The sequence below is a fragment of the Brevundimonas sp. SL130 genome (genome assembly GCF_026625805.1).
Lineage (GTDB): Bacteria > Pseudomonadota > Alphaproteobacteria > Caulobacterales > Caulobacteraceae > Brevundimonas.
Genome location: NZ_CP113064.1, coordinates 1,794,326 through 1,902,743 on the forward strand (window position 1 = coordinate 1,794,326; position 108,418 = coordinate 1,902,743).

The window sequence follows — 108,418 nt, forward strand, 5'->3', positions numbered from 1 at the left end:
AGCTGGCCGGATGTCTCGGACGCCGCCCTGCTGGTGGCGAGGACGGACTGGCTGTGGCCTATTCTGGAGGGCGCGAAGTCGCTGGAGGCGGTCAGCGACGGTCGGTTGGCCGAAGCCTTGCGCGGGCTGATCCCGTGGGATCTGCAGCGCAGGCTGGACGAACTGGCGCCGCCTCGGCTGACGACGCCGCTCGGTTCGGCGGGGATCGACTATGGCGCCGAAGGTGGGCCGCGGGTCGAGATCCGGGTGCAGGAGCTGTTCGGCGTCGTCACCCATCCAACGGTCGGGGGCGGACGCGTTCCGCTGACCCTGTCGCTGTTGTCGCCGGCGCGGCGGCCGGTTCAGGTGACGAAGGACCTGCCGGGTTTCTGGGCCGGGTCCTGGGCGGCGGTGCGGTCGGACATGCGGGGCCGTTATCCGCGCCACCCCTGGCCCGAGAACCCAGCCGAGGCCCAGCCCACCAACCGGGTCAAGCCGCGCGGGACCTGAGCGCCGGACTTGACCGCGCGGGACGAGCAAAGCATTGGCTTTGCTTCCAAACAGGATTTTACCGTGTCTGACGCAAAGATTGTTTCGCCGACCGCCGGGAAAGGGCGGGTTCTTTTCGCCAGCCTGATCGGCACGACGATCGAGTTCTACGACTTCTACATCTATGCCACGGCGGCGGTGCTGGTGTTTCCGCGCCTGTTCTTCCCAGGCGCGGATCCGACGACCGCCATGCTGTCGTCCTTCGCAACCTTTTCCATCGCCTTCTTTGCGCGGCCGGTCGGGGCCCTGGCCTTTGGGCATTTCGGGGATCGGGTGGGGCGCAAGGCGACGCTGGTGGCGGCCCTGATGACCATGGGCGTATCCACCGTGGCCATCGGTCTGTTGCCGACCCATGCCTCGGTCGGGGTCATCGCGCCGCTGTTGCTGGCCCTGTGCCGGTTCGGACAGGGCCTGGGCCTGGGCGGCGAATGGGGCGGGGCGGTGCTGTTGGCGACCGAGAACGCCCCGCCGGGTAAGAAAGCCTGGTTCGGCATGTTCCCGCAGTTGGGGGCGCCGATCGGATTCATCCTATCGACGGGCGCCTTCATAGTGCTGACCTCGACCATGAGCGAGGCGCAATTCGAGGCCTGGGGGTGGCGTCTTCCCTTCCTGGCCAGCGCCCTGCTGGTGTTCGTCGGCCTGTGGGTGCGGCTGAAGATCACCGAGACCCCTGAGTTCCAGACGGCGATAGATCGCAAGGAGAGGGTCAAGGCGCCGGCCGTGACCCTGTTCGCCCATCACAAGATGGCGCTGTTCCTGGGGACGTTCAGCGGGGTGACGACCTTTACCCTCTTCTATCTGATGACCGTCTTCGCCCTGGGTTGGGCGACCACGGGGATGGGGCTGGCGCGCGGCGACGTCCTGCCGGTCCAGCTGATCGGGGTATTGTTCTTCGCCGCCTTCATTCCGGTGACGGCCCTGCTGGCGGACAAATACGGGCAGGTGAAGGTGCTGATCGCCTCGTCCGTCGGGATCGGTCTGTTCGGCGCTCTGTTCGCGCCCCTGTTCGACGCCGGCCTGACGGGCCTGTTGATCTTCTTCGCCCTGGGGTTCGGGCTGATGGGCTGCACCTATGGGCCCATAGGCGCGGCGATGGCGCGACCTTTCCCGACGACGGTCCGCTATACCGGGGCGTCGATGGCCTTCAATCTGGCCGGGATCGTCGGGGCGTCGCTGGCGCCCTATCTGGCGACATGGCTGGCGCGGAACTATGGGCTGGCGGCGGTCGGCGGCTATCTGGCCGTGTCGGCGGTCATCACCATCCTGGCCCTGTGGGGCATGGGACGGGTTAGTCCGGAAACCGAGCTTTAAGCCTCGTCCGTGGCGGCATAGACCATGATGCCGGTCGCGATGGCCAGGTTCAGGCTGTCGGCCCGGCCGCGCATCGGGATCTTGACGTTGACGTCGCAGGCGGCGGCCAGATCGTCGGTCAGGCCGGCCTGTTCATTGCCCATCAGGATCAGTGACGGCTTGCGCATCACGGCTGAGCGGTGGCTGACCGTCGCATCCAGGCGGGTGCCGACGACGCTACCGGGCCAGGTCTTGCGCCAGGCCAGGAAGGCGTCGGGGTCTGTCTTGGTGATCGAGACAGCGAAGACCGAGCCCATGGTCGCGCGCACGGCCTCGACTGAATAGGGATCGACGCAGTCGCCGATCAGGATGACGCCGCCGCAACCGGCCGCGTCGGCCGTGCGGATGATGGTGCCCAGATTGCCGGGATCGCGCACCTGCTCCAGAGCGACCCAGCAGGGCGCGGAGGTCGGGTCCAGGCTGTTGAGAGGCGCATAGGCCTGATCGAACACGCCCAGCACGGTCTGGGGATTGTCGCGACGACTGATCTTTTCGAGGATGGCGTGGGTGACGATGATGATGTCGCCGCCGGCCTTGCGCGTTTCGGCCTTGGCGCGGTCCAGCAGGGGGTGGGGGCGGGCCTCCTCGCCGACCAGCAGCATGCGCGGCGCGCGGCCCAGGTCCAGGGCCTCGCCGATGAACTTCAGACCTTCGGCCAGGAAGGCGCCGGTCAGGTCGCGCTCCTTGCGCATATGAAGCGCGCGAACGCTTTTGATCGTATCGTTCGTCAGGGAGGTGATGACGCGGTATTCGTCTCGGGCGCTCATCGGCTCCACCGCGCGAAGAAGGACAGGCCGATGGCGCGGGCGTCCGGGCCGTCTTCGGACAGGGCCAGTTCGCCCCAGTCGATGCGGCCGCCGCGATCATGGGTCGCCTCGGCCATCAGATGGGCCAGGGACAGGCCCGAGACCCGCGCGGCATAGGCGTTCAGCAAGAGGAAGTCGGCGTCGTCGGCCAGGAGGGCGGCGCAGTCCTTCAGCAGGGCCGGCATGTCCTCGAACAGGCGCCAGACCTCGCCGGTGGGGCCACGGCCGTATTTGGGCGGGTCGAGAATTATCCCGTCGTATTTGACGCCGCGACGGACCTCGCGGGCGACATATTTGCGGGCGTCCTCGACGATCCAGCGGATCGGGTGCTGGCTCAAGCCGGACTGTTCTGCGTTTTCGCGGGCGTAGGCGACCGACTTCTTCGAGGCGTCGACGTGGGTGACCTCAGCCCCGGCGGCGGCGGCGGCAAGGCTGGCCACGCCGGTGTAGCCGAAGAGATTGAGGAGTTTAGGGGCCCTGCCGGCGTCGCGCGAGAAGCTGCGGACCCGGGCGTCCAGCCATTCCCAGTTGGCGGCCTGCTCAGGGAAGAAGGCCAGGTGGCGGAAGGGGGTGAAACGGCCGGTGAATTTCACGTCGCGCCATTTTAGGGGGAAGGCGTCGATAGGGCCGTGCTGGTCGAACCGCCAGCGGCCGGAGTCTTCTTCCTCCTGCTGGGGATCGAAGGTGGCTGTGGCCTTGTCGAAAGCGGTCGGGTCACGGGGAGACCAGAAACACTGGGGCTCGGGTCGGACAACAGTGTAGCGGCCGTAGCGTTCCAGTTTCTTGCCGTCGCCGGAGTCCAGCAGAGCGTAGTCGGACCAGCCGCGGGTCACGAGCGTTTCGGGAGTGGGGGAGAGCAGGGGCGCCATTGTGCCGCTGATAGGCGGTCAGGCGGCCTCGCGTCCAGCGTCCACCGTAATGTCGGGTGCGCATTTGACATCCTCCTCGGCGTCGTGCGCCGTCTTGTCCCAGGCATAGGGCGCGACGATCAGGCGCCAAAACGCATGGACGAAGGCCAGGCTGAGCAGGGACCAGTAGGCTGGAGCGGCGAGCATGTCGGTCAGCCGATAGTCCAGGCCCGCGCGTCGTGCGCCGACCGCACAGCCCATCCAGGCGGCGATGACCCCCACGGCGAGCACCGCGAACGAGGCCAGCGGGGTATCCGGGGCCATGCCGGCGTGTAGTCCCACCATCAGGGCCGAAATGATCCAGGCCAGGGTCGGCGCGTGACAGGCGGCGGAGACGATGGCGGCGCCTAGGGTCATGACCATGGCCAGCATTCCCCGGCGACCCAGGGCCAGAGGCGTCCGGGTATGGACGCCCCAGGTCTGCATATAGCCCTTGAGCCAGCGGGTGCGCTGCGGCAACCACCGCTCCAGCCCGCCGGGCGGGGTCTCCCAAGTCGGACTGTTCAGCACGCCCAGTCGCCAACCGGCCGACCACAGCTTGAAGCCCAGATCGGCGTCCTCGGTCACATTATGGGCGTCCCAGCCGTCCGTCGCTCGGAGGGCGGCGGTGCGAAGGTGATTGCTGGTGCCGCCCAGGGGAAAGGGCAGGTTCAGACGGGCCATCCCAGGCAGGTTCACCTCGAACAAGGCGGCGTATTCGAAAGCGAACTGCCGGTCGAGAAAGCGGGTCAGGCCGGCCCCGCCTCGACGAATGCGAAGGGGCGCCTGAAGGCAGCCGAGTTTGGAATTTTCGGCGAAGCGTGCTGCGGCCTCGCGCAGTTGGCCCGGGTCGGGCGAGTCCTCGGCGTCGTAGATGGTGACGAACTCGCCCGTCGCGGACGACAGGGCGTGGTTCAGCGCGCGGGGCTTGGTCTGGGGCGATCCCGCTGGGACGACGATGATGCGCAGCCAGTTCGGACGGGGCGTGGCCTGGGCGGCGTCGAGGGTTGCGCGATCACCGGCCTCTAGCACCAGAAAGCCTTCCAGTTGACGCCGAGGATAATCGATCTGCGACAGATTCCGGATCAACTGTGGAACCATGGCCGCTTCGTCGTGAAGGGCCGCCAAAATCGTATAGCGCGGCCAGCGTGAGGGCCGCGGCGGCGAAGGCAGGGGACGAAGACTGGCGATCGCCAGCGCCGTGCGCCACAGGGCCGCGATGACGAAGCCGATCTGAAGCGCCACGACCAGCGCCATCAGCGTGGGGCGCGGCCAGTGTAAAAGCGCCGCCGCAAGGCCGATCACGAGGCTGCACGCGATGACCGTCTGGCCTGGGGTGGGCGTTCGCCGCGCGGCCCCGGACCGTCTTTGCCTGTGTCCGATCATGCCCGTTCGCCCCCGCGTCTTGGCGACATACAACTCAGAATACGTCATTGACGCAACCATGTTATGCAAGGCCTGTTGGCTTCGATGATAGATTGTCGCTATTCAACGGTGGCCTGATCCGGAGTCGCCGTTGTCCGTCGTTTCGCCATCCTCGCGTTCCAATCGCAAACCCAAGGGCGAAGGTCATTCGCGGCGCGGAGAAATTCTGGCCGCAGCTGAGCGCATATTCGTCGAGCACGGCTACGAAGGCGCGACTATCCGCAAGATCGCGGACGAGGTTGGCCTGTCCTCGACGGCGCTCTATATGCATTTCCCTGACAAGGGGGCGATCCTTCAGGAGATCTGCCGCGAGGCGTTCGGCCGATTGATCGCGACCGGGGCGGCCCTGTCGGCGCTGGATGCGCCGCCCGAGGTGCGTTTGCGACGGATGATCGAAGCCTATGCCCAGTTCGGATTCGACCACCCGAACGCCTACCGGCTGATCTATCTGACGCGTCCGGTTGAGGCGCGCGAGGGCGCCCAGACTCTGTCGCAGGAACTTGGCGCGGGCGTGTTTTCCGCGTTCGAGCAACTGGTGGCCGAGGCCGTGGCCGCGGGGCGTATGACGGGCGATCCTCAGACGATCGCTCAAGCGATCTGGGCTGCGACCCACGGCGTGGTCTCTTTGATGATCACCAAGCCCTATTTCCCCTGGGCCGATCGCGACGTCCTGGTCAAGACCACCCTGGACGCCGTCTTCGCCGGCTTGCTGAAATCGTGAGGCCTGTCTGGGGGCTGGCGGCTGGGGCTTTGGCTCTGGTCGCCGCAGGGGGCGTCGAGGCGCGGCCGCTGCGGGTCATGGCGCTGGATCAGTGCGCCGACCAATATGTTCTGGCCCTGGCGCCCGAAGCAGAACTGGCCCTGTCGCCGCGCGCCGACGACCCCGACGCCTGGATGCGGCGCGAGGCGGCTGGGCGCAGGCGGCTGCGTCCGACATTGGAGGCGGCGGTCGGGTTCAAACCCGATGTGGTCGTGCGCTACTGGGGCGGCGAGCCCCGGTTGCTGGCGGCCCTGGAGCAGCGCGGCGCTAAGGTCGTCACGATCGCGGATGCGACCGATCTGGACGGGGTGCGCGCCAATATTCGCGCAGCGGCGCAAGGCTTGGGGCAGGTCGAGCGCGGCGCCCAGCTGGAGCGGACGATGCAGGCCAAGCTGGATCGCGCGGCGCCGCCAGCGGGAAGCCCGAGACCGGGGGCGGTCTATCTGACCTCGGGGGGCTATACGTCCGGGCCCGGCACGCTGCTGGATGCGATGATGCGGGCTGCGGGCTTTCGCAATCTGACCAAGGCGCCGGGTTTCGGGGCGATCAGCGTCGAGCGGATCGCGTTGCAGCCGCCGATCCGCTTCGTGCTGGGATTTTTCGATCAGTTGCGGGCCGACTGGCGCGGGCCTGGGCGTCATCCGGTGGTGAAGCGGGCCGCCAAAGGCCGGACGGCGGCGAGTCTGCCGGCGGCGGTGCTGACTTGTCCCGCCTGGTTCGCGGCCGACGGGGTTGAGATGATGGCGAAGGGACGGCCATGAGCCGGACGGTTAGATTGTGCCTGGCGCTGGGGCTGCTCAGCACAGCGGCTGTGGCGGCGGCAATTGTGTTCGGCGAGACGGGATTTGACGGCGCCCAGTACGCCCAGGCTTTCAGCGATCCCGCGTCGGGGCCGTGGGAAGTGGTTTGGCATGTGCGAGCGCCGCGTGCGGTCTGCGCCCTGATCGTCGGGGCCTGCCTGGGGCTGGCGGGGGCGGTGATGCAAGGCCTGCTCCGCAATCCGCTGGCCGATCCCGGGGTGCTGGGGGTTTCGGCGACGGCGGCGCTCGGGGCGGCCCTGGCTATCGTGCTGGGCGGCGCGGGCGTGGCGGGGCTGGTCGAGATGTCGGCTCTGGCGGGCGCCGCCGTTGCGGGCGGCGCGTTGATCGCCGCTGCGGGCCTGATGCGGGCGCCGGAAGCGCTGATCCTGTTCGGGGTCGCCTTGTCGAGCTTTGCGGGCGCCGCGACGGCCCTGATCTTCAATCTGTCGCCGTCGCCCATCGCCCAGGCCGAGGTGATGTCCTGGCTGCTGGGGTCGGTGCAGAACCGGAGTTGGGTCGATGTGGCCTGGGTGGCGCCGGCGCTGGCGGTCGCGGCGCTCTTCGCCGGCCTGTCGGCGGGGGGCTTGCGGATGTTGACCCTTGGGGACGAGACGGCGGCGGTCTCGGGTCTGTCCATGGGGCGGTTGAAGATCTTCGCCCTGGTCGCGGCGGCCGTGGCGACGGGAGCGGCCGTGGCTGTGGCGGGGGTGATTGGTTTCGTGGGTCTGGCGGCGCCCCATCTGGTGCGGGCTGCGGTGCGGGGGGACGCGGGGCGTATTCTGGCGCCGTCCGCCCTGGCCGGCGGGCTGATTCTGGTCGTCGCCGATCTATTGGCCCGACTGACGCCGACGGATCAGGAGCTGAAGCTGGGGGTGTTCACCGCCCTGATCGGCGCGCCTCTGTTCGCCTTGATCGCCTGGCGAGCGGCGCGGGAGTGGCGGCTGTGATCGCGCCTCTGACGATGTGGGACGCCGATGCGAGCCTCGGCGGCCGCAAGGTGCTGGACGGTGCGGACGTGCAGGTCGAGTATGGCCAACTGGTCGCCTTGGTCGGTCCCAATGGCGCGGGGAAATCCTGCCTCATCAAGGCGTTCGCGGGTCTGCTTGAGCTGAATGGTGGTGTGGCTCGCCTGAATGGAGACGATGTCAGGACGCTCTCGCCGCGAGAGCGCGCCAGACGCATCGCCTATCTGCCGCAGGAACGCCGCATCGCCTGGAATCTTCCGGCCGTCGAAGTCGCCGCCCTGGGCGCGCCCTTCTTGTCCGGCGCCGACGCCCTGGTCCTGGCCCATGCCGCCCTCGCCGAGGTCGGCATCGCCCACCTGGCGGATCGTGGCGTGGCCGAGATGTCGGGCGGCGAGCGCGCCCGGGTGCTACTGGCCCGCGCCCTGACGACCGATGCGCCCCTGCTGCTGGCGGACGAGCCCATCGCGGGCCTCGATCCGGATGCGCAACGCCTGGTGCTGGAGCGGCTGCGCGCGCGCGCCGACAGTGGGGCCGGGGTGCTGGTCAGTCTGCACGACCTAACCTTGGCGGCCGCCGTCGCCGACCGGGTCGTGGTCCTGGACAAGGGACAGGTCGTGGCTGCCGCCCCGCCCATGGAAGCGCTGGAGCCGGACGTGCTCCGACGCGTGTTCGGCCTGGACGGGCAATGGATCCAGGGGCCGGACGGGCCGCTGCTGGCGGCCCGCCGGGCTTAATAGGCGACGTAGGGGCGCGGACCCGCCGCCGCGCCGCGCGCGATGTCGGTCGAGGTCGTCAGCGGGGCCGATCCGCCGTTCAGCCGCGCCTTGTAGACCGCCATATTCTCCATCACCCGCATCATATAGTTGCGCGTCTCGGTGAAGGGGGCGCATTCGATGAAGTCGATGGCGGCGTTGGCGTCGCCGCGCGGGTCGCCGCAGCGGGCGATCCACTGGTTCGGCCGGGCCGGACCGGCGTTGTAGCCGACCGTCGCCAGCAGCATGGAGCCGTTGTTGGCCGCCATCAGCTCGCCCAGGTGATAGCTGCCCAGGGTCATGTTGTAGTCCGGGTCCCACAGCTGTTCGGCTGAGAAGCCCATGCCCAGGCGACGGGCGACGCCCGACCCGGTGGCGGGCAGGAACTGCATCATGCCGCGCGCATCGGCGCCGGATCGGGCGCGGGGGTCAAAGCTGGATTCCTGGCGGGTGATGGCCTGGGTGAACTCCAGCGGCGCGGCGCCGGCGACCTGGGGCGGGATCCGGACCGGATACATGCGCTCGGGCAGGACGAAGCCGCGCTGGCTGGCTGCGCGGCCGACCATCATGGCGGTGAAGCCTTCGCCGTAACCGCGCGACAGGTCCATCAGCAGGGCCAGGTCCTCGATGTTCGGCAGGTCGTTGTCGAGTTGATAGGCGAAGACCCGCAGCAGGCTGGTCTCGCCGGTCTCGCCCAGGATTCGCGCGGCGCGGACCAGCTCGTTGGACTCGAACCGGGCGATGTCCGTCGGGGTCGGATGCGGTTCGCCCGGCAGGGTCAGGGTGGTGATCCCGGCCTTCTCCGCCGCCAACTGGCCATAGAAGGTCTGCCAGTGCTGGGCGCCGTTGCGGTAATAGGTCTGGGCGGCGTCGCGCTCGCCCCGCGCCTCGGCAGCCCGGCCCAGCCAGTAATAGGCCCGGCCCTGGGTGATCGGGGTGGAGGAGGCGGTGCGCAGGGCGTCAAAATGGCGGGCGGCGACCTCGGGCTGGTTCAGCTTGGTCAGGGCGACCCAGCCGGCGAAGAACTCCGCGTCCACCATCCGGTCGCCGGAGGTGAAGCCGTGGCCGTTCATGGCGTCATAGGCGGCGCGCCAGTTTCCCTGCTGCAGGGCGTCCAGGTAATAGTTGCGACGCTCGGTCCACAGGGTGTTGTCGCCGGCCGAATGGGCGGGCGCGGGCGGCAGGTTGGCCAGAAGCGGGAAGGCTTCCGACTGGCGGTTCTGCGAACGCAAAATGCGCACCCGTTCCAAGGTCACCGCCGGATCGGCGGCCTGGGCCGGGGTCAGGCCGGCGACGATGGCGTCGGGGCTAGACGCGGTTCGCAGGGTCATGACCGCATTGGCCACGGCCGCCCGTTCAGGCGAGACGAGGCTGAGCATCGCCCGCGTCGCCGGGCCATGCGGACCTGACAGCAGCATGTTCAGCCGCGCCTCATGATCCGCCGGCGTCAGTTCACCGCCCCAGCGGGCGAGGATGCGCGATTGCGGCTCGGCGTCGAAGGACCGGGTCCGCCACCAGTCGCGAATCAGGGCGCGGGCCTCGCGCTGACGGCCTCGTTGTTCCATAGCCGCCGCATTGGCGATGGCGCCTTGTACGGTTTCGGGCGGATGGTCGGAGAAGAGGGCCATGACGGCGTCCGGCGTGGCGCCGACGCGGTCCAGAACCGCTTCCGCGGCGGCGCGACGTGATTCGGCGCGCGGCCAACCCTTCAAAGCCGTCTGGGCCTGGGCGAGCTCGGCGTATGAGAGTTGTTCGCCCGAGGTGTCGATCAGGGCCCACTCGATCAGTTTGCGGGCCGCCGGGTCGCGCAACTGCGACATCGCCGACTGGGCGCCGGCGATGTCGCGGGCGCGCGCGGCCGCCAGACCCTGACGGAACAGCGCCGTATCCTGATCATTGAGGATTCGTCCCTGATAGGTGGGCGTATAGCCGGGGACAGTTTGTGAGACGGCGGAATAGGGAACAGGTTGACCAGGCAGGGCGTTCTGCGGGGTCGGAGCGAGGACGGCGAGGGCCGCCGCCAGGCTGGTCGCGATCATGATCTTTCCTGTTCTCATTCATCTCGGTTGCGGCGAAGCCGCTGGCGACCTAACGTCCCGCGCTCTTAAAGACAGAGGTTCTGGACATCCGTCCATCGCCCCTCCCCACGTAGGCTAGCTAGTCCCATGACCGCCCCCTTGTTCAAGGGCGTGATCACCGCTCTGATCACACCACTTCATGACGGAAACGTGGACGAAGCCGCATTCGCCACCCTTGTCGAGCGTCAGATCGCCGCAGGCGTTGACGGGCTCGTGCCCGTCGGCACGACCGGCGAAGGCGCCAGCATGGATCTGGACGAGCACAAGCATGTGATCGACCTGTGCGTGCGGCTGGTGGCGGGGCGCATCAAGGTCATCGCGGGGACCGGATCGCCCTATACCAAGGAAGCCATCGAACTGACCCGCCACGCCAAGGTGGTGGGCGCGGACGGGGCGCTGATCGTCACCCCCTATTATATCCGTCCTTCACAGGCTGGGATGGCGTCGCATTTCGAGGCCGTGGCCGACGCCGTCGAACTGCCGATCCTGCTATACAATGTGCCAGGGCGAACCGGGGCCGATCTGGCCAACGAGACCGTGGCGCGTCTGGCCGCGCATCCGAACATCGTCGGCATCAAGGACGCCACTGGCGACATGAGCCGGGCGAGCTGGATGCGCGCCAATATCGACGGCCAGTTCGACCTAATCTCGGGCGATGATTCGAGCTATCTGGGTTATCACGCCCATGGCGGGGTCGGACTGATCTCGGTCGCGTCGAACGTCGCGCCCGAGGCCATGGTGGCCCTTCACACCGCGCTGGCGGCCGGGGATTACGCCGCCGCCCGCGACTGGCAGGATCGGTTGATCGGCCTGTGCAAGGCCCTGTTCCTCGACAATTCGCCTGCGCCGACCAAATACGCGTTGGCCCGCCTGGGTCTGTGCCGCGAGGAGGCGCGCCTGCCGCTTTCGCCGACGTCGGACGAGGTCAAGCCGTTGATCGACCGCGCCATGGCGGATGCGGGCGTCGTCTGATGGCGCCGCAGCCGCAGTCGAAGTCCAAGATCATCGCTGAAAACCGCCGCGCGCGGTTCGACTATTTCCTCGAGGACAATATCGAGGCCGGGATCCAGCTGCTGGGCACAGAGATCAAGGCCTTGAGGGACGGCAGGGCCAATATCGCCGAAAGCTATGCGGCGGTGGAGGGGCGCGAGATCGTTCTGATCAACGCCGACATCCCGCCGTACAAACAGGCCAACCGCTTCAATCACGAGCCGCGCCGGCCGCGCAAACTGCTGTTGCACAGAAAGCAGATCGACCGGTTGATCGGGGCGGTGCAGCGGGACGGTCAGACGATCATTCCACTGAAGCTCTATCTGAACGACGCAGGCAAGGCGAAGCTGGAGATCGCCTTGGCCAAGGGCAAGAAGCTGCACGACAAGCGAGAAGCCTCGGCCGAACGCGACTGGCAACGCGACAAGGCCCGGCTGATGCGAGACAAGGGCTGAGCCTGCTCGCTCGGGATTAGGCGAGGGGCCGTGCGTCCATGACGCCTGGCAGATCGGCGAATCCGTAACCCGCTCGACCGGCCGTTCCAGCCGGTGGTGTGACGAGGCCGCCCGTGATCAAGGTCAGCGCGGTGACCGCGACAACTATGACCGCCGCCAAGATCGCGAGTCTGCGCTCGCTGCGTGAAAATACCCCGTTCGTGCGTCGCATAGTCCAGCCTCCCGCTGGGAGACGAACGCCGAACGCCCGCCTCTGTTCCGCCTTATTTGGAGATTGGCGGATTCGTGCGACAGGGAAATAACAGTTGATGGTTAGCGGGCGATCAGGTCTCGCGCCCGCTCGAAGACGGCCTCGAACATGGCGGGGGTCAGGCGGCCTGTGTTCGTGTTCAGCCGTGAGCAGTGATAGGAATTCAGGATCACATAGCCGCCTGCCTCGCCTTCAGCGCCGTGGCCGGCCGGCATGGCCGAGGCCGGGCGGCCGAAAGCCTTCAGGATGTTGCGGCGGGAGACGTCGCCCAGGGTGACGATCACCTTCAGATTGGGCAGCAGGGCCAGGCGGTCGATCAGGAAGGGGCGGCAGGTCGTTTCTTCGATCGGCAGGGGCTTGTTGCCCGGTGGGGCGCAGCGGACGGCGTTGGTGATCATACAGTCGACCAGTTTCAGATCGTCGTCGCCGTCCGGATCATAAGACCCCTGAGCGAAGCCGGTCTTCTTCAGGGTGTCGTACAAGAGCCAGCCGGCGTGGTCGCCGGTGAAGGGGCGGCCCGTGCGGTTGGCGCCGGTGCGGCCCGGAGCCAGGCCGGCGACCAGCAGGCGCGCGTTCGGATCGCCGAAGGAGGGGGCGGGGCCGTTCCACCAGTCGGGGTTCTGGCGCGCATTGTCGTAGCGGTACTCCACCAGGCGCGGGCACAAAGGGCAGTCGCGCGGCGGCTCGGGCGTCAGACTCATTGGGCGCCGCTGGTCTTGGGGCGGCCGAAATCGTCCATCAGGTCGTTCAGATCCAGGAAGACGTCCGCCTGGCGGCGCAGTTCGTCGGCGATGTGGGGCGGCTGGGTCTTCTGGGTCGAGATGACGGTGACGCGCACGCCCTTGGCCTGAACCGCCTGGACCACCCGGCGGAAGTCGCCATCGCCCGAGAACAGCACGACGTGATCGAGGTGCGGGGCCAACTCCAGCATATCGACCGCAATCTCGATATCCATATTCCCCTTGATGCGGCTGTGCCCCGAGCCGTCGGTGAACCGCTTCACCGGCTTGGTCACGACCGAAAAGCCGTTGTAGTCGAGCCAGTCCACCAGGGGCTTGATCGGCGAGAACTCTTCGCCCTCGACCACGGCCGTGTAATAATAGGCGCGTGTCAGGATGGATTTCTCGCGAAACCAGTCCAGCATCCGCTTGAAGTCCAGGTCGTGTTGCAGCGCGCGGGCGGCGGAATAGAGGTTTGACCCGTCGATGAAGATCGCCAGGCGGTCGGTGGAATGAAACATGGTCGAAGCCGTCGAAAGGGATGAAAAATATGGCGTCCCGGCGGGGGCTCCGGTCGATGTGGGAATCGACGGGGCGCTCGATCTGGACGCCGCAGTCATCGTGGGGCTGGGCTGTAATGACAAGGGGGTCTGGTCCTCTTGCCGCGAGGCGTTGGAGGCGGCTTTGGCGCGCTTCCGCAGCGAGGGAATTGATGTCGTGGCCCGGTCGTCCTGGTGGTCGTCGATGGCCTGGCCCGATCCACAGGACCCGCCCTTCATGAACGGGGTGGTGATCGTCGAGACCCGCCATGATCCGCACGCCCTGATGGCGGCGCTGGGCCGGATCGAGGACGTCTTTGGTCGGCGGCGGTCCGTCCGCAACGCGCCGCGCACCCTGGATCTGGACTTGATCGCCTATGGGCGGTTGAGCGGGGACCTGGAAGGACTGATTCTGCCGCATCCGCGCTCGGCCGAGCGGCGGTTCGTCATGGGGCCTGTGGCCGAGATCGCGGCAGGCTGGGTGCATCCCCACGGCGGCCTGGCGCGGGATCTGGCCGCTGCGGCGACCGTCGCGCGGGACGCCCATCCGATCTGACGCCGCACTTTCGCCCCGCTGGCGTTGCAAAACGCAGCCCCTATCTGTATTTGACGCGGTTCTCCCCCGCGTTCGAGGAATTGTCATGGCCCGCGTCACTGTCGAAGACTGCATCGAGAAGGTCCCGAACCGCTTCGGCCTGGTTCTGCTGGCCGGCCACCGCGCCCGCAGCATCGCCAACGGCGCCGCTCTGACCATCGACCGCGACAACGACAAGAACCCCGTCGTGGCCCTGCGCGAAATCGCCGACGACACGGTCGTTCCCGATGAGCTGCTCGAGACCATCATCACCACGCTGCAACGCGTCGATGAGCGCACCGAAGCCGAGGACGAAGCGGAAACGGTCGCCCTGCTGGCTGAACCGCAACACATGAACATGGCCGAGGCCGAGTTGATCCGCGCCCTGCAAAGCGACCGTGACGGCGGCCAGGAGGAGCGGTACTGACGCTCGAGGGAGCCCCTGGCGTCACTATCCTGCCGGCGCGGACCGAGACGGTTCCGCCGGCGCCCCAAGCTGCGAACAAAAACGATCCCACGCCGACTGTGGGCGAGGCTCCTCAGGCGCCTAAACGTGCGCCCATTCTGCGCCAGTTCGAGCTGATCGAGGCCGTCAAGGCCTATGACCCCACCGCCGACGAAGCGCTGCTGAACCGCGCCTATGTCTATGCGATGAAGATGCACGGCTCGCAGATGCGGGCCTCGGGCGATCCCTATTTCGCCCACCCGATTCAGGTCGCGGGCATACTGACCGACTACAAGCTCGATACTGCGACCATTGTTACGGCCCTGCTGCACGACGTGGTCGAGGATACTTCGGCGACGCGCGACGACATCGCTCAGATGTTCGGCGAGGAGGTGGCTGTCCTGGTCGAGGGCGTCACCAAGCTGAGTCGGCTGGAGCTTCAGGCCGAGCATACGCGCCAGGCCGAGAACCTGCGGAAATTCATTCTTGCCATCAGCCGGGACGTACGGGTGCTGTTGGTCAAGCTGGCCGACCGTCTGCACAATATGCGGACCCTCCAGTACGTGAAGCCGGAGAAGCGCGAGCGGATCAGCCGCGAGACGCTGGAAGTCTATGCACCGCTGGGGCGGTCGATCGGCATCCATTCGATCGCATCCGAGCTGGAAGAACTGGCCTTCACTCACCTGAACCCCACGGCCAAGACCGCCATCGAGCGGCGGCTGGAGGCGCTGAAACTGGAGCACGGCCGCGCCATCGAAGGCGTGGCGGGCGAGGTCGAGCGCGTGCTGTCGGAGGCTGGGGTCGGCGCCCACGTCTTCGGCCGCCAGAAGACGCCCTATTCGATCTGGCGCAAGTTGCAGCGCAAGTCGGTCGGGTTTTCGTCCCTGTCGGACATCTACGGTTTCCGCGTGATCGTGGAGGCGGAAGACGACTGCTACCGCGCCCTGGGCGTGATCCATCGCGAATGGCCGATGGTGCCGGAACGGTTCAAGGATTTCATCTCGACGCCCAAGTCGAACAACTATCGCTCGCTGCACACGACGGTCGTCGGGCCGCGCGGGCTGCGCATCGAGATGCAGATCCGCACCGAGGCGATGGATCGGGTCGCCGAGGACGGGGTTGCGGCCCACTGGCGCTACAAGAACAAGTCCTATGGTTTCGACCGCGAGGCGATGGAGCAGGGGGGCGGGCGCGACCCGCTTCAGAACCTGCGCCACCTGGTTCAGGTGATCGAGCACGGCGAGGGCGGCGAGGACTGGGTCGAGCACGCCAAGCTCGAGATGTATCTGGACCAAGTCTTCGTGTTCACGCCCAAGGGGCGGCTGGTGACCCTGCCGCGCGGCGGCATGCCGCTGGACTTCGCCTATGCCGTCCACACCGAGGTCGGGGACACGGCTGTAGGCGTCAAGGTCAACGGCGAGCTGAAGCCGATGCGGACGCCGTTGCAGAACGGGGACGTGGTCGAGATCATTCGCGGGGCCAAGCGCGAGGTTCCGGCCGACTGGCGCAGCCTGACCGTCACCGGGCGCGCGCGGTCCGCCATCCGGCGCCACATCCGCACCTCCGAACGCGAAGAGTTTGTCAAATTGGGCCGCGTCGCCCTCCAACAGACCCTTGCGCGGATCGACAAGACCTTGGCGGAAGTCTCGCTGAAGCCGATCCTGGAGACCCTGGCCGTCCCCAGCGATGAGGATGTCTTCGAAAGCCTGGGCCGTGGACGGCTGTCGCCGACCTCGGTGGCCGAGACCTTGTTCCCGGCCTTGAAGGGGCGGCTGAAGGCGGGGCCGGAGAAGCAGAGGATTGAAGGCGATACTGCGCGGTTGTTCGTCCGGGGCGGGGGGCTGACGCCGGGCGTCAGCGTTCACTTCGGGCCGTGCTGCACGCCCGTTCCGGGGGACCGGATCGTCGGTATTCTGGAGCCGGAGATCGGACTGACGGTGCACACCATCGACTGCCAGTCGCTGGCGGCTTTCGCCGACGACGATTCGGTCTGGCACGACCTGCAATGGACGCCACAGGCCGAAACCGACGCCGTGGCCGCGGTCCGCCTTAACGCGACGATCCGCAATGCGCCGGGCGTGCTGGGGCAGGTGACCACCCTGATCGGGGAGGCGGGCGGCAATATCATCAACCTGTCGATGGCCTATCGGCAGCAGGACTTCTTCGACGTGACGCTGGATGTCGAGGTTGAGGATGCGAAACACGCGACGATGATCATGGCGGCGCTGCGGGCCAATCCGTCGGTCGACAACGTCGATCGCGGTCGAGGCTGAGCCTTTCGCTCGACGGGGCGAGGCGCTAAGACCGCCGCCATGAACACCCAAGACGTCCTCAACGAGTTCCGCGACGCCGGCGCCCTGCGCGAAGGCCATTTCGTCCTGTCTTCCGGCCTGCACAGCCCGGTCTTTTTGCAGAAGAACCTGGTCTTCATGCAGACGGACCGCTGTGAGCGGCTGTGCAAGGCGCTGGCCGACAAGATCGTCGCGACCGTGGGGCCCGTGGATGTCGCCATTTCGCCGGCCGTGGGGGGCATCATTCCCGGGTATGAGACCGCGCGTCATCTGGGCGTGCCGTCGATGTATGTCGAACGCGAGGGCGGTCAGTTCAAGCTGCGGCGCGGTTTCACGGTCGAGCCGGGGCAGAAGGTGGTGATGGTCGAGGATATCGTCACCACGGGCCTGTCGTCGCGCGAATGTATCGCCGCCATCCAGGCCGCCGGGGGCGAGGTTGTCGCCGCCGCCTGTATCGTTGATCGCTCGGGCGGCAAGGCGGATGTCGGCGTGCCGCTGATCGCCCTGGCCTCGCTCGAGGTGCCGGCCTATCCAGCCGACGCCCTGCCGCCGGAACTGGCGGCTCTGCCGGTCGAAGATCCGGGCAGCCGCAGAATTTCGAAGTGATGTTCGGTTTGGCGAGGAGCTGAGATGCGCGAACGGGTCAGGCTGGGCGTCAATATCGATCACGTCGCCACAGTGCGGAACGCCCGCGGCGGCGCCCATCCGGATCCTGTCCGGGCCGCCGAGGCCGCGCTGGCCGCCGGCGCGGACGGGATTACCGCCCACCTGCGTGAGGATCGCCGTCATATCACCGATCCCGACATCGACGTGCTCAGCGCCCTGTGCGCGCGGGCGGGCAAGCCGCTGAACTTCGAGATGGCGGTGACGGAGGAGATGCTGGCCATCGCCCTGCGCCATCGTCCCCACGCCGCCTGCCTGGTGCCCGAACGGCGCGAGGAAGTGACGACCGAGGGCGGGTTGGCCGTCGCCGGGCATGAGGCGCGGATCGGGCCGGTGGCCCTGGCGCTGGCTGAGGCCGGGATCCGGGTGTCGCTGTTCATTGAGCCGTCCGAGGCGCAGGTCGAGGCCGCTGCGGCTGTCGGCGCCCAGGTGGTGGAGTTCCACACCGGCCGCTATTGCCATTTGACCGATCCGGGTGAGCGGGAGGTCGAGTTCGAACGGATCGCAGCCGCTGCGGCCCAGGCCGATATTCTGGGGCTGGAGGTCCATGCGGGCCATGGTCTGGATTACGATACGGCCCCGCGTATGCTGGCCATTCCGGAAATCCGCGAGTTGAACATCGGTCATTTCCTGATCGGCGAATCCATCTTCGTCGGCCTGGATGCGGCGATCCGGCGGATGCGGGCGGTGATGGACGCGGCCAAGTGATCATCGGCGTCGGCGCCGACCTGTCGGACATCCGGCGTATCCAGGCCTCGCTGGATCGGTTCGGCGAACGGTTCAAGCAACGCTGTTTCACGGACATCGAGCGGACCCGGTCGGATCGGAAACCGGACCCGGCCTGGAGCTACGCCAAGCGGTTCGCGGCCAAGGAGGCCTGCGCCAAGGCGTTGGGCACCGGGATGCGCGCGGACGTCTATTGGCGCGACATGGGGGTGGTGAACCTGCGCTCCGGACAGCCGACCCTGGCCCTGACCGGTCATGCCGCCGAGCATCTGGCGAGCCTGACGCCGGCGGGTCATGAGGCCAAGATTCACCTGACTCTGAGCGACGAGCATCCGTATGCACTCGCCTTCGTGGTGATCGAAGCCTTGCCGCTGTCGTAATCGCGATATACCCCTCAGGGGACGACCGCGCAGACGCGGCAAGGGGATTCCTGATCGCATGAGCGAAGACCAGAAGCCGCAAGACGCCGATGCGGCCAAGACCGATGCGACCGACCCCACGCCGGAGGAGGTCTTCGCCGCGTCTGAGGCCGATACGCCGGTCGAAGCCGTAAAGAGCGGAACGGCTGAGAAGCGCCCGGTCTGGAGCGACGAGGGGGATGCGCCCTTCGAAGAGGCGCCCAAGACACCCGTCTATGCGCGCAAGGCCGCCAAGAGCGCCAAGGCCGAACCGACCGCCGGCGACGAGACGATGGAGATCGTCAAAACCATCTTCTTCGCCCTGCTGATCGCCATGGTGCTGCGGATCTTCCTGTTCCAGCCCTTCACCATTCCGTCGGCCTCGATGGAGCCCAACCTGTACGAAGGCGACTATATCGTCGTGTCGAAATGGTCCTACGGCTATTCGAAACACTCGATCCCGTTCAGCCCGCCGCTGTTTGACGGCCGGGTGATGGGTTCGGCGCCCAAGCGCGGCGATATCGTCGTGTTCAAGCTGCCGCGTGACGACAAGACGGACTTCATCAAGCGTGTCATCGGCCTGCCGGGCGACCGTATCCAGATGATCTCGAACAAGCTGTATATCAACGACAAGCCGGTTGACGACGTCGTGGTCAGCGAGCGCGAGATCAACGACATCTTCGGCATGCATCCGGTCGCCGAGGTCCGCGAGACCACGCCGGAAGGCAAGAGCTTCATGACCCAGGACTTTGGTCCGGGGAATGACCTGGACGATACGCCGGTCTATGAGGTGCCGGTCGGTCATTACTTCATGATGGGCGATAATCGCGACAACTCCATCGACAGCCGCGTCGAACAGTCCAGCGGCGTGGGCATGGTCCCGGCCGAGAACCTGGTCGGCAAGGCGCAGATCATCCTGTTCTCGTGGGAGCCCGGCGCGTCGCTGTTCAAACCTTGGACCTGGGCCAATGTGCGGCTCGGACGGTTCTTCAACGTTCTGCATTGATGGCCAATCTGAGAGCTGAGGCGGTCGCGGCGTTGCAGGCGCGGATCGACCATTCCTTCAAGGATTCGCACCTGTTGGAGCGCGCCCTGACCCACGCCAGCGTCGGCGAAGGCGCGCCGGTCGGTGTCCATGGGCCGCGCGACAATGAGCGGCTGGAGTTCCTGGGCGACCGGGTGCTGGGCCTGCTGGTGGCCGAGAAGCTGTCGCGGGACTATCCCACGGCCCACGAAGGCGAGCTGTCGTCCAGCCTGCACGCCCTGGTGGACAAGACCGCCTGCGCGCGGGTGGGCGAGGCCCTGGGCGTCGGTCCGGCCCTGCGTCTGTCGCCGGGCGAGACCAAGACGGGCGGGCGTCGCAAGGCCGGGGTCATCGCCGATGCGGTCGAGGCCATCCTGGCGGCCGTCTATCTGGACGGCGGGCTGGAGGCGGCGCGGGCCTTCTTCGACAAGGCCTGGGCGGCCGAGTTCGCGGCCCCGCCCTCGCGGTCCGTGACCAACCCCAAGTCGGCCCTGCAAGAGTGGGCCCAGGGACTGGGTCGGCCGCTGCCGACCTATCGGGTTGCGGATCGGACGGGTTCGGATCATGCGCCGACATTCACCGTCGAGGTGTCCGTCGAAGGCGTGGAGCCCTTGACCGCACTGGGGCGTTCGCGTCAGGAGGCGGAGAAGGCGGCCGCAACGGCTCTCCTCAAACGTGAAGGCGTCATTTGACCGATATTGAAAACCAGCGCGCGGGCTTCGCCGCCATCATCGGCGCGCCGAACGCCGGCAAGTCCACGCTGGTCAACCGGCTGACCGGGTCCAAGGTCTCCATCGTCACCCAGAAGGTGCAGACGACGCGCTTCCCCGTGCGCGGCATCGCCATGGAAGGCGACGCCCAGATCGTGCTGGTGGACACCCCCGGCATCTTCACCCCGCGCCGTCGCCTGGACCGGGCCATGGTCGCCTCGGCCTGGGGCGGAGCGCAGGACGCGGACGTGGTGGTCCATCTGATCGACGCCCAGTCGCACATCAACTCGGAAGGCCGCGAAGGCACGGCGGCGGATCGCCGCTCGGCCGAGGACACCGAGACCATCATCGCCAATCTTCAGTCCACGGGGACGAAGGTCATTCTGGCGTTGAACAAGATCGACGGCATGCGCCGCGACACCCTGCTGGCCCTGTCGCAGAAACTGTTCGAGAGCGGCGTCTATGAGGAGGTCTATATGATCTCCGCGGCCAACGGCGACGGGGTCGAGGACCTGAAGCAGCGGCTCGCGCGCTCCATGCCCAAGGGGCCGTGGCTCTATCCCGAGGATCAGGCGGCCGATGTGCCGGTGCGCGTGCTGGCGGCCGAGATCACGCGCGAGAAGGTCTATCTGCGCGTCCACGAGGAACTGCCCTATTCGGCGGCCGTCGAGACCACCAGTTTCGAGGAGCGCGGCGACGGCTCGGCCCGGATCGAACAGACCATCTATGTCGAGCGCGAGAGCCAGCGGCCCATCGTGTTGGGCAAGGGCGGCCAGACCCTGAAATGGATCGGCCAGAAGTCGCGCGAGGAGCTGAACGAGATCCTCGGTCGCCAGGTCCACCTGTTCCTGACCGTCAAGGTCGATCCCAAATGGCAGGATTCGCGGGCGCTTTACGCCCAGTTCGGTCTCGATTTCGACGTCTGAGTTCCCGTGTTTGAAGTGCCGCGTACCCCTGGGGCTCATCCCCGGCTTGTTCTGGGCGTCCTGGGGGCGCTGATCCTCGGCGGCGTAGTCTGGGCCGGGTTTTCGACGTCGGTCAAACCGGTCAGCGATGCGATGCGGGCGGCGATCAGCCCCGACACGCCGCCGCGTCCGCCGCTGGTCGTGGTTGAGGATCTGCCGCAACTGGCGGCGCGGCTGGAGCGCGAGGGCGCGGCCGGGCGGTTCATGGGCGGGGTTCTGGTGGCCAAGGGCGACCGGGTCCTGTTCCGCCAGGTCTATGGCAAGGCGAACTATGAGCAGGATCGGCCGTTGAAGCTGGACTCGCGGTTCAGGCTGGCCTCGATCTCGAAACAGTTCACGGCGACCGCCATTCTGCGTCTTCAGGATGAGGGGAGGCTGAGCGTCTCCGACCCGGTCTGCAAATGGATCCAGCCCTGTCCCAAGGCGTGGGAGCCGGTGCGGATCAGCCACCTGTTGTCGCACACCTCGGGCATCCCGGACCTGATGGCGCGGCCGGGCTGGGGCATGCGGCGCACGACGCCGGCGACCCTGGACGAACTGACCGAGGATTCGAAGCGGTTCGGCCTGCAATTCCCGCCGGGGACCAAGGTCCGTTACGACAATGCGGGCTTCAACCTGGCTGCGGCCATCGTCGAGAAGGCCAGCGGCCGGCCGTTCGAAACCTATATGCGGGAGACCTTCTTCGGTCCCCTGGGCATGAAGGACAGCGGGCTGGATCTGGACGGCGGCGACCATCGGGCGATCATGGGCTACGCCAACTTCCCTGCTGGCCTGGCGGCCCAGCCGAACGCCAACACCTCGATCGTCGCGGGGGCCGGGGCGGTCTATTCGACGCTGGACGATCTGCTGGTGTGGCAGAGAGCGCTGCACCGGGGGGAACTGCTGAAGCCGTTCAGCTATCAGCAGATGCTGGCCGACCATGCGCCGGCGGACGCGCCCAAGGAGCGGGGCAGACCGCGCCGCGACTGGGGCTATGGCATATTCTCGAACCGGCTGGGCGATCAGGTCCGACCCAGTTTCCAGGATCGCCAAGTCTATCACACCGGCAGCTGGGGCGGGTTCCGCAATCTGATGCTGTATCAGCCGGAGGCCGATGTGACGGTGATCGTCCTGTCCAACAACTATCATCTGCGCGACCAGGTCTTCCTGATCAGCCAACAGGCGATGGCCGAGGCCCTGGGCCGCGAGTTCCCGACCACCCTGGACCGATAGTCTTCTCGCGGCTGTCGTAAAAACACACCGCCAAACCGCCAAACCGCCACGTCCGCCTCCGTTCAGCGACCGGCGGTCAGTTTAGGGCCGTTTGGAGCCTTGATGGATTGGAGGACGAAAGCGGGGCGCAAAGCCTTGCGCCGCCGTGTTCGGGACGGATGGGAAATAAATTCAGACCCTCTCCGTCAGGCCTGGAGCATGGATCCCGTGTCGATGTAGCGCTGGTGCCAGGACAGGGCTTCGTTCAGCAGGTGGGGCGACTGGAGGCCGTAGGAGCCCTTCAGCGCGCGCTCGTAATAGTCGATCAGGCCGTCGCGGTATTTGGGATGGGCGCAGCGGGCGATGATCAGCTTGGCCCGCTGTTTCGGCGACAGGCCGCGCAGATCCGCCAGCCCCTGTTCAGTGACGATGACCTGGACATCCTGGGTGATGTGGTCGACGTGGCTGGCCATGGGGACGATGGCCGAGATGGCGCCGCCCTTGGCCGTTGAAGGCGTCACGAAACACGAGATGAAGGCGTTGCGCGAGAAGTCGCCCGAGCCGCCGATGCCGTTCTGGATGCGCGACCCCATGACCTGGGTCGAGTTGACGTTGCCGTAGATGTCGGCCTCGATCAGGCCGTTCATGGCGATACAGCCCAGACGGCGGATCAGCTCGGGGTGGTTCGAGATTTCCTGAGGCCGCAGGATGATCTTGCCGCGGAACTGCTCCATCCGGCTGTTCATGTCCGCCGCCGCCTCGGGACTGAGGGAGAAGGCCGTGGCGGAGGCGACGGTCAGCTTGCCGGCGTCCAGCAGGTCCAGCATCCCGTCCTGGATCACTTCGGTATAGGCCGCCATTCGCTCGAACGGACTGTCCATCAGGCCCGCCAGCACGGCGTTGGCGACATTGCCGACGCCAGACTGAAGCGGCAGCAGGGCGGCGGGCAGGCGGCCGACGCGGACCTCGTGCTTGAGGAATTCGATCAGGTGGCCGGCGATGGCGCGGGCGTTGGCGTCCGGCGCGGCGAAGGGCAGGTTGCGGTCCGGGGCCTCGGTCTCGACGATGGCGACGATCTTGTCCGGATCGCAGCGGAAGGTCGGCTGGCCGATCAACTGGTCGGGCCGGGTCAGGGGGATGGGCACCCGGTCGGGCGGCAGGGCCGTGCCGTAGTAGATGTCGTGCATCCCCTCCAGCGCCGGATTCTGCCAGGCGTTGACCTCGAGGATCACCCGCTCGGCCCGGTCCAGCCAGGTCTTGTTGTTGCCGATGGAGGAGGAGGGCACCAGGCTGCCGTCGACGTTGATGGCCGAGACCTCGACCACGGCGGTGTCCAGCGGGCCCAGCACGCCCTGCCACACCATGGGGGCCAGCTGGCTGAGGTGCATGTCCAGATAGTCCATCTGGCCGGAGTTGATCTTCTCACGCGCGATGGGGTCGGAGTTGTAGGGCAGGCGGCGTTCGATCCCGTCGGCCTTCGCCAGGGCCCCGTCCAGCTCCGGGCCGGTGGAGGCGCCGGTCCAGAGGTTGAGGCGGAAGGCGTCGCCGGCGGCGTGGGCGGCCTCTATTCGCGTGGCCAGGGCGGCGGGGACGGCCTTGGGATAGCCCGAGCCGGTGAAGCCGCTCATGCCCACGGTCGAGCCGGCGGGGATCAGGGCGGCGGCGTCATGGGCGGACATCAGCCGGGAGCGGAGGGATTGGCTGCGGATACGCGACATGGAACTCTTCAAGGTTACGGCCGGGGGAGGGCCTTGGGCGTCTCGGTTAGGCGGCGCCGCTAAGGCGATCCATTCGACCTTGGTCGAGGAGGGGCGGTGCGTCCATGATCTCCATCAAATGAGCGGCTCGATCCGTCCGAAGGCGACGCCGGTCGGACGGGGGGGCGATCACCCCGGTTTCCCAAACGGGAGAACAGGACTAGAACAGGCGACATGATCGTCACCCTGCTCACCGCCCTGGTCCTTCAATCCGCGCCGCCGCCGGCGGCCATGGTTCCCCCTTGGGACGACAGGATCGGCATCGCCGCCCAGCAGGGGGCGGACGAGGCCGCGGCGACCTTGGACCGGATGCACCAGGCGGCGGCGGACGCGGACGGCGAAACCTATTTCGCCCAGTTCAGCGACGGGGCGCGGTTCGTCGGAACCGACGCGTCAGAGCATTGGGATATTTCCGCGTTCAAGGCCTATGCGGAGCCGATATTCACGCGGGGACAGGGCTGGACCTATCGGCCCTATGACCGGACCCTGATCATCTCGGGCGACGTGGCCTGGTTCGATGAGAAGCTGGACAACGACAGTTACGGCGCGCTGCGGGGATCCGGCCTGCTGAGGCGGACCGGGCCGGGCGAGGTCTGGAAGATCGAGCAGTATGTGCTCAGTTTCACGGTGCCGAACGACAAGGCCAAGGCGGTCGTGGACGTGATCAAGTCCGCCGCTGCCGACTGATGGATTTCCATGAAGAGGCATTTGTTTTGTCGGCGCGCAGCCATGGCGACACCGGCGCCGTGGTGGACCTGCTGACCGAGAACCACGGGCGGCGCGCGGCCTATGTGGCGGGCGGGGCGTCGCGGAAGATGAAACCCTTCCTGCAAGCCGGGGCGCGGGTGGTGGCGGACTATCGGGCGCGGACCTCGGATCATCTGGGCGGGGCGCGGCTGGAGCCGGTGGGCGAGGGGCCCAGCGCCCTGTTCGACGACGCCCTGGCCCTGACCGGGTTGGCGGCGGCGGCGGGGGTGGCCCAGGGCGCCTTGCCGGAGCGCGAACCGCATCCGGGGGTGTTTCTGGCCTTTGAGGCCTTGATGGGGGCCTTCGCCTTGCCGGACGTCTGGCCGGCCATCTTCGTGCGGTTCGAGGCGGGGCTGCTGGAGGATCTGGGGTTCGGGCTCGATCTGTCGAAATGCGCGGCGACGGGGACGGCCGATGATCTGATCTACGTCAGTCCCCGCACCGGGCGGGCGGTCAGCCGTGCGGCCGGCGCCCCCTATGCCGACAAGATGCTGACCCTGCCGCCGTTTATGCTGGGGGCGCAGGCCGGGCTGGTCGAGGGGGACGTCCGGGCGGGGTTCGACCTGACCGGGCATTTCCTGGAGCAGTTCGTCTTCCACCCGCAGAACAAGCCCTTGCCGCCCGCGCGGGTGTGGATGCTGGACAAGCTGGCCGAGACGGGACGGCTGTAGAGCGCCGCCCCGTCTTATCGGCGCGTCAGTCTTGCCAGACCATGCTGGCGATCCCGACCTCTTGGTTCGGCGTATAGGTGATGGTGAAGCCTTGCAGTCGCGCCAGTTCGGCCTGTGACTCCGGCGAGAAGAAAATGCCCAAGACCATCTTGTGGGCCGGCCCCAGTCCCATTCCCATGGCGCCGTTCAGCTTCCAGACATCATAGCGCAGGCCATCGACGAAGGCCCCCCAGTTGCCCAGGGATTCGCACTTCATCTCGACGACGATCTCGTCTGTCGCCGGATTCTGGAACGGGTCGTTGACCAGGAAGTCAGCGCGGGAATTGTCCGGGTAGACGCGCGGCTCGCGCTGGATCCAGGTGTCCTCGGCCGCCGCGTTGATGCAGGCGGCGATCTCGGCCTGGGCCCAGGCCTCCCAACCGCCCGCCAGAGGCCAGACGGCGCGGATTCGGTCGACGTTGGCGTTCGCCCAGCCCTGGACCAGGGTGAGGAAATCGCGGGGTGAAAGCGGCATTGGACCAGGTCTCCGATGAGGGGCCGGCGTCGCCGCCGGCGGTTGAGTGGGCGCGCCGGCGGCGCCAGGCGCGGAGGGCTCTCGCCGCGTCGCCTGAGCGGCGAGGCTGAGGAGCAGCAGGTCGAAAGCGGTCCCCATGGATGACACCTCCCCGGTCTGTTCGGCAGGGCGGGAAGCCATGACCCTGCGCCTGGATCGCCCGAGGGAATGACGGCGGGCGGCCCGCTCCGTGAACGAGTATGGAAAAAGAAAATCAACCAAGAGTAGTTCACATCCGTCGGCGTCGGACGTCTTACCTGTGGAGGTCGTCCTCAGCGGGGCCGGGCGATCTTCTTCCAGCGGGCCTCGATCCAACGGGTAAGGAGACAACTCATGGCTATTCCGACACCGGTGAACGGGCAGATCACCGACGCCGTCACCCAGGCGAATGTGAAGGTTCTCGGCGACGCCCCGGCTATGGCCATGGGCGCCATCTATCAGTCGCTCGCCCATTCCACGGGCATCCTCTACGAGAACGCCACCTCGTCGCAGCAGCAGCTGGCGATCGCGGCCCAGGCCGCCACCAACCAGGGCGTCATCCAGATCTACAGCGTGGACACCATGGCTGGGGCCGTGGCGACCTCGAAGATCGCCCAGTCCGATACGCCCGACAACATGCTGTCGCTGCTGACCGCGCTGCGCGCCGTCGGGCCGCACGCCGCCGTTTCCTGATTTTCGCTGCAACCCTCATTCAAAGGATTTGAGACATGGCGCTTCCGACACCCGTCAACGGCATGATCACCGACGCCGTCACCCAGGCCAACGTCAAGGTGCTGGGCGACGCCCCGGCCATGGCCATGGGCGCGATCTATCAGTCGCTCGCCCACTCGACCGGCATTCTCTACGAAAACGCCACCTCGTCGCAGCAACAGCTGGCCATCGCCGGCCAGGCCGCGACCAACCAGGGCGTGATCCAGATCTACAGCGTGGACACCATGGCCGGCGCCGTCGCGACCTCCAAGATCGCCCAGTCCGATACGCCCGACAACATGCTGGCCCTGCTGACCGCTCTGAGGGCGACCGCAGCCTGACGCCGACGACGGATATCCCTGACAGTCGCGGCGGGAGACTTGCGCCCGCCGCGCCCACCCCTGGAGGACGGCCATGGCCGAGGCGAAGACGACGGACAAGGCGGCGGACAAGGCCACGGAAGGCTCAACGGCGCGCCTGGGCGACTTCGAGGACGTCATGAAGCTGATGCTTGAGCTCAGCAAGAATCCGGCGACCGCCCCGACGGCGGATGCGGTGGCCAACACCCTGCTGACCGTCATCGGGTCGGGACCGAGCTTCGCCGCGATGCAGAGCCTGGTGGCCGCCAACCAGGCCAGCGGCATGATGTACCACAACGCCGTCGCCAACCAGCAGACCACCAATATCCTGGGTATGGTCGCCACCATGAACTGCGTCCAGGCCCTGATGGACAAGCCGTCGGTCATCCCGTGGCCGGATCTGACGCCGCGTCGTGAGGAGGCGTTCGAATGAGCCCGCAGACCAGACGCGAGAAGCGCGAAGACCGGCGGGAGGACGACTTCTGCCGCGAGGAGCCTCTGCTGCTGTGCGCCGGGGCGGGCATCTGCCAGGCCAGCCTGATCACCATCATGGCGTCGGCGGACGCCTTCGCCGCCCGGTTGGCGGCGTCCACGCTCCAAGCGGCGGAGTTGGCGACGCTACAGACGCGGTATCTCGCCGCCAGTCTGGCGGAGATGCAGACGCTGCGCGCGGCGGCGCCTGTGGGCGTCGGTCTGGCCGCACCGGCGACGATGGCGGCGCACGCCGTGTCCCAGGTCCGCCAGGACCCGCCGTCGGCCTTTTACGGCGCGCCGGTCGTCACCTGAGGAAAGAAGAAGGGGGGCTTCGTCATGACAGACACCGTCAATTCGCAGATCACCGACGCTGTCACCCAGACCAACGTCAAGGTGCTGGGCGAGGGACCGGCCGAGGCCGTGGCCATTTCGGTCCAGGCCGTGGCCCACGCCACCAGCCTGTCGGTCGAAAACGCCAGTCAGGCCCAGGGGGGGATGCAGCAGATCAACAATGCCGCAGTCGGCGCTCTGATCGCCAAAATCCTCGAAATTCCGGCCTGAGCCATGGCCTATCCGACCCCCGTCAACAGCCAGATCACCGATGCGGTGACGCAGCAGAACTTGATGGTCCTGGGCGCCGCCTCGACCATCGCCATGGGCTCGATCTACCAGAGCGCCGCCCATTCGATGTCGATCGCCTTCGAGAACGCGGTCCAGACGCAGCGCCAGGCGTCGATCTGCGCCCAGGCGGCGACCAACCAGGGGGTCATGCAGGTCTATGAGATGGGCAGCATGGTCTCGGCCATGGCCACCACGCGGATCGCCCACAAGGCGCCCGCATCCAACAGTTTGGAAAATGCGCTTGTTCTGCTTGTCGCCCTCAAATTGCTGAAACTCTAGAACGTCAGGATCTGAACCATGGCCGCCGACACGCCCGTCAACTCGCAGGTCACCGACGCGGTCACCCAGACCAACGTCAAGGTGCTGGGCGAAGCGCCGGCCCAGTCCATGGCGCTGGTCTATCAGAGCATGGCCCATTCGATCTCGCTGGCCATGCAGAATGCGCAACAGGCGCAAGGCGGGCTGCAGCAGATCGGCAACGCCGTGACCTCGAGCGCCGTCACCATGATCATGAACGCGGCGCAGAAATAAGCGCCAGACCTGAAGAGAAAGCCGCCCCGCCGTGACCGATGCCGTCAACAGCCAGATCAAGGACGCCGTCCAGACCTCGACCAACTGGGCGCTGGGTTTCGCGACCCTGGGCGATGGCACGCCGGCCAGCTCCACGCGGGTCTCGGCCGGGGGCGTCATCGCCTATGACAAGGCCACCCAGGCCGCCGCCCTGTCGGTCCAGGACGCCGCCGACTATCAGCGCAATGTCCTGTCGATCAGCACCACCGTCCAGGGCAAGGCCATGGCGATGATGCTGGCCTCGGGCGGAATGAGCGAGCCGGCCCTGATCGCCTACGCCATGGCCCTGGTCAGCTCGTTCGCGGCGCCGATCGCGGCGGGGCTGGCGGCGGAGTCCGTCACCAAGGCCGTCCAGACCTTCCCTAGAAACTGAACCCACAACCAAGGAGCATGCCATGTCCAGTTTGACGGTGTTGAAGACCAGCGAAGCCGAAGCCGTTGTTGAAGAGGCCCAGGCGCTGGAACGGGAGACGCGGTCCGACACCGAACGGTGGCTGAACGCCGCCGACGACCTGTCGAATGCTGAGCGGCTGGAAGACAGCCAGGCGCGGTACCAGGAGCTGCGCGCCGCAACCCAGATCGTGGTCGCCCTGCTGTATCGTATTCAGGAGCCGCTGCTGGCCGATCCCTATGCGCCCCTTGCGACCGCCTCAATGGACAAGGCCAAGGCGCTGCTGGCGGATATCGAGGCGGGCGAACTGGTCGAGAAGGTCACGCTGGTTCCGGCGTCGTCGGACAAGGAATGACCCGGAAAAGGGGGCTGGCCATGGCCGAAGAACAGCCGGCAGACGCGGCTGAACCGGCGGCGCCGGGATCCGTCAAGGATCCTGTCGTCCTGGCCGCGCAGCGCATGGTGGTCGAGATGTTCAGCATGGCCGCCAAACAGATGCCTGACCTGATGAAGGCGCAGGTCCTGGGTCAGGCGCCCAATCAGGCGGCGGCCAGCGCCGAGGTCCAGAAATTCACCGAGGACATGCTCGCTCAATTGCAGGCCCAGGTGACGCGGGCGCTGGGCGTGGAGCCCGAGGCCAAGGGAGATAAGACGTGAGCGACGCCCATGGCGCGGCGGGACGCCACCTGTATGATTCCATATCGGAGCAGAAGCATTCGGTGGTCGACAGTTTCGCCGACCAACGCACCGTGCTGAAGCGCGCCGTGGCTGAACAGCGGCTGGCCGCCATGCCGGAGAATATGCGGCGCGCCGAGATGGGGCCGTCGGCCCAGGTCAGCCTCGAGATCGTCGAGGCCTTGCAGAAGATCATCGCCCGCGAGGTGACCCGGCAGTTGGATCTGGCCATCTGCGCCATGATCGAACGGAGCAAGGCCGAGCCGTCAGCCGCACCCACCGAAACCTAAGGCCGCAATGCGGACCGGGCTTTCAGCAGATCGCCCAATGAAAAGGCCGCCGGAGCGATCCGGCGGCCTTTTTGTCGTCCAGGCGGGCTTTCGATCAGAAGCGGAAGCTGGCCCGCAGCAGAAGCGAATAGCGGACATAGTCCTCGAGCAGTTCGGCGTCCCCGGTCAGGGACAACATGCCGAGGTCGTTGCCGAGGTTCAGGCGGAAACCGAGGATCAGGCCGCCGCCCTCGACGGAGTCGGGCGACAGGACGAAGTCCGGGCCGCCGCTGGCGAAGCGGGCGATGGTCTCGCCGGCGTCGACCGACAGATTTTGACGATAGCCGATGCGCAGTTCGGGGCGGATCCAGCCGTCGCGGCCAAAGCCGTAGCCCACGTTCATCGCCGCGACAGCGGAGAAGATGTGGCTGTCGCGCGAATCGATGTCGAGATCGAAGCCGTCGCCGCCGCCGCTTTCCGTCCGTGATCCTTCCGACAGGCGGAAGTACTCGGCATAGACTTCGGGGCGCACGTTCAGGCGACCGTAGTTGCGCTCATACGAGGCGCCGCCGGCCGCCGCAGCGGTCCAGCCGTGCCAGTCGGAGGTGTTGTTCAGATAGACGCCGTCGGCGACCAGAGAACGGTCGGCGCTGAAGCTGGCGTAGCCGCCGGCGGCGCGGGCCCAGGTCGTCCAGTACTGACCCTGGGCACGCCAATAGAGGCCCAGTTCCAGAAGATTGGCGGACAGGATTTCCTCGGCTTCGGCTTCGGGATCCTCGATATCGGACGAGGTGAAGGCGGCCGTGACGCCGAAGGCGCCGACGCTGGTGCCCTTTTCCACGCCGCCGGCGACGCCCAGGCCTTCCGAACGGAAGCCGTAGGAATCGGTCTTGTCCTTGTCGGCGTAGAAGTTGATTTCTTGCAGCCAGGCGCTGGTTTCGCCAGGAGCAGCGGAGGCGTTGCGGCCCGTCAGGGCGCGGGTGACGGCGTCCACACCGGCCGAAAGCGACATCAGGGGGCCGCCCGAGTGGTCGGGGAGCATCTGCTCATAGACGTTGGCGAAACCTTCGCGGTCGGTCTGGCTGAGGAACAGGTTCTGAAGCGTCGTGTTGTCGCCCAGGGCGGCGTAGACGGCGTCGAAGGCCGAAGCCTCGACCGGGATCAGGCCGGCCTCTTCGGCCGTGCGACGGCGGGCGTCGACATAGACCTTCCCGGCGGCGGTGTCGGCGCCGGCCTGGACCACATAGAGATAGGGCGAGTTTTCGCCCAGCAGCGTCTGGTCGATGGTCCCTATGGTCAGAGAGCCCGCGTTGATGACGTCGAAACGGGCCGGCTCCTGCAACAGGGTGGCGAAGCGGACGCCCAAGGCCGCGCCGGTCGCGATATTCGCCGCCCCGCTGACATTGAAGCCGCCGCTGGTGTTCGCCGCCGGATCGACGGTGAGCACAAGGGTGCTGTCCGCGCCGACGTTCAGGCTGGAGATGGTGGTCGCCGTGGTCTGGTTGGCGAACAGGGAGCCGTTCGTGACGTTGAGCGCCAGCCCGGCCGCATTGGTGATCGCGCTGGAAATCGCGGCGCCGCCGGTGATGTTCATCGTGTCGGCGCCGCCGCCGAACGATATGTCGCCGATGATGGTGCCGTTCTCGACGTTCAGGGTGTCGCCGCCCGCGCCGAGGCGAATGGCCCCGACAATCGTGGGCTCGGCGCTGTCGGGTACGCCGTCGTCGTCGGTGTCGGTTGCGGTGCTGTCGGCTGCGGCGGCGACGCCATATTGACGGAAGACGACGCCGGTGGTGTTGGCCGACAGATCGACGGCGATCACCTCGCCGTCCACCGCCGTGGTGTCGGTCGTGTCCTCGGTTCTGCCGATCGCGATCGTGCCGGCGTTGGTGAATTGGGTCAGGGTTCCGGACGCGTCCCGAACGGCTACGGCGTCGCCGTGATTGCCGGTGAAGGCCGAGGTGATGAGGCCCGTATTGGTCATGGAGGCGACATTGGCGCCGGCGCCGATCAGCACCCCGGTCGAGGTGGTGGCCGTATTGCCCGAGCCGCCTGCCTGGATCGTGCCGGTGTTGGACAGGGTCGGGGTGCTGACATTGGCGCCGATCCACACGGCGGTCGCGTCGGCCTTGGACGCAGAGGCGGAGATGGTGCCTTCGTTCCTGACGCCGCCGGCGACTGTGACGGCCTGGCCGCCGGCGACGCCGAGTTGCAGGGCGCGCGCTTCAACTGTCGCATAGACGCCTGAGCCGCTGATGCCGCCCCGGTTGATCAGGCCGTAGGCGGCGTCGCCCGTGCCGACCGCACCCAGGGTCACGGTGTTTGTCGCAGAGCCGATGAGAAGCGCCGGAGCGCCGCCCAGCGAGGTCAGGGAGGCGGTCGTCTCGCTGGCGTCCAGAATGCCGTCGCCGTCGCGATCGGTGTCGTCGCGGTTCTTGACGCCGTCGCCGTCGTTGTCTTCGTCGCCGTTCTTGACGGTGTCGCCGTCGTCATCGCCTTCGATCCCGGCAGAACTGTAGCTCGGGCCGATGTCCAGGAGGACGCCGCCGTTGATGTCGGCGGCCACACGGACAGCCGGGCCGCCTTGCAGCAGGTCGTCGGCGTCCAGGTCTTCGAGATAGAGCGTGGACTCCGACACCGTTCCTGACGTCGGTTTGGCCGACGGAGAGGTCGTGTAGCGATAGCCCGTCGTCGTGACGGCGGAATGGATTTTCAGCGCGCCGCCCACGTCGCCTTCAATCGACACACCGGTCGCGCCCGCGCCGGTCGCCGTGATCGAGCCGGCCAGATCGACATTGCCGGACACCGCGCCCGTGGTGCGAACCCCGACCGTGCCGTCGCCCAGCAGACGGATCGTGCTGAGGCTTTGCAGGCGGCCGGTCAGGTCGGTCTCTACCGCCAGTCCGTAGCTGTTGTTGCCCTCGACAATGATCGAACCGGTCGATTCGAGGGTGATGTTGCCGGTGAAGGCCGAGGGGCCTGCGACGCGAACCCCGTACCGGCCCGTGCCGGTCGCGAACGGGCCGTCTATGTCGCCGTCGGTGTCGGTGTCCTTGTAGTCGGCGTCTTCCAGCGAATCAGTAATGGAGATCGAGCCGCCCATGGTGAGCGAGCCGGTATTGCCCCCGTTCACCAGAACGCCTGTCGCGCCATCGGCCGCCTTGGCCATGGTGATCGAGCCGCCGCTGTCCACGTCCAGCGTGTTGTTCGAGTCCAGCGTCATGGCGGCGCCGGATGTGACGGCGATCGATCCGCCGCTGGCGATCCGAACATTGTCGGCCGCCGTGCCGGTGGCGTTGGATGTCTGGATCGGCGTCGTGCGAGCGGTCGAGACGACGACCTCGGCCTGAGCGCCTGTCACAGCCAGCAAGGGAGCGATCGCCACGGCGGTCGCGAGCAGAATACGCATTCGGAAGAAAACCCCTGGTGGCCACGCGATCACGAACAAGGCGGTCCATTACAGGATCGACGCCAACCTTGCTCAAGTTTATCGAATTTGAGGCGAATGCAAGGCCGCGTTCAGTATGTTGCCGTTCCGCGTCAGGCCTGAAGCCTCGCGAAACGTCCGATTTCACGGGGCGTTGCGGCGGGTTCGGAAGGATTTCCGATCCGGCTATTGAGCTTTGCCACGCTGGGGTCTAGGGGCGGAGGCATGGTCAAACGCGTTTCACGACGACGCATCCAATCCACGCCCTTCGGTGTTGGCGAGCCCCGACCAGACGAGAATCTCCTTATGACACTGACCGACCTCGACGTTCACGAAAGCGAGCTCCGGCTGATTCCCGGACTGGACGTCGAAGTCGCGGACACCCTGCGGGCGCTGAAACTGGCCGCCACGGAGGATCGCCCCCGGTTGGTGGACACCACCATGTTGTACGCGCCGCGCTCCGGCGGGGTGAAACGCTACCTGCTGTCGAAGAAGACCTGGATCGAGGCCAACCGGCCGGGGGTCAGTCATTCACTGGTCGTGCCGGGCGCGCGTCACAAGGCGCGAGCCGACGGCATCGTGCAGCTGCGGGCGACAAAGCTGCCGTTCGGCGACGGTTATCGTTGGCCCAGCTCGGTCAAGCGCTGGAGCGCTTGGGTTGCGGCGATGAAGCCGTCGATCATCGAAGCCGGCGATCCTTACACGCCGGGGCAGGGCGCCCTGGAGGCGGGCCAGCGGGTGGGGTGCCCGGTCGTCGGCTTCTGTCATTCCGATCCGGCGAGCCTGGCGGCCCTGCACTTCGGCGAATGGGCCAAGAAGCCCGTGGAGAAGCGCTGGGCCCGCCTGTTCTCACAGTTCGACCGTGTGATCTCGCCGAGCCGATTTATCGCCAGGCGGCTGGAAGAGGCCGGGGTGAGCAATATCGTCATCCGTCCGCTGGGCGTCGAGATCGACACCTTCCGGCCCGACCGTCGCGACCGTCAGTGGCTGTTGAAGGAATTGGGCCTTGGCGAAGACGCGCGGTTGCTGTGTTTCGCCGGTCGGCCGGCCAAGGAGAAGAACGTCGATATCCTGATCGAGGCCGTCCAGAAGCTGGGCGCGCCCTATCATCTGGTGCTGGTCGGCGCCGGGTCGGGCATGCCTGACGAGGATCGGGTGATTTCGATGCCCTATGAGAAGGATCCGAAAGCTGTGGCCCGGATCATCGCCAGCTGTGACGCCTTTGTGCACGCCAATGACAAGGAGCCGTTCGGCCTGATCGTGCTGGAGGCCATGGCCTGTGGTCGTCCCGTGGTCGGGGTCAACGCCGGGGGGGTGGCCGAGACGGTCGACGAGTCGGTCGGGCAGTTGGCGGCCAGCGCCGAGGCCGGGGCCTATGCCGAGGCGGTCGAGGCCCTGTTTGCGAGGGACATCGAGGCCATCGGCCGTGCGGCGCGGGAAAAGGCCGTCAACCAGTTCGCCTGGAATCGGGTCTTTGAGGACCTGTGCATGGTCTATGGCGAGCTGACGGGCGAAGCCGCCTTCGTGCAGCCGGAAGAGGCCTTCGCCGTCCACTGAGGCCGGCGCTAAAATCCAGGAAATGAGGCGCTGTCTTTAGCCTGTCAGAGAGCGGGGGCGCGCCACTTCTTTGTCTGAAAGAAGTGGCGCGAGTGACGGGGCTCGAACCCGCGACCTCCGGCGTGACAGGCCGGCACTCTAACCAACTGAGCTACACCCGCGTAATCTGCGTCGAAACTTTTGAGTTGTTTCGAAAACTTAGAGAGGGAAGGCGGTAGCGCCACTCTGTCTATTGCTAGAAAGAGTGGCGCGAGTGACGGGGCTCGAACCCGCGACCTCCGGCGTGACAGGCCGGCACTCTAACCAACTGAGCTACACCCGCGTTTCCCGGCCGAAGCGGCTGTGCGCCCCGGCGAGGGGCGTCGTTTAGGCGGGCTGACCCATCGCGTCAAGCGGCCTTTTCCGAGAAAGACCGTGGTTGGCGACAGATCGGCTGTGGAGAAGTCGTTCGGCGATTCCACGGCGGCCGTGCGCCCTGGTCCAGGCGTGGTTTCAGCCCGGTTGTCCGGCCTGTGCGACGGGCGCTCAGGCCGGGATCGGAAGATATCTTTCCCTTATTCGCGATCCAAACTTCACAAAAAGCAGAAGTGCCCGTCTAGGTTGTGTATGGGGTGCGGTATCTATCAGCGATCGCTGCCAGAGGACGGACGTGGGGACGCGCCTGACGCGGCTTGGCGGCGGTCGGGCTGTTCAGGCCGGCCGTTCGGGAAGGGGAATGACGCGATGACCATCGTCCCGCTTTTTCCGGAATGGAATGCGGATGAAGACAAGGCGGCGAAACCGACGCGGCCCGTGGTTTCCCCCGTGCGCCGTTCGGAGGCGCCGCGACGGCCGCTCACGCCGGTGGAGGTCCTGGCCAGGGCGGCGGGACGCGGCGAGCGGGGTCGATCCGTAACGCCGGCGGATGTCATCGCCCAGTCGCTCGACCGCACGCCGTCGTTAGATCGGTTCTGGGCGGTCTGGATGGCGCACCAGACTGTTCTGCGCCAGCGCAGTCTGAGACTGAGCGGCGGCAACCCCGCCGACGCCGAGGATGCTTTGAGCGCCGCCATGGTCCGGGCCGCCCAGGCCTTCGACCGGCAGCCGATCCAGAACCCGGGCGCCTGGCTGGTGCGGATCCTGCACAACGCCTGCATGGACCAGCATCGCCAGAACGCCAGCCGGGTTCCGATCAAGACCGAGGATGACGACCTGCCGGCGCCCTCGGCGGCGGCCTGGACCAGGGCCGCGCCGTCGCCGGAGGAAGCGGTGGCGCAGCAGGAGAGCGACGCCGCCTGGGGACGGGCGATGAGGGCCCTGCCGGCGAGCCTGGTCGAGCCGCTGAAGCTTCATCTGGACGACTGGAGCGACGAGCAGATCGCCGCCCATCTGAACATCAGCCGCGAACTGGTCAGAAAGCGACGTCAGCTGGCCCGCAAACAGCTGCGGCTTCTGCTGGATATCTAGCCGAAGGTGAATGCGAAGACCTGGGCGCCCGGATCGAGGAATTCGATCTCGAAGGTGCGTTCCCGCACCGGGCCGGATTGCCGCACCAATTGATACAGGCGCTGCCCGTCGATGCGCCCCATGCCCTCGGCGTCGATGTCAGACCCGGCGGCGGCGCCCGGCGCCTGACCATCGATCAGGACGCGGAACCTCGGCGCTGAGCCGGCGGCGCCGGGCGCCATGACCAGATGAAGATCGCGCGCCTTGAAGCGGAACGAGACCCGACCGCCGGCCGCCGTCAGTTCGGCGTGTTCGCGGGTCACGCGCCACGCGCCGGTCAGGCTCCAGTCGTTCAGGGCCAGCGGACTGGCGGCATAGGTCTTGACCGCATCCCGGACGAAGCCGCCCGGCGAACGGAAATTCTCGGCGCGGGCGTAGCCGACGTAGGTTTCGGGCGAGCCGAGCTGGCTCATGTCGGCGGCGGCCTCGGCGCCCTGGGCCTGGATCTGGACCACGTCCGCAGCGACGTCGGCGGCGCCCGCCTCCTTGAGTAGTTGCTGGATGACCCGTTCAGACCCGTCGTAGTCGCCTTCGCCGAAATGGTGGTGGCGGATGCGGCCCTGGGCGTCGATGAAATAGTGGGCGGGCCAGTACTGGTTCTTGAAGGCGCGCCAGATGGCGAAGTCGTTGTCCATGGCGACCGGATAGTCGACGCCGAGGCGGCGGACGGCGTCGCGGACATTGGTCTCGGACTTCTCGAAGGCGAATTCGGGCGTGTGGACGCCGATGACGACCAGGCCCTGATCCTTGTACTTCTCGGCCCAGGCCCGGACGTAGGGCAGGGCGCGCAGGCAGTTGATGCAGGAGTAGGTCCAGAAATCGACGACCACGACCTTGCCGCGCAGCTGTTGCGGCGTCAGGGGCGGAGAGTTGATCCAGGTGGTGGCGCCGGTCAGGGGCGGCATGATTCCCTCGACCGGCAGGTTGGCCAGGTCCGTCGGCGCCGCGTTCGTCGGCACGCCGCGACCGATACCGCTCAGTAGCGCCTGTTCCAGACGACCGGTGCTGCCAGCCGAAATCCGGGTCAGCAGACCTGTATCCAGGCCCAGGCCGATGGCGATCACGCCGATCAGCACCAAGGCGCCCAGGCCGCGCCGCACCCATTCGCCGACGCCCAGCGCGCCCTTCATGGCCTTGAACACCCGTCCGCCGACCAGAAGCGCTAAGGCCAGGGAGGTGGCGGCGCCCGCCGCATAGGCCAGCAAAAGCACGGTCGAGCCGACGCCGGCGCCCTGCAAGGCCGCGCCGGTCAGGATCACGCCCAGTATGGGGCCTGCGCAGGGCGCCCACAGCAGGCCGGTGGCCACGCCCAGCAGCAAGGAGGCGCGGACGTCGCCCTGGTCGGCGGAGCGTCGCTCGACGCGATCGGTCAGCCAGGAGCCGGCCGCCACGAAGGGACGCATCAACCGATCTCCTATGGAGGGCACGAGCAGGCTGAGGCCCAAGACGGCCATGACCGCGAGCGCGATCCAGCGGCCGACCTCATTGGCGCGCACCGCCCAGCCGCCGCCCAGGGCCGCCAGGGTCGCAACCCCGGCGAAGGTGACGGCCATGCCGACCAGCAAGGGCAGGCCGTTGCGCACAAACGGCCGGCCGGCGCGGGCGAAGACGAAGGGCAGGACCGGCAGGATACAGGGGCTGACGATGGTCAGGGCGCCGGCGAGGTAGGAGAGTAGGAACAGGATCATCGGGCGGCCTGACAGGATGGAGTATCAACCACATACGAACGAAGCAGGCGTTCGGTTACCCTTTCATGCCCGATCTCCCACAGATAGACGCCCTGTCCCTGCTCGAACGGGCTAGACTTCGCGCTTCCGATCCCCGATTCGCTGGCCCATGACGATCCACGCTCCGCCGCCGGAAGGCGGCCGTATCATTGACGAGCCTATGGAGACGGCCCTCAGCCGTCGCTATCTGGCCTACGCCCTGTCGACCATCACCAACCGCGCCCTTCCCGATGTCCGGGACGGGTTCAAGCCGGTGCACCGGCGCATCCTGTACGCCATGCACCAGATGCGGCTGAACCCGCAGGCGGCGGCGCGCAAATGCGCCAAGGTCGTCGGCGAGGTCATGGGCGGATACCACCCACACGGCGACGCCTCGATCTATGAAGCCCTGGTGCGCCTGGCCCAGGATTTCGCCCAGCGCTATCCGCTGGTCGACGGTCAGGGGAACTTCGGCAATATCGACGGCGATAGCGCGGCGGCCATGCGCTACACCGAGTGCAAGCTGACCCCGGCGGCCGTGCTGTTGCTGGACGGGATCGACCAGGACTCGGTCGATTTCCGCGCCACCTATGACGATCAGGACGAGGAGCCGGTGGTTCTGCCGGCCGGTTTCCCCAACCTGCTGGCCAACGGCTCGTCGGGCATCGCCGTGGGCATGGCCACCTCGATCCCGCCGCACAATGTCGGCGAACTGATCGAAGCCTGCCAGATGCTGCTGGACCGGCCCGAGACGACGACGGCCGAACTGGTGCAACTGGTCCCCGGACCGGACTTCCCGACCGGCGGGGTCGCGGTGGAGGGCCATGCTTCGATCCTGGACGCCTATGAGACGGGCCGGGGCGGGGTGCGGCTGCGGGCGCGCTGGGAGACCGAGGATCTGGGACGCGGCGTATGGCGGATCATCGTCACCGAAATGCCGTACCAGGTGCAGAAGTCGCGCCTGATCGAGGCGCTGGCCGACCTGATCGAGCACAAGAAGGCGCCTCTGCTGGGCGACGTGCGCGACGAGTCGGCGGAAGACATCCGCCTGATCCTGGAGCCCAAGAACCGCACCATCGAGCCTGAGATGCTGATGGAGAGCCTGTTCAAACTGTCGGATCTGGAAGTTCGCTTCCCGATCAACATGAACGTGCTGGACGCCGACGGCACGCCGCGCGTCATGGGGTTGAAGGCCTGCCTGAGGGCTTTCCTGGATCACCGGCGCGAGGTTCTGAACCGACGTTCGCAATGGCGGATCGCGCGGGTCGAGAAACGGCTGCACCTGCTGGAAGGCCTGCGCATCGTCTTCCTCAATATCGACGAGGTGATCCGCATCGTCCGCGAGGAGGAACAGCCCAAGGCCGTCCTGATCGCGCGTTTCGGCCTGACCGAGGTCCAGGCCGACTTCATCCTCGACACCCGGCTGCGTCAGTTGGCGCGTCTGGAAGAGATGACGATCGAGAAGGAGTTCAAGGAACTGTCGGAAGAGCTGGCCAACCTGCAAGCCCTGACCTCATCGGAAGGCAAGCAGTGGAAGGCCATCTCCAAGGAGCTGGAGGCCGTGCGCAAGGCCTTGATCTCGCCGCGCCGGACGACCATCGCCGAGGCCGTGGATTCGTCGGCCTTCGTGGCGCCCGAAGCCTTTATTCCCCGCGAGGCGATCACCGTCATCCTGTCGGAACGCGGCTGGATCCGCGCCGCCAAGGGCAAGGTCGAGGATCCGTCGGAGCTGAAGTTCAAGGAAGGCGACCAGCTGGCCTATCTGGTCCCGGCCTATACGACCGACAAGCTGCTGGTCGGGGCGTCGGACGGGCGGATCTTCACCATCGGGGCGGACAAGCTGGCGTCCGGTCGCGGGCACGGCGAGCCGCTGCGCCTGATGATCGACCTGGATGAGAAGGCCGAGATCATCAATGTCTTGGCGCACCAGCCCGGCGGGAAACTGCTGATCGCGTCCAAGGCCGGCTATGGCTTTATCGCGCCTGAGGACGAGACCCTGGCCCAGAAGCGGGGCGGCAAACAGGTGCTGAACGGCGACATGCTGGCCATGTTGCGGATTCCGCAGACGCCGACCGCCGACCACGTCGCGACGATAGGCGAGAACATCAAGACCCTGGTCTTCCCCTTGGCCGAACTGCCCGAGATGGGGCGCGGCAAGGGGGTGCGGCTGCAAGGCTTCAAACAGGGCGGCCTGGCCGACGTGACCGTGTTCAACGCCGAACAGGGGCCGGAATGGGCCGACGGCGGCGGACGTCGTCGCAACTGGCCCGACTGGAAGGACTGGCTGGGCAAGCGCGCTGGGGCCGGACGTCAGGGGCCGCGGGGCTTGCGGAAGTTCAGGTAGGGTTGGCCTTCTCCCTCCCCCTGCGGGGGAGGGAGAAGGCGGTTCGGCTAATCTTCCAGCCGAGACCAGCCCAGTTTGCCGAGCACTTCCATCGGCCGGAAGTCGGCCTTGTAGTCCATCTTTTCCGAACCCCGGACCCAGTAGCCCAGATAGACGAAGGGCAGGCCGACCTGGGCTGCCTGACGGACATGATCCAGAATGGCGAACCGGCCCAGGCTGCGGCGGTCCAGGCGGGGGTCGTAGAAGCTGTAGACCATCGACAGACCGTCTTTCAGCAGATCCGTCAGGCTGACGGCGACCAGGTCGCCGGGACCGCCGTCGTCGGAGGCCAGACGATATTCGATCAGGTGGGTGCGGACGGCGGTGTCCTCGACCATGGCGACATAGTCGAGCCAGCCCATGTCGCTCATGCCGCCGGTCGGGTGGCGGGTGGTCAGATAGCGGCGCAGCAGCTGGAACTGTTCGGTCGTGGCCTCGGCCTCGACCAGATCGCGCGACAGGTCGTCGTTGCGGGACAGGACCTTGCGCTGGGACCGGCTGAAGGCGAATTCGGGCACGGGAAGCCGGACGGAGACGCAGGCGTCGCAGGCCTCGCAGGCCGGGCGATAGGCGATGTTCTGGCTGCGGCGGAAGCCGGCGAGGGTCAGCTCGTCATTGACGTGGGCCCCGTCGGAGAAGGGCAGGTTGGCGAAGACTTTGCGTTCGGTCTTGCCCGGCAGATAGGGACACGGCGCGACCGAGGTCATGAAGAAGCGGAGCTGTCGTGTCGGAACGTGCTGGGTCACGGCTCTATGTCCGCACCCGAACGGGCCAAAAATGCGACGGTCGAAGGCTCATGCCTGGATTTGCCGTCATTGACGGCCCGGCCGCAAGCGCCTGGGCGCCACAGCCGCACACGATCACAGCGAGGTGTCCATCGGCAGGACCGGCGCCTCGCGCAACAGGACGATGGCGATACGGCGATTGCCTTGCAGGGTGGGGTCGTCGGGATAGAGGGGGTCCGAACCCGCCTTGCCGGCGACCGAATAGACCCGGTCGGGGTCCACGCCGGCGTTCTGGAGCACCAGTCGCGACCCATTCGCGCGTTCCGAAGACAGGGTCCAGTCGGCGGGGGCGCTGGCGCGGTTGGAGCCGGGCGTGGCGCTGGTGTGGCCGGTGATGGAGATGCGGTTCGGCAGTTGGTTGATGACCTTGGCCACGGCGCGCAGCAGGACCTGGGCGCGCGCGTTCGGCCGACCCGAGTTGTTGTCGAACATCGAGCGGCCCTCCTGATCGACCAGCTGGATGCGTAATCCTTCGGGCGTCTGGTCGACGATCAGCTGTTTCGACAGCTCGGCCAGTTCCGGCATCGACTGCATGGCCTGGCGGAGAGACTCAGCGGCGCTGGCGAATTCCTCAGACTCACGCTTCTTGATCTCGGCCTGGAGCGCGGCTTCGCTGGCGCTCGAAAGATCACTGCTGGACCCCGGGTTGGTGGGGTCGGCCGGGGCCTCGGGCGCGAGTTGTTCGATCACCGACTGCGAGCCCGAGCTCTTGGGACCGTCCTCGCCCAGGGCGGTGCCGCCCAGGATGCCGCCCGACCCCGACGTGGTCTCGGATACGCTGGCGGGGGCGAAGTAGTCGGCGATGCCCTTCTTCTGCTCTGGGTCGGTCGTGTTGATCAGCCACATCAGCAGGAAGAAGGCCATCATGGCGGTCACGAAGTCGGCGTAGGCCACCTTCCAGGCGCCGCCGTGGTGGCCGCCGCCGGACACCTTCTTGACCTTCTTGATGAGGATCGGACGATCGCTCACGGACATGGACGCACCCCGGGAATTTCCTGGCCCAATGTGAGGCCCCAAGGTTAACCGTGCGTTGATCGCCGACGCGGCGGCTTGAACGCCCGCGCGACCCGGCCTAGGTCGGGCATCAAACAGGAGCCCGTCATGAAGATCGCATTCGCCGGCCTGGGGGTCATGGGCGCCCCGATGGCGCGTCATCTGGTGCAGGCCGGCCATGAGGTTGTCGGGTTCAACCGCACCCCGTCAAAGGCGCAGGCCTGGGCAGGGGCGACCGGCGGACGGAGCGCCCAGACCGTGGCCGACGCGGCCCAGGGCGCCGATCTGTTCATTCTGTGCGTCGGCAATGACGACGACGTGCGGTCCGTCGTGACCGAGGCCCTGCCGCATCTGGCCCAGGGCGCGGTGATCGTCGACCACACCACCACTTCCGCAAAGTTGGCGCGCGAGATGGCGGCCCTGGCGGCGGAGCAGGGGCGAGCCTTCGTCGACGCCCCGGTGTCGGGCGGCCAGGCCGGCGCCGAGAATGGTCAGCTCAGCGTCATGGCGGGCGGAGACGCCGAGGCCCTGGCCAGGGCGGAGCCGGCGCTGAAGGCCTATTCGAAGGCGATCAAGCACATGGGGCCGGCGGGGTCGGGGCAGCTGACCAAGATGGTCAATCAGATCGCCATCGCCGGCGTGGTCCAGGGTCTGGCCGAGGCGGTGCATTTCGCCCAGGTCGCGGGCCTGGATACGGACGCCGCCTTTGACGCGGTGTCCAAGGGCGCGGCCCAGAGCTGGCAGATGGACAACCGCTGGAAGACGGCGGCCAAGGGCGAGTTTGAGTTCGGCTTCGCCGTCGACTGGATGCGCAAGGATCTGGGGCTTGTGCTGGACGAGGCGCGGTCGAACGGCGCGCGTCTGGCCCTGACCGCCCTGGTCGATCAGTTCTACGCCGAGGTGCAGGCCATGGGCGGCAATCGGTGGGACACCTCCAGCCTGGCGGCGCGGCTCCAGTCGCGCGACTGACGGGCTATAGGCGGCGGTACATGAGGTGGAGGCCGACCAGACCGTGCGCGGGATGGTCGAAGGCTTCGGGGACCGTGGCGAGGATCTCGAAGCCGAGAGACTTCCATAGGGCGACGGCGATGGTGTTGGTCTCGACCACGGCGTTGAACTGCATGGACCGGAAGCCGGCGTCGCGGGCGAAGTCCAGCGCCGCCTCGCCCAGGCGCCGGGCGACGCCACGGCCGCGCGCCTGGGGGGCGACCATGAAGCTGCCGTTGGCGACATGGGCGCCGTTGCCGGGGCGGTTGGGGACGATCTTTGCGGCGCCGATCACACGGCCGTCCTCGACGGCGACCAGGACGCCGCCGGGCGGGGGCGGCGTCCAGAGGGCCCTGGCGACCGTCTCGCTCATGTCGAGGGGATAGGCGTAGCTGTCGCCGGCGCGGGTCACGCCTTCGATGATCGGCCAGAGGTCCGGCCAATCATCGTCCGTCGCCAGGCGGATGTCAGGAACGGAAATTAGGCGGTCTCCCATCCCTTCTCAACGGCCCAGACGGCGAAGGCGTAGTCGTGGGCGACCTCCTTCAGATAATCGAACCGGCCCGCCGCGCCGCCGTGTCCGGCCTCCATATTGATCTTCAGCAGCACAGGCTTGCCCGAGGTGGTCGCGGGCCGCAGCTTGGCCACCCATTTCTCAGGCTCCCAATAGGTGACGCGGGGGTCGGACAGGCCGCCGGTCGCCAGGACGGCGGGATAGGCCTTGGGCGCCACCTGATCATAGGGGCTGTAGCTCATCATATAGTCATAGGCCTCCGGATCCTCGATCGGATTGCCCCATTCGGGCCATTCGGGCGGGGTCAGGGGCAGGGAGGTGTCGCTCATGGTGTTGATCACATCGACGAAGGGCACCTGGCCGATGACGCCGGCCCACAGGTCGGGGCGCATATTGTTGACGGCGCCCATCAGCAGCCCGCCGGCCGATCCGCCCTGGGCGACGATGTTTCCGGCGGCGGTGAATTTCCCCGCGATCAGGTGTTCGGCGGCGGCGATGAAGTCGGTGAAGGTGTTCTTCTTCGTCATTCGGCGGGCGTCAAGGAACCAGCCCCAGCCCTTGTCCGAGCCGCCCCGGATATGGGCGATGGCGTAGATCCAGCCGCGATCCACCAGAGACAGCCGGTTGGTCGAGAAACTGGCCGGCATGGGGATGCCGTAGGAGCCATAGCCGTAGAGCAGCAGGGGCGCCGAACCATCGACGGGCGTCGATTTGCGGCGCAGGACCGTAACCGGCACCAACTGCCCGTCCGACGCGGGGGCGTTCAGGCGTTCGACCACATAGTCCGCGATATTGTGGCCCGACGGGATCTGCTGGGTCTTGCGCAGGGTCCGCGCGCGGGTCGCCATGTCGTAGTCGAAGGTCTGGGTCGGGGTGGACGGCGAGTTGTAGCTGTAGCGCGTATTCGTCGTCTCGAACTCGGAGGCGCCGGACAGCGACAGGGCGAAGGCGGGTTCGTCGACGGCGATCTCGTGCTCGGCGCCGGCGCGGTCGCGGATGATGATGCGGGTATTGGCGTCGGCGCGTTCCTGGCGAGCCAGGTGGTCCTTGGTCAGGTCCAGGCCTTCGATGTAGCGGCCGGGCGTGTGCGGCACGAGATCGGTCCAGTGGGCCTTGGACGGGGTCGCGCTGGGCGCCTGAACGATCTTGAAGTCGATCGCCTCGTCGGCATTGGTCCGGATCACCCAGCGGTCGCCCCAGTGATCGGCGTCATAACGGATCGCGACCACGCGCGGCTCCAGCACCACGGGCGTCGCGGTCGGGGTTGCAGCGGGGATGTAGCGGGCCTCTGACGTCTCCTGGTTCTGGATGCTGATGACGATGAACTGGTCGTCGGCGGTGCGGCCGACGCCGATGAACATGCCGTCGTCTTCTTCCTGATAGACCAGGGTGGTTTCGCCGCCGCGTGCGGGGCGGCGGAAGATCTTGTCCGGTCGGCCGTTGTCGTCGCGGTTGGTCCAGAAGATCCACTGGCTGTCAGGCGAGAAGGTGAAGTCGCCGTTCGAATTCTCGATGGGGTCGGGCAGGACGGCGCCGGTCGAGAGGTCCTTCACATAGATCTTGTGCACCTCTGACCCCTGGGCGTCCTCGGCATAGGCGAACAGGGCGTGGTCGGGGCTGTGAGAGGCGGCCGAGACTTCGGAATAGGCCTTGCCCTCCGCCAATTCGTTGGCGTCCAGAAGCAGTTGGGGCGTGGGGGCCATGACGAAGTTTTTCGTCACCGGCTGACCGTTCACCCTCCATGTGCCCTGGCGTTCGACCCGCATATAGCGGGGATGCTGGTCGCCGGTGCGGTACTCGACGAAGTAATTCCAATCGCCGTCGGCGGCGGGAACGGAGCTGTCGTCTTCCTTGATGCGGCCGCGCATCTCCGCGAACATCGCCTCTTGCAACGGGACGGTGGAGGCCATCATGGCTTCGCGATAGGCGTTTTCGGCGGTCAAATGCTCCTTGACCTCGGCCTTGATCAGGGTCGGATCTTTCAGCACGGCCTGCCAGTTGTCGTCCTTCATCCAATGATAGTCGTCGGTCCGGGTGCGCCCCAGCTGTTCGATGACGAAGGGGATCTTCTTGGCGACGGGGGGCTGAGGCATAGAGGTTCCGGGAGATTTGGCGGGCATTGCAAGGGCGGGGGCGGCGACTGCGACAGCGGTCGCGGCCGTAGATAGGATCAACTGGCGACGGTTCATGGCTTTGCCCCTTTTATTCGGATGACCGGAGCTTGTGCGTGGCCTATGGCCGGCGTCAAATGAAGAAAAGCTGGGGAAGCGCTTTCCATTGATGTTCGACCTTCAGACCCAACCGACGCCCTATGTCGAGGCGGCGCAGACCGAACGCCGTCCGGCGTGGGACCTGACGGTGTCCCTGATCAACGCGACGGTGCAGATTGACCAGCCAACCGGAGACGGGACGCGGACGGTCGGGACCGGTTTCCTGCTGAACGCGCCGCGGCCCGACGGCACGCCGCGCATCGTGCTGGTGACGGCCGACCATGTGCTGAGCCGAATGCCGGACGCCGAGGCGCGGATCGGCTGGCGCACCGAGCTGCCCGACGGCGGCTGGCGGTTCGACCCCCAGCCCCTGACGATCCGCGATGCGGCGTCGGATCCGCTGTGGACCAAGCCGGAAGACCGCGATGTGGCGGTGATGGAGATCACGGCTCCGGAGGCCTTTGCCCGCGCGGCCATCCCGATGGCCTGGCTGGCGGACAAGGACACGTTTGACGCGGCCGAGGTGGGGCCGGGCGACGACATGCTGTCGTTGGGCTTTCCGCGCGGCCTGTCGGCCAATCGGGCGGGGTTCCCGATCTTGAGAGTGGGGCGGATCGCCTCCTGGCCGCTGACGCCGATCAGCGCCTTCCCGACCTTCCTGCTCGACTTCGCCGTCTTCCCGGGCAACTCGGGCGGGCCGGTGTTCTGGACCCCGACCGTGCAGAGGCAGGCGGATGTGGACAAACCGATCCATCCCTATGTCGCCGGGGTGCTGACCCAGGAAGTCATCGTGCAGGAAGAGCGGCTGGGGATCGGCGTGGTGGTCCATGCCGACTATATCCGCGAGGCGGTGGCCCTGATGGATCAGAAGGCGGCGCCGGCGCCCTGAGGCGCCGGGCGCACGCCGCCTCAGCCGGTCAGAGCCTCCGCCGTCAGCCGGTGGAGCAGATCGCCGCCCTGGCCCACGGCCGCCAGGCGGCTGGAGACATGGCCCAGGACGTTGGCGGCATAGACCTCGTAGAGGTCCAGCTTGCCTTGCAGCCAGACGGGATCGCCCTCGCCGGCGTCCAGCCGCGCCTTGGCCGCCAGGGCGCCCTTGGCCAGCATCCAGCCGCCAACCACGTCGCCCATCAGTTTGAGATAGGCGTCGGCGGCCGCCAGAACGTCTGCGGCGCCGTCGGCGTCGGCCTTGCGGTCCAGCAGCCACAGAGTGGCGTCCTGCACCGCCTCAATGCCCGTGGCGAACCGTTCGAGGGGTTTGCCGGAATACAGGGCGCCCATTTGCGTCAGCGTCGCCTTCATGTCGGCGATCACGGCCTTGGCCGCCTCGCCGCCGTCCATCGAAAGTTTGCGGCCGACAAGGTCCATGGCCTGGATGCCGTTGGTGCCCTCGTAGATCGGGGCGATGCGAGCGTCGCGATAGTATTGGGCCGCGCCGGTCTCTTCGATGAAGCCCATGCCCCCGTGTATCTGAATGCCCAGCGAGGCGACCTCGCAGCCGACGTCGGTGGACCAGGCCTTGGCGATGGGGGTGAACAGGTCCTCGCGGGCCTTCCAGCGCCGACGCTCCGCCTCTGTTCCGGCGTGGCGGGCCATGTCGGCGGCGACCCCGGTGGACAGGCAGATGGCGCGGGCGGCCGAGGTCTTGGCCTTCATCACGCCCAGCATACGCCGCACGTCGGGATGGTCGAAGATCGGGGCGTTCGCCTCGCCGGTCCAGACCGAGCGGCCCTGGCGACGGTCCAGCGCATAGGCGAGGGCGTGCTGATAGGCCCGTTCGGCGATGCCGACGCCCTCGACCCCGACGGCGAGGCGGGCGGCGTTCATCATCACGAACATATGGGCCAGGCCCTCGTTCGGACGGCCGACCAGTTCGGCGCGGGCGCCTTCGTAGCTCATGACGCAGGTGGGGGAGGCGTGGATGCCGAGCTTGTGCTCGATCCCCACCGGACGGAAGGCGTTGCGCTCGCCCAGGCTTCCGTCGTCCTTGACGGCGAATTTGGGCGTCAGGAACAGGCTGATGCCCTTGGGTCCGGCGGGCGCGTCGGGCAGGCGGGCCAGGACCAGATGGATGATGTTGTCGGTGGCGTCGTGGTCGCCCCAGGTGATGTAGATCTTTTGGCCGTTCAGGGCGTAGGTGCCGTCGCCGTTCGGCGTCGCCGTGCTGATCAGAGAGCCCAGGTCCGATCCCGCGCCCGGCTCGGTCAGCACCATGGCCCCGGTCCATTCGCCGCTGACCAGCTTGGTCAGATATTTTTGCTTCTGTTCCTCGGTCCCGACCTGATCCAGGGCCTCGATGGCGGCGAGGGACAGCATGGGGCAGAGGCCGAAGGCCATATTGGCCGAATGGACCGTCTCGAAGGCCGCGAGCTCCAGCGCCTTGGGCAGGGCCTGGCCGCCGACTTCGGTCGGCGCCGATAGGCCGGTCCAGCCGCCGGCGGCGAACTGGCGATAGGCGTCGGCGAATCCTGGGGCGGCGGTGACCGCGCCGTTGGCGTAGTGGGAGCCTTGTTGGTCGCCGATACGGTTCAACGGCGCCAGCACCTCTTCGGAGAACTGTCCGGCCGCTTCCAGGACGGCGCCGGCGACGTCGGGGTCATAGTCGGGGAAGGCGCCGGTGGCGGCGACGTCGGCCATGCCGGCGATCGCCTCAAGGGTGAAAGCCAAATCTCGAACGGGGGCGCGGTAGCTCATGGGTTTCCTCGATCTCTCTTCAGGCCTAAGTGCATCTTCGTCGCCCGGTCTCGCAAGCGACTTGGCGCACAGGCCTTGATCGGGGCACACTGGCGCCCTGCCGCCACGGAAGGGAAGTCATGGCCGAGCCCCGCAATCGCTATTCCACGGTCTCGCTGGCGTTTCACTGGATCATCGCCTTCGCCGTGCTGGCCCAGGTGCTGCTGATCACCGCCCATGAGAACACCGAAGGGCCGCTGTCGGGCCAGTTCGTCATGCTGCACAAGTCGGTGGGGATCACCATCCTGGTCCTGACCCTGGCGCGAATCGGCTGGCGACTGGCGCATCCGGCCATTCCCCTGCCGGTCGAGACGCCGCGCTGGGAGCGGTGGGCGGCGCGGGTCGTCCATGTGCTGTTCTATGTGGTGCTGATCGCCATGCCGATGACCGGCTGGCTGGCGTCTTCGGCCGCCGGACGCGAGATCGCCTGGTTCGGCCTGTTCGACTGGCCCCTGCTGCCGGTCAGCGGCGGACGCGAGACGGCGAGGCGGTTTATGGCGGCGCATGAGCTGGTGATGAAGGGGCTTTATGTCCTGATCGCGCTTCATGTTGTGGGTGCGCTGAAGCATCAATTTATCAATCGCGACAATGTGCTTCATCGGATGATCCCCTTGATCCCGCGCCGGCCATGAGTCTGCGGGGCGGCGACACGCCGGAACAGGCCGCAGACGCGCTGCGACGGGGCGAGCTGATCCTGCTGCCGACCGAGACCGTCTATGGACTCGGCGCGGACGCCGGGCGCGCGGAGGCGGTGGCGGGTATTTTTGAGGCCAAGGGAAGGCCGCGCTTCAACCCACTGATTTCCCATGTCGCTGATGCGGTGGCGGCCGAGGCTATCGGGGTGTTCGACAGCCAGGCGCGGGCTCTGGCCGAGGCCTTTTGGCCTGGGCCGCTGACACTGGTGACGCCGGTGCGGGATCGGGATCGGGTGTGCGACCTGGCGCGGGCCGGGCTGGACAGCGTGGCCATCCGGGTTCCGGGTCATGCCGGGGCGAGAGCCGTGCTGTCGGCCTTTGGCGGGCCGGTCGTGGCGCCCTCGGCCAATCGGTCGGGACGGCCCAGTCCGACGACCTTCGCGGACGCCGTCGAAGAGACGGGGTTCGCCGTGACGGCGGCTGTGGACGGCGGGCCTTGCGCCGTGGGCCTCGAAAGCACGGTCGTGTCGGTGCTGGGCGGACAGGTCTCTCTATTGCGGCCGGGCGCCGTAACCCGCGCCGAGATCGAGGCTGTAGTCGGTCCGCTGACGGACAGCGGGGAGGGGCATCGGTCCCCGGGACGGCTGGCCGCCCACTATGCGCCGAACGCCCCGGTGCGGATCGACGTGGCCGCCCCCCGTGAGGGCGAGGTTCTGTTGGGCTTCGGGGCCGGGGTTGGTGAACCGCGCTGGAGCCTGAGTACGTCCGGCGATCTGAGAGAGGCGGCGGCCAACCTGTTCAGATTATTCAGGGAAGCGGATCGGACGCATCCAATCGGCATCGCCGTGTCGCCAATCCCGCCGCACGGACTGGGCGAAGCGATCAATGATCGACTGCGTCGCGCCGCCGGCTTCGTGGGCTAGGCGCGCCGCCTCAGCCGAACCGGGCCTGGAGGTCGACGCTGGACTGACGCCCGACGCTGGGCAGGCAGGTGGTCAGCCAGTCGTCGGCGGCGGCGCGACCTCGGCTCTTGAGGTCGTTGAGGAAGCTCCATTCGGTGTTGAACTTGGACCGCAGCGACAGGTCCGACAGCCAGCCGTCCGCCTCGATGGCGTGGAGCCGCACCTGCCGATAGGCGCCGGCGCCGTGTTTCAACTGGCCCTCGGCGATCATTTCGGCGGCCATGGCGACAGCGCGCAGTTCGGCGATCAGGGGGGCGTTGAAGACGATCTCGTTCAGGCGGTCGACGATGTCGCCCGCAGCGCGGGGCGTCTCGTCGCGAACCATGGGGTTCAGGGTGATCAGGAGCACATCGTCGGGCGTGTCGTCGCCGGTCAGGGGCCACAGTGGCGGGTTGGTCAGATAGCCGCCGTCCCAATAGGGCTCGCCCTCAATCTCGACCGCCTGGAACAGGTGGGGCACGCAGGTCGAGGCCATCAGGACATCGGCGGTGATCTCGCCGGTTTCGAAGACCCGGGCGCGGGCCTGGCGGACGGCGGTGGCCGCGACGAACAGCTTGATGTCGGACGCCTGAACCGCACCGAAATCGACGGCGGCCTTCAGAACCCGTTTCAGAGGATTGTGGTTCAGGGGGTTGAATTCATAAGGGCTCATGGACATCGCCAGGCTTTCGCCGGCGCGCCACAGGGGCGAGTCCTTGATCCAGTCCGGAGCCCGGGCGGGATTCCATAGGGCGCTGTCGCCGAAAACGTTGCGGCCGCCCGACTGATTGACCTCGCGCCATAGTCGGTCAAGGGCGGCGCGGGCGTCGCCGGCGGCCAGCCCAGAGACCAGCGCCGTTCCGTTCATGGCGCCGGCTGAAACGCCGGAGACGGCGCGAATCTCGACCTGGTCGTCCTCCAGCAGCCGATCCAGCACGCCCCATTGAAAGGCGCCGTGCGCCCCGCCGCCCTGGAGCGCCAGGGACAGGGGGCGTCGTCCAGATGGGACGGGGACGATATCCGTCGGTTCAGCGGCTTTCCTCTTGAAGATCGCCATGCCGCCAGTCCCCGTTGATAGATTTATTGCGCGGTCCAGCCGCCGTCGATGGAGAAGCTGGCGCCGTTGGCCGAGGCGCCGAGGTCGCTGACCAGATAGAGGAAGAGGCCCGCCAACTGGTCGGTCGTCACGAACTGTTTGGTCGGCTGGGCCGCCAGGATCACGTCCTTTAGCACCTGTTCCTTGGTCAGGCTGCGGGTGCGGGCCTGGTCGGCGATCTGTTTCTCGACGATCGGGGTCTCGACGAAGCCGGGGCAGATGGCGTTGCAGGTGATATTGTCCTGGGCCAGTTCCAGGGCGACGGTCTTGGTGAAGCCGACGATCCCGTGCTTGGCCGCGACATAGGCCGACTTGAACGGGCTGGCGACCAGGCCGTGGGCCGAGGCCATGTTGATGATCCGGCCGCGCCCCTGGGCCTTCATGATCGGGATGGCCGCCCGCGTGGCGTAGAAGGCCGAGGACAGGTTGATGGCGATGATCTGCTCCCACTTGTCGGTGGGGAATTTCTCGACGGACTCGACGTGCTGGATGCCGGCGTTGTTGACCAGGATGTCGAGCCGGCCGAATTCGTGTTTGGCGAAGGCGACCATGTCGGCGATCTCTTCGCCGCGCGTCATGTTCGCGGCGTGATAGCGGACCCGGCCGCTGGACGAGGCCTCAAGCCCGGCGCGGGTGCGTTCGATCTCGGCCGGGTCGCCCAGGCCGTTCAGCACCACATCCCCGCCGCGCGCCGCCACCGCCCGCGCCAGAGCCAGGCCGATGCCCGAGGTTGAGCCCGAAATGACCGCGACCTGACCCTTCAGATCGCCGATGTCGCGAAACACCGGCGCATCGCCGTGTGCGGCGCCGGGGTTCTTGGATGATTTCGACCAGTTGAACATGGGTCCGCTCTTCGGTTCTTTGGGGAGAGACTAGCGGGAGCAAGGCCCAGGGATCAAGAATTTCCCGATCTGATGAATATCCACTCGCTTTCGGTCGAGGCGGACTTGTCGAACTTATAGCCGTCGCGGTCGAAAGCCTTCAGATCTTCGACTCGTTCCACCCTCTCGTCGATGGCGAACCGGGTCATGGCGCCGCGCGCCTTCTTGGCGAAGAAGGAGATGATGCGGCTCTCGCCGTTCTTCTGTTCGCGGAACTGGGGGGTGACGACGGGCAGTGTCAGAGCCTTGGCGTCGATGGCGCCGAAATATTCCTGGCTGGCCAGATTGACCAGGGTGGGGTCGGGGTGACCGTCGGCGTCTGCGTTCAATTGTTTGGAGATCCGGTCGCCCCAGAAATCGTAAAGGCTGGAGCCGCGCCGGGTCTTGAGCCGCGTGCCCATTTCCAGCCGATAGGGCTGGATCCGGTCCAACGGACGAAGCAGGCCGTAGAAGCCGGAGAGGATGCGGAGCCGGTCCTGGGCGAAGGCCAGGGCCTTGGCGTCCAGTTCGCGCGCCTTCAGGCCTTCATAGACGTCGCCGGCGAAGGCGAAGGCGGCCTGTACGCCGTCGGTTGATTCGGGATCGAAAGCCTTGAACCGTTCGACGTTCAGGGTGGCGAGGTCGTCGGAGATGCCCATCAGCCGGCGCAGATCAGCCTTGGTCTGGCGTCGGGCGGTCGTGGACAGGCTGGCGGTGTCCTCCAGAAAGCGGCGCTCCGAGCCGGGAATGGCCGGGTCGGCTTCGGTGAAGTCGAGCCGCTTGGCGGGCGAGAGGACGATCAGCAAGAGGCGGCTCCTTGTCAGCGCCGTTCACATAGGCCGCTTCGTCGAGGATTTGAACCGGGTGCGGCGCGGGGTCATCAAGGGCATGTCCGACCTGCAAGTGGAGCCCGTTGGAGACGACCTGCATAGCGAAGGTCACCGAGATTAACGATCAAGATGCGGTATAACTAAAATCTATCACGCATCCGCAAATAAGTGATTACACTTATCTGTTGCGGTGCGGTAGGAAGCGGGCCTCCCCAACTCCTGCTGAATGGACGCCCTGCATGGCCCTCATCAACACGACCCTGAAGCCCTTCACCGCCGAGGCCTATAAGGACGGCAAGTTCCTGACGGTCACGGACGCCGACGTGGCGGGCAAGTGGGCGATCTTCTTCTTCTATCCGGCCGACTTCACCTTCGTCTGCCCGACCGAGCTGGAAGACCTGGCCGACCACTACGCCGAGTTCCAGAAGCTGGGCGTCGAGATCTATTCGGTGTCGACCGACACCCATTTCTCGCACAAGGCCTGGCACGACTCCTCGCCGGCCATCGGCAAGATCACCTACACCATGCTGGGCGATCCCTCGGGTCAGGTGACCAACAACTTCGACGCCATGCGTCCGGGTGTGGGCCTGGCCGATCGTGCGACCTTCCTGGTCGATCCGGACGGCGTGATCCAGTTCACCGAGACCACCTCGGAAGGCATCGGCCGCAACGCCGCCGAGCTGCTGCGCAAGGTCAAGGCCGCGCAATATGTGCGCGCGCATCCGGGTGAAGTCTGCCCGGCCAAGTGGGAAGAAGGCGAAGCCACCCTGGCGCCGTCGCTCGACCTCGTCGGCAAGATCTAAGACTAACCCTGCCTATCGGGTCCGGCCTTCGGGTCGGACCCACCCGCGCAAGCCTCGCCCGGATGGGCTCGAAGGCGGCGCGCCACCCCTGAAATTCGAGGACTGCTCCATGCTGGACGCCAATCTGAAATCTCAGCTCGAGGGCTACCTCAAGAATATCGTCCATCCGGTCGAACTGGTCGCCTCGTTGGGCGCCGGGCCGAAGTCGATCGAGCTGAAGACCCTGCTGGAGGAGATCGTCTCGGTCTCGCACGGCAAGGTCGAGATGGGTCGCGACTATGACGACGAGCGTCAGCCCAGCTTCCTGATCCGACGCAAGGGCACCGACATTGGCGTGAGGTTCGCCGGCATCCCGCTGGGCCACGAGTTCACCTCGTTGGTGCTGGCCCTGCTGCACGTCGGCGGCCACCCGTCCAAGGCGGCGCAGGAGCTGATCCAGCAGGTCAAGGACCTGGACGGCGACTATGTGTTCGAGACCTATTTCTCGCTGTCGTGCCAGAACTGCCCCGACGTGGTGCAGGCCCTGAACCTGATGAGCGTGCTGAACCCCCGGATCAAACACGTCGCCATCGAGGGCGGCCTGTTCAAGGACGAGGTGGACGAGCGCAAGATCATGGCCGTGCCGACCGTCTTCCTGAACGGCGAACTGTTCGGCCAGGGCCGGATGGAGCTGGAGCAGATCGTCGCCAAGCTGGATTCGGGCGCCGAGGCGCGGGCCGCCGAACGTCTGAAGGCCAAGGATCCGTTCGACGTTCTGGTGATCGGCGGCGGTCCCGCCGGGGCGGCGGCCGCCATCTATACGGCGCGCAAGGGCATCCGCACCGGCATCGCTGCCGAGCGGTTCGGCGGTCAGGTGCTGGACACCATGGCGATCGAGAACTTCATCTCGGTGCCCCATACGGAGGGCCCCAAACTGGTCGCCCATCTGGAACAGCATGTCCGCGAATATGAGGTGGACCTGATGAACCTGCAGAAGGCGGCCAAGCTGATCCCCGCCAAGGTTTCCGGCGGGCTGCACGAGGTGGTGCTGGAGAACGGAGCCAGTCTGAAATCGCGCACGGTTATCCTGGCCACCGGCGCCCGTTGGCGCCAGATGAACGTACCGGGCGAGGACCAGTACAAGAACAAGGGCGTGGCCTATTGCCCGCACTGCGACGGGCCGCTGTACAAGGGCAAGCGGGTGGCGGTGATTGGCGGCGGCAACTCGGGCGTCGAGGCGGCCATCGATCTGGCGGGCATCGTGGCCCATGTGACCCTGATCGAATATGACAGTGATCTGCGCGCCGATGCGGTGCTGCAACGCAAGCTGGCGACCCTGCCTAACGTGCGGATCGTCACCTCGGCCCTGACGACCGAGGTGCGCGGCGACGGCGAGAAGGTGACGGGCCTGTTCTACAAGGACCGCAATTCGGACGCCCATCATCATGTCGACCTGGAAGGCGTCTTCGTTCAGATCGGCCTGATCCCGAACACCGAATGGCTGCACGGCGCCGTGGGTCTGACGCCGCGCGGCGAGATCGAGGTGGATCACCGGGGCGAGACGTCTCAGCCGGGCATCTTCGGCGCGGGCGATGTGACGACCGTGCCCTACAAGCAGATCGTGGTGGCGATGGGCGAGGGCTCCAAGGCGGGGCTGGCGGCCTTCGACTATATGATCCGCACCGTGCCGGCGAAGGAAGAGGTGGTGGCGGCCTGATTGTCAGGCCGGCCTGTCGCTTAGGGCTGAACGCTCAGGCGTTACTTCAGGGCGACCAGGTCGAAGACCCAGCAGAAGACCAGCAGCAGGACGAGGCCTTGTGCGAACAGGCCGCCCAGGCCTGGCGCACTGCCGGCCTGTGATCCGCCCGCGTAGGCTTCACGGGGCTGGGTCTCGGTGCGGGGCCGCGTTTGCGGACCGTCGGAGATGGCGCGCGGTGCGTCGTAGCGCCTCGTGCAGCTGTGCTCGTCGTCGTTCACTCGCCCCGCTCCCACGCCTGAGTGTCTTCCCATCGACCCGATGCTGGCCGATGAAGCTTAAAGCGCAGGTATAGAGATTGGGTTAGCGCCGGTTTGCCATACCCAAATCGGGCGGGTTCCGGGGGCTATCGGTCCATGAAGGCGGCGACGGCGGCGTAGCTGTCGGCGATATGGTGGGCGCCGCGCGCGACAAGGCGGTCGGCGTGGCCGTCGCGGATATGGCCGCCGGCGGTCAGGCCGACCACCGTCATGCCGGCCGCGACCCCGGCGGTGACGCCCGCCTCGCTGTCTTCGATCACCAGGGTGCGGGCCGGATCGACGCCCATGGTGTCGGCGGCGTGCAGGAAGATGTCGGGGTGAGGCTTGCCGCGCTCGACCACCAGGCCGGTGAAGACGGCGCCGTCGAAATGATCGGTCAGGCCGAACAGGTCCAGGCCGACGCCGATCCAGTCGGGGCCGCTGGACGAGGCGATGCAACGCGCCTCGGACCGGGCGGCGACGAAATCGATCATGCCGGGGACGGGCTTGAGGTGGATCGGCGCACGGGCGCGGCAGGTGGCGAACCAGGTGGTGTGGAAATCCTCGGGGCAGGGCCGGCCCAGGGCGGCTTCGACGGCGGGCCGGTTGTCGCGCCAGCGCTTGCCCGTATAGGCGGCCAGGACGTCGTCCAGGCTGGTGGGCAGGCCGATGGCGGTCAGCTGTTCGGCCATGACGGTGCTGTTCAGCACCTCGCTGTCGGCGACGACGCCGTCATAGTCGAAGATGATCAGGTCGTAGGGCATGCGGCGGCTCAGGATGGGGAGCCGGCCTTCTCCGCGACCTTTGCGGCGTCCCAGAGGCGGTCCATCTCCTCCAGCGTCGATTGGTCGGGCGTGCGGCCGGACTTGGCCAGTTCGGACTCGATGAAGCCGAAGCGGCGAACGAATTTGGCGTTGGTGGCGCGGAGCGCATCCTCGGGTTCGACGTCCAGCTTGCGGGCCAGGTTGGCGACGACGAACAGCAGGTCGCCCAGCTCCTCGCGCGCCTTGGCCATGTCGCCGGCGGCGATCTCGACGCGCAGTTCCGCCACTTCTTCGGCCAGCTTGTCGAACACCTCGTCGGTCGAGGGCCAGTCGAAGCCGACGCGGCCGGCGCGTTTGGTCAGTTTGGCGGCGCGGGTCAGGGCAGGCAGGCCGACCGGGACGTCGTCGAGGACGCCGGGCTTTTTCCGATCCTTGCGCTCGGCGGCCTTGATGACCTCCCAGGCGACGGTCTGTTCCTTGGAGGATCGCTGGGCCTCATCGCCGAAGACGTGGGGATGGCGGCGTTCCAGCTTGTCGGCGATGGCCGTGACTACGTCGTCGAAGGCGAATAGGCCCTGTTCCTCGGCCATGCGGGCGTGGAAGACGACCTGGAACAGCAGGTCGCCCAGTTCGCCCTTCAGCTCGTTCAGGTCGTTGCGCTCGATGGCGTCGGCGACCTCGTAGGCCTCTTCGATGGTGTAGGGGGCGATGGTGGCGAAGGTCTGCTCCACGTCCCAGGGGCAGCCGCCGTCGGGGTCGCGCAGCCGCTCCATGACGCCGAGCAGGCGGTCGATGGGCCTCACGCCTGCGCCTCGGCGTCGCGGGCGTCGAGGGCCTGGCGGATCTCGTTGTGACGCGCCGCCGTCAGCGGATAATTCTTCAGCACCCAGCCGGCCAGGACCAACAGTACGCCGGGGACCAGGATGAAGAGGATCTGGAGCGTGAGCAGGGCGACGTCGCTGTTGCCGTCCGGGCCGGGTACGGCGCGGAAGCCGACCCACTGGAGGATCAGATAGGGCGCCAGGGCGACCACGTGGCCGATCTTGGTCGTGGCCGAGAGGATGGACAGCATCAGGCCGGTGCGGTCGACGCCGGTCTCGAACCGCTCCTGGTCGCCGGCGTCGGCCATCATGGCGCGGGTCAGGAACAGGCCGGCGGCATAGGGCAGGCCGGCGATGAACATGACCACGGCGGTCAGGGCGAAATTGCCGCCGGGAACCAGGGTGGCGCCGACATAGAGGACGGCCGAGACGATGCTGGCGACCGCCAGGCCCCGGTCCTTGCCGACCCGGGTCGCGAACCAGGCCCAGAAAGGCGCGCCGCACAGGCCGGCGATGAAATAGACCAGCATGAACAGGCCGGCCTCGGTGTGGTCGTAGCCGCGGACCTGGCCGAAGAAGAAGAACAGCAGCGAGCCGGTGATGCCCGGCGCCACGCCCAGCAGCAGGTCCGAGATCAGCAGTTTCTGCACCACGGGCTTCTTCAGCAGGGCCAGATAGGCGCCGAGACTGCCGTGCGGCGGGTCGCCCTGGGTCACGGGCTCGGGCACGGCGACCATGGCTAGGCCGATGGTGACCGGCAGGGCGATGATGATGCCCCAGCCCATGATGCGCACGCCGTCGGCGTAGTCGCCGACGCCCGTCTTCACCACGATGGTCGGCAGGACCAGGATCAGCACCACGCCGATGATGTTGAACACCTGCCACCAGCCATAGACACGGCTGCGCTGATCATACTGGGGCGCGAGGACGGCGGCCCAACCGAGCTGGCCCAGGGTGCCGATCGAGAAGCCCAGGTAGAGGAACAGCAGCCAGCCGAACAGATAGGCGGGCGGGGCGCCGGGCTGGACCACCACGAACATCATGAAGGCCGCCAGCATCAGCATGGGCGTCGAAAGCGCCATCCAGGGGCGGTAGCGACCGAACCGGGTCTTGGTCCTGTCCATGCCCCAGCCGAGGAAGGGGTCGAAGACGATGTCGATCAGGCGCACCGCCATGAAGACGGCCGCGACCACCCCCAACTCCAGCCCCACATAGGTGGCGTAGAACTCCGGCAGGGTGACGGGCAGGGCCACGCCGAAGGCCGCCAGCGGTAGGCAGGGGCCGGAAAAGGCGGCGAGCACGGCGTTGGAGCGACGGGGCGCGGCGGCGGCGGTCATGCGGCGGGTCCGAGGACAGCCCGGATGAGTCGGGCCGACGCAAGATTGCAGGTTTGGGCGTGGGAGCGGAGTCGGATTGTGCGTCCCTCCCTGCGCGCGAAGGCGCGGGGGAGGACAGGTGGGAGCGAACGCCAGGAGGGGGCGACTCGCTGTTTGACGCCGAGCCGGCCATCACCGCCGCCGGAGTCGCCCCCTCCTGATCGCTGCGCGATCTGTCCTCCCCGTCGGCCTTCGCCGACAGGGAGGTGAAGTTCGGCGCTTGCTCCATCGGCCGGCTTGGGGCTTGCTGTCGCCATGTGGCGAAGTCTTCTCGCGTTTCTGACGATCTGGGCGGTCCTGGCCTGCGCTGGCGGGGCGCGTGCTGCGGGGCCGTGCCACACCAACGCCGATGTCTGGGGCGACGAGGCCCTGGTCAACGCGGGCTCGGCCTATGGGATGGAGTGGGCGCCGTTCGGGGCGATCGAGTACGGCTGGATGGCCTATGCGCCCCTGATCCAGCAGGAGCTGCACACGCGGTGCGGACCCGGCACGCCGATCTTCGCCTCGCAACTGGCGGGGTTCCAGCAGACCCATGGCCTGGCGCCGACCGGCCTGTTCGACGCCGCGACCTTTCAGGTGTTGCGCGGCCTGTGGCAGGAGCGGCGGCCGTTCGTCATTGCGCGGGCCCGAGGGGAATGTCCCGATCCGCCGCCGATCAACCAGTTGGGCTATTTGGTTGCGTCCGAGGAACACGCCGACCGGTTGACCCGGCTGCTGCGTCGGGACGTGCTGGACGCCTATCGCCGTCTGGTCGCCGCCGCGCGTGCCGAGGTTCCCGAGGTCGCCGCCGATCCGGAACTGCTACAGATCTTCTCGGGCTTCCGCGATCCTGAGGCCGACGCGGCCCGCTGCGCGCAACAGGGCAATTGCGACGGTCTGCGCCGGGCGGTCTGTTCGCCGCACCGGACCGGCACGGCGGTCGATCTGTACGTCGGTCAGGCGCCGGGCCGGGGCGTCGATTCGACGGCGACGGCCAGCCGGGAGGTCATGGCGCGCGGGGCGACCTATCGCTGGCTGGTCGCCAACGCCGGTCGGTTCGGCTTCGTCCCCTATGTCTATGAGCCCTGGCACTGGGAGTATGTGCGCCCCTGGGATCCGGCGTTCGCGCCCTGAACATCCAGCAAATTTCATGAAGCCAATCGCTCGTTCACGCGCTGAAGCGTGAGGGGGGCTTGCGCCAAGCCATGCGGCGCGCCAGATTAGCAATGGTCGTTGTTGCTGATGGTGGCCCGGTCACCCAATGGAGTTCTTCTGATGCCCAAGATTCTCGTCCTTTATCATTCCACCTACGGCCATATCGAAGCCATGGCGGAAGCGGTCGCCGAGGGCGCGCGGCAGGTCGAGGGCGCCGTTGTCGATATCAAGCGCGTACCGGAACTGGTGCCCGACGAACTGGCCAAGGCGTCCGGCTACAAGCTGGATCAGGCGGCCCCCATCGCCACGGTCGAGGATCTGGCGAACTATGACGCGATCATCATCGGCGCCGGCACGCGTTTCGGCACCGTCGCCTCGCAGATGCGGAACTTCCTGGATCAGACCGGCGGCCTTTGGTTCAACGGCGCCCTGGTCGGCAAGGTCGGCGGCGCCTTCACTTCGACGGCGACCCAGCACGGCGGCCAGGAAACGACGCTGATCGGCCTCGTCCAGACCCTGATGCACCATGGATTGATCGTCGTGGGCCTGCCCTATGCCTTCCAAGGACAGATGAACATGGACGAGATCACCGGCGGCAGCCCCTATGGCGCCACCACCCTGACCAAGGGCGACGGTTCGCGGATGCCCAGCGAGAACGAATTGGACGGCGCCCGTTTCCAAGGTCGTCACATCGCCGAGATCGCCAAGAAGCAGTTCGGCTGATCCGATGCGCCAGCCTGCAGTCTTCTTCGGTCACGGTTCGCCGATGAACGCCCTGGGCGGTCCCTATGGGGCCGCCTGGCGCGACCTGGGCGAGGCTCTGGGCAAGCCCCGTGGCGTGGTCATGATCTCCGCCCACTGGGAGACGCGCGGCCTGGGCGTCACCGCGCAGGAACGACCCGAAACCATCCATGATTTCGGTGGCTTCCCGCGTGAACTTCATGAGATGCAATATTCCGCGCCCGGCTCGCCTGAACTGGCGGCCCGGGTCGCGGACCTGACCGGCGCGATCCAGACGCAGCAATGGGGTCTGGATCACGGGACCTGGTCGGTGCTGTGCCATGTCTGGCCGGACGCCGATGTGCCGGTGGTGCAGCTGTCGCTGAACCGGGCGCTGACGGCGCGCCAGCATTACGAACTGGCCAAGGCCCTGCGGCCGCTGCGAGACGAGGGGATCGTGATCGCGGGTTCGGGCGACTTCGTCCACAATCTGCGGACCTGGAAGCGCGAAGACGGGGCCGAGCCCTATGCCTGGGCGACCGGCTTCAACGAGGCGGTGAAGGCGGCGTTCGAGAGAGGCGACCACGAGGCCTTGATTGACTGGGTCGGTCTGGCCGAGGACGCCCAACTGAGCGTGCCGACCGACGAACACTATCTGCCGGTGCTGTATGTCGCGGCCCAGCAGGCGCCGGGCGAGCCGGTGAGCTTCTTCAATGACAGGATCGACGGCGGCTCGATTTCGATGACGGGGGTCAGGGTGGGGTGACTGCGACCTCCCTGTTCGCGAAGGCGAACGGGGAGGACCGGCGCGCCCTGCGCGCCAGGTGGGGGCGACTCGGCGCCAAGTTTGAGTTGTGCAATGCTCCCGTCATGGCTGACGGCTTGAGCTTCACACGAGCAAAGGCGTTTCGGAAGGCGTTGACGCCGCCGGAATTTCGGCTGTGGCAGGCGCTGCGTCGAAACAGCCTCGGCAAGTGCAAATTCCGCCGTCAGCATCCGATAGGGCCTTACATTCTCGACTTCTATTGCGCGGCGGCGAAGCTGGCCATCGAGGTCGATGGCGCGGTCCATAACGAGCCGGCGCAGATTACGCATGATCGTCGGCGGACTGCTTGGCTCCACGAGCGCGGCGTTCGCGTGGTGCGGTTGAGCGCCGTGAGCGTGATCCGGGATCAGGCGGCTGTGGTCGATTTTATCTATGATTTGGTGCGCTCGCGTTTGGCGGCGGAGTCGCCCCCTCCTGACCGCTGACGCGGTCTGTCCTCCCCGTTCGCCTTCGCGAACGGGGAGGTGGTCCTTGATTTCACGCGCTTTCGACCATCTTCTGGATCGCCACATAGTCGGTCTTGCCGCTGCCCAGCACAGGGACTTCGGCAACCTTGACGATCTTCTTCGGCACGATCAGTTCGGGTGCGCCGTTCAGGCGGGCCCATTCGGCCAGGGGGGCGACCTCGGCCGCGGCGTGGTCGGTGACCAGGACCAGTTTTTCGCCCTTGCGGGTGTCGGGAATGGAGACGACGGCGTGGCGCTGGTCCGGCCAGACCGCGCCGGCGATGCCCTCGACCGCCGTCAGGGAGACCATTTCGCCGCCGATCTTGGCGAAGCGTTTGGCGCGGCCCTTGATGGTGATGTAGCCCTCGGCGTCGATATCGACGATGTCGCCGGTGTCCAGCCAGCCGTCCTCGACCGGCGACCATTCCAGCGGCTCGGCCGAGGTGACATAGCCGCTCATGACATTGGGGCCGCGCAGGAACAGGCGGCCGCCGTCGGCGATGCCTTCGACCGGCTCCAGCTTCCAGTCCAGGCCAGGCAGGATCTGGCCGACCGTGCCGGGGGCGTTGCGATCCGGGTGGTTGACGGCGACGACCGGCGAGGCCTCGGTCGCGCCGTAGCCTTCCAGCAGTTCGACGCCGCCGAACTTGGTGTTGAACAGGTTGCGGGTCTCCTCGCGCACCTTTTCGGCGCCCGCGACGACGAATTTCAGCGTCGAGAAATCCTCCGCCTCGGCGACGCGGCCGTACTGGTTCAGGAAGGTGTCGGTCGCGAACAGGACCGAGGCCTTCACCTGGGGCAGCAGGTCGGTGATCTGTTTGGCGTGGAGCGGCGACGGATACTGGAAGGCCTTCAGCCCCTGAAGCAGGGGCAGGATGACCCCGCCGGTCAGGCCGAAACAGTGGAAGGTCGGCAGGGGATTGAACATCACCCATTCCGGCAGCAGGTCGATATGGGCTGCGGCCTGACGGGCGTTGGCGACCAGGTTGCGTTGGCTCAGCACCACGCCCTTGGGCGTGCCGAAGCTGCCGGAAGTGAACAACACGACGCCGGGCGAGTCCGGATCGGTCTTGACGCGGAACCGCTTGGGCGCGGCGCCGGCGACGAGCCCGTACAGCTTGTCCGGCAGGCCGATGGTCTTGCGCACATCATCCAGCCAGACGACCTCGGCCACCGTCTTCAGCTCGACGATCAGGTCGTCCAGCTTGGCCTGGTCGATGAAGCGTTTGGCGGTCAGGATCTTTTTGACGCCCGAGGCCTGGATGGCGGCCTTCAGATTGGCCTCGCCGGCGGTGAAGTTCAGCATGACCGGCACACGGCCATGCGCGTGCAGGCCGAAGAAGGTGACGACCACCCCCATCGACGACGGCAGCAGGATGGCGACCCGCTCGCCCAACTGGGTCATGTTCGCGATCTTGCGGCCCAGGACGAAGGCCGCGCGGATCAGGCCGGTGTAGGTGAGGGGATGGCGATCCTGGTCCTCCAGGATCTCCTTGTCCCCGAACCGGGCGCGCGCGTCGATCAGCGCGTCGATCAGCGAGGTGTCGTACAGCGAGGGATCCAGGGCCTGGCGCAAACGCGTCTCCTGCGGAGGGCGCGAAAGGCCCTCTCTGTTGTCGGGCGTCCGTCAATAATGACGCAACGGCGTCTTGAAAAGATGCGTAACGTCGCGTGAGTTCCTAAGCCCGCCCTCGGTCGAGCCATCATCTGTAACCGGCCGTGGCTTGCCATTGGACGCCGGAAGGCCGAAATACCGGCCATGGTCACCCTGATCGACACCCTTCAGCGCAAGCCGTCGGAGCTGCGCCACCCGGAAAAGCAGAACCGGCCGGAGTCGGTCGTTCTGAAAAAGCCCGACTGGCTGCGCGTCAAGGCGCCTGGCTCGGGCCAGTATAACGCCACCAAGGACATCGTCCGCTCCAAGGGACTGCACACGGTCTGCGAAGAGGCGGCCTGCCCGAACATCGGCGAGTGCTGGAGCCAAAAGCACGCCACCCTGATGATCATGGGCGACACTTGCACGCGGGCCTGCGCCTTCTGCAACGTCAAGACGGGTCTGCCCCAGCCGCTGGACCCGGAAGAGCCGGGCAAGGTCGGGCTGGCTGTCCAGCAGATGGGTCTGAACCATGTGGTCATCACCTCGGTCGATCGCGACGATGTCGCGGACGGCGGGGCGGCCCACTTCGCCGAGGTGGTGCGCCAGATCCGCATCCAGGCGCCGAACACCACCATAGAGATCCTGACGCCCGACTTCCTGCGCAAGGACGGGGCGGCGGCGGTGATGATCGACGCCAAGCCGGACGTGTTCAACCACAACCTCGAAACCGTGCCGCGCCTGTATCTGAAGATCCGGCCCGGCGCGCGCTACTTCCACAGTCTGCGCCTGTTGCAGATGGTCAAGGAACGCGACCCGGAACAGTTCACCAAGTCCGGCATCATGGTCGGCCTGGGCGAGACCAAGGAAGAGGTCATGCAGGTGATGGACGATATGCGGTCCGCCGGCGTCGACTTCATCACCATCGGCCAATATCTGCAGCCGACGCGCAAACACGCCGCCATCGACCGGTTCGTCACGCCGGAAGAGTTCAAGGCCTATGAGGCGATCGCCCGGGCCAAGGGCTTCCTGATGGTCTCGTCGTCGCCACTGACGCGTTCGTCGCACCACGCCGGCGACGATTTCGCCCGGCTGAAGGCCGCGCGCGAGGCGCAGCTGCGCCGCTAAGGTTCGAATGGCCGTCCACCGCGTAACGCGCATCCTTCCGTATGCGCCTGAACAGCTTGCCGATCTGGTCGCCGACGTGCGCGCCTATCCCGACTTCGTGCCGTGGGTGACGACGATGCGCGTGTCGAACCAACGGGCTGAAGCCGAGGGCGTCACCGTCCTGGACGCCGAAGCCGGGGTCGGGTTCGCCTTCCTGAAGGAACGGTTCTCCACCTGGGTCCGGCATGACCGCAACGCGCCCAAAGTCGAGGTCGGCTTGCTGCGCGGGCCGTTCAAGCACCTGAAGAATCGGTGGGAGTTTTTCCCCCATCCCGATGGTGCGCGGCTGGAGTTCATGATCGACTTCGCCTTCAAATCACGCATGCTGGATATGATGCTGTCGGCGAATTTCGACCGGGCGGTCGAAAAGCTGATCGGCTGTTTCGAGGCCGAGGCGCAGCGGAGGTACGGCGGCCGATGAGTTTTGATTTCGATGCGACCGTCGTGGGCGCCGGGGCCGTTGGCCTGGCCTGCGGTCGGGCGTTGTCGAAACGGGGCCTGACGGTGCTGATGCTGGAGAAGGAAGGCCATATCGGTCAGGGCGTCTCGTCGCGCAATTCCGAGGTCATTCACGGCGGCCTCTATTATCCGACCGGATCGCTGAAGGCGCAGTTCTGCGTCGAGGGGCGGCGGGCGCTTTATGACTTCCTGGCCAGTCACAAGATCGATCACTGGAAGTGTGGCAAGTTGGTCGTGGCGACGGAATCCGACGAGGTCGAACGGGTCGAGGCCATCTTCGAACAGGCGACGGCCAACGGGGTCGAGGGGCTGGCGCACCTGACCGGCGCCCAGGCGCGGGCGCTGGAGCCCGAGCTGAAGGCCCACGCCGCCATCCTGTCGCCCGAGAGCGGCCTGTTCGACAGTCACGGCTATATGCTGGCCTTGCAGGGTGAGATCGAGGACGCGGGCGGATCGGTGGTGGTCTCGGCCCCGTTCGAAGGCGCAGAGCCCCTGCCGGGCGGCGGCTTCACGATCCGCGTGGGCGGGGAGGGGGCGATGGCGGTCACCAGCCGCCTGCTGGTCACGGCGCCCGGCCTGTCCGCGCAAGCGGTGGCGGCGGCTGTCGAGGGTTATCCGGCCGGCGACATTCCGGCGGGCCATTTCGGCAAGGGGATCTATTTCCGCCTGGTCGGCAAGGCGCCGTTCGACCGACTGATCTATCCGCCGCCCATCCCCGGCGCCCTGGGCACCCATTATCGCAAGGATCTGGGCGGGCAGGCCGTGTTCGGGCCAGACCTGGCCTATGTCGAGACCGAGGACTATTCGGTCGATCCAGCCAAGGCGGATGAATTCGCGACCTATATCCGCCGCTTCTGGCCGGGCCTGCCCGACGGCGCCCTGACGCCCGATTACGCGGGGATTCGGCCCAAGTTGCATGGTCCGGGAGAGCCCCAGCCGGACTTTCAGCTTTATGGACGCGAGCATCATGGGATCGAGGGCCTGATGGCCTTGTTCGGCATCGAAAGCCCCGGTCTGACCAGTTCATTGGCCATCGGCGAGGCGGTCGCCACGGCCTTGTCCAAAACGCCTTGAAATCATCGTGCGGTTCATGCATAAGCCGCGCCTCGCGTGGCGGCTCGGCGTTCTTCTTTCGAGGGACTGGGGCCGCCGCTATCGTTTTCGCGCTTGATCAGGCTTCGGCTCTGGGCGGCGCCCGACTTAGAAGATTGAGACGGACATGGCCGTTCCGAAGCGGAAAGTATCCCCCTCGCGTCGCAACATGCGCCGCGCCCACGACGCCTTGAGCTCGAACGTCTATGTCGAGGACAAGGACACCGGCGAGCTGAAGCGCCCGCACCATATCGACCTGAAGACCGGCACCTATCGCGGCCGTCAGGTCATCACGCCGAAGGAAGACTAGTCTTTTTAACGGCCTTCCGGTTCGCCGGACGAAATTCTTTACGGCGCGCGGATCACCGCGCGCCGTTTTCGTGCGTTCAGCACGGCGAAGCTTGCCTGAGGCTGTTGCGGTCCGATTCGTTTTTGTCGCCATTCGCCGCCCGTGAGCGCCGCGGCGACCGAGCGAGCCGATGTCGGCGTCGCAGATCCGACCATCCTGCTGGTCGAAGGCTGTTCCTGAGGCGAACAGCGACGCAGGCATTGGCGATTCGCAGCGAGACGGCTAAACCCCTCGGACTTGTTTTCCGCCTGAGCCAAAGAGCCGAGCCATGACCGACATCGCCGATATCGTCGCCCGCCAGATCCTCGACAGCCGAGGCAATCCGACGGTCGAAGTCGACGTGATTCTGGACGACGGTTCGTTCGGTCGCGCCGCCGTACCGTCGGGCGCCTCGACCGGCGCCCACGAAGCCGTCGAACTGCGCGACGGCGATAAGGATCTTTGGGGCGGCAAGGGCGTGCAGAAGGCGGTCGACGCCGTCAACGGCGAGATCTTCGACGCCCTGTCCGGCATGGACGCCGAGGACCAGCGTCGTCTGGACGAGGCGATGATCGACCTGGACGGCACCCCGAACAAGGCCCGCCTGGGCGCCAACGCCATCCTGGGCGTGTCCCTGGCCGCGGCCAAGGCCAGCGCCATCTCGGCCGGCCTGCCGCTGCACCGCTATATCGGCGGCGTCTCGGCCCGCGTCCTGCCGACCCCGATGATGAACATCATCAACGGCGGCGCCCATGCCGACAATCCGATCGATATCCAGGAGTTCATGATCCTGCCGACCGGGGCCGAGACCTTCACTGACGCCCTGCGCATGGGCACGGAGATCTTCCACGCTCTGAAGAAGCAGTTGAAGGACGCCGGCCACAACACCAACGTCGGCGACGAGGGCGGCTTCGCCCCGAACCTGGCCTCGGCCGAAGAAGCCTTGAGCTTCATCACCAAGGCGGGCCAGGCGGCCGGTTATCTGGCCGGTGAAGACTTCCATCTGGGCCTGGACGTCGCCTCGACCGAGTTCTTCAAGGACGGCAAATACATCATGGCCGGCGAAGGCAAGACCGTCGACGCCGAGGGCATGGCCGCCTATCTGGTGGATCTGTGCGAGCGTTTCCCGATCGTCTCGATCGAAGACGGCATGGCCGAGGATGATTTTGACGGCTGGCGCCTATTGACCGAGCGTCTGGGCGACCGGGTTCAGCTGGTCGGCGACGACCTGTTCGTGACCAATCCTGCGCGTCTGGCCGCCGGCATCGGCGAAGGCCTGGCCAACTCGATCCTGATCAAGGTCAACCAGATCGGCACCCTGTCCGAGACCCTGGACGCGGTCGATATGGCCCACCGCGCCGGCTATACCTCGGTAATGAGCCACCGTTCGGGCGAGACCGAGGATTCGACCATCGCCGACCTGGCCGTCGCCACCAACTGCGGACAGATCAAGACCGGTTCGCTGGCTCGCTCGGACCGGGTGGCGAAATATAACCAGCTGCTGCGCCTGGAAGAGATGCTGGGCGACCAGGCCGTCTATTTCGGCGACGGCATGCTGCTGCGTTAAACCTGTGAATTGTCGGCGAAGAATCAGCGTTCTTCGCCGACTTTCTTAAGGTCAAGCTACATTTCGTTAGGCATTTTCGGGCACAGTTCGTGAACTGTATTTTTCGCGCTCAGAAGGAGCGTTTGTCGTGCCCGAACGGATGAAGCCTTACCGTCTTTCCCTCGCCCTGCTGCTGTTGCTCGCCTATCTCGGCGTGCAGGCTCTGACCGGCGAGCGCGGCCTGCTGAGCGGATCGTCGCGTGACGCCCTGATGGGGCGGCGTGAGGACCAGCTCGCCCACCTGACCGAACAGCGGCGCGACCTGGAGACCCGGGTTCGCTATCTGCGTACTGACAGTCTTTCCAAGGACTTGCTGGAGGAGCGCGCCCGCGCCGTGCTCGGCTTTTCCGACCCGCGCGACTATGTGATCCGCGTTCAGGCACGACCCGTTCAAGGGTGAAAACTCTCGCCACTTGAACTATTGTTACAGCCAAGCCTGGACCCCTTTGCGTTCCGGGAAGGAAGGCTGCTAAAGCCCCTTTCCGTAACGATAAGAAGGCGTCGCTCCCCGACGCCTAGCCGGGAGATGCCGGATGGCGAAAGCCCCAGCCAAAGCCGCTCAGACCACTGCGCCTGACAAGCTTTCAAATACGCCTTCGGCGTCCAAGGAGGACCTCCTCCGCTTTTACCGCGAGATGGTTCTCATCCGTCGCTTCGAGGAGCGTGCGGGCCAACTGTACGGCATGGGTCTGATCGGGGGCTTCTGCCACCTGTATATCGGCCAGGAAGCCGTGGCCGTCGGCGTTCAAGAGAGCGTCAAGCAAGGCCACGACAAGATCATCACGGGCTACCGTGACCACGGCCATATGCTGGCTGCGGGCATGGACCCCAAGGAAGTCATGGCCGAGCTGACCGGCCGCATCGGCGGTTCGTCGCGCGGCAAGGGCGGGTCGATGCACATGTTCGACGTGCCGACCGGCTTCTACGGCGGGCACGGCATCGTCGGCGCCCAGGTGTCGCTGGGCACGGGCCTGGCCTTCGCCGGCAAGTACCGCGGCGATGATTCGGTGGCCTTCGTCTATTTCGGCGACGGCGCCTCGAACCAGGGTCAGGTCTACGAGAGCTTCAACATGGCCCAGCTGTGGAAGCTGCCGGCCATCTACATCATCGAAAACAACCAGTACGCCATGGGCACGAGCATCGAGCGCTCGTCGTCCACGACCCAGCTCAGCCAGCGCGGCGCCAGCTTCGGCATTCCGGGCGAGCAGGTGGACGGCATGGATGTTCTGGCCGTTCGTGACGCGGTCAAGAAGGCCGTCGATCGCGCCCGCGCCGGCGAAGGCCCCTATATCCTCGAAGTGAAGACCTACCGCTATCGCGGCCACTCGATGTCCGATCCGGCCAAGTACCGGACCAAGGAAGAGGTGGACGAGGTCAAGAAGACCCGCGACCCCATCGACCACATCAAGGCCCTGCTGGCCGCCGCCAATGCGACGGAAGACGAGCTGAAGGCCATCGACAACGAGATCAAGGCCATCGTCGCCGAAGCCGTTCAATTCGCCCAAGAAAGCCCGGAGCCCGATCCGTCCGAGCTCTATACCGACGTCTACGTGGAGGCCTGATCCGTGACCGACATCCTCATGCCGGCGCTGTCCCCCACGATGGAGGAGGGCACGCTGACCAAATGGCACATCAAGGCAGGCGACACCGTGTCGGCCGGCCAGGTGATCGCCGAGATCGAAACCGACAAGGCCACGATGGAAGTCGAGGCCGTGGATGAAGGCGAAGTGCTGGAAATCCTGGTCGCCGAGGGCTCGGAGAACGTGAAGGTCAATACGCCCATCGCGCGTCTGGCCGGCGACGAAGCCGCCCCTGCGCCCAAGGCGGCTGAGGCTGCCCCGGCCGAGGCGCCTAAGGTTGCTGCTGCTGCTGCTGACGCGCCGGTCAAGCCCAAGACCGAACTGCGCGATCCGGAAATCCCGGCCGACGCCAAGCTGGTCAAGACCACCATCCGCGACGCCCTGCGCGACGCGATGGCCGAAGAGATGCGCCGCGACGACAAGGTCTTCCTGATCGGCGAGGAAGTCGCCCAGTACCAGGGCGCCTACAAGGTCAGCCGCGAGCTGCTGCAAGAGTTTGGCGATCAGCGCGTCGTCGACACCCCGATCACCGAGCACGGCTTCGCCGGCCTGGGCGTCGGCGCGGCCATGGCGGGCCTGAAGCCCATCGTCGAGTTCATGACGTTCAACTTCGCCATGCAGGCGATCGACCACATCATCAACTCGGCCGCCAAGACCCTGTATATGTCGGGCGGTCAGATCCGCGCGCCCATCGTCTTCCGCGGCCCGAACGGCGCCGCCTCGCGCGTCGGCGCCCAGCACAGCCAGGACTATTCGGCCTGGTACGCCCAGGTGCCGGGCCTGAAGGTCATCGCGCCCTATGACGCGGCCGACGCCAAGGGGCTGCTGAAGGCCGCGATCCGCGACCCGAACCCGATTGTCTTCCTCGAACACGAGATGATGTACGGCCTCGAGTTCGACGTGCCCGAGGTCGAGGACTATGTCCTGCCGATCGGCAAGGCCAAGGTTCGTCGCGAAGGCAAGGACGTCACCATCACGGCGCACAGCCGCATGGTCGGTTTCGCCCTCCAGGCCGCCGAGAAACTGGCCGAGGAAGGCATCGAGTGCGAGGTCGTCGACCTGCGCACCCTGCGTCCGCTGGACACCGACACCATCGTCGAAAGCGTCAAGAAGACCAGCCGCCTGGTCTCGGCCGAAGAGGGCTGGGGTCCGATGGGCGTCGGCGCCGAAGTGGTGGCCCGCGTCATCGAACACGCCTTCGACTATCTGGACGCCCCGCCGCTGCGGGTGCACCAGGAAGACGTGCCGCTGCCCTATGCCGCCAATCTGGAAGCTCTGTCGCTGCCGGGCGTGGACAAGATCATCGCGGCCGTGAAGCAGGTGATGGCATGAGCCTTGACGAGAAGGCCCTGGCCATCCCGGAACAGCTGAGCCAGGTCGATCCGGCCCAGGTCACCGAACTGGCGCGGATCTGGTGGGGCGGAACCACGCCCCATATGAACATCCGACCGGCGCTGAACGAACCGCGCCACATGGGAACGGTTCTGGCCGAGTGCGCCTGGCACTTCTCCAACGCCTACGCCCAGATGGCGGGTCTGGACCAGAAGGAGGCCTTCAAGGCCATCTGCGACGGCTGGACCGAGGCTCACGCCCGCGCCGCACTGACCGAGAAGGAAGTTGCTCAATGACCGACATCCTGATGCCCGCCCTGTCTCCGACCATGGAAGAGGGCGTTCTGGCCAAGTGGCACGTCAAGGTGGGCGACGTCGTCTCCGCCGGGGACGTGATCGCCGAGATCGAAACCGACAAGGCCACGATGGAAGTCGAGGCCGTGGACGAGGGCGAGATCACTGACATTCTGGTCGCCGAAGGTACGGAAGGCGTGAAGGTCAACACCCCCATCGCCCGCCTGAAGGACGAGGGCGGGGCGGCTGCGCCGAAGCCGGCCGGCAAGGCTGAGGAGGCCCCGAAGGCCGCACCGGCCGCAGTCGAGGCGCCCAAGGCGTCCGCACCGGTCGCGCCGGCTCCGGCCGCGCCGAAGTCGGACAGTGGCGAACGCATCTTCTCGTCGCCTCTGGCGCGTCGCATCGCCGCCCAGAACGGCGTCGATCTGAAGTCGGTCAAGGGCACTGGCCCGCACGGCCGGATCGTCAAGCGCGACGTCGAATCCGCCGGCAAGGGCGCCCAACCGGCCGCCGCCACGACCGCCGCCGCCGCGACCTCGGGCATTGCGCCGCGTCAGGTTCAGTCTCTGGCCCAGATGGGGATCCCGGACGGCAGCTACGACCTGATCCCGCTGGACGGGATGAAGAAGGCCGTGGCGCGTCGCATGGTCGACAGCATCCAGAACGTGCCGCACTTCCCGCTGTTCATCGACTGCGAGATCGACCAGCTGATGGCCGTTCGCGCCAAGGTGAACAAGCTGTTGGAGCCGCAGGGCATCAAGGTGTCGGTCAACGACTTCGTCATCAAGGCCGCGGCCCTGGCGCTGAAAATGGTGCCCGAGGCCAACGCCTCCTACACGCCCGAAGGCATCGCCATGCACCACAACGCCGATATCTCCATGGCGGTGGCGATCGACGGCGGCCTGATCACCCCGATCATCAAGAAGGCCGAGACCAAGGGCCTGGCGCAGATCGCGACCGAGTCCAAGGACCTGGCCAAGCGCGCCCGCGAACGCAAGCTGAAGCCGGAAGAGTTCCAGGGCGGCACCTTCTCGGTGTCCAACCTGGGCATGTTCGGCATCAAGCAGTTCACCTCGATCATCAATGAGCCTCAGGGCTGTATCATGAGCGTGGGCGCGGGCGAGCAGCGTGCGGTCGTCAAGAACGGCCAGGTCGTTCCGGCCACGGTCATGACCGTGACCCTGACCTGCGATCACCGCGTGGTGGACGGCGCGACCGGCGCTCGCTTCCTGCAAGCGTTCAAGCCGCTGATCGAAGATCCCGTCGCGATGCTGGCGTAAGGGGAGGGTGAGGTCATGACCTCGGTCTATGACTTCTCCGCCCGCGCCATCGACGGCACGGAGGTTTCGCTGGACCGTTTTCGCGGTCAGGCGCTGCTGATCGTCAATACGGCGTCCAAGTGCGGTTTCACCGGTCAGTATGACGGGCTGGAGAAGCTGCACCGGACGTTCGCCGACCGGCCGTTCGAGGTGCTGGGCTTTCCCTGCAACCAGTTCGGCGAGCAGGAGCCGGGACGGGCGGCGGAAATCGCCGCCTTTTGCGCCACCAGTTTCGACGTGACCTTCCCCCTGTTCGACAAGGTGGAGGTCAATGGGCCGAACCGGCATCCGCTCTATGCCTGGCTGACCAAGCAGAAGCGCGGCTTCCTCGGCTCGCAATCCATCAAGTGGAACTTCACCAAGTTCCTGACCGACCGCGAGGGCAGGGTGGTCTCCCGCTACGCCCCGCAAACAGAACCCGAGGCCATCAAGGCCGACATCGAGAAGTTGATCTGATCATGGCTGCTGAATTCGATCTCGTCGTCATCGGCTCGGGCCCCGGCGGTTACGTCGCGGCCATCCGCGCCAGCCAACTGGGCCAGAAGGTCGCCATCGTCGAGCGCGAGAACCTGGGCGGCATCTGCCTGAACTGGGGCTGTATCCCGACCAAGGCCCTGCTGAAGTCGGGCGAGAAGTTCGAGAGCCTGAGCCATCTGAAGGAATACGGCCTGTCGGCGTCCGGCGCGTCGTTCGACTTTGACGCCATCATCCAGCGCTCGCGCGGCGTCGCGGCGACGATGAACAAGGGCGTCGCCTTCCTGATGAAGAAGAACAAGATCGAAGTGATTGAGGGCTCGGCCAAGCTGGAAAAAGGCGCTGCGGCGCCCAAGGTCGTGATCGCCCTGAAGGCCGGCGGTTCGCGCACGGTCGAGGCTAAGGCGGTCATGCTGGCTGTCGGCGCTCGCGCCCGCGCCCTGCCGCAGATCGGCCTTGAGTCCGACGGCGACAAGATCTGGGCCTATCGCGACGCCCTGGCGCCCAAGAAACTGCCCAAGACCTTCGTGGTCATCGGCTCGGGCGCCATCGGCATCGAGTTCGCCAGCTTCTATCGCGCCCTGGGCGCCGAGGTGACGGTCGTCGAGGCGGTCGAGCGCATCATGCCGGTCGAGGACGAGGAGGTCTCCAAGGCCGCCCAGAAGTCGTTCGAGAAGCGCGGCATCAAGTTCAAGCTGGGCGCCAAGGTCACCAAGGTCTCCAAGACCGGCGCCGGCGTGAAGGTGGACATCGAGGTCGGCGGCAAGGCCGAGTCGCTTGAGGCTGAGGTCTGCATCTCGGCTGTCGGCATCACCGCCAATACCGACGGCATCGGCCTGGAGGCGCTGGGCGTCGAACTGGACCGCGGCCACATCAAGACCGACGGCCACTGCCAGACCAACGTCAAGGGCCTGTTCGCCATCGGCGACTGCGCCGGCGCGCCCTGGCTGGCGCACAAGGCTAGCCACGAAGGCATTCACGCCGCCGAATTCATCGCCGGCTACAAGACCCCGAACGTCCATTCGCCCATCGCCGGCTGCACCTACGCCCAGCCGCAGGTCGCCTCGGTCGGCGTCACCGAACAGGCCGCCCGCGCCGAGAAGCGCGAGGTCAAGATCGGCCGCTTCCCGTTCCGCGTGAACGGCAAGGCGGTGGCCGCCGGCGAGATCGACGGCTTCGTCAAGGTGATCTTCGACGCCAAGACCGGCGCCCTGATCGGCGCCCATATGATCGGCCACGAAGTGACCGAGATGATCCAGGGCTATGTCACCGCCATCACCATGGAGGCGACGGAAGAGGACATCCACGGCATCGTCTATCCGCACCCCACCATGTCGGAAGCCATGCACGAGGCGGCGCTGGACGCCTATGGGCGGGTGATCCACATCTGATGCCGTCCGTCGTTTACGCGCTTAGACGAGGCGAAATCTGGCACTGGTACAAGAAGGCGTGGCGACGGAGCCTTTGGCCATTTCACGCCTTCCTACTCGTCATGCCTCTCGGCCTGACCTGTCTGCTGCGTCGAGAAATGGATGTCGCGTCTATCGTTGAGGGCGGGATACTTGGGATTTTGGCCTGTGGCGTCATGATCGCCTATCCTCAGATGAGATATCGATCTGAAGTGCGGACGCTCATTCTTGATGAGCGCGGCGTCCGTGGCGTTCGCGGCAAGACTGACTATTTTGTTGAGTGGGCTAAGATAGCGCGCGTGGAGCACCAGGACGGTTATCTGGTCATCACTGAGCGCAAGCTGAACGCTTTCATCATTCCGATGCGAGCGTTCGCTTCAGAGGAAGAGAAAGCGGCATTCCTCGATTTCGCTGAGAACCGAATCTCCCAGGGGATTTAACGCTTCTTGCCCAGCTCCGCCGCGATGTCCTTGGTCATGCGGCCGACCTTGCGGTGGGCGGCGGTGATCTGGTCCTTGGTCACGCCCCAGCGCTTCATCCAGTATTCGACCGACTGACGCTCCGACAGGTCGATGCGGTCCTTGTCGATGAAGCCGCGCTTGTCCTTGAGACCGGCCATGGTCGGCTCCTGTTCAGGTTCTGACCGTTGCCGGTCGCTTCGGCCTTCTTAGCCCCGTCCGCTTCGACGGAACAGGCGGTTCAGGCCTCCGGCAGGACGCCCGTTTCGAAGAAGGCGTCCAGGCGGGCTTCCCAAGGGGCGGTGTCCAGGCCCTGGGCGGCGATCCAGGCGTCGTCGAAATAGGTCGAGGCGTAGCGGTCGCCGTGGTCGCACAGAATCGAGACGATCGAGCCGCACTCGCCCGCGCGCGCCATTTCCTGAGCCAACTGAACGCAGGCCCACAGATTGGTGCCGGTCGATCCGCCGCAAGGGCGTCCCAGACGTCGGCTCAGCACGCGTGTTGCGGCGATGGAGGCCACGTCGGGCACGACGATCATCCGGTCCACCACGTTGGGGATGAAGGAGGGTTCGACCCGCGCCCGGCCTATGCCCTCGATCAAGGACGGACGGTCGAGGCTGGTCTGAACCGTCGCATCGGCCCAGTGACGGTGAAAGACGGAGGCTTCAGGGTCGGCGACGCAGATCTGAGTTTCGTGGCGGTTGAAACGGGCGAACCGACCGATGGTCGCCGATGTCCCGCCCGTGCCCGCGCCGCACACGATCCAGCGCGGGACGGGGCAGGGCTCGCGTCGCATCTGGGCGAAGATGGACTCAGCGATATTGTTGTTGCCGCGCCAGTCCGTCGCCCGCTCGGCATAGGTGAACTGGTCCATGTAGTGGCCGCCCAGCTCGTCGGCGAGCCGCTGGCTTTCCGAATAGGCCTGGCCGGGGACGTCCACGAAATGGCAGCGTCCGCCGTAGAATTCGATGGCGGCGATCTTCTCCTGGGCGGTGGAGCGCGGCACCACGGCGATGAAGGGCAGGTTGAGCATCCGGGCGAAATAGGCCTCGGACACGGCGGTCGAGCCGCTGGACGCCTCGACGATGGTCATGCCCTCGCCGATCCAGCCGTTGCTGAGGGCGTAGAGGAACAGCGACCGCGCCAGACGGTGCTTCAGGCTGCCGGTCGGGTGGCTGGATTCGTCCTTCAGATACAGGGCGATGTCCGACAGGGCCGGCATGTCCACCGGGATCAGATGGGTGTCGGCCGAGCGGTTGTAGTCCGCCTCGATCCGCCGCATGGCCCAGCTCAGCCAGGCGCGATCAACGGTGGGACGGGCAGGGGCGGACATGGCGGACTCGGACGTAGACGGGAAGGCGATGGCTTAGGCCAAAGCTTGGCCGGCGGCAAAGGCGGATGACGTCGTGCGCGTGGGTTTGGACCCGTTTACTCCGCCTTCTCCACGAAACTGTCGATGACCCGTTTCTCGCCGGCCTTTTCGAAATCGACCAGCAGCTTGTTGCCCTCGATGACGCGGACGTGGCCGTAGCCGAACTTCTGGTGGAAGACGCGTTCGCCCTTTTTCCAACCGGAGCCGGACTTGGGATCGGCGGTGGCGATCAGGCGGCCGTCGCCTTCGATCACGGCCTTGCGGGCGGGGATTTTGTTCGGGGTCTGGGCGGCGGTGAAGCTTTGGGCGCGTTTCCAGCCGGGCGAGGAATAGCAGCTGCCGAAGCTGGGTGCGTCGTCCCAGCGGCTCTTGGCCTCCTTCATGCCCGATGAGGCGCCGTAGTAGCCGGTGTCGGACTGGGGATCGACGTGGGCGATGGGCAGTTCGTCGACGAAGCGGCTGGGCAGTTGCGAGGTCCAGCGGCCATAGACGAGACGGTTGGCGGCGAAGGATATCCGGGCGTCCTGTTTGGCGCGGGTGACGCCGACATAGGCGAGGCGGCGTTCCTCCTCGAGGCCCTTCTCGCCCTTCTCGTCGATGCTGCGCTGGCTGGGGAAGACGCCTTCCTCCCAGCCGGGCAGGAAGACCAGCGGGAACTCCAGTCCCTTGGCGCCGTGCAGGGTCATGATCTGCACCGCCCCGTCGCCATTCGGATCGTCGCTGGTCGCGCGCTCCAGATCCATGACCAGGGACACATGCTCCAGATAGGCTTGCAGCGTCTCGAACTGCTGCATCGACTGGGTCAGTTCCTTCAGGTTGTCCAACCGGGTCTGGCCGCTGGTCCGGTCGGCCTTCTGCATGTCGGTGTAGCCGCTCTCTTCCAGCACTGTCTCCATGACCTCCCAGTGGGGCGTGGTCTCGGACAGCAGGCGCCAGCGGTCGATGTCGCGCACGAAGTTGGACAGGGCGGTGCGGGTGCGGGCCTGAAGCTCGTCGGTGTTGATCAGACCGCGTACGGCGGTCAGGGCCGACAGGTCGTGCTGACGGGCCAGTTGTAGGATCTTCTGCACGCTGGTGTCGCCGATGCCGCGCTTCGGCACATTGACGATCCGCTCGAAGGCCAGATCGTCGTCCTCGGACTGGATCAGCCGCATATAGGCGTGGGCGTCGCGGATCTCGGCCCGTTCGAAGAAGCGCGGACCGCCGACGACGGCATAGGGGACGGCCAACATGACCAGCCGCTCTTCGAAGGCCCGCATCTGGAACGAGGCGCGGACCAGGATGGCCATGTCCTTGTACTTCAGGCCTGGTTCGCCGGCGTGGGGGCGACGCGCGGTCTCGATCTCGTCCGCGATCAGACGGGCCTCGGCCTCGCCGTCCCAGACGCCGCGCACCCGCACCTTGTCGCCGCTGTCATCCTCGGTCCACAGGGTCTTGCCCAGCCGGTCGCGATTGGCGGCGATCAGGCCCGAGGCGGCGCCCAGGATGTGGCTGGTCGAGCGATAATTCCGCTCCAGCTTGACGATCTTGGCGCCAGGGAAGTCGCGCTCGAAGCGCAGGATGTTGTCCACCTCGGCCCCGCGCCAGCCATAGATCGACTGGTCGTCGTCGCCGACGCAGCAGACATTGCCGGTCGAGGCCGTCAGCAGCCGCAGCCACAGATATTGGGCGACATTGGTGTCCTGGTATTCGTCGACCAGGATGTAGCGGAAACGACGACGATATTCTTCCGCCAGATCCGCGTGTTTCGACAGGATGGTGATGTTGTGCAGCAATAGATCGCCGAAGTCGCAGGCGTTCAGGCTGCGCAGGCGGGCCTGATAGGCGGCGTACAGGCCCTGGCCCTTGCCGTTGGCGAAGTCCTCGCCGGGCGGCAGTTTCTCGGGCGTCCAGCCGCGGTTCTTCCAGTGGTCGATCAGGCCGGACAGCGACTTGGGCGTCCAGCGTTTGGTGTCGATATTGGCGGCTTCCAGCAGCTGTTTCAGCACCCGTTCCTGGTCGTCGGTGTCCAGGATGGTGAAACTGGACTTCAGCCCGACCAGTTCGGCGTGGCGGCGCAGGATCTGGGCGGCGATCGAGTGGAAGGTGCCCAGCCAGCGCAGGCCCTCGGCCGAGGGACCGATCAGATGGGTGATCCGCTCGCGCATCTCGCGCGCGGCCTTGTTGGTGAAGGTGACGGCCAACAGCTCCCACGGCTTGGCCCGGCCGGTCGCGAGGATGTGCGCCAGACGGGTGGTTAGCACCCGGGTCTTGCCGGTGCCGGCGCCGGCCAGGACCAGGACGGGCCCCTCGGTCGTCTCCACCGCCTCGCGCTGTTCGGGGTTTAGGCCCGCCAGATAGTCACGCGCCTCTCCCTCCTGCGGCGCGCGCGCCCGGGCCAGGTCTGAAATACGGGGGGCGGGAAGATCGGTCACAGGCGAGAAAAGGTCCGGTCAGTCAGAATCGAATAGGGGAACATAAGGGGACCGGACGGCGATGTCAGGGCCATGGCGGAAATGAAACGGCGGAACCGCCTTGATCGCCGGCCTGTTCACCATACCGATGCAACGAAAGGCGCAGAGGATGACGCGACACCCGAACCAAAGACCTAGACGAGATAGAGGCGGATGGTGCGCCTTCGCCTTGGGCATGGTGGGGATGTTCGTCGTTATCGCCGTCTGGATCGCCCTGTTCGAAAAGCGCGGCGACCCCAAGCTTGATGAGGTTCAACAGATCGGCCGTCCCGTGGCCCAGGCCAATCAGGCGGAGACGCTCAGCGCCGATCCGCCTATTTCAGGCTATAGGTGATGGTGGTCACGACCCGGACCTTCTTGTCGATGGAACCGGATTCGTCGCCGCCCGAACCGTCGCGCGGCAGGATTTCGAACGAGCCCTGGGTGGCCTGACGGATCGGCCCCAGGGGCGTGCCGGAATCCTTGGCGAACTGTTCGGCGCCGGTGCGCGCCGCCGCCGTGCCTTCCGCGATCATCTGTGGCCGCACGGCATTGAGCTTGGTGAAGATATAGGACGGCCCCTGGAAGTCCTGCAGCACCACGCCCTGGCGCACCAGGTCGTTCAGGGCGCGGGTGGTGGCCTGGACACGGGCGACGTCGCCGGTGCGGACGATGACGGTCTGGGCCAGAATGAACCGGGGGCCGCCGTTCTGGACGCCGTATTCGCGCGAGCGGGTGTCGGCGACCTCCAGACGGCCCAGATCGACGGCGTCGGCGGGATAGCCCTGGGTCTTCAGAAACTGCCTCACCAGGGCCAGGTCGCCGTCGATGCGGGCCTGGACCTCGGACAGAACCTCGCCCGAGGCGGTGAAGCGCAGCGGCAGAACGGCCAAATCCGCCTTCACCTCGCGTTCCGACAGACCGCGCACCGTCACGGTCCGGTCGCCGGCGCGGGCATGGATCACGCCCTGGCCGATCAGGGCGCCGGCCCCGATCAGGCCGACGGCCAACAGGCCCCCGAAGGCGGCGGCGGGGATCAGGCGTGGGGTGTCCATGAAGGGCTCCTTTTACCGACCCATGTTACGCTGTCGGTCCGTGTTCCGCCACCCAGGACAGGGCCAGCAGGCGGCAGGCGGAGGCGAGCGGGCGGCGGCCTCGGCCCGCGTCGATATCGGCCAGAAGCTGGGCCTTGCTGAAGCCGCGCGCCGCAGCGATCCGGTCCAGCACGGCCCAGAATTCGGGCTCCAGCGCCACCGAGGTCGCATGGCCGGCCAGCACGACCGAACGTTTGGTCAGGCCGCTCATACTGCGGCAGGCCGCCGGCGCGAGGGGATGATCATGGTGTTGCGCATGGCGGTTCTCCTGTGCGGGCGTAGTTTGTCATACTCGGGCGCAAGACGTGAGCGGCGCTGAAGGGGGGACGATGATATGCGAGCATCGCCCAAGGAGCCTTTCATGAGTCGCCCGCTTACAATCTTCGCCATCCTGACCTGCGCCCTGATCTGGGGCACGACCTGGTTCGCCATCACCCTGCAGTTGGGCGTGGTGGATCCGATCGTGTCCATCGTCTGGCGGTTCGGGCTGGCGGCGGTCGTCCTGTTCGGCTTCTGCGCCGTGACGCGCCGACCGCTGCGGCTGACGCGCGCCCAGCATTTGGCCGCCGTGGGGCAGGGCGCCTTCGTCTTCGCCGTCAGCTACGGCTTCGTCTATGCGGCGGAAGTGCGGGTGGCCTCGGCGGTCGTGGCGGTCATCTTCGCGGCTCTGGCCTTCGTCAATCTCGTGCTGTTCCGGTTGCTGGAAGGCCAGAAGGCGGCCGTCGGCGCCTGGCAGGGGGCGATTCTGGGGATCTTCGGCGTAGCGGTCCTGTCGTTCGGGCAACTGTCGGGAGCCGGCGCATCGGCCGGGGCCGCGCCGGCCCTGGGGATCGTCTTCGCCCTGATCGCCGTCGTCGCCTCGGCCTTCGGCAACTGGTTCGCCTGGCGAGGGCAACAGGCCGGGGCGCCGGTGATGGCGGCCACCGCCTGGGCCATGGCCTATGGCACGGCCATGCTGGCGCTCTATGGATTTGCGACCGGGGTGGAATGGCGGATCGAACCGACCTCGGCCTATGTCCTGTCCCTGTTGCACCTGTCGTTGTTCGGGTCGGTCATCGCCTTCGGCCTGTATTTCACTTTGGCGCGACAGCGGGGCTTCGCCCTGGCCAGCTATATCTCGGCCCTCACGCCGCCGATCGCCGTGATCATGTCGGTGCTGTTCGAGGGGGCCCATGTCGGGGTGACCATGTTGGTCGGCCTGGCTTTGGTGCTGGCGGGACAGGTCTTGTTGATCCGGGCGCCGAAGGCGGCCTAGGCGCGTTCAGTCTTGCTGCGTCTCGGCGTCCGATTTCCGAGGGTTCAATTTCTGGCCGTCCAACAGGCGGTTCGCTCGCGTCTGCTCTATTTGAAGGGCCGTCTTCTGTTCCTTGGTGCGGCCATAGGCGGCGCGGTTTGCGGCGGCCTTGGCCCTGTCCTCGGCTTTGGCGCGCGCCTTGCGCGCCTGATTCAGGTTGATGATCTCGGACATGACTAGGGCTGAAGCGCCGCTGTCTTCGCCTCGGGTTCCTTGAGCTTGAGGGCTTCGGGAATCTGATCGGCGGGCAGGTCGGAAGCGGGGATGAAGGCGGGCGTCGATGGGGCCAGGTCCAAGTGGGTCCAACCGTCGGCGGACCGCCCCCGTGCGCGGCCCAGGTCAAACAGGGCCGACATGGTCTTCTGGTCGAACTTCAGGCTGGACGCCTCGACATTGTCCGGAATGGCGGCCAGCGACAGGCTCATGCCGTTACGCTGGGCGAAGGCCGCCGTCGTGGCCAGATGCGTGCGCAGCGAGGCCTTGCTCATACTGTCGTAGCTGCGCATCAGGATGGCGGTCAGCCGACCCGGCGTGACGCCTTCATTGCGCCCGACCTGGCCGTTGACCACCACATAGAGGGCCCCGCCGCCGGGCTGGTTCGGGCCGCGGGTCCACAGCGAAAGGTTCTCGGGAATGGCCAGGAAGGGGCTGTTGATCCCGCCGTCCGCGTGCATCTCCATCACTACGGTGAGGTCGGGCTGAAGCCCTGCGATCAGCACGGGAGGAAAGACGCCCGGTATGCTGGCCGAGGCGACCAGCACTTCCTTGAACAGGGCGCGCGAGTTGTCGTCGTTCTGGCTGGCCAGCAGGCCCATGTCCCAGATGACCGTCTCCTCGCTGTCCAGATTGGTCGTGGCGACCAGCAGGCGGCGACCCTTGGCGTGCTCGCGGGCGATGGCCTGCAGCAGGTCCGGGGTGACATTATCCTCGACCAGTTTGCGAAGTGCGCCGGCGCTGAACAGGCTGGGGTAGAGGAAGATCGCCAGGCTTCGCCAACTCAACAGGTTGCTGGCGCCGCCGCCGGTATAGGCCTGACCCAGTTGGGCGTCCCATTCCGAACCGGCGAAGGCGAAGGGAGCGGCCAAGGCGCCCGTACTGACGCCCGTGACCATGTCGAAAACCGGCCGATCGCCGCGCTCGGTCCAGCCGACAAGAACGCCGGCGCCATAGGCCCCGTTTGCGCCGCCTCCGGAAAGGGCCAGAACCGAGAAGGGCTGGGCCTTTGAGAGTCGCGCCCCGACCTCTTCGGTCAGGGCCTCCAGACGAGCGGCGTCATTGGCCCGGATACGGGGGTCCTGGGCCGGAACCAGGGCGCCGTCGGCGAGGCGCAGGGGGCCGACGGGACGATCCAGGGTGCCGCATGACGCCACCGACAGGGCCATGACGACGGCGAGAAGGCTCGAACAGATCCGTCTCATTCGATGCCTTCTCCGCCGATGCTTGGCTGTAACCATACCCCCCGCGTGGAAGGTTTGTCATCACCGGATGACGACAGTCTCAAGCGCTGCGGTTTGAAACCCCGCCTCCCGATGAACGTTCGAACAGGCAAGGCAACCTAACCGAAGGACAATCACCATGGTCGACGCCACGCTTCTCAAGGAACATCTCGAAGTCGTCGGTTCGGACGGCGGACATGTCGGTCGGATCGACCATGTGCTCGGCGATCAGATCGAACTGGCGAAACTGGATCTTGCCGGCGGCTTCAAGCACCACATGATCCCGGTCAGCTGGGTCGAAAGGGTGGACGACAAGCACGTGCACCTGAGCCTGACGAAGGATGACGCCAAGTCGCGCTGGACCGAGAAGCCGAACTAGGCCTGCAGGTTTCCGCGAATTAATGAAGGCCCCGCTGTCGCCGGCGGGGCCTTCGGCCTATCTGGAGGACAGTGTTCTCGGAGGGACGCGATGATCCGGCTGATCCTGAATATCCTGTGGTTCTTCTTTGGCGGCTGGCTGTCGGGCCTGCTGTGGCTGCTGGGCGGCGCGATCCTGGCTCTGACTGTCGTCGGTTTGCCCTGGAGTTTCGCGGCGTGGCGGATCGCCAGCTATTCCTTCTGGCCGTTCGGGCGGGAAGTGGTTTGGCGTGAGCCGGATGCGACGGCACTGGGGGCGGGCTGTTTCGGTATCGGCCTGAACGTCATCTGGTTCGTGGTCGCCGGCTGGTACATCGCATTGACGCACGTGCTGATCGCGGTCGCGGAGGCCATCACGATTATCGGCATTCCCTTCGCCCTGAAGGATCTCGAACTGGCCAAGCTGGCCCTGGCTCCCATAGGCCGGACGATCCGCGATAAGCCCTAAAAGGGCTCAAGCCTGGGGCGGGTCCGGTTTTGCTGGTTCGCGCGGTCGAGCAGGCTTTACGCCGGTCTCGGCGACGATACGCCATGATCTCTGGCGTTCGATGAAGACCCGGTTGAGGATGTCGGTCATAGGTCTGCTCCCGCCGTTCAAGTCGCGGCAACTCTAGCGTGCTTTTGCGTTTGGCGTGATCAGAAGCCAGTGAACAGCCGGTCGAGGGCGCGGCGAATATTATCCTCATGAGCGGCGAGGGAGCCGACGCGGCGCTTCAGATTTCGCCTCGCCATCGCCGCGAGCTCGCTCACGACTAGAACCAGGTTTTCACCGGCGAGATCGACCTCGACCTCAAGCGATCCGACGGTCGCTTGGCTGTCGTTCACCAACGGGGCGACCACGGCGTCATCGAAGCCGAGAACCAGATGCGAAGACAGGACAACCAGATACGGCGCGAATCGACGGGCCTCTGGCGACGGATTTTCGAAGACGTCGAACTGCCTCACAGCCACGAGGGGCGAATATAGTCCGATAGCAGCCCGCGTTCGCGGATGCGGCGATTGTGATCCTCGATGGCCTCGGCGTTCTCCTCGGCCCAGCGTTTCGAACGCGCTTCGGCCCCGGCGGGATCGACCTTCTGCAGGTGGATCCGCAGGGCGCGTTCATCCATATCGGCGATGGAAATGCCCAACGCCTTCGCCTGTTCGACCAGTTCCGGATCGATGCCAATGTTCAGTTCGACCTTGCCCATACGCCCAGCCTAACGCGAAACGGGGACCGCGCCAAACCGGCCGGTCCCCGTCAAGGTCTTCAGGATTCTGCCTGCCCTCAGCCCGGCGAGATCATCTTTTCGGGACGCACCGCCTCGTCGAACTCGGCGTCGGTCAGATAGCCGCCGCCGACGGCTTCCTCGCGCAGGGTGGTGCCGTTCTTGTGCGCGGTCTTGGCGATCTTGGCGCACAGGTCATAGCCCAGCTTGCCGTTCAGGGCCGTGACCAGCATCAGCGAGTTGTTCAGGCCGCGGGCGATATTGTCCTCCCGGGCCTCGATGCCGACGACGCAGTTGTCGGTGAAGCTGATGGCCGCGTCGGCGACCAGGCGGACCGACTGCAGGAAGTTGTAGGCCATGACCGGGTTGTAGACGTTCAGCTCGAAATGCCCCTGCGAGCCGGCGAACGTCAGGGCGGCGTTGTTGCCGAACACCTGGACGCAGACCTGGGTCAGGGCCTCGCACTGGGTCGGGTTGACCTTGCCCGGCATGATCGACGAGCCGGGCTCGTTCTCCGGCAGGGCCAGCTCGCCCAGGCCCGAGCGCGGGCCGGAGCCCAGGAAGCGGATATCGTTGGCGATCTTGAACAGCGAGGCGGCGACCGTGTTGATCGCGCCGTGGCTGAAGACCATGGCGTCGTGGGCGGCCAGGGCCTCGAACTTGTTCGGCGCGGTGGTGAAGGCCAGGCCGGTGATCTCGGCGATCTGGGCCGCGACCTTTTCCGCGAAACCGATGGGGGCGTTCAGGCCGGTGCCGACGGCGGTGCCGCCCTGGGCCAGTTCCATCAGCTTGGGCAGGGTCTGTTCGATCCGCTCGATGCCGTTGGCGACCTGCTGGGCATAGCCGCCGAACTCCTGGCCCAGGGTCAGGGGGGTGGCGTCCTGGGTGTGGGTGCGGCCGATCTTGATGATGTGGGCCCAGGCCTTGGCCTTGGCGTCCAGGGCGGCGTGCAGATGCTTCAGGGCCGGGATCAGGTCGTTGACCACCTGTTCCGCACAGGCCACGTGCATGGCGGTCGGATAGGTGTCGTTCGACGACTGGCTCATGTTGACGTGATCGTTGGGGTGGACCGGCTTCTTGGAGCCCATCTCGCCGCCCAGGATCTCGATGGCGCGGTTCGAGATCACCTCATTGGCGTTCATGTTCGACTGGGTGCCCGAACCCGTCTGCCAGACGACCAGGGGGAAGTGGTCGTTCAGCCTGCCTTCGATGACTTCATTGGCGGCCTTGACGATGGCGTCGGCCAGGGCCGGGTCCAGCTTGCCCAGGTCGCGGTTGGTCTCCGCGGCGGCGCGCTTGACGATGCCCAGGGCGCGCACAACCGGCAGGGGCTGCTTCTCCCAGCCGATCTTGAAGTTCCCCAGCGACCGCTGCGCCTGGGCGCCCCAGTAGCGATCAGCGGCGACCTCGATGGGGCCGAAGGTGTCGGTTTCAATCCGAGTGTTGGGGCGAACGTCGCTCATGGTTCAGGCTTCCGGCGTGGCTTTGCGTTGCGGCGGGTTTAGCACCTGCGCCGCATGGGGCAAGGCGGCGCGGATGCGGCCTTGGCATTGATGTGCTATATAGCCAGAACTCTAGCCAGAAGGGTCTGGGCCATGGAAATCGGCGTCTTTGAAGCCCGCAATCGGTTCTCGGAACTGATCGACGCCGCCGAGCGCGGCGAAGAGGTGATCGTGTTGAAGCGCGGCCGCCCCGTGGTGCGGATGGTGCCGGCGCTTCCTGCCGGAGATGTCGCCGCCCGCCGCGTTAAGGCGTTGGACGACCTTGCCTCTCTGCGGCAGCGCACGGTGCAGGAGATGGGGCGGCCTTTCACTCATGCCGAACTGATCGAATCCAGGGACGCCGGCAAGCGCTGATGCTGGTCATCGACAGTTCCTTTCTCATCGCTGTTCTGTTCGAGGAAGAGCATACGGCCTTTGCGGTCGACCAGTTGAATCAGGGCATGGCGGATGGGGTGACCGCGCCTGGCCTGCTACGGTGGGAAGTCGCCAATGTGCTTCGCAACAAGGTGATGCGGAAGGTGACCACGACTGAGGAAGCCGTGGCTCGGCTCAATGCGCTGAACGCGTTGTCGATCTGCTACCCGGAGCGGGAGGCCTCGCCGGAAGCTCTGCTCGTTCTGTCCGTGGATACCGGCCTGACGGCTTATGACGCTGCCTATTTTGAGTTGGCCAAGCGGTTGGGTGCACCGCTGGCGACGCTTGATGTCGCGATGGCGCGGGCTGCGCGTGCGGCGGGCCTCGTGGTCCAGGCGCCCTTCGCATGACCGCCGGCTGGATCGGGACGGGCAAGGTCCGGGCGCGGGAGGACGGCGAGGCGGTTGAGATTGTCATTGAGGGCCTGACCACCCAGGCCAAATACTACAAGCCCCTGGTCTATGAGTTCATGCGCAAGGAATGGGCGTCACGACCGTCCTGGGGCGATCATGTCGTGGAAATCCGCATGGAGCACGTCGGCGAGCCGCCATGGATGGACCTCGACAACCTGGCCAAGGCGCTGCTGGATTCCATCAAGGGCTATCTGTTCCACGACGACAGTCAGGTCGCCCGCCTGCTGGTTGAGCGCCATGAAGGCGAGCGGGAGCGGATCACGATCCGTTCGTATCCCCGGAGGGCCTGAACCTCAGGGTCGGCAGCAATATTTGCATGGTGGCCCCGATTGCGGTCTGGGGCTCGGAAGCGGGCGTCAGATCCTCGGCCTGTTCGCGGGCGGCGACGCAGGCGGTTGTAGCGCGGGACAGGGCGATGAAGTCCGGCGCGCTCTTCAGCCCGTCCAGCACGCATTCGTCGAAATAGGGATAGGTCGCATCGGCGGCGCAGCCGAACGACGACCGGTCGCGGCGGGCGGCGGTCATCACCATGCGATTGGGCGCCTTCAATCCATCGACGAAGATTCCGGAGAAGCAGGCCGACAGGACGACCACCGTCGGGCGTTCGCCGCAGATCCGGCGCAGGATCGGAATCAGGCGTTCCGGCTCCAGGGTGGCCTCTGGGCCGAAGACCAGCCCTTCGGGTGAGCCGTGCGAGGTGACGTAGAACAGGCAGCCGCGCGGCGCCCGTTGCGCCGCCTCGGCGAAAAGACGCAGGCTGTCTTCTGCTTCGACCGGGTTGGCGACGTCGGGGCGCAGGCTGACGCTGACCATGGCGTCAGGGTCGAATCCGGCGCGCTGGAAAGCGGTCGTCAGGTCGCGCTGAGCGTTGTCGAAGGCGGCGATGGGGCGGCCGTCGCCGTCGCGCCAGTCGGCGGCGATGACGGCCGAGGCCCAGCCGTCGAAACGGCTTTGGGCATGGGCGGCGCAGCCCACGACCATAAGGCCCAGCACCGAGAGCGCCGCTATAAACCGAACCATCGTCTATCTCCGCCTTGGGCCGCCGGAGCTTATCGCGAGGGCGCGAGGAGGGAAGGGCCTACTTCTTCCGGAACTGGTCCAGCGACACGACCTTGGGGCCGTCCGAGCCGGGCGTCGGATCCTCGGGTGGCGCTTCCTCGACAGCCTCGACGATCTCGGGTTCGTCGAACTGAAGCAGGAACTGGACGCTGGGGTCGTAGAAGCGGGTGACGGCCGAATAGGGCATGGCCAGGGTGCGCGGCACGCCGCCGAACCGCAGCTTGACCGAGAAACGATCCGCCTCGACCTGCAGGTCTTCATACTGGTGCTGCAGCACCACCGTCATCTCGTCCGGGTATTTGGCCAGCATGTCCGGTGGAATGCTGACGCCGGCGGCGCGGGTCTTGAAAGTGATGTAGAAGTGGTGCGCGCCGGGCAGGCCTTCGGCCAGAACATGTTCGAGCGCAGAACGGATCACGCCGCGCAGCGCTTCATGCGCCAGCCGCTCGTACTGCATCTCGTCGACCGGAGGGGTCTGGTCGGTCATCGTCACCTCGCAATTGAGCGCGACTGATAGCGGCGCAGGCGCGCGCGCGAAAGATGCGAAAGAGGTAAACGCACAGGATATGAAGGATTAAGCGCCGGGATTCTGTTGCCAGGCTCCCGACAGGCCCCGCCCAAGGATCTGAACCCCTAGGACTTAAGATTCGAAATCACCCGAACCGCATTACGCGGCGAGAGCGACTTCTCCAGCGAAGTTATCGTTCGCAGTTAGAAAATGGCCCGATACGGTGGGCCAGGACGAGCGAAAGCAATCCTCTTTACACGTCCGTCGATGCTAGTCGGCCCCATGACGCCTCCGCCGATAACGCGGGGAAGAGAATGGTGGAGCCGCCGGGAATCGCACCCGGGTCCGGTCCGCTTATTACAAGCGCGTTTATCGCTATAGTCCGGCCGAAACCGGACGAGGCCAATATAGGCGCTGCGCGGACGCTTTCCAAGCGCCGCGTGCGCTTCAGACCCGCGTCCAGTCGGGGGTCTGGTTCCTGAACCAGGTCAGTTGGCGTTTGGCGTAGTTCCGGGTCGCCTGTTTCAGGGCGTCGATCGCTTCATCCCGACTGATTTCTCCAGCCAGATGGGCCGCCAGTTCGCGCACCCCGACCGCCTTCATGGCGGGCAGAGCCGGGGCAAGCTCCAGGGCCGCAAGTGCGCGAACCTCATCGAGCGCGCCGTTCTCCATCATCAGATCCACACGCCGGTCGCAGTTGGCGTAGAGGGCGCCCCGGTCGGGTTCGATGACAAGCCCTGTCCACGACCCCGACGCGAGCAGCGGGCGTGTATCCGCCTTCCAGTCGCTCAGGGCGCGTCCGCTGGCCGAATGGACGCTCATGGCTCGGATCAACCGCTGGCGGTCGCCGTGCTCGATGGTCCGGGCGGCGTTGGCGTCGTGCTCGGCCAAACGGGCGCGGAAGGCGACTTCGCCACATGCCGCATAGTCCGCCTCCACCGTGTCGCGCACGTCCTGAGGCACAGGCGGAATGTCCGCCAGCCCACGCGTCAGGGCGTTGAAATACAGGCCGGTGCCGCCGACGAGTATCGCCGGCCGGCCTTCGGCGTGCGCAGCGTCCAACAGATCCAGGGCCGCACGGCTCCATTTGCCGACCGACCAAGCCTCCGCCGCGTCGGCGACGCCGTACAGGCGGTGATCGGCTTGCGCCTCTTCTTCCAGCGATGGGCGGGCGGTGAGGATGCGGAGGTCGGCGTAAAGCTGCTGACTGTCCGCGTTGATGATCACGGCGCCGGTCTCGCGCGCCATCTTCAACGCCAGGGCCGATTTGCCGGAGGCGGTGGGACCGGCGATCAGGGTGACTAATGACGGCTGGGACAAATCGAGGCTCGCGGGCGGCATATATGGGCGATAGAACGCGCCCCCTATCGCCTGCAAGTCTTCTGGAGACCGTCTTGGTCGAACGTTCCGCCGTCATCGCCGCCCTAGACGCTGTCACAGATCCGGTTTCCGGGCAGGGGCTGGTCGCTTCCGGCCTCGTTCAAGGGCTGGTGGTCGCTGATGATCGGGCCGGTTTTGCGCTGGAGGTTGATCGCAGTCTGGTCGCAACCTATGCGCCGGTTCGTGACGCCGCCGAAGCCGCACTGAAGGCGATTCCCGGCATGGACCGGGTGTCGGTGATCCTGACGGCCGAGGCTAAACCGGGGCTCGGCAAGCCGGCGCAGCGCACGGCTGGTCTTTCGAAGGCCGCCGTGGATCAGGGACGCGCCAAGGCGCCGGTCGCCACTGACCGACCGGCCCATGTTCGTCGTGTTCTGGCGGTCGCCAGCGGCAAGGGCGGGGTGGGCAAGTCCACAGTAGCGGTGAACCTGGCTGTAGCGCTGGCGGCGCGCGGTCTGTCGGTCGGGATTCTGGACGCTGATGTCTATGGCCCGTCGCTGCCGACCATGCTGGGGATCAGCGGCCAACCCGCCTATGAGGACGGCGCCATTGTTCCGCACGTCGCCCATGGAATGAAGGCCATGTCGGTCGGCCTGCTGACCAAGATGGACGACGCCATGATCTGGCGCGGGCCGATGGCGTCGCAGGCGATCACCCAAATGCTGACTCAGACCCGGTGGGGCACGGCCGAGGCGCCGCTGGACGTGCTGGTGGTTGATCTGCCCCCCGGCACCGGCGACGTGCAACTGACCTTGATCCAGAAGACGCCGCTGGACGGCGCCGTCATCGTCTCGACGCCCCAGGAAGTGGCCCTGGCGGATGCGCGGCGGGCGCACACCCTGTTCCAGCGGGTCAATGTACCGACGCTGGGTCTGATCGAGAATATGAGCGGAGCCGTCTTCGGTCAGGGCGGAGCCAAGGCCGAGGCCGAGCGTCTGTCCATCCCGTTCCTGGGCGATCTGCCTTTGGACGCCGCATTGAGAGCGGGGGGCGACGCCGGTGTTCCGACGGTCGCCGCCGATCCGTCGGGGGACATCGCCGCCCGGTTCACTATCGTCGCTGACCGTATCGCGGCTGCGTTGGGGCTTTAGAAAATATTCCCACGGCGGGGGTTTTCAAACGCAACCCTATTCGCCACCTAGGGTCTTACCGATACCCAAGGAGATCCGATGAGCGTCGACGCCCTGTTCCGCCCCTTCACCGTCAAGGGGCTGACCCTGCCCAACCGAATCGTCATGGCTCCCATGACGCGTTCCTTCTCGCCCAACGGAATCCCGACCTCGGACGTCGCAGGCTATTATCGCCGCCGGGCCGAAGGCGGCGTGGGGCTGATCGTGACCGAGGGCACGGTGGTGGAGCGGCCCGCCGCCCGCAACGACGCCAATGTTCCGGTCTTCCACGGCGAGGCCCTGCCGCAATGGAAGACGGTGGTGGACGAGGTTCATGCTGCGGGCGGTCTGATCGCGCCGCAAATCTGGCACGTCGGTTCTGCGCGCGGCCAGGGTGAGACCTGGGCGCCCTTGGGCAAGGTGGACAGCCCGTCCGGTCTTACGGCGCCTGGCAAGGCTAAGTACGAACCCATGACCGAAGAGGATGTGGCCGACACCATCGCCGCCTTCGGTCGTTCGGCGCGTGCGGCGCGGGAGTTGGGCTTTGACGCCGTCGAAATCCACGGCGCCCATGGCTATCTGATCGACCAGTTCTTCTGGGGCGGCGTCAATGTGCGCGAGGACCGCTGGGGCGGCCCGACCATCGCCGACCGCGCCCGGTTCGGCGCCGAGGTGGTCAAGGCGGTGCGCGAAGGCGTGGGCGACGATATCCCCGTCATCCTGCGTCTGTCGCAGTGGAAGCAGCAGGACTTCACCGCCCGGATCGCCGAGACGCCGGAGCAGATGGTCGAATGGCTGACGCCGCTGTCAGACGCCGGCGTCGATGTCTTCCACTGCTCGCAGCGCCGCTTCTGGGAGCCCGAGTTCGAGGGCTCGGACCTGAACTTCGCCGGCTGGACCAAGAAGCTGATGAACAAGCCGACCATCACCGTCGGCTCGGTCGGCCTGGACGGCGAGTTCATTGCGGCGTTCGGCGGTGAGGGCTCCAAGCCCGCCTCGTTGGATGGCCTGGTGCGCCGACTGGAGAATGAAGAATTCGATCTTGTCGCCGTCGGCCGCGCTCTGCTGGCCGACCCCCAGTGGGTTCATAAGATCCGCGATGGCCGTTCGGACGAATTGCGCAACTTCGAGCGCGCAGACCTGATGACCCTGTCCTGATCCGATGAAATCGAGCCGGTCCGGTCTCTGTAGAGGTCAGGCCGGCTCGACGATCACGGCCGTGCCGTAGCACAGCACCTCGGTCACGCCGGGCATGATTTCGGTCGCGTCGTAGCGGACCGCCAGGATGGCGTTGGCGCCGTGGGCCTCGGCGTGTTTGAGCAGTTCGTCATAGGCTTCCTGACGTCCGGCCTCCGCCAGCTTCACATAGGCGCCGACCCGGCCGCCCAGCATCGATTGGACCCCGCCGATTGCGTCGGAGATGGCGTTGCGTGAGCGCACCGTCACGCCGCGCACCAGGCCAATATGGCGGGTGACGCGGAAGCCGGGCAGGTCGTTGGTGGTGGTGACGTACATCGACTTCTCCTAGCGGCGTTCCAGCACCCGGAAGGTGAAGGCGTGATCGTCCTTCTCGCCCGCCGGATGGGATTCCGAGGATACCTCGACCCAGGCCGTTTCGTCGAATGCGGGGAAGACGGCGTCGCCCTCGGGAGAGGCCTCGACCTCGGTGATGTAGAGGCGTTTGGCGCGCGGCAGGACGGCTTCGAACACGGCGGTCCCGCCGATAACGCAGATCTCGTCCACGCCGTCCTCTTCGGCCGTTTCGCGCCCGATCTCGATGGCCTCGTCCAGGGTGGCGCAGACCAGGGCGCCCTTGGACATGCCGTCGGCCTCGTAGGACTCGTCCTTGGTCAGCACCAGGTTCAGACGGCCGGGCAGGGGCTTCAGCGGCAGGCTTTCCCAGGTCTTGCGGCCCATCAGGCAGGGCTTGCCCACGGTGATGGCCTTGAATCGTTGCAGGTCGCTGCGCAGCCGCCAGGGCAGATCGCCGTCACGGCCGATGACGCCGTTGCGGCCTCGCGCGACGACCAGGGAAATCAGGGGAATGCTCATGGCGTGTCTTCCGTCTGGGGTTCAAGCCACTTCAACCACTTGCGCCGCATGGCCGTTTCAAGGTCGATCCCCGCGCTTGCACAATAGATCAGCAGCATGCCTAAAACATCGGCCGCTTCGTCGCCTAGGGCGTCGGGGTTCGGTGTTCCGCGGGCTCGACCTGACAAACGCAGATGCTCGGCCGTCAGTTCACCCAGCTCTTCCTGAAGTTTCAGTAGCGCCCAGTCGCGGTCGCGGTCGATGTTGTGGGCTTCGGCGTAGATGTCGGAGATGCGCAGGACAGACTCCTGCAGCGAAGTGAGGTCCATCAGACGGCCACTGCCGCCTTTATGTGCGGCCAAGCCTCGTAACCCTCAAGTGTGAAGTCCGACAGTTCGAAGGCGAACAGGTCGGTCTTGGGCGCGATGTGCATGACGGGCAGCGCCAGCGGCTCGCGCGTCAGCTGGAGCTCGGCCTGTTCCAGGTGGTTCAGATACAGGTGGGCGTCGCCGAAAGTGTGGATGAAGTCGCCGGGCTCCAGCCCGACCACCTGGGCCAGCATCATGGTCAGCAGGGCGTAGGAGGCGATGTTGAACGGCACGCCCAGGAAGACGTCGGCGCTGCGCTGGTACAGCTGGCAGCTCAGCTTGCCGTCGGCGACGAAGAACTGGAACAGGCAGTGACAGGGCGGCAGGGCCATGTCGTCGACGTCGGCCGGGTTCCAGGCCGTGACGATGTGGCGGCGGCTGTTGGGGTTGGTCTTCAGGCCGTGGACCAGTTTCTCGATCTGGTCGATGACCCGGCCGTCAGGCGCGGTCCAGGACCGCCACTGCTTGCCATAGACCGGGCCCAGCTCGCCCTCGGCGTCGGCCCATTCATCCCAGATGCGGACGCCGTTGTCCTTCAGCCAGCCGATATTGGTTTCGCCGCGCAGGAACCACAGCAGTTCGACGATGATCGAGCGCAGGTGCAGTTTCTTGGTCGTCAGGACCGGGAAGCCCTTGGACAGGTCGAACCGCATCTGACGGCCGAAGACGCCCAGGGTCCCGGTGCCGGTGCGGTCGTCGCGTTGCACGCCATTATCCAGAATGTCGCGCAGCAGGTTCAGATACTGCCGCTCCGGATGATCGGCGGCGGCCGTGGCGGTTCGGGCCTGAAGTTCGATGGTGGCGACCTGAGCGTTCATGCCGAGAGCTTGCCTCAGATTGGGTGATTCGAAACGCGGAACCCGCGGCAGCGCGGACGGCGTCCACAGAAAACGAATCAATCCGCTTTCGACGGGACTCCGTCAGGCCTCTAGCAGGGGAAGCAGCAGGGGGTGGGCCAGGACGGGCGCCGCCAGACGCACCACGGCCTGAGGATCCTCCAGCCGAACCGCCGCCGTGGCGTCGGCGATGATGAAATCGGCGTGGGTGCGCGACGGCTCGGTCAGGCGTTCGTGGCCGGGTCGCACGGTGGCGAGATACTGGGCCACGACCGAATCCGCCGACCGGCCGCGTTCGGACTGGTCGCGCAGCAGGCGGCGGATGAACCGGATGTCGGCGGGGGTGTCGACGAAGACCCGGATGTCGAACAGGGCGGTCAAGTCGGGGGTGCACAGCACGTGAGTGCCCTCGACGATCACCACCTCGGCCGCATGGATCGGTTCGCCGCCGGGTTCGCGTCCGTGGTGGATGAAGGAATAGACGGGCGCGGTCACCGAACGACCGGCCTTCAGTTCCTTCAGGTCGGCGATCATCAGGGCGTGGTCGCGGGCGGCCACATCGTCGAAATCAAAGGTCGCAGCGTTGAAACCGGGCAGGCTGGCGGCGTCCCTATAGTAGGCGTCCTCGCGCACCAGTACGGCCTTGCCCTCAGGCAGGGCTGAGACCAACGCCTCCGCCAGAGTACTCTTGCCGGAGCCGGAGCCCCCCGTAATCGCGATCAATATGGCCATGGACCGCCTTCTAGGGCGCCGGATAGCCAAGCGCCACGGGGGACGATCTGCCGCGCGAGATCAAGCGACAGCACGTTGCTTATCACTGATAACCAATGATAGCGTCTCTCCAAGCGTTGCAGCCAAGCAGACGCGCCAAGGAACAGGGAAGACGCATGACGCTGGGCTTGATGCAGGATTGGCCGCTGACGGTCGACAAGATCATCGACCATGCCAAAAATTGGCATGGTGACCGTGAGGTCGTGACGCGGTCGGTCGAAGGACCCATAGTCCGCACCACCTATGGCCGGATCCACGACCGCGCCAAACGGGTGTCCAATGCCTTGAAGGCGTGGGGAATCCAGCCGGGAGATCGTGTCGCCACCCTGGCCTGGAACACTGATCGCCATATCGAGACCTGGTACGGCGTCATGGGCATGGGCGCCGTCTGCCACACCCTGAATCCTCGCCTGTTTCCCGAGCAGCTGGTCTACATCATCAACCACGCCGAGGACCGGGTCATCTTCACCGACCTGACCTTCGTGCCGTTGCTGGAAGCCATCCTGCCGCACATTCCCAAGGTGGAGCGGGTCATCATCATGACCGACGACGCCCATATGCCGCAGACCCGCCTGCCACGCGCGGAATCCTACGATCGGATCGTGGCGGAGCAATCCGCCGACGTCGAGTGGGGCGCGTTCGACGAGAACACGGCGTGCGGCCTTTGCTACACGTCCGGCACGACGGGCAATCCGAAGGGGGTGCTGTACTCGCACCGCTCAAACTTCCTGCACACCTTCATGGCGCTCCAGTCCTCGGTGGTCGGCGGCAAGACCAGCGACGTCATCCTGCCTGTCGTGCCCATGTTCCACGCCAACGCCTGGGGCATCGCCTTCGTCGGCCCCGCATCGGGTTGCAAACTGGTGATGCCGGGCGCCCGGATGGACGGCGAGGCCCTTTACGAGCTGCTGGAAACCGAAGGCGTCACCTTCTCCGCCGCCGTGCCGACGGTCTGGCAGGGACTGCTGGCGCATATGCGGCAGAACGGCCTCAAACTCTCGACCGTCAAGCGGGTGCTGATCGGTGGTTCGGCCGTACCCGAAAGCCTGATCCGCGCCTTCCATGATGACTATGGCATCGAGGTGCTTCAGGGCTGGGGCATGACCGAGACCTCGCCCATCGGCACCCTGTCGAACATGACGCCCGAGACGGCGGCCCTGCCGTTCGAAGAACAGCTGAAGTATCGCACCAAACAGGGCACGCCGCCGCTGGGGATCGAGCTGACGCTGAAGGACGACGCCGGCCGTGAGTTGCCGCATGACGGCGCCACCTTCGGCCATCTGATGGTCAAGGGGCCGACCGTGGCCCGTGGCTATTTCCGCGAGGAAGGCTCGATTCTGGACGCCGGCGGCTTCTTCGACACGGGCGACGTGGCGACGGTGGACGACCTGGGCTTCATGCAGATCACCGACCGGTCCAAGGACGTGATCAAGTCCGGCGGCGAATGGATCAGCTCCATCGAGATCGAGAACATCGCCGTGGGCCACCCCAAGGTCGAACTGGCCGCCGTTATCGGCGCGGCACACGCCAAATGGGACGAACGGCCGGTTCTGTTGGTCAAGCTGAAGGCCGGCGAGGCGCTGGACAAGCAGGAGCATCTCGACTTCCTGCATGGCAAGATCGCCAAATGGTGGATGCCGGACGACGTGGTGGCTGTGGATGAAATTCCCCTGGGCGCCACGGGGAAGATCGACAAGAAGCTTCTGCGCGAGCGGATGAAGGACTACCGTTTGCCCGAAATTCAGCCCGCCTGATTCCATGGAGCGCCGATGCCGTCGATCAAGCCCGTTCCCGCCCTGATCCCCTGGCTGACGGCGCTGACGGCGGCGCCGATGGTGCTGGTGGTTGCGGCGATGGCGGCGACGCTGTTCGGCGGGGTGGACCGGGCGATCACCTATGATCTGCTGACCTGGACGGTGGCGCGGGGCCTGGCCTGGGTCGGATGTGTCGTTGCTCTGATCGTGGCGGTTCTGACGCTCAGGGATTTGGGGCGGCATTGGATCTACGCCGCGATCGCCATAGTCTTGGCCGGCGCGACCCTGGGCGTCTTCTTGTATCAGGGCCTACGCTTGGCCGAACCGACGCCGCGCGACATCAGCACCCATGTCGCCGAACCACCGGCCTATAGGCGTTTGGCGGATCTACACCCTGGCGTCTCGGCCGTGACAGGGCCGGAGACCTGCCCTGCCGCGCGCTCGATCCCGACCCAAGTGCTGGCGCAACAGGCGGTCTCGGCCCTGGTCGACGCCGGCTTCCCTGTGGTTCGCGCCGCAACCTTCGAGGTGGAAGGGGTTCATGAAGGCGCATGGTTCGGCTTCGCATATGACGCCGTGATCCGCATCCGGCCCGGCCGCACAGACATTCGCGTCGCTGCGCGCGATCCCCGACCCGACGGCGGCGCGACCTGTCGCCTGATGGGCAAGATCGTCGCCGCGCTGGAAGAGGAAGTTCGTTAGGCGGGACGGAATTCGGCGTGGAGTCCAGGTTCGCCGGCGACCGTCGCCGCGCCGTCTTCCACCAGCTTGATCAAGTGAGCGAGGACTGACAGCGACGCCGCCGGCCAAAGCCGTTGGTCCACCGCGGCATACAGGGCCGGGACCATTTGTGCGGCTGTGCGGTCGCCGGCCATAAGCCGTTGCCTCACCTGGTCCTCCCGCTCCAGCCGGTGCGCCCGATAGGCCGCCAGGAAGGGCGCAGGATCCGTCACGGGTGCACCGTGCGTCGGCCATAGGGTTGCGAAATCCCGGCCGATCACGGCGTCCAGGCTGGCCATATAGTCCCGCATGTTTCCGTCCGGCGGCGCGACGACGCTGGTCGCCCAACCCATGACATGATCGCCGCTGAACAGGGCGTTTTCCTCTTTCAGAGCGAACGCCATGTGGTTCGAGGCGTGGCCAGGCGTGAAAACCGCCTCCATCGTCCAGCCGTCCCCTCCGATCAACTCGCCGCCCGTCAGCACGACATCGGGCGCGAAGTCGGCGTCCTCGTCTTCGTCCAAGGCGCCTGAGGCGTGGGTTTCGCGCGTCGGCGGTCGCGCCGCCAGGATCCTAGCGCCTGTTCGCTCTGCGAAGGGGTGGGCGAGGGGGGCGTGATCGCGATGGGTGTGGGTCACCAGAACATGACTGACCGTCCGCCCTTCAACAGCCGCTAGCAGGGCGCTGAGATGCGAATCGTCGAGTGGTCCGGGATCGACTACCGCGACGGACGCCCCCGTTCCTGGCCGACCCACGACGTAGGTCCCCGTTCCCGTGAAGGTGAAGGGCCCCGGATTGTCGGCGATCACCCGCTGTACGAGCGGGGACACCTGGTCCCGGCGTCCATAGGCGAAGTCGAAATCACGCACGAAAGGAATCACTGTCGCTCGCTCCACTGGCCTGCGCCTTGCCTTAACGCCTAGGTAACCTCTGTTGGAGCGCCGGTCATGGCCCGTTCTATCACCTTCGCTGTCTCAAATCGGCTCCAGCCCGTCGTCGCAGCCGTGATCTGTCTCATGGCGGCGCAACTGGTTGCGGCCTCCTGCACGCCGGAGCCCGCGCCGTACGCGAGCCGGGTCGCGGTGGAGCGATAATAGCCTACTGACGTCGAACGCGAACGGCGCGACTGTTTCCGATCGTCAACATATAGCTGCCGAGAGACGCCCGGCGAACGCGGACATTTTCGCCTGCGCGGTTTCTGAACCGAACGTCGCCTGAGTCGATCTGTCGCCACTCAGACTTGTCCGCCAATCTGAATATCCATTTGCCTTCACTGGAAATGGTGGCGGCCGCCAGTGTTGTTTCGATCGAATCCAACGCCGGTTCCTGATCCAGGTTTGGTCGGCCGGCGAACGGATTGACGATCTCAAATCCAAACAACTGCCGATTCGTCTCCCGGACCTGCGCCCGGTCGAGCACGACCACTTCCCCCGTCCGTTCGGCCGCGTCCAAGGCAGCCACAGCTCTGTCAAAACAAGCCAGTCGAGCAGCGTCCGTCGTGATCGAGCGGCAACGGGCGACTTCGTCGAGGCTGCTTGCGCGATCCTGATAACCTGCAGCGAAAACGCTTCCGCTAAAGCAGAGCGTGATCGTGAAATACGCCGAAAAAGCCATAATCTGTCGCATCTAACGGCCCTCAATACCCGGCAAGTCGGAAAAATTTCTCCACTGACGGCGCTATGTCCAGCGGATTTTGCACTTCTGCACCGTCGGTGTCCATGGCGTGGCTGATTTGCGACAGTCCTGCCACAATGGGGTGGCCAATATGCAATTGTCATGGCGGTCCAGTGAAATGCGGGTCAACACTTTGTTGTTCGTGTCACGTCGGAAACGGAGTGGGGCGAAAAACAATGTCTTCGTGCCGTGGGGCCGATGCGACCTGAACCTTGGAGGGTTATCAACGTGAGAGCACAGAACCAGCGTAGGCGTCTTTTGGCGTCGACCATGATCGCGGGCTTCGCCGCTATTGGCATGGCGGCCCCCGCAATGGCTCAATCGACCGAGGACGAGAGCGCCACCGTTTCAGAGATCGTCGTCACGGGTTCGCGCATTCGTCAGGCCAACCTTGTCACGACCAGCCCGGTGACACAGGTCACGGCTGAGGACGTCCGCGAGTCGGGCGTCAGCCGCGTTGAAGACCTGGTCACCCAACTGCCCCAGGCTTTCGCCGCGCAAAACTCGACCGTGTCCAACGGCGCCACGGGCACCGCAACGGTTTCGCTGCGCAACCTCGGTTCGACCCGCACCCTGGTGCTGATCGACGGCAAGCGCATGCCGTATGGTTCGCCGCTGGATGCGGCGGCCGACCTCAACCAAATCCCGGCCCAACTGGTCGAGCGTGTCGAAGTCCTGACCGGCGGCGCCTCGGCCGTTTATGGTTCGGATGCTATCGCAGGCGTCGTCAACTTCATCATGAAGAAGGATTTCGAGGGTCTCGAAATCACCGCCCAGTATGGCCAATATCTGCACCACAACGACTATGACGGTCCTGGCAACCTTCGCTCGGTGATCGAGGGACGGGCCGCGACCAACCCGGCGCAGTACCAAATGCCCGACGACGACGTTCAGACCGGCTTCAGCCGCGAGATCACCGCCATCATGGGCGTAAGCTCGCCTGACGGTAAGGGCAACATCACGGCCTATGCCGGCTATCGCAAAAACAACAAGGTTCTCGGCCGCGACTACGATTACGCGGCCTGCTCGCTCGGCGGGCAGAATACGGCGGGTGACAGCTTCACCTGCGGCGGTTCCGGTACTTCGTATCCGGGTCAGTTCACCGACTTCGCCAACTACGCCTATACGCTGGACGCCAACAATGACTTCGTCCCGTATGTGGCCGCGCGTGACGCCTATAACTTCGGCCCGCTGAACTACTACCAACGCCCCGACGAGCGTTACAACCTGGGCGCCTTCGCGCACTATCAGGTCAACGACAAGATCGAGGCCTTCGCCCAGCTGATGTTCAACGACTATCAGTCGGTGGCTCAGATTGCGCCGTCGGGCAACTTCGGCAACACCGCCACGATCAACTGCGACAACCCGCTGATGTCGACCCAACAGCGGGGCCTGATCTGCGAAAGCGATCTGGTCGCCGACATCATCGACGATCCGGACACCACCGACAATGAGGTCCAGGACTTCATCGACGGCGTGATCGCCGGCGGCGGCACGTCGGCCCAGGCCTTGGCTCAGATCGCGGCGGCGGCCGGGGTGCAATCCTGCACCGGAACCGGAGATGATCTGATTGATCCTTGCCCGCTGTACATCCTGCGACGCAACGTCGAGGGCGGTGGTCGTCAATCGCACCTGAACTATGAGTCCTATCGCGGCGTCATCGGGATTCGTGGCGAGCTGGACGCCGCCTGGAGCTATGAGGTTTCGGCCCAGTACTCCAAGGTCCGGCTGGCCCAGATCTATCGCAACGAGTTCTCGGTCTCCCGTCTGACGCGCGCCCTCGACGTTATCGATGTCGATGGCGTTGCTACCTGTCGGTCGGCCGCGTCGCTCGCTCAAGGGGGTACAGGCACAGACCCGAACTGCGTGCCCTACAACCTCTTCCGTCGCGATGGCGTGACCCAGGAGGCCCTGGACTATGTGCAGGTGCCGCTGGTCATGTCCGGCTATACCGAGCAGCAGGTCGTGACGGCCTCGGTCACCGGCGATCTGACCGACAAGGGCCTTGTTTCGCCCTGGGCTGAAAGCGGCCTGAAGCTGGCCTTGGGCATGGAATACCGTCGTGACGCCCTGGATCTGACAACCGACGTGACCTACTCGACCGGCGACGGCGCGGGTCAAGGCGGCGCCACCATCGGCCTTGGCGGCGCGAACTCGACCTACGACCTGTTCGGCGAATTCCAACTGCCGATCGTCGAAGGCTTGCCTTTCGCCGAGTCCATCACGTTGGACGGCGCCTATCGCGCCTCTGACTATGCGCTGGGCGGCAAGACCGACACCTGGAAGCTGGGCCTCGACTATGCCCCAGTTTCGGATATCCGGTTCCGCGCCAGCTATCAGCAAGCGACGCGTGCGCCGAACGTCATCGATCTGTTCACCGCGCAGGGCTTCAATCTGTTCGACCTGGATGACGATCCCTGCGACTTCACTGACCCGGGCGAAGATGGCACCGCTTCGTCGAGCGCCTGTATCGGTTCGAACCCCTGGCAAGTCACATCCGCTCAGGCGAACAATGGCTTCCTCACCAGCCCCGCCGGCCAGTACAACTACCTGCAAGGCGGCAACCCCGAACTGAACCCCGAAGACTCCGAGACGACGACCTTCGGTATCGTCTTCACGCCCAGCTTCCTGCCGGGCTTCAACATGTCGGTTGACTATTTCGACATCGAGATCACCAATCTGATCTCGTCGATCGGCGCCGCCAACACGCTGAACGCCTGCTACACGGGCGGTCTGCAACAGGCGTGCGAGCTGATCCAGCGGAATGCCAACGGCTCGCTGTGGTCCGGCGACGGCGTGGTGGTCGATCTGAACACCAACATCGGGGGCCTAAAGACCTCGGGCATCGACCTTAACGCCGGCTACAACATCGACCTCGCCGACTTCGGCGCGGCCAGCTTCGGCACGCTCGGTTTCTCCTTCACCGGCACCTGGCTGGAAAGCCTGGAGACCGACACCGGCCTGGGCTTCGCCAACTCGGTGTTCGATTGCGCCGGCAAGTTCGGCAACACCTGCGCCGCCAACGGCATCGCCGCCTCGCCCGAATGGCGTCACCGCGCCTCGGTGTCCTGGGGCACGCCGTGGGATGGTGTGAATCTGGGCGCCACGTGGCGCTACATTTCCGCGGTCGATATCGACTCCGGCTCCACGACCCGTCTGGACAGCACTCTGGAAGAGCAGCACTACCTCGATCTCAACGGGTCGTGGCAGCTGCAGGACAACGTCACCCTGCGTGGCGGCGTCAACAATGTGCTCGATAACGATCCGCCGCTGTCCTACTCGGTCGGCACCACGGGGAATAACAACACCTATCCGCAAGTCTATGATGCGATGGGCCGTTACGCCTTCATCAGCGTGACCGCGAGCTTCTAAGCCCGCATATTCACCACTAGAGTTTGGGCGGCGGACCTTCGGGTTCGCCGCCCTTCTTTTTTTGCGCCGTAGAAAAACCATTCGGGTGCTCAAGCGTTACGGTGCATTGAGACCGGGCCGGGGGGCTCAAGATCAAGGATGCCGATGTTAAAGACCGCCGCTGCGCTCGCCGCCACCGTCACGCTCATGTCGGGGCTGGCTCCTGCCTTCGCCCAGGACCAGGACCAGGACGGACCGATCGTCACCGGCGTGCGGAGCGCTGAAACCGCTGACGCGCTGAAGGTGCGCGAGGCGATCGCCTATGCGAATCCGCTGCCGCGCGGCGCGCCGACGCAGGATTATCCGCTGGTGGCCTGGTGCGATGCGCTGGTGACGGGGCATGCGGATCTGGGGGAGACCCTGACCGATCATACGCCGGAGGACGTCGAACTGGTGCGTCTGGGCCGTCTGGAGGCGCAGGACTTCCGCAGCGCCCTGGCGGCGGCCGAGCCGCGTCAAACGGCGGAGGCCAAGGCTGCCGCGCAGCAGGCCGCGGCTTCCGCCAAGGCCCAGTGGGCGCCGCTGCTGGCCAGCGAGGACGAGGCGGCGCGGAGCCAGTCGTTCGGGCTGTTCTATGGTCTGCCGGGGCGGTGCGAGCATGCCGCCCGGCGTATTCGGAACAACATCACGACGCCGCCGGCGACCCCGGCCGAAGTCGGGCTGGAGGCGGCTGCGCCCGCCAACTGATCGGCCAGACGATGGACTATGGAACGGCGGTCTGAGCCTCGGCTCAGGCCGCCGTTTCGCGTCTGGCGGCGTAGGGATCGTAGTTGAGGATGGGGGCCAGCCAGCGTTCGCAGGTCGCCACGTCCCAGCCCTTGCGCCGGGCGTAGTCCTCGACCTGGTCCAGATCGATCTTGCCGACGCCGAAATAGTGGCTGCCCGGATGGCCGAAATAGAGGCCCGAGACCGAGGCGGGGGGCGTCATGGCGAAGCTTTCCGTCAGGGCCATGCCGGCATTGTCCTCGGCCTGAAGCAGGCGGAACAGGGTGGCCTTTTCCGTGTGGTCGGGCTGGGCCGGATAGCCGGGGGCAGGGCGGATGCCTTGATATTGTTCGGTGATCAGGTCGTCGATGCCGGTCGTCTCGTCGGCGGCGTAGCCCCAGAGCTGGGTGCGGACTTCCTTGTGCAGCCGCTCGGCGAAGGCCTCGGCCAGACGGTCGGCCAGGGCCGTGGCCAGGATGGCGGAATAGTCGTCGCCGGCGTCCTTGAACCGTTTGGCGATCTCCAGCTCGCCATGGCCGGCCGTGACGGCGAAGGCGCCGATATAGTCGTCGCCCTGTTCGGCGATGAAGTCGGACAGGGCCAGGTTGGGCTTGCCGTTCGTCTTCTTGATTTGCTGGCGCAGGGTGTGGAAGCGGGCGATCTCGGCGTCCCGGCTCTCGTCGGCGAAGACGATGACGTCGTCGCCGTCGGCGCGGGCGGGCCAGAAGCCGACCACGCCCTTGGCCGTGAACCATTTCTCGTCGATGATCCGCTTCAGCATGAGCTTGGCGTCCTCGAACAGGTCGCGCGCGGCCTCGCCGACGATCTCGTCTTCCAGGATCATGGGGTAGCGGCCGATCAGCTCCCAGCTGGCGAAGAAGGGGGTCCAGTCGATGTGGTCGGCCAGGTCCTTCAGGTCCCAGGCGTCGAATGCCTTCACCCCGATGAAGGCCGGCTTGCCGGGCATGGGCTGGGTCGGGTCGATGCGGAAGCGGTTCTCGCGCGCCTGAGCCAGGGTGGCGCGGGCCTTGACCTCCTGGCCGCGGGCGTATTGCTCGCGAATGCGGATATATTCGTCGCGGGTGGCGGCCTCGTTCTTGGCGCGTTCGGTCTTGGACAGCAGGCCCGAGACGACGCTGACGGCGCGCGAAGCATCGACGACATAGGTGGTCGAGCCACGGCGATAGGCGGGCTCGATCTTGACTGCCGTGTGGGTGCGGCTGGTGGTGGCGCCGCCGATCAGCAGGGGGATGTCGAAGCCGCGCCGCTCCATCTCGGCGCCGACGAAGACCATCTCGTCCAGCGACGGGGTGATCAGGCCGGACAGGCCGATGATGTCGACCTTGTGCTCGACGGCGGCGTCGAGGATGCGGTCGGCCGGGACCATGACACCCAGGTCGATGACCTCGTAATTATTGCACTGGAGCACGACGCCGACGATGTTCTTGCCGATGTCATGGACGTCGCCCTTGACCGTGGCCATCAGGATCCGGCCCGCCTGTTCGCGCGGCTTGCCGGCCTTTTCAGCCTCCATGTAAGGTTCCAGCCAGGCCACGGCCTGTTTCATCACCCGGGCGGATTTCACCACCTGGGGCAGGAACATCTTGCCCGAGCCGAACAGGTCGCCGACCACATTCATCCCGTCCATCAGCGGACCTTCGATGACGTGCAGGGGGCGGTCGAATGAGAGGCGGGCTTCTTCCGTGTCGGCGTCGATATATTCGGTGATGCCGTTGACCAGGGCGTGGGCGATGCGGGCCGCGACCGGCTGATCACGCCACTTCAGATCGACAACGCGGGCGACGCCCTTGTCGCCCTTGTAGTTGGGGGCGATGTCGACGAGGCGTTCCGTGTTCGAGACATTGGTGCGCTGCGGCCGGTTCAGGATCACGTCCTCGACCGCCTCGCGCAGGGTCGGGTCGATGTCGTCATAGACCGGCAGGTCGCCGGCGTTGACGATGCCCATGTCCATGCCCGCCTGGATGGCGTGGTACAGGAAGACGCTGTGGATGGCCCGGCGCACCGGCTCGTTGCCGCGGAAGCTGAACGAGACGTTCGACACCCCGCCGCTGATCCGGGCGTAGGGCAGGGTGGATTTGATGACCTTGACCGCCTCGATGAAGTCGACGGCGTAGTTGTCGTGCTCCTCGATCCCCGTCGCCACGGCGAAGATATTGGGGTCGAAGATGATGTCCTCGGGCGGGAAGCCGACCTCGTTGACCAGGATGTTGTAGGCGCGGGTGCAGATCTCGATCTTGCGGGCGGCGGTGTCGGCCTGGCCCACCTCGTCGAAGGCCATGACCACCACGGCGGCGCCGTAGCGCAGGCATTTGATCGCATGATCGCGGAAGGCCTGCTCGCCCTCCTTCATGCTGATCGAGTTGACGATCGGCTTGCCCTGGACGCACTTCAGGCCTGCCTCGATCACCTCCCATTTGGAGCTGTCGATCATCACCGGGACGCGGGCGATGTCGGGCTCGGCCGCGATCAGGTTGAGGAAGGTTCGCATGGCGACGGCGCCGTCCAGCAGGCCCTCGTCCATGTTGATGTCGATGATCTGGGCCCCGGCCTCGACCTGTTGACGGGCGACGTCGAGCGCGGCGGAATAGTCGCCCTCGACGACCAACTTCCGGAATTTGGCCGAGCCGGTGACGTTGGTCCGTTCGCCGACGTTGATGAAGGTGGGTCTCATGACTGTCCTCCCTCTCCCATTGGGAGAGGGCTTGAGCGCACGGCGGCGAAGCCGTCGTTCTGGCGCGAAAGGGTGAGGGATAGGCGGTGCGAGTTGGCCCACCGGCGAACCCTCATCCGGCCCTGCGGGCCACCTTCTCCCCATGGGAGAAGGAAAGAACGCGTCGCCATCACGCCACCATCTCGAACGGTTCCAGCCCCGACAGCCGCAAGGCCACCGGCCGTTCCGGGATGGCGCGGGGCTTCAGCGGCGCGACCTCTTCGGCGACGTGCTTGATGTGGTCCGGCGTGGTGCCGCAGCAGCCGCCGACGATGTTGACCAGACCGGACGCCGCCCATTCCTCGATGAAGTGGGCGGTCTCGTGCGGTTCCTCGTCGTACTGGCCCATGGCGTTGGGCAGGCCGGCGTTGGGATAGGCGGCGACCAGGGTGTCGGCGACGCGGCTCAGTTCGGCGATGAAGGGGCGCATCAGGTCGGCGCCCAGGGCGCAGTTGAAGCCGACGGCGAAGGGTTTGGCGTGGCGCACGCTGTTCCAGAAGGCCTCGGCCGTCTGGCCCGACAGGGTGCGGCCCGAACGGTCGGTGATGGTGCCGCTGATCCAGATGGGCAGGGCGTCCATGCCCTCGTCCTCCAGATCCTTGATCGCCTTGATGCAGGCCTTGCAGTTCAGCGTGTCGGTGATGGTCTCGATCAGATAGAGATCGACCCCGCCTTCGTTCAGGGCGCGGATCTGATGACGATAGGCTTCATAGACTTGGTCGAAGGTCACGCTGCGGGCGCCGGGGTCGTTCACGTCGGACGACATGGACAGCATCTTGTTCAGCGGGCCGATGGAGCCGGCGGCGAAGCGCGGCTTGTGCGGCTCCTTTTCCGTCCAGCGGTCGGCGGCGGCGCGGGCCAGTTTGGCGCCTTCCAGATTGATGTCCCACACCGCCTGGGCGTCCAGGGCGTAGTCCTCCTGGGCGATGGTGGTGCCGGAGAAGGTGTTGGTCTCGGAGATGTCGGCGCCGGCGGCGTAATACTGGTCGTGCAGGTCCGAGATGATGTCCGGGCGGGTGATGCAGAGGATGTCGTTGTTCCCCTTCATCTGGTGCGCCTCGTCATAGCCGTTGGCGGCGACGAAGCGGTCGGCGCGGAAGTCGGCTTCGGACAGGCCGCGACGCTGGATCATCACGCCCCAGGATCCGTCGAGGACCAGAATGCGTTCCTTGGCCGCCTGATGCAGGGCGGCGATGCGTTGTGCACGGGTGAGGGGGGAGGTCATTAAGCCACAGCCTTGGTTTCACGCACGCCCAGTACGCGGCAGATCGCATAGACCAGATCGGCGCGGTTCAGGGTATAGAAGTGGAAGTCGGAGAAGCCCTCTTCCTGCAGACGGGCGCAGGTTTCGGCGGCGACCGAGGCGGCGAGCAGTCGGCGCGTCTCGGGATCGTCGTCCAGCCCGTCGAAGTGAGCCTTCAGCCAGTCGGGGATGCTGGTCCCGCAGGCGCTGCACATCCGGGTCAGGCCGGCGAAGTTGGACACGGGCATGACGCCGGGGATCAGGGGAATGGTCACGCCCGCCGCCCGAACCCGATCGCGGAAGCGCAGGAAGGCGTCGATGTCGAAGAAGAATTGGCTGACGGCGCGGGTGGCGCCGGCGTCCACCTTGGCCTTCAGCACATCGATGTCGTGATCGATGGAGGGGCTTTCGGGGTGTTTCTCGGGATAGGCGCCGACCGTGACGTCGAAGCCGCCGACGCGGCGGATGGCGGCGGTCAGTTCGGTGGCGTTGGCGTAGCCGTCGGCGCGGGGTTGATAGATCCCGCCGATGCCGCCCCCGCCGGGAGGATCGCCGCGCAGGGCCACGATGTGATCGACGCCGATGGTCTTGTAGCCGGCGATGACTTCATCGACCTCGTCACGGCTGGCCTCGACGCAGGTCAGGTGGGCGGCGGGACGCAGGGAGGTCTCGGCGATGATGCGCTGGACGGTGCGGTGGGTGCGTTCGCGGGTCGAGCCCCCGGCGCCATAGGTCACCGAGACGAAGGCCGGGCTCAGCGGCGCCAGCCGGCGGATGGCGGTCCACAGATTGGCCTCGGCCTCGTCGGTCTTGGGCGGGAAGAATTCGAACGAGACGCGAACGGCGTCGCGGTTCGATCCGGCGCGGGCGACCGGGCCGAGCGGCGACAAGAGCAGGGCGCGGGCTTCGGTGAGATTGGTCGAGGAGGCGGCCATCATGCGGTCTTTCTGGCCTCGGCCAAGGAGGGGGCGACGCGGCGTTCAGCCGTCCAGATGGTGACGGTCAGGCCTTCGTTATCGGGGGGCAGGGCGACCGGCGCGGACGGCGTCAGCCCGCTGTTCGTCAGCCAGCCGTTGATTTCCTGGTCCGCAAAACCCAGGCGTCTGTGCTGATGCGCTTCGCGCATATGTTCGAAGTCGTGGGGGGCGAAATCGACGATCACCAGACGGCCGCCGGGGCAGACCAGGCGTGCGGCCTCGGCCACGGCGGCGAAGGGATCGGCCAGATAGTGCAGCACCTGGTGGACGATCACCAGATCGGCGCTGGCGGCGGGCAGGCGGGTGGCGAAGATGTCGCCGTGGCGCAGTTCGACCTTGGTGAGGCCGGCCTTCGAGACATTGGCGCGGGCGAT

The 108,418-nt window shown here is 66.3% G+C and carries 118 protein-coding genes, 2 tRNA genes and 1 other RNA gene (2 of these 121 cut by a window edge); 70 read left to right on the forward strand and 51 right to left on the reverse strand.

Annotated features, from left to right (window positions below):
* Nucleotides 1-489, forward strand: partial view of an ATP-dependent helicase HrpB gene (gene hrpB / locus OU998_RS08810; RefSeq protein ID WP_267512996.1) — the 3' end only. 1,947 nt of this gene lie to the left of the window's left edge; only the last 489 of its 2,436 coding nucleotides appear in the window; the start codon falls outside the window, past its left edge; it ends in the stop codon at nucleotides 487-489.
* A 63-nt stretch (nucleotides 490-552) separates the two neighbouring features.
* Nucleotides 553-1,839 carry an MFS transporter gene (locus OU998_RS08815; RefSeq protein WP_267512997.1) on the forward strand — a complete coding sequence of 429 codons (1,287 nt, stop codon included), beginning with the start codon at nucleotides 553-555 and terminating at the stop codon, nucleotides 1,837-1,839.
* Here the strand turns inward: OU998_RS08815 and OU998_RS08820 are convergent.
* Genes OU998_RS08820 through OU998_RS08830 form a run of 3 tightly spaced genes read right to left on the reverse strand, consistent with a single transcriptional unit; the run spans nucleotide 1,836 to nucleotide 4,828 of the window.
* Nucleotides 1,836-2,645: a TrmH family RNA methyltransferase gene (locus OU998_RS08820; RefSeq protein ID WP_267512998.1), complete on the reverse strand. Its 810-nt coding sequence runs from the start codon at nucleotides 2,643-2,645 to the stop codon at nucleotides 1,836-1,838. The two genes, OU998_RS08815 and OU998_RS08820, sit on opposite strands and share 4 nt — an antisense overlap.
* Nucleotides 2,642-3,553, reverse strand: coding sequence for a class I SAM-dependent methyltransferase (locus OU998_RS08825; protein ID WP_267512999.1), 912 nt, complete (start codon nucleotides 3,551-3,553; stop codon nucleotides 2,642-2,644). Before OU998_RS08825 ends, OU998_RS08820 begins: the two co-directional genes overlap by 4 nt.
* Before the next feature lie 18 nt (nucleotides 3,554-3,571).
* Nucleotides 3,572-4,828, reverse strand: a complete 1,257-nt coding sequence (locus tag OU998_RS08830; RefSeq protein ID WP_267513000.1) for a glycosyltransferase — start codon at nucleotides 4,826-4,828, stop codon at nucleotides 3,572-3,574.
* Nucleotides 4,829-5,087: 259 nt separating this feature from the next.
* Between OU998_RS08830 and OU998_RS08835 the strand changes: the two genes are divergently transcribed.
* From OU998_RS08835 to OU998_RS08850, 4 genes are read left to right on the forward strand one after another with little or no spacing between them, the layout of a single operon-like run.
* The gene (locus OU998_RS08835) at nucleotides 5,088-5,717 is read left to right on the forward strand and encodes a TetR/AcrR family transcriptional regulator (RefSeq protein WP_267513001.1); all 630 of its coding nucleotides are present in this window, start codon (nucleotides 5,088-5,090) and stop codon (nucleotides 5,715-5,717) included.
* Entirely contained in the window at nucleotides 5,714-6,517 is an 804-nt protein-coding gene (locus OU998_RS08840) for an ABC transporter substrate-binding protein (RefSeq protein WP_267513002.1), read from the forward strand. Before OU998_RS08835 ends, OU998_RS08840 begins: the two co-directional genes overlap by 4 nt.
* Nucleotides 6,514-7,503: a FecCD family ABC transporter permease gene (locus tag OU998_RS08845; RefSeq protein WP_267513003.1), complete on the forward strand. Its 990-nt coding sequence runs from the start codon at nucleotides 6,514-6,516 to the stop codon at nucleotides 7,501-7,503. The genes OU998_RS08840 and OU998_RS08845 overlap by 4 nt, the downstream gene beginning before the upstream one ends.
* Nucleotides 7,500-8,255, forward strand: a complete 756-nt coding sequence (locus tag OU998_RS08850; protein ID WP_324287959.1) for an ABC transporter ATP-binding protein — start codon at nucleotides 7,500-7,502, stop codon at nucleotides 8,253-8,255. The genes OU998_RS08845 and OU998_RS08850 overlap by 4 nt, the downstream gene beginning before the upstream one ends.
* Here OU998_RS08850 and OU998_RS08855 read toward each other — a convergent pair.
* Nucleotides 8,252-10,312, reverse strand: a complete 2,061-nt coding sequence (locus tag OU998_RS08855) for a lytic transglycosylase domain-containing protein (protein ID WP_267513004.1) — start codon at nucleotides 10,310-10,312, stop codon at nucleotides 8,252-8,254. The two genes, OU998_RS08850 and OU998_RS08855, sit on opposite strands and share 4 nt — an antisense overlap.
* A gap of 126 nt (nucleotides 10,313-10,438) precedes the next feature.
* Here OU998_RS08855 and dapA point away from each other — a divergent pair, with 126 nt between their 5' ends.
* Together dapA and smpB are read left to right on the forward strand one after the other, a co-directional pair.
* Nucleotides 10,439-11,323, forward strand: coding sequence for a 4-hydroxy-tetrahydrodipicolinate synthase (dapA, locus tag OU998_RS08860; protein WP_267513005.1), 885 nt, complete (start codon nucleotides 10,439-10,441; stop codon nucleotides 11,321-11,323).
* A complete protein-coding gene (gene smpB, locus OU998_RS08865) occupies nucleotides 11,323-11,796 on the forward strand; it encodes an SsrA-binding protein SmpB (RefSeq protein ID WP_267513006.1) in 474 nt (157 codons plus the stop codon). Before dapA ends, smpB begins: the two co-directional genes overlap by 1 nt.
* A 312-nt stretch (nucleotides 11,797-12,108) precedes the next feature.
* Here the strand turns inward: smpB and OU998_RS08870 are convergent, their stop codons facing one another.
* Complete coding sequence (locus tag OU998_RS08870) at nucleotides 12,109-12,747, reverse strand: uracil-DNA glycosylase (protein ID WP_267513007.1); 639 nt, start codon at nucleotides 12,745-12,747, stop codon at nucleotides 12,109-12,111.
* Complete coding sequence (locus OU998_RS08875; protein WP_267513008.1) at nucleotides 12,744-13,286, reverse strand: NYN domain-containing protein; 543 nt, start codon at nucleotides 13,284-13,286, stop codon at nucleotides 12,744-12,746. Before OU998_RS08875 ends, OU998_RS08870 begins: the two co-directional genes overlap by 4 nt.
* On the opposite strand from OU998_RS08875, the gene folK reads away from it, so the two are divergent.
* From folK to OU998_RS08925, 10 genes are all read left to right on the forward strand, one after another.
* Nucleotides 13,285-13,860 carry a 2-amino-4-hydroxy-6-hydroxymethyldihydropteridine diphosphokinase gene (gene folK / locus OU998_RS08880; RefSeq protein ID WP_267513009.1) on the forward strand — a complete coding sequence of 192 codons (576 nt, stop codon included), beginning with the start codon at nucleotides 13,285-13,287 and terminating at the stop codon, nucleotides 13,858-13,860. The two genes, OU998_RS08875 and folK, sit on opposite strands and share 2 nt — an antisense overlap.
* 85 nt (nucleotides 13,861-13,945) lie before the next feature.
* Nucleotides 13,946-14,305: a DNA-directed RNA polymerase subunit omega gene (gene rpoZ, locus OU998_RS08885; RefSeq protein ID WP_267513010.1), complete on the forward strand. Its 360-nt coding sequence runs from the start codon at nucleotides 13,946-13,948 to the stop codon at nucleotides 14,303-14,305.
* 98 nt (nucleotides 14,306-14,403) lie between these two features.
* Nucleotides 14,404-16,596 (forward strand): RelA/SpoT family protein, encoded by a 2,193-nt coding sequence (locus tag OU998_RS08890; protein ID WP_267513011.1) that lies wholly within the window; start codon nucleotides 14,404-14,406, stop codon nucleotides 16,594-16,596.
* A gap of 39 nt (nucleotides 16,597-16,635) precedes the next feature.
* Nucleotides 16,636-17,220 (forward strand): orotate phosphoribosyltransferase, encoded by a 585-nt coding sequence (pyrE, locus tag OU998_RS08895; RefSeq protein ID WP_267513012.1) that lies wholly within the window; start codon nucleotides 16,636-16,638, stop codon nucleotides 17,218-17,220.
* A 24-nt stretch (nucleotides 17,221-17,244) separates the two neighbouring features.
* A complete protein-coding gene (locus OU998_RS08900) occupies nucleotides 17,245-17,985 on the forward strand; it encodes a pyridoxine 5'-phosphate synthase (protein ID WP_267513013.1) in 741 nt (246 codons plus the stop codon).
* Nucleotides 17,982-18,383, forward strand: coding sequence for a holo-ACP synthase (gene acpS, locus OU998_RS08905; protein WP_267513014.1), 402 nt, complete (start codon nucleotides 17,982-17,984; stop codon nucleotides 18,381-18,383). Before OU998_RS08900 ends, acpS begins: the two co-directional genes overlap by 4 nt.
* A 58-nt stretch (nucleotides 18,384-18,441) precedes the next feature.
* A complete protein-coding gene (gene lepB, locus OU998_RS08910) occupies nucleotides 18,442-19,407 on the forward strand; it encodes a signal peptidase I (RefSeq protein ID WP_267513015.1) in 966 nt (321 codons plus the stop codon).
* Complete coding sequence (gene rnc, locus OU998_RS08915) at nucleotides 19,407-20,117, forward strand: ribonuclease III (protein ID WP_267513016.1); 711 nt, start codon at nucleotides 19,407-19,409, stop codon at nucleotides 20,115-20,117. Before lepB ends, rnc begins: the two co-directional genes overlap by 1 nt.
* The gene (gene era, locus OU998_RS08920; protein ID WP_267513017.1) at nucleotides 20,114-21,061 is read left to right on the forward strand and encodes a GTPase Era; all 948 of its coding nucleotides are present in this window, start codon (nucleotides 20,114-20,116) and stop codon (nucleotides 21,059-21,061) included. Before rnc ends, era begins: the two co-directional genes overlap by 4 nt.
* 15 nt (nucleotides 21,062-21,076) lie before the next feature.
* Entirely contained in the window at nucleotides 21,077-22,312 is a 1,236-nt protein-coding gene (locus OU998_RS08925; RefSeq protein ID WP_267513018.1) for a serine hydrolase domain-containing protein, read from the forward strand.
* A gap of 185 nt (nucleotides 22,313-22,497) precedes the next feature.
* Here OU998_RS08925 and OU998_RS08930 read toward each other — a convergent pair whose 3' ends face one another.
* A complete protein-coding gene (locus tag OU998_RS08930; RefSeq protein ID WP_267513019.1) occupies nucleotides 22,498-24,009 on the reverse strand; it encodes an acetyl-CoA hydrolase/transferase family protein in 1,512 nt (503 codons plus the stop codon).
* Nucleotides 24,010-24,222: 213 nt separating this feature from the next.
* Between OU998_RS08930 and OU998_RS08935 the strand changes: the two genes are divergently transcribed.
* Both OU998_RS08935 and recO read left to right on the forward strand, forming a co-directional pair.
* Nucleotides 24,223-24,735 (forward strand): nuclear transport factor 2 family protein, encoded by a 513-nt coding sequence (locus OU998_RS08935; protein WP_267513020.1) that lies wholly within the window; start codon nucleotides 24,223-24,225, stop codon nucleotides 24,733-24,735.
* A complete protein-coding gene (gene recO / locus OU998_RS08940; protein ID WP_267513021.1) occupies nucleotides 24,735-25,466 on the forward strand; it encodes a DNA repair protein RecO in 732 nt (243 codons plus the stop codon). Before OU998_RS08935 ends, recO begins: the two co-directional genes overlap by 1 nt.
* A gap of 25 nt (nucleotides 25,467-25,491) precedes the next feature.
* Here recO and OU998_RS08945 read toward each other — a convergent pair whose 3' ends face one another.
* Nucleotides 25,492-25,980: a hypothetical protein gene (locus tag OU998_RS08945; RefSeq protein WP_267513022.1), complete on the reverse strand. Its 489-nt coding sequence runs from the start codon at nucleotides 25,978-25,980 to the stop codon at nucleotides 25,492-25,494.
* 372 nt (nucleotides 25,981-26,352) lie between these two features.
* On the opposite strand from OU998_RS08945, the gene OU998_RS08950 reads away from it, so the two are divergent.
* From OU998_RS08950 to OU998_RS09000, 11 genes are all read left to right on the forward strand, one after another.
* Nucleotides 26,353-26,691, forward strand: a complete 339-nt coding sequence (locus OU998_RS08950; protein ID WP_267513023.1) for a RebB family R body protein — start codon at nucleotides 26,353-26,355, stop codon at nucleotides 26,689-26,691.
* Between the two features lie 35 nt (nucleotides 26,692-26,726).
* Nucleotides 26,727-27,050 (forward strand): RebB family R body protein, encoded by a 324-nt coding sequence (locus OU998_RS08955; RefSeq protein ID WP_267513024.1) that lies wholly within the window; start codon nucleotides 26,727-26,729, stop codon nucleotides 27,048-27,050.
* 73 nt (nucleotides 27,051-27,123) lie between these two features.
* A complete protein-coding gene (locus tag OU998_RS08960) occupies nucleotides 27,124-27,501 on the forward strand; it encodes a RebB family R body protein (RefSeq protein WP_267513025.1) in 378 nt (125 codons plus the stop codon).
* Nucleotides 27,498-27,854, forward strand: coding sequence for a hypothetical protein (locus tag OU998_RS08965; RefSeq protein WP_267513026.1), 357 nt, complete (start codon nucleotides 27,498-27,500; stop codon nucleotides 27,852-27,854). The genes OU998_RS08960 and OU998_RS08965 overlap by 4 nt, the downstream gene beginning before the upstream one ends.
* Before the next feature lie 24 nt (nucleotides 27,855-27,878).
* On the forward strand, nucleotides 27,879-28,103 hold the full coding sequence (locus tag OU998_RS08970; protein WP_267513027.1) for a RebB family R body protein: 225 nt from the start codon (nucleotides 27,879-27,881) through the stop codon (nucleotides 28,101-28,103).
* A 3-nt stretch (nucleotides 28,104-28,106) separates the two neighbouring features.
* The gene (locus tag OU998_RS08975) at nucleotides 28,107-28,442 is read left to right on the forward strand and encodes a RebB family R body protein (protein WP_267513028.1); all 336 of its coding nucleotides are present in this window, start codon (nucleotides 28,107-28,109) and stop codon (nucleotides 28,440-28,442) included.
* Nucleotides 28,443-28,460: 18 nt separating this feature from the next.
* The gene (locus OU998_RS08980; protein WP_008262209.1) at nucleotides 28,461-28,694 is read left to right on the forward strand and encodes a RebB family R body protein; all 234 of its coding nucleotides are present in this window, start codon (nucleotides 28,461-28,463) and stop codon (nucleotides 28,692-28,694) included.
* Between the two features lie 31 nt (nucleotides 28,695-28,725).
* Nucleotides 28,726-29,106 (forward strand): hypothetical protein, encoded by a 381-nt coding sequence (locus tag OU998_RS08985; protein WP_267513029.1) that lies wholly within the window; start codon nucleotides 28,726-28,728, stop codon nucleotides 29,104-29,106.
* A 22-nt stretch (nucleotides 29,107-29,128) separates the two neighbouring features.
* Nucleotides 29,129-29,479 (forward strand): hypothetical protein, encoded by a 351-nt coding sequence (locus tag OU998_RS08990; protein WP_267513030.1) that lies wholly within the window; start codon nucleotides 29,129-29,131, stop codon nucleotides 29,477-29,479.
* Nucleotides 29,476-29,781, forward strand: coding sequence for a hypothetical protein (locus OU998_RS08995; protein WP_267513031.1), 306 nt, complete (start codon nucleotides 29,476-29,478; stop codon nucleotides 29,779-29,781). The genes OU998_RS08990 and OU998_RS08995 overlap by 4 nt, the downstream gene beginning before the upstream one ends.
* A complete protein-coding gene (locus OU998_RS09000) occupies nucleotides 29,778-30,089 on the forward strand; it encodes a hypothetical protein (protein ID WP_267513032.1) in 312 nt (103 codons plus the stop codon). Before OU998_RS08995 ends, OU998_RS09000 begins: the two co-directional genes overlap by 4 nt.
* 94 nt (nucleotides 30,090-30,183) lie before the next feature.
* Here the strand turns inward: OU998_RS09000 and OU998_RS09005 are convergent, their stop codons facing one another.
* The gene (locus OU998_RS09005; protein ID WP_267513033.1) at nucleotides 30,184-33,477 is read right to left on the reverse strand and encodes an autotransporter outer membrane beta-barrel domain-containing protein; all 3,294 of its coding nucleotides are present in this window, start codon (nucleotides 33,475-33,477) and stop codon (nucleotides 30,184-30,186) included.
* Nucleotides 33,478-33,801: 324 nt separating this feature from the next.
* Between OU998_RS09005 and OU998_RS09010 the strand changes: the two genes are divergently transcribed.
* Nucleotides 33,802-35,052: a glycosyltransferase gene (locus tag OU998_RS09010; protein WP_267513034.1), complete on the forward strand. Its 1,251-nt coding sequence runs from the start codon at nucleotides 33,802-33,804 to the stop codon at nucleotides 35,050-35,052.
* 84 nt (nucleotides 35,053-35,136) lie between these two features.
* Here the strand turns inward: OU998_RS09010 and OU998_RS09015 are convergent.
* Nucleotides 35,137-35,213, reverse strand: a tRNA-Asp gene (locus tag OU998_RS09015).
* An 84-nt stretch (nucleotides 35,214-35,297) separates the two neighbouring features.
* Nucleotides 35,298-35,374 (reverse strand) — tRNA-Asp (locus tag OU998_RS09020).
* A gap of 401 nt (nucleotides 35,375-35,775) precedes the next feature.
* Between OU998_RS09020 and OU998_RS09025 the strand changes: the two genes are divergently transcribed.
* Complete coding sequence (locus OU998_RS09025) at nucleotides 35,776-36,498, forward strand: RNA polymerase sigma factor (RefSeq protein WP_267513035.1); 723 nt, start codon at nucleotides 35,776-35,778, stop codon at nucleotides 36,496-36,498.
* Here OU998_RS09025 and OU998_RS09030 read toward each other — a convergent pair.
* On the reverse strand, nucleotides 36,495-38,225 hold the full coding sequence (locus tag OU998_RS09030; protein WP_267513036.1) for a cytochrome c biogenesis protein DipZ: 1,731 nt from the start codon (nucleotides 38,223-38,225) through the stop codon (nucleotides 36,495-36,497). The genes OU998_RS09025 and OU998_RS09030 overlap by 4 nt on opposite strands.
* A gap of 148 nt (nucleotides 38,226-38,373) precedes the next feature.
* Here OU998_RS09030 and parC point away from each other — a divergent pair, with 148 nt between their 5' ends.
* Nucleotides 38,374-40,587, forward strand: a complete 2,214-nt coding sequence (gene parC / locus OU998_RS09035; RefSeq protein ID WP_267513037.1) for a DNA topoisomerase IV subunit A — start codon at nucleotides 38,374-38,376, stop codon at nucleotides 40,585-40,587.
* A 47-nt stretch (nucleotides 40,588-40,634) separates the two neighbouring features.
* Here the strand turns inward: parC and OU998_RS09040 are convergent, their stop codons facing one another.
* On the reverse strand, nucleotides 40,635-41,372 hold the full coding sequence (locus tag OU998_RS09040) for an arginyltransferase (protein ID WP_267513038.1): 738 nt from the start codon (nucleotides 41,370-41,372) through the stop codon (nucleotides 40,635-40,637).
* Nucleotides 41,373-41,486: 114 nt separating this feature from the next.
* Nucleotides 41,487-42,386 (reverse strand): flagellar motor protein MotB, encoded by a 900-nt coding sequence (locus OU998_RS09045; protein ID WP_267513039.1) that lies wholly within the window; start codon nucleotides 42,384-42,386, stop codon nucleotides 41,487-41,489.
* A gap of 126 nt (nucleotides 42,387-42,512) precedes the next feature.
* On the opposite strand from OU998_RS09045, the gene OU998_RS09050 reads away from it, so the two are divergent.
* Nucleotides 42,513-43,373, forward strand: coding sequence for an NAD(P)-dependent oxidoreductase (locus OU998_RS09050; protein ID WP_267513040.1), 861 nt, complete (start codon nucleotides 42,513-42,515; stop codon nucleotides 43,371-43,373).
* A 4-nt stretch (nucleotides 43,374-43,377) separates the two neighbouring features.
* Here the strand turns inward: OU998_RS09050 and OU998_RS09055 are convergent, their stop codons facing one another.
* Both OU998_RS09055 and OU998_RS09060 read right to left on the reverse strand, forming a co-directional pair.
* The gene (locus OU998_RS09055; protein ID WP_267513041.1) at nucleotides 43,378-43,887 is read right to left on the reverse strand and encodes a GNAT family N-acetyltransferase; all 510 of its coding nucleotides are present in this window, start codon (nucleotides 43,885-43,887) and stop codon (nucleotides 43,378-43,380) included.
* Nucleotides 43,872-46,094: a S9 family peptidase gene (locus tag OU998_RS09060; protein WP_267513042.1), complete on the reverse strand. Its 2,223-nt coding sequence runs from the start codon at nucleotides 46,092-46,094 to the stop codon at nucleotides 43,872-43,874. The genes OU998_RS09055 and OU998_RS09060 overlap by 16 nt, the downstream gene beginning before the upstream one ends.
* A gap of 91 nt (nucleotides 46,095-46,185) precedes the next feature.
* Between OU998_RS09060 and OU998_RS09065 the strand changes: the two genes are divergently transcribed.
* Nucleotides 46,186-47,004 carry a trypsin-like serine peptidase gene (locus OU998_RS09065; RefSeq protein ID WP_267513043.1) on the forward strand — a complete coding sequence of 273 codons (819 nt, stop codon included), beginning with the start codon at nucleotides 46,186-46,188 and terminating at the stop codon, nucleotides 47,002-47,004.
* 20 nt (nucleotides 47,005-47,024) lie between these two features.
* On the opposite strand, the gene OU998_RS09070 is transcribed toward OU998_RS09065, so the two are convergent.
* Complete coding sequence (locus tag OU998_RS09070) at nucleotides 47,025-48,809, reverse strand: acyl-CoA dehydrogenase (protein ID WP_267513044.1); 1,785 nt, start codon at nucleotides 48,807-48,809, stop codon at nucleotides 47,025-47,027.
* A 119-nt stretch (nucleotides 48,810-48,928) separates the two neighbouring features.
* Here OU998_RS09070 and OU998_RS09075 point away from each other — a divergent pair, with 119 nt between their 5' ends.
* Together OU998_RS09075 and OU998_RS09080 are read left to right on the forward strand one after the other, a co-directional pair.
* A complete protein-coding gene (locus OU998_RS09075; RefSeq protein WP_267513045.1) occupies nucleotides 48,929-49,480 on the forward strand; it encodes a cytochrome b in 552 nt (183 codons plus the stop codon).
* Nucleotides 49,477-50,406 carry an L-threonylcarbamoyladenylate synthase gene (locus tag OU998_RS09080; RefSeq protein WP_267513046.1) on the forward strand — a complete coding sequence of 310 codons (930 nt, stop codon included), beginning with the start codon at nucleotides 49,477-49,479 and terminating at the stop codon, nucleotides 50,404-50,406. The genes OU998_RS09075 and OU998_RS09080 overlap by 4 nt, the downstream gene beginning before the upstream one ends.
* 10 nt (nucleotides 50,407-50,416) lie before the next feature.
* Here the strand turns inward: OU998_RS09080 and OU998_RS09085 are convergent, their stop codons facing one another.
* The 3 genes from OU998_RS09085 to yaaA are packed head-to-tail and all read right to left on the reverse strand — an operon-like array spanning nucleotide 50,417 to nucleotide 53,186.
* Nucleotides 50,417-51,481: a patatin-like phospholipase family protein gene (locus OU998_RS09085; protein ID WP_267513047.1), complete on the reverse strand. Its 1,065-nt coding sequence runs from the start codon at nucleotides 51,479-51,481 to the stop codon at nucleotides 50,417-50,419.
* 23 nt (nucleotides 51,482-51,504) lie between these two features.
* The gene (locus OU998_RS09090; RefSeq protein WP_420709718.1) at nucleotides 51,505-52,362 is read right to left on the reverse strand and encodes a 3-hydroxybutyrate dehydrogenase; all 858 of its coding nucleotides are present in this window, start codon (nucleotides 52,360-52,362) and stop codon (nucleotides 51,505-51,507) included.
* 53 nt (nucleotides 52,363-52,415) lie between these two features.
* Entirely contained in the window at nucleotides 52,416-53,186 is a 771-nt protein-coding gene (gene yaaA / locus OU998_RS09095; protein WP_267513048.1) for a peroxide stress protein YaaA, read from the reverse strand.
* 263 nt (nucleotides 53,187-53,449) lie between these two features.
* Here yaaA and ahpC point away from each other — a divergent pair, with 263 nt between their 5' ends.
* Nucleotides 53,450-54,013: an alkyl hydroperoxide reductase subunit C gene (ahpC, locus tag OU998_RS09100; protein WP_267513049.1), complete on the forward strand. Its 564-nt coding sequence runs from the start codon at nucleotides 53,450-53,452 to the stop codon at nucleotides 54,011-54,013.
* A gap of 109 nt (nucleotides 54,014-54,122) precedes the next feature.
* Entirely contained in the window at nucleotides 54,123-55,709 is a 1,587-nt protein-coding gene (gene ahpF / locus OU998_RS09105; protein WP_267513050.1) for an alkyl hydroperoxide reductase subunit F, read from the forward strand.
* Between the two features lie 41 nt (nucleotides 55,710-55,750).
* On the opposite strand, the gene OU998_RS09110 is transcribed toward ahpF, so the two are convergent.
* From OU998_RS09110 to OU998_RS09125, 4 genes are all read right to left on the reverse strand, one after another.
* Complete coding sequence (locus OU998_RS09110; RefSeq protein WP_267513052.1) at nucleotides 55,751-55,969, reverse strand: hypothetical protein; 219 nt, start codon at nucleotides 55,967-55,969, stop codon at nucleotides 55,751-55,753.
* Between the two features lie 125 nt (nucleotides 55,970-56,094).
* Complete coding sequence (locus tag OU998_RS09115) at nucleotides 56,095-56,751, reverse strand: HAD family hydrolase (RefSeq protein WP_267513053.1); 657 nt, start codon at nucleotides 56,749-56,751, stop codon at nucleotides 56,095-56,097.
* 8 nt (nucleotides 56,752-56,759) lie between these two features.
* The gene (gene mazG, locus OU998_RS09120) at nucleotides 56,760-57,554 is read right to left on the reverse strand and encodes a nucleoside triphosphate pyrophosphohydrolase (protein WP_267513054.1); all 795 of its coding nucleotides are present in this window, start codon (nucleotides 57,552-57,554) and stop codon (nucleotides 56,760-56,762) included.
* Nucleotides 57,551-58,909: an MFS transporter gene (locus OU998_RS09125; RefSeq protein ID WP_267513056.1), complete on the reverse strand. Its 1,359-nt coding sequence runs from the start codon at nucleotides 58,907-58,909 to the stop codon at nucleotides 57,551-57,553. The genes mazG and OU998_RS09125 overlap by 4 nt, the downstream gene beginning before the upstream one ends.
* A gap of 294 nt (nucleotides 58,910-59,203) precedes the next feature.
* On the opposite strand from OU998_RS09125, the gene OU998_RS09130 reads away from it, so the two are divergent.
* The 4 genes from OU998_RS09130 to OU998_RS09145 all read left to right on the forward strand — a co-directional run bounded on the left by OU998_RS09130 (nucleotide 59,204) and on the right by OU998_RS09145 (nucleotide 62,053).
* Entirely contained in the window at nucleotides 59,204-60,061 is an 858-nt protein-coding gene (locus OU998_RS09130; protein WP_267513057.1) for a D-alanyl-D-alanine carboxypeptidase family protein, read from the forward strand.
* 141 nt (nucleotides 60,062-60,202) lie between these two features.
* The gene (gene wrbA, locus OU998_RS09135; protein WP_267513059.1) at nucleotides 60,203-60,805 is read left to right on the forward strand and encodes an NAD(P)H:quinone oxidoreductase; all 603 of its coding nucleotides are present in this window, start codon (nucleotides 60,203-60,205) and stop codon (nucleotides 60,803-60,805) included.
* Between the two features lie 4 nt (nucleotides 60,806-60,809).
* Complete coding sequence (ygiD, locus tag OU998_RS09140; RefSeq protein ID WP_267513061.1) at nucleotides 60,810-61,568, forward strand: 4,5-DOPA dioxygenase extradiol; 759 nt, start codon at nucleotides 60,810-60,812, stop codon at nucleotides 61,566-61,568.
* Nucleotides 61,569-61,672: 104 nt separating this feature from the next.
* Entirely contained in the window at nucleotides 61,673-62,053 is a 381-nt protein-coding gene (locus OU998_RS09145) for an endonuclease domain-containing protein (protein ID WP_267513063.1), read from the forward strand.
* A 52-nt stretch (nucleotides 62,054-62,105) separates the two neighbouring features.
* Here OU998_RS09145 and OU998_RS09150 read toward each other — a convergent pair whose 3' ends face one another.
* A complete protein-coding gene (locus tag OU998_RS09150; protein WP_267513064.1) occupies nucleotides 62,106-63,650 on the reverse strand; it encodes an AMP-binding protein in 1,545 nt (514 codons plus the stop codon).
* Between the two features lie 183 nt (nucleotides 63,651-63,833).
* Between OU998_RS09150 and lipA the strand changes: the two genes are divergently transcribed.
* The 13 genes from lipA (at nucleotide 63,834) to OU998_RS09215 (ending at nucleotide 75,167) form a co-directional block, all read left to right on the forward strand.
* Nucleotides 63,834-64,796: a lipoyl synthase gene (gene lipA, locus OU998_RS09155; protein ID WP_267513065.1), complete on the forward strand. Its 963-nt coding sequence runs from the start codon at nucleotides 63,834-63,836 to the stop codon at nucleotides 64,794-64,796.
* Between the two features lie 7 nt (nucleotides 64,797-64,803).
* Complete coding sequence (locus tag OU998_RS09160) at nucleotides 64,804-65,256, forward strand: type II toxin-antitoxin system RatA family toxin (protein WP_267513066.1); 453 nt, start codon at nucleotides 64,804-64,806, stop codon at nucleotides 65,254-65,256.
* A complete protein-coding gene (locus OU998_RS09165; RefSeq protein WP_267513067.1) occupies nucleotides 65,253-66,368 on the forward strand; it encodes an NAD(P)/FAD-dependent oxidoreductase in 1,116 nt (371 codons plus the stop codon). The genes OU998_RS09160 and OU998_RS09165 overlap by 4 nt, the downstream gene beginning before the upstream one ends.
* Before the next feature lie 145 nt (nucleotides 66,369-66,513).
* Nucleotides 66,514-66,696, forward strand: a complete 183-nt coding sequence (gene rpmF / locus OU998_RS09170) for a 50S ribosomal protein L32 (RefSeq protein WP_035305966.1) — start codon at nucleotides 66,514-66,516, stop codon at nucleotides 66,694-66,696.
* 307 nt (nucleotides 66,697-67,003) lie between these two features.
* Nucleotides 67,004-68,281, forward strand: a complete 1,278-nt coding sequence (gene eno / locus OU998_RS09175) for a phosphopyruvate hydratase (RefSeq protein WP_267513073.1) — start codon at nucleotides 67,004-67,006, stop codon at nucleotides 68,279-68,281.
* Between the two features lie 139 nt (nucleotides 68,282-68,420).
* The gene (locus OU998_RS09180) at nucleotides 68,421-68,720 is read left to right on the forward strand and encodes an FtsB family cell division protein (RefSeq protein WP_420709835.1); all 300 of its coding nucleotides are present in this window, start codon (nucleotides 68,421-68,423) and stop codon (nucleotides 68,718-68,720) included.
* Between the two features lie 133 nt (nucleotides 68,721-68,853).
* Entirely contained in the window at nucleotides 68,854-69,882 is a 1,029-nt protein-coding gene (gene pdhA, locus OU998_RS09185) for a pyruvate dehydrogenase (acetyl-transferring) E1 component subunit alpha (protein ID WP_267513075.1), read from the forward strand.
* A 3-nt stretch (nucleotides 69,883-69,885) separates the two neighbouring features.
* Entirely contained in the window at nucleotides 69,886-71,232 is a 1,347-nt protein-coding gene (locus tag OU998_RS09190) for a pyruvate dehydrogenase complex E1 component subunit beta (protein WP_267513076.1), read from the forward strand.
* Nucleotides 71,229-71,528: a DUF5076 domain-containing protein gene (locus OU998_RS09195; protein WP_267513078.1), complete on the forward strand. Its 300-nt coding sequence runs from the start codon at nucleotides 71,229-71,231 to the stop codon at nucleotides 71,526-71,528. Before OU998_RS09190 ends, OU998_RS09195 begins: the two co-directional genes overlap by 4 nt.
* Complete coding sequence (locus OU998_RS09200) at nucleotides 71,525-72,805, forward strand: pyruvate dehydrogenase complex dihydrolipoamide acetyltransferase (RefSeq protein ID WP_267513079.1); 1,281 nt, start codon at nucleotides 71,525-71,527, stop codon at nucleotides 72,803-72,805. The genes OU998_RS09195 and OU998_RS09200 overlap by 4 nt, the downstream gene beginning before the upstream one ends.
* A 15-nt stretch (nucleotides 72,806-72,820) precedes the next feature.
* The gene (locus tag OU998_RS09205) at nucleotides 72,821-73,300 is read left to right on the forward strand and encodes a glutathione peroxidase (RefSeq protein WP_267513080.1); all 480 of its coding nucleotides are present in this window, start codon (nucleotides 72,821-72,823) and stop codon (nucleotides 73,298-73,300) included.
* Between the two features lie 2 nt (nucleotides 73,301-73,302).
* Nucleotides 73,303-74,709, forward strand: coding sequence for a dihydrolipoyl dehydrogenase (gene lpdA, locus OU998_RS09210; protein WP_267513081.1), 1,407 nt, complete (start codon nucleotides 73,303-73,305; stop codon nucleotides 74,707-74,709).
* The gene (locus tag OU998_RS09215; RefSeq protein WP_267513082.1) at nucleotides 74,709-75,167 is read left to right on the forward strand and encodes a YcxB family protein; all 459 of its coding nucleotides are present in this window, start codon (nucleotides 74,709-74,711) and stop codon (nucleotides 75,165-75,167) included. Before lpdA ends, OU998_RS09215 begins: the two co-directional genes overlap by 1 nt.
* Here the strand turns inward: OU998_RS09215 and OU998_RS09220 are convergent.
* The 3 genes from OU998_RS09220 to OU998_RS09230 form a co-directional block, all read right to left on the reverse strand.
* Nucleotides 75,164-75,346, reverse strand: coding sequence for a DUF3606 domain-containing protein (locus OU998_RS09220; RefSeq protein ID WP_055753752.1), 183 nt, complete (start codon nucleotides 75,344-75,346; stop codon nucleotides 75,164-75,166). The genes OU998_RS09215 and OU998_RS09220 overlap by 4 nt on opposite strands.
* Before the next feature lie 80 nt (nucleotides 75,347-75,426).
* Nucleotides 75,427-76,518: a PLP-dependent cysteine synthase family protein gene (locus OU998_RS09225; protein ID WP_267513085.1), complete on the reverse strand. Its 1,092-nt coding sequence runs from the start codon at nucleotides 76,516-76,518 to the stop codon at nucleotides 75,427-75,429.
* 95 nt (nucleotides 76,519-76,613) lie between these two features.
* Complete coding sequence (locus OU998_RS09230; RefSeq protein ID WP_267513086.1) at nucleotides 76,614-78,971, reverse strand: ATP-dependent helicase; 2,358 nt, start codon at nucleotides 78,969-78,971, stop codon at nucleotides 76,614-76,616.
* Nucleotides 78,972-79,194: 223 nt separating this feature from the next.
* Between OU998_RS09230 and OU998_RS09235 the strand changes: the two genes are divergently transcribed.
* A complete protein-coding gene (locus OU998_RS09235; RefSeq protein ID WP_267513088.1) occupies nucleotides 79,195-79,344 on the forward strand; it encodes a hypothetical protein in 150 nt (49 codons plus the stop codon).
* On the opposite strand, the gene OU998_RS09240 is transcribed toward OU998_RS09235, so the two are convergent.
* Nucleotides 79,325-80,044 (reverse strand): SIMPL domain-containing protein, encoded by a 720-nt coding sequence (locus tag OU998_RS09240; RefSeq protein ID WP_267513089.1) that lies wholly within the window; start codon nucleotides 80,042-80,044, stop codon nucleotides 79,325-79,327. The two genes, OU998_RS09235 and OU998_RS09240, sit on opposite strands and share 20 nt — an antisense overlap.
* Nucleotides 80,045-80,069: 25 nt before the next feature.
* Entirely contained in the window at nucleotides 80,070-80,294 is a 225-nt protein-coding gene (locus OU998_RS09245) for a ribbon-helix-helix domain-containing protein (RefSeq protein WP_267513090.1), read from the reverse strand.
* Nucleotides 80,295-80,444: 150 nt separating this feature from the next.
* Between OU998_RS09245 and OU998_RS09250 the strand changes: the two genes are divergently transcribed.
* Entirely contained in the window at nucleotides 80,445-81,338 is an 894-nt protein-coding gene (locus tag OU998_RS09250; RefSeq protein WP_267513092.1) for a DMT family transporter, read from the forward strand.
* 6 nt (nucleotides 81,339-81,344) lie between these two features.
* Here the strand turns inward: OU998_RS09250 and OU998_RS09255 are convergent, their stop codons facing one another.
* Entirely contained in the window at nucleotides 81,345-81,551 is a 207-nt protein-coding gene (locus OU998_RS09255; protein ID WP_267513095.1) for a DUF4169 family protein, read from the reverse strand.
* A 2-nt stretch (nucleotides 81,552-81,553) separates the two neighbouring features.
* Nucleotides 81,554-82,795, reverse strand: a complete 1,242-nt coding sequence (locus tag OU998_RS09260; RefSeq protein ID WP_267513097.1) for a patatin-like phospholipase family protein — start codon at nucleotides 82,793-82,795, stop codon at nucleotides 81,554-81,556.
* A gap of 157 nt (nucleotides 82,796-82,952) precedes the next feature.
* On the opposite strand from OU998_RS09260, the gene OU998_RS09265 reads away from it, so the two are divergent.
* Nucleotides 82,953-83,192: a DUF2171 domain-containing protein gene (locus OU998_RS09265; RefSeq protein WP_267513098.1), complete on the forward strand. Its 240-nt coding sequence runs from the start codon at nucleotides 82,953-82,955 to the stop codon at nucleotides 83,190-83,192.
* A gap of 90 nt (nucleotides 83,193-83,282) precedes the next feature.
* Nucleotides 83,283-83,678: a YccF domain-containing protein gene (locus OU998_RS09270; RefSeq protein ID WP_267513100.1), complete on the forward strand. Its 396-nt coding sequence runs from the start codon at nucleotides 83,283-83,285 to the stop codon at nucleotides 83,676-83,678.
* A 6-nt stretch (nucleotides 83,679-83,684) separates the two neighbouring features.
* Here the strand turns inward: OU998_RS09270 and OU998_RS09275 are convergent, their stop codons facing one another.
* The 4 genes from OU998_RS09275 to fumC form a co-directional block, all read right to left on the reverse strand.
* Nucleotides 83,685-83,807 (reverse strand): hypothetical protein, encoded by a 123-nt coding sequence (locus tag OU998_RS09275; RefSeq protein ID WP_267513101.1) that lies wholly within the window; start codon nucleotides 83,805-83,807, stop codon nucleotides 83,685-83,687.
* 59 nt (nucleotides 83,808-83,866) lie between these two features.
* Nucleotides 83,867-84,181, reverse strand: coding sequence for a CcdB family protein (locus OU998_RS09280; protein WP_267513102.1), 315 nt, complete (start codon nucleotides 84,179-84,181; stop codon nucleotides 83,867-83,869).
* Complete coding sequence (locus OU998_RS09285; protein ID WP_267513103.1) at nucleotides 84,172-84,420, reverse strand: type II toxin-antitoxin system CcdA family antitoxin; 249 nt, start codon at nucleotides 84,418-84,420, stop codon at nucleotides 84,172-84,174. The genes OU998_RS09280 and OU998_RS09285 overlap by 10 nt, the downstream gene beginning before the upstream one ends.
* 77 nt (nucleotides 84,421-84,497) lie before the next feature.
* Nucleotides 84,498-85,901, reverse strand: a complete 1,404-nt coding sequence (gene fumC, locus OU998_RS09290) for a class II fumarate hydratase (RefSeq protein ID WP_267513104.1) — start codon at nucleotides 85,899-85,901, stop codon at nucleotides 84,498-84,500.
* 132 nt (nucleotides 85,902-86,033) lie between these two features.
* Between fumC and OU998_RS09295 the strand changes: the two genes are divergently transcribed.
* Genes OU998_RS09295 through OU998_RS09305 form a run of 3 tightly spaced genes read left to right on the forward strand, consistent with a single transcriptional unit; the run spans nucleotide 86,034 to nucleotide 87,057 of the window.
* Complete coding sequence (locus OU998_RS09295) at nucleotides 86,034-86,294, forward strand: type II toxin-antitoxin system Phd/YefM family antitoxin (RefSeq protein ID WP_267513105.1); 261 nt, start codon at nucleotides 86,034-86,036, stop codon at nucleotides 86,292-86,294.
* On the forward strand, nucleotides 86,294-86,704 hold the full coding sequence (locus OU998_RS09300; protein ID WP_267513106.1) for a type II toxin-antitoxin system VapC family toxin: 411 nt from the start codon (nucleotides 86,294-86,296) through the stop codon (nucleotides 86,702-86,704). The genes OU998_RS09295 and OU998_RS09300 overlap by 1 nt, the downstream gene beginning before the upstream one ends.
* Entirely contained in the window at nucleotides 86,701-87,057 is a 357-nt protein-coding gene (locus tag OU998_RS09305; RefSeq protein WP_267513107.1) for a RusA family crossover junction endodeoxyribonuclease, read from the forward strand. The genes OU998_RS09300 and OU998_RS09305 overlap by 4 nt, the downstream gene beginning before the upstream one ends.
* Here OU998_RS09305 and OU998_RS09310 read toward each other — a convergent pair.
* The 4 genes from OU998_RS09310 to miaA form a co-directional block, all read right to left on the reverse strand.
* Nucleotides 87,026-87,787, reverse strand: coding sequence for a C13 family peptidase (locus tag OU998_RS09310; protein ID WP_267513108.1), 762 nt, complete (start codon nucleotides 87,785-87,787; stop codon nucleotides 87,026-87,028). The two genes, OU998_RS09305 and OU998_RS09310, sit on opposite strands and share 32 nt — an antisense overlap.
* 58 nt (nucleotides 87,788-87,845) lie before the next feature.
* Nucleotides 87,846-88,313, reverse strand: a complete 468-nt coding sequence (locus OU998_RS09315) for an SspB family protein (RefSeq protein WP_267513109.1) — start codon at nucleotides 88,311-88,313, stop codon at nucleotides 87,846-87,848.
* Nucleotides 88,314-88,403: 90 nt separating this feature from the next.
* Nucleotides 88,404-88,771, reverse strand: a transfer-messenger RNA (tmRNA) gene (gene ssrA, locus OU998_RS09320).
* A 10-nt stretch (nucleotides 88,772-88,781) separates the two neighbouring features.
* On the reverse strand, nucleotides 88,782-89,675 hold the full coding sequence (gene miaA / locus OU998_RS09325; protein ID WP_267513110.1) for a tRNA (adenosine(37)-N6)-dimethylallyltransferase MiaA: 894 nt from the start codon (nucleotides 89,673-89,675) through the stop codon (nucleotides 88,782-88,784).
* 53 nt (nucleotides 89,676-89,728) lie between these two features.
* On the opposite strand from miaA, the gene OU998_RS09330 reads away from it, so the two are divergent.
* A complete protein-coding gene (locus OU998_RS09330; protein ID WP_267513111.1) occupies nucleotides 89,729-90,805 on the forward strand; it encodes an Mrp/NBP35 family ATP-binding protein in 1,077 nt (358 codons plus the stop codon).
* Between the two features lie 78 nt (nucleotides 90,806-90,883).
* Nucleotides 90,884-91,981 (forward strand): NADH:flavin oxidoreductase, encoded by a 1,098-nt coding sequence (locus tag OU998_RS09335; protein WP_267513112.1) that lies wholly within the window; start codon nucleotides 90,884-90,886, stop codon nucleotides 91,979-91,981.
* Between the two features lie 36 nt (nucleotides 91,982-92,017).
* On the opposite strand, the gene OU998_RS09340 is transcribed toward OU998_RS09335, so the two are convergent.
* The 5 genes from OU998_RS09340 to udk all read right to left on the reverse strand — a co-directional run bounded on the left by OU998_RS09340 (nucleotide 92,018) and on the right by udk (nucleotide 94,790).
* Nucleotides 92,018-92,338, reverse strand: coding sequence for a YbjQ family protein (locus OU998_RS09340; RefSeq protein ID WP_267513113.1), 321 nt, complete (start codon nucleotides 92,336-92,338; stop codon nucleotides 92,018-92,020).
* Nucleotides 92,339-92,347: 9 nt separating this feature from the next.
* Nucleotides 92,348-92,875 (reverse strand): dihydrofolate reductase, encoded by a 528-nt coding sequence (locus OU998_RS09345; protein ID WP_267513114.1) that lies wholly within the window; start codon nucleotides 92,873-92,875, stop codon nucleotides 92,348-92,350.
* Nucleotides 92,872-93,183 carry a phosphoribosyl-ATP pyrophosphohydrolase gene (locus OU998_RS09350; RefSeq protein ID WP_267513115.1) on the reverse strand — a complete coding sequence of 104 codons (312 nt, stop codon included), beginning with the start codon at nucleotides 93,181-93,183 and terminating at the stop codon, nucleotides 92,872-92,874. The genes OU998_RS09345 and OU998_RS09350 overlap by 4 nt, the downstream gene beginning before the upstream one ends.
* On the reverse strand, nucleotides 93,183-94,040 hold the full coding sequence (locus OU998_RS09355; RefSeq protein ID WP_267513116.1) for a thymidylate synthase: 858 nt from the start codon (nucleotides 94,038-94,040) through the stop codon (nucleotides 93,183-93,185). Before OU998_RS09355 ends, OU998_RS09350 begins: the two co-directional genes overlap by 1 nt.
* A 102-nt stretch (nucleotides 94,041-94,142) precedes the next feature.
* The gene (gene udk, locus OU998_RS09360; protein ID WP_267513117.1) at nucleotides 94,143-94,790 is read right to left on the reverse strand and encodes a uridine kinase; all 648 of its coding nucleotides are present in this window, start codon (nucleotides 94,788-94,790) and stop codon (nucleotides 94,143-94,145) included.
* 155 nt (nucleotides 94,791-94,945) lie between these two features.
* On the opposite strand from udk, the gene OU998_RS09365 reads away from it, so the two are divergent.
* A complete protein-coding gene (locus OU998_RS09365) occupies nucleotides 94,946-96,583 on the forward strand; it encodes a long-chain-fatty-acid--CoA ligase (protein WP_267513118.1) in 1,638 nt (545 codons plus the stop codon).
* A gap of 15 nt (nucleotides 96,584-96,598) precedes the next feature.
* Nucleotides 96,599-97,285: a DUF1499 domain-containing protein gene (locus OU998_RS09370; RefSeq protein WP_267513119.1), complete on the forward strand. Its 687-nt coding sequence runs from the start codon at nucleotides 96,599-96,601 to the stop codon at nucleotides 97,283-97,285.
* Here the strand turns inward: OU998_RS09370 and OU998_RS09375 are convergent.
* Both OU998_RS09375 and OU998_RS09385 read right to left on the reverse strand, forming a co-directional pair.
* A complete protein-coding gene (locus OU998_RS09375) occupies nucleotides 97,282-98,184 on the reverse strand; it encodes an MBL fold metallo-hydrolase (RefSeq protein WP_267513120.1) in 903 nt (300 codons plus the stop codon). The two genes, OU998_RS09370 and OU998_RS09375, sit on opposite strands and share 4 nt — an antisense overlap.
* A 217-nt stretch (nucleotides 98,185-98,401) precedes the next feature.
* Nucleotides 98,402-98,929, reverse strand: a complete 528-nt coding sequence (locus OU998_RS09385) for a hypothetical protein (protein WP_267513122.1) — start codon at nucleotides 98,927-98,929, stop codon at nucleotides 98,402-98,404.
* Nucleotides 98,930-99,247: 318 nt separating this feature from the next.
* Between OU998_RS09385 and OU998_RS09390 the strand changes: the two genes are divergently transcribed.
* Together OU998_RS09390 and OU998_RS09395 are read left to right on the forward strand one after the other, a co-directional pair.
* Complete coding sequence (locus OU998_RS09390; protein ID WP_267513123.1) at nucleotides 99,248-102,349, forward strand: TonB-dependent receptor domain-containing protein; 3,102 nt, start codon at nucleotides 99,248-99,250, stop codon at nucleotides 102,347-102,349.
* Nucleotides 102,350-102,493: 144 nt separating this feature from the next.
* The gene (locus tag OU998_RS09395; protein WP_267513124.1) at nucleotides 102,494-103,075 is read left to right on the forward strand and encodes a hypothetical protein; all 582 of its coding nucleotides are present in this window, start codon (nucleotides 102,494-102,496) and stop codon (nucleotides 103,073-103,075) included.
* Between the two features lie 43 nt (nucleotides 103,076-103,118).
* Here OU998_RS09395 and metH read toward each other — a convergent pair whose 3' ends face one another.
* The 4 genes from metH to OU998_RS09415 all read right to left on the reverse strand — a co-directional run.
* Complete coding sequence (metH, locus tag OU998_RS09400; protein ID WP_267513125.1) at nucleotides 103,119-105,785, reverse strand: methionine synthase; 2,667 nt, start codon at nucleotides 105,783-105,785, stop codon at nucleotides 103,119-103,121.
* A gap of 169 nt (nucleotides 105,786-105,954) precedes the next feature.
* Nucleotides 105,955-107,049: a homocysteine S-methyltransferase family protein gene (locus OU998_RS09405; RefSeq protein WP_267513126.1), complete on the reverse strand. Its 1,095-nt coding sequence runs from the start codon at nucleotides 107,047-107,049 to the stop codon at nucleotides 105,955-105,957.
* Nucleotides 107,049-108,002 (reverse strand): methylenetetrahydrofolate reductase [NAD(P)H], encoded by a 954-nt coding sequence (gene metF, locus OU998_RS09410; protein WP_267516754.1) that lies wholly within the window; start codon nucleotides 108,000-108,002, stop codon nucleotides 107,049-107,051. The genes OU998_RS09405 and metF overlap by 1 nt, the downstream gene beginning before the upstream one ends.
* Nucleotides 108,002-108,418 carry the 3' portion of an ArsR/SmtB family transcription factor gene (locus OU998_RS09415; protein ID WP_267513127.1) on the reverse strand. 558 nt of this gene lie beyond the right edge of the window, so 417 of the gene's 975 nt are visible here — the last part of the coding sequence; the start codon falls outside the window, past its right edge; its stop codon occupies nucleotides 108,002-108,004. Before OU998_RS09415 ends, metF begins: the two co-directional genes overlap by 1 nt.

Excerpts from the sequence above, each read along its gene's own strand:
- OU998_RS09160 (WP_267513066.1), top strand. The coding sequence starts at position 64,804 with ATGGCCGTCCACCGCGTAACGCGCATCCTTCCGTATGCGCCTGAACAG.
- metH (WP_267513125.1), bottom strand. The coding sequence starts at position 105,785 with ATGAGACCCACCTTCATCAACGTCGGCGAACGGACCAACGTCACCGGC.
- OU998_RS09345 (WP_267513114.1), bottom strand. The coding sequence starts at position 92,875 with ATGAGCATTCCCCTGATTTCCCTGGTCGTCGCGCGAGGCCGCAACGGC.
- OU998_RS08820 (WP_267512998.1), bottom strand. The coding sequence starts at position 2,645 with ATGAGCGCCCGAGACGAATACCGCGTCATCACCTCCCTGACGAACGAT.
- OU998_RS09355 (WP_267513116.1), bottom strand. The coding sequence starts at position 94,040 with ATGAACGCTCAGGTCGCCACCATCGAACTTCAGGCCCGAACCGCCACG.
- OU998_RS09180 (WP_420709835.1), top strand. The coding sequence starts at position 68,421 with ATGAAGCCTTACCGTCTTTCCCTCGCCCTGCTGCTGTTGCTCGCCTAT.
- ahpC (WP_267513049.1), top strand. The coding sequence starts at position 53,450 with ATGGCCCTCATCAACACGACCCTGAAGCCCTTCACCGCCGAGGCCTAT.
- OU998_RS08930 (WP_267513019.1), bottom strand. The coding sequence starts at position 24,009 with ATGTCGCGTATCCGCAGCCAATCCCTCCGCTCCCGGCTGATGTCCGCC.
- rpoZ (WP_267513010.1), top strand. The coding sequence starts at position 13,946 with ATGGCCCGCGTCACTGTCGAAGACTGCATCGAGAAGGTCCCGAACCGC.
- dapA (WP_267513005.1), top strand. The coding sequence starts at position 10,439 with ATGACCGCCCCCTTGTTCAAGGGCGTGATCACCGCTCTGATCACACCA.
- OU998_RS09005 (WP_267513033.1), bottom strand. The coding sequence starts at position 33,477 with ATGCGTATTCTGCTCGCGACCGCCGTGGCGATCGCTCCCTTGCTGGCT.
- fumC (WP_267513104.1), bottom strand. The coding sequence starts at position 85,901 with ATGAGCGACGTTCGCCCCAACACTCGGATTGAAACCGACACCTTCGGC.
- eno (WP_267513073.1), top strand. The coding sequence starts at position 67,004 with ATGACCGACATCGCCGATATCGTCGCCCGCCAGATCCTCGACAGCCGA.
- OU998_RS09200 (WP_267513079.1), top strand. The coding sequence starts at position 71,525 with ATGACCGACATCCTGATGCCCGCCCTGTCTCCGACCATGGAAGAGGGC.
- OU998_RS09315 (WP_267513109.1), bottom strand. The coding sequence starts at position 88,313 with ATGACCGACCAGACCCCTCCGGTCGACGAGATGCAGTACGAGCGGCTG.
- lipA (WP_267513065.1), top strand. The coding sequence starts at position 63,834 with ATGGTCACCCTGATCGACACCCTTCAGCGCAAGCCGTCGGAGCTGCGC.
- OU998_RS08990 (WP_267513030.1), top strand. The coding sequence starts at position 29,129 with ATGTCCAGTTTGACGGTGTTGAAGACCAGCGAAGCCGAAGCCGTTGTT.
- OU998_RS09335 (WP_267513112.1), top strand. The coding sequence starts at position 90,884 with ATGAGCGTCGACGCCCTGTTCCGCCCCTTCACCGTCAAGGGGCTGACC.
- OU998_RS08845 (WP_267513003.1), top strand. The coding sequence starts at position 6,514 with ATGAGCCGGACGGTTAGATTGTGCCTGGCGCTGGGGCTGCTCAGCACA.
- lepB (WP_267513015.1), top strand. The coding sequence starts at position 18,442 with ATGAGCGAAGACCAGAAGCCGCAAGACGCCGATGCGGCCAAGACCGAT.
- OU998_RS08875 (WP_267513008.1), bottom strand. The coding sequence starts at position 13,286 with ATGTTTCATTCCACCGACCGCCTGGCGATCTTCATCGACGGGTCAAAC.
- OU998_RS09045 (WP_267513039.1), bottom strand. The coding sequence starts at position 42,386 with ATGTCCGTGAGCGATCGTCCGATCCTCATCAAGAAGGTCAAGAAGGTG.
- recO (WP_267513021.1), top strand. The coding sequence starts at position 24,735 with ATGGATTTCCATGAAGAGGCATTTGTTTTGTCGGCGCGCAGCCATGGC.
- OU998_RS09205 (WP_267513080.1), top strand. The coding sequence starts at position 72,821 with ATGACCTCGGTCTATGACTTCTCCGCCCGCGCCATCGACGGCACGGAG.
- rpmF (WP_035305966.1), top strand. The coding sequence starts at position 66,514 with ATGGCCGTTCCGAAGCGGAAAGTATCCCCCTCGCGTCGCAACATGCGC.
- OU998_RS08955 (WP_267513024.1), top strand. The coding sequence starts at position 26,727 with ATGGCGCTTCCGACACCCGTCAACGGCATGATCACCGACGCCGTCACC.
- OU998_RS09300 (WP_267513106.1), top strand. The coding sequence starts at position 86,294 with ATGCTGGTCATCGACAGTTCCTTTCTCATCGCTGTTCTGTTCGAGGAA.
- ygiD (WP_267513061.1), top strand. The coding sequence starts at position 60,810 with ATGCGCCAGCCTGCAGTCTTCTTCGGTCACGGTTCGCCGATGAACGCC.
- OU998_RS09195 (WP_267513078.1), top strand. The coding sequence starts at position 71,229 with ATGAGCCTTGACGAGAAGGCCCTGGCCATCCCGGAACAGCTGAGCCAG.
- OU998_RS09220 (WP_055753752.1), bottom strand. The coding sequence starts at position 75,346 with ATGGCCGGTCTCAAGGACAAGCGCGGCTTCATCGACAAGGACCGCATC.
- OU998_RS08945 (WP_267513022.1), bottom strand. The coding sequence starts at position 25,980 with ATGCCGCTTTCACCCCGCGATTTCCTCACCCTGGTCCAGGGCTGGGCG.
- OU998_RS09010 (WP_267513034.1), top strand. The coding sequence starts at position 33,802 with ATGACACTGACCGACCTCGACGTTCACGAAAGCGAGCTCCGGCTGATT.
- OU998_RS09080 (WP_267513046.1), top strand. The coding sequence starts at position 49,477 with ATGAGTCTGCGGGGCGGCGACACGCCGGAACAGGCCGCAGACGCGCTG.
- OU998_RS09030 (WP_267513036.1), bottom strand. The coding sequence starts at position 38,225 with ATGATCCTGTTCCTACTCTCCTACCTCGCCGGCGCCCTGACCATCGTC.
- OU998_RS09240 (WP_267513089.1), bottom strand. The coding sequence starts at position 80,044 with ATGGACACCCCACGCCTGATCCCCGCCGCCGCCTTCGGGGGCCTGTTG.
- OU998_RS08980 (WP_008262209.1), top strand. The coding sequence starts at position 28,461 with ATGGCCGCCGACACGCCCGTCAACTCGCAGGTCACCGACGCGGTCACC.
- OU998_RS09065 (WP_267513043.1), top strand. The coding sequence starts at position 46,186 with ATGTTCGACCTTCAGACCCAACCGACGCCCTATGTCGAGGCGGCGCAG.
- OU998_RS09395 (WP_267513124.1), top strand. The coding sequence starts at position 102,494 with ATGTTAAAGACCGCCGCTGCGCTCGCCGCCACCGTCACGCTCATGTCG.
- OU998_RS09085 (WP_267513047.1), bottom strand. The coding sequence starts at position 51,481 with ATGGCGATCTTCAAGAGGAAAGCCGCTGAACCGACGGATATCGTCCCC.
- OU998_RS09285 (WP_267513103.1), bottom strand. The coding sequence starts at position 84,420 with ATGGGCAAGGTCGAACTGAACATTGGCATCGATCCGGAACTGGTCGAA.
- OU998_RS09145 (WP_267513063.1), top strand. The coding sequence starts at position 61,673 with ATGGCTGACGGCTTGAGCTTCACACGAGCAAAGGCGTTTCGGAAGGCG.
- OU998_RS09390 (WP_267513123.1), top strand. The coding sequence starts at position 99,248 with ATGATCGCGGGCTTCGCCGCTATTGGCATGGCGGCCCCCGCAATGGCT.
- OU998_RS09130 (WP_267513057.1), top strand. The coding sequence starts at position 59,204 with ATGTGGCGAAGTCTTCTCGCGTTTCTGACGATCTGGGCGGTCCTGGCC.
- OU998_RS09090 (WP_420709718.1), bottom strand. The coding sequence starts at position 52,362 with ATGTTCAACTGGTCGAAATCATCCAAGAACCCCGGCGCCGCACACGGC.
- OU998_RS09235 (WP_267513088.1), top strand. The coding sequence starts at position 79,195 with ATGTTCGTCGTTATCGCCGTCTGGATCGCCCTGTTCGAAAAGCGCGGC.
- miaA (WP_267513110.1), bottom strand. The coding sequence starts at position 89,675 with ATGCCGCCCGCGAGCCTCGATTTGTCCCAGCCGTCATTAGTCACCCTG.
- OU998_RS08950 (WP_267513023.1), top strand. The coding sequence starts at position 26,353 with ATGGCTATTCCGACACCGGTGAACGGGCAGATCACCGACGCCGTCACC.
- OU998_RS09340 (WP_267513113.1), bottom strand. The coding sequence starts at position 92,338 with ATGTACGTCACCACCACCAACGACCTGCCCGGCTTCCGCGTCACCCGC.
- OU998_RS09265 (WP_267513098.1), top strand. The coding sequence starts at position 82,953 with ATGGTCGACGCCACGCTTCTCAAGGAACATCTCGAAGTCGTCGGTTCG.
- OU998_RS08975 (WP_267513028.1), top strand. The coding sequence starts at position 28,107 with ATGGCCTATCCGACCCCCGTCAACAGCCAGATCACCGATGCGGTGACG.
- OU998_RS09115 (WP_267513053.1), bottom strand. The coding sequence starts at position 56,751 with ATGCCCTACGACCTGATCATCTTCGACTATGACGGCGTCGTCGCCGAC.
- wrbA (WP_267513059.1), top strand. The coding sequence starts at position 60,203 with ATGCCCAAGATTCTCGTCCTTTATCATTCCACCTACGGCCATATCGAA.
- smpB (WP_267513006.1), top strand. The coding sequence starts at position 11,323 with ATGGCGCCGCAGCCGCAGTCGAAGTCCAAGATCATCGCTGAAAACCGC.
- OU998_RS08965 (WP_267513026.1), top strand. The coding sequence starts at position 27,498 with ATGAGCCCGCAGACCAGACGCGAGAAGCGCGAAGACCGGCGGGAGGAC.
- lpdA (WP_267513081.1), top strand. The coding sequence starts at position 73,303 with ATGGCTGCTGAATTCGATCTCGTCGTCATCGGCTCGGGCCCCGGCGGT.
- pyrE (WP_267513012.1), top strand. The coding sequence starts at position 16,636 with ATGAACACCCAAGACGTCCTCAACGAGTTCCGCGACGCCGGCGCCCTG.
- OU998_RS08935 (WP_267513020.1), top strand. The coding sequence starts at position 24,223 with ATGATCGTCACCCTGCTCACCGCCCTGGTCCTTCAATCCGCGCCGCCG.
- OU998_RS09250 (WP_267513092.1), top strand. The coding sequence starts at position 80,445 with ATGAGTCGCCCGCTTACAATCTTCGCCATCCTGACCTGCGCCCTGATC.
- OU998_RS09385 (WP_267513122.1), bottom strand. The coding sequence starts at position 98,929 with ATGCGACAGATTATGGCTTTTTCGGCGTATTTCACGATCACGCTCTGC.
- folK (WP_267513009.1), top strand. The coding sequence starts at position 13,285 with ATGGTCGAAGCCGTCGAAAGGGATGAAAAATATGGCGTCCCGGCGGGG.
- OU998_RS09055 (WP_267513041.1), bottom strand. The coding sequence starts at position 43,887 with ATGGGAGACCGCCTAATTTCCGTTCCTGACATCCGCCTGGCGACGGAC.
- ahpF (WP_267513050.1), top strand. The coding sequence starts at position 54,123 with ATGCTGGACGCCAATCTGAAATCTCAGCTCGAGGGCTACCTCAAGAAT.
- OU998_RS09310 (WP_267513108.1), bottom strand. The coding sequence starts at position 87,787 with ATGGTTCGGTTTATAGCGGCGCTCTCGGTGCTGGGCCTTATGGTCGTG.
- OU998_RS09365 (WP_267513118.1), top strand. The coding sequence starts at position 94,946 with ATGACGCTGGGCTTGATGCAGGATTGGCCGCTGACGGTCGACAAGATC.
- OU998_RS09225 (WP_267513085.1), bottom strand. The coding sequence starts at position 76,518 with ATGTCCGCCCCTGCCCGTCCCACCGTTGATCGCGCCTGGCTGAGCTGG.
- OU998_RS08900 (WP_267513013.1), top strand. The coding sequence starts at position 17,245 with ATGCGCGAACGGGTCAGGCTGGGCGTCAATATCGATCACGTCGCCACA.
- OU998_RS08970 (WP_267513027.1), top strand. The coding sequence starts at position 27,879 with ATGACAGACACCGTCAATTCGCAGATCACCGACGCTGTCACCCAGACC.
- OU998_RS08870 (WP_267513007.1), bottom strand. The coding sequence starts at position 12,747 with ATGAGTCTGACGCCCGAGCCGCCGCGCGACTGCCCTTTGTGCCCGCGC.
- metF (WP_267516754.1), bottom strand. The coding sequence starts at position 108,002 with ATGGCCGCCTCCTCGACCAATCTCACCGAAGCCCGCGCCCTGCTCTTG.
- OU998_RS09050 (WP_267513040.1), top strand. The coding sequence starts at position 42,513 with ATGAAGATCGCATTCGCCGGCCTGGGGGTCATGGGCGCCCCGATGGCG.
- OU998_RS09215 (WP_267513082.1), top strand. The coding sequence starts at position 74,709 with ATGCCGTCCGTCGTTTACGCGCTTAGACGAGGCGAAATCTGGCACTGG.
- OU998_RS08960 (WP_267513025.1), top strand. The coding sequence starts at position 27,124 with ATGGCCGAGGCGAAGACGACGGACAAGGCGGCGGACAAGGCCACGGAA.
- OU998_RS09405 (WP_267513126.1), bottom strand. The coding sequence starts at position 107,049 with ATGACCTCCCCCCTCACCCGTGCACAACGCATCGCCGCCCTGCATCAG.
- OU998_RS09245 (WP_267513090.1), bottom strand. The coding sequence starts at position 80,294 with ATGAGCGGCCTGACCAAACGTTCGGTCGTGCTGGCCGGCCATGCGACC.
- OU998_RS08855 (WP_267513004.1), bottom strand. The coding sequence starts at position 10,312 with ATGATCGCGACCAGCCTGGCGGCGGCCCTCGCCGTCCTCGCTCCGACC.
- OU998_RS09370 (WP_267513119.1), top strand. The coding sequence starts at position 96,599 with ATGCCGTCGATCAAGCCCGTTCCCGCCCTGATCCCCTGGCTGACGGCG.
- OU998_RS09070 (WP_267513044.1), bottom strand. The coding sequence starts at position 48,809 with ATGAGCTACCGCGCCCCCGTTCGAGATTTGGCTTTCACCCTTGAGGCG.
- udk (WP_267513117.1), bottom strand. The coding sequence starts at position 94,790 with ATGGCCATATTGATCGCGATTACGGGGGGCTCCGGCTCCGGCAAGAGT.
- OU998_RS09255 (WP_267513095.1), bottom strand. The coding sequence starts at position 81,551 with ATGTCCGAGATCATCAACCTGAATCAGGCGCGCAAGGCGCGCGCCAAA.
- OU998_RS09165 (WP_267513067.1), top strand. The coding sequence starts at position 65,253 with ATGAGTTTTGATTTCGATGCGACCGTCGTGGGCGCCGGGGCCGTTGGC.
- OU998_RS09295 (WP_267513105.1), top strand. The coding sequence starts at position 86,034 with ATGGAAATCGGCGTCTTTGAAGCCCGCAATCGGTTCTCGGAACTGATC.
- OU998_RS09260 (WP_267513097.1), bottom strand. The coding sequence starts at position 82,795 with ATGAGACGGATCTGTTCGAGCCTTCTCGCCGTCGTCATGGCCCTGTCG.
- OU998_RS09075 (WP_267513045.1), top strand. The coding sequence starts at position 48,929 with ATGGCCGAGCCCCGCAATCGCTATTCCACGGTCTCGCTGGCGTTTCAC.
- OU998_RS08830 (WP_267513000.1), bottom strand. The coding sequence starts at position 4,828 with ATGGCGCTGGTCGTGGCGCTTCAGATCGGCTTCGTCATCGCGGCCCTG.
- OU998_RS09305 (WP_267513107.1), top strand. The coding sequence starts at position 86,701 with ATGACCGCCGGCTGGATCGGGACGGGCAAGGTCCGGGCGCGGGAGGAC.
- OU998_RS09350 (WP_267513115.1), bottom strand. The coding sequence starts at position 93,183 with ATGGACCTCACTTCGCTGCAGGAGTCTGTCCTGCGCATCTCCGACATC.
- OU998_RS08825 (WP_267512999.1), bottom strand. The coding sequence starts at position 3,553 with ATGGCGCCCCTGCTCTCCCCCACTCCCGAAACGCTCGTGACCCGCGGC.
- OU998_RS09025 (WP_267513035.1), top strand. The coding sequence starts at position 35,776 with ATGACCATCGTCCCGCTTTTTCCGGAATGGAATGCGGATGAAGACAAG.
- OU998_RS09270 (WP_267513100.1), top strand. The coding sequence starts at position 83,283 with ATGATCCGGCTGATCCTGAATATCCTGTGGTTCTTCTTTGGCGGCTGG.
- rnc (WP_267513016.1), top strand. The coding sequence starts at position 19,407 with ATGGCCAATCTGAGAGCTGAGGCGGTCGCGGCGTTGCAGGCGCGGATC.
- OU998_RS09275 (WP_267513101.1), bottom strand. The coding sequence starts at position 83,807 with ATGACCGACATCCTCAACCGGGTCTTCATCGAACGCCAGAGATCATGG.
- parC (WP_267513037.1), top strand. The coding sequence starts at position 38,374 with ATGACGATCCACGCTCCGCCGCCGGAAGGCGGCCGTATCATTGACGAG.
- pdhA (WP_267513075.1), top strand. The coding sequence starts at position 68,854 with ATGGCGAAAGCCCCAGCCAAAGCCGCTCAGACCACTGCGCCTGACAAG.
- OU998_RS09060 (WP_267513042.1), bottom strand. The coding sequence starts at position 46,094 with ATGAACCGTCGCCAGTTGATCCTATCTACGGCCGCGACCGCTGTCGCA.
- OU998_RS09125 (WP_267513056.1), bottom strand. The coding sequence starts at position 58,909 with ATGACCGCCGCCGCCGCGCCCCGTCGCTCCAACGCCGTGCTCGCCGCC.
- OU998_RS08995 (WP_267513031.1), top strand. The coding sequence starts at position 29,476 with ATGACCCGGAAAAGGGGGCTGGCCATGGCCGAAGAACAGCCGGCAGAC.